This is a genomic window from Pusillimonas sp. SM2304, assembly GCF_031628915.1.
Lineage (GTDB): Bacteria > Pseudomonadota > Gammaproteobacteria > Burkholderiales > Burkholderiaceae_B > Pusillimonas_C.
This window is the reverse complement of the sequence record NZ_JAVLUJ010000001.1, coordinates 115077-230419: the sequence shown is the minus strand read 5'-3', so window position 1 is coordinate 230419 and position 115343 is coordinate 115077. Positions and strand designations below refer to the sequence as shown.

Genomic DNA, 115343 nt, shown 5'->3' with positions numbered 1-115343 from the left:
CTTGAATACCGTCCTGCTGATCTCGCCTACCGTCTCGTATACCTGTTTCTGCTTGGGGGTGAGTTCGAAATTCATAGTGCTCGTGCGCTCTCGTCTGTTGGGTAATATTGATGTGTTTGCATTTATGCTTATCCTAGCAATGCAGCGTCAAGAACCGTTCAACATAGCGAAATCCAATGCGTTGTTTCGCTATGTTGACTGCTGCTTAGAAAGCGTTTTCCGATAAGCTTTCCGTCAGCCGTAGCTCCCACGCCAGGTATCTGGCCATGGCCTTGAGCCCCGATTCGTACGGGGGCGTAACCGTATCGGGCGTGCGTAAGATATGCGACGGCCAGCCGTTCTCGGTCTGGAAGTTGTCTGCCCATGCCTTTAGGCCTCCTTCCAGAACGCTTACGTTGGTGTAGCCCCAGCGCTTCAAATTGGATGCGGCAAAGATTGAATGCGCACCGTTTCGGCAGGTCAGAACGACCGGGGTGGCGTGGGAGGCCATATGGGCGGGCAAGTGGTATTCAAGCCAGCCATAGGGAATCCAAATCGCGCCGGGGACCCGTCCTGATTCGTACGAACGACTGGTATCAACATGCACGATAAGAGGCTGTGGGCGAAGCCCGGAAAGTTGCTGCGCAGTGATAAAGGCAGTGTTGGCGCTAGCGGCATCCAGTCCAAGCGGAGCTTGGCGTTTTCTGCCCGCTTCCACCGCAAAGCCGGCTTCCTTCCACGCTTGCAGGCCACCGCTCAGAACGCATGCATGGACGCAGCCAAACTGCTTCAGCCAGAAGGCGGTCAGATGCGCGCGGCCTGTATCGTCGTCCACCAATATGGAAGTAGCCCGTCTAACAGGCATGAAATCATCTACACGTTGAATGGCCAGGCCGCCGGGAAGGGACAAAGAGCCCTTCAGGTGGGCTGTCCTGTACTCATGGACCTGCCTCACATCGTATATATATACGTTCTGGCTGCGCTCACTCCGCTTTTCAAGCAGACCACTCAGCTCATACGGCGAAACCTCTGCCACGCCCACTGAATGCGCTAGTTCCTTAGCCCGGATCTTCCCCTTTTGTACGCTTTCGGGGGTCGGTTCGAGCACGCCGCGTGGGGGCTTCTTCTCTAGATCAAAGTGCTCGAGCTGCCACCCCATGGTGCCATTTTCCAGGGCATAGACATTCTGCACTCCCAGCTCGCGTAAAGTCTGGCAAGCGATGATGCCCCGGGTCCGGCCTGAACAATGCACGATGATCGGTACTGATTTCTGTTGTAAATCATGGGCCAGCGAGGCCAGATCGACCCCGAACGCGCCTTGCGAAGTCGGGATGCGCTTGTCGGCGTACTCTGTGGGCGTGCGAATATCGCAGACGAGATAATCCTTCTTTTCATCTTGCCATCTCTTGAGCTCCTTCACGGGGATAAAGGGCACGTCCCTGGTTTCATGTATACGCTCGCCGAAGAATTTGCCCGGCACATTTGTACCCGAGGTGTGGACGCGGCCCGTTGCCATCCATTTAATAAACCCGCCATTCAGAATCCGGACGTTGGTATATCCAAGCCGTACGAGTGATTCGCGCGCCAGTTCCACACGCCGGCTATTGCCATCGTCGTACACCACTATTTCCGTGCCGATATCGGGCGCAAGGTCTGCGATGCGTAGCTCTATCATCCTGCGTGGAAGGAAGGTTGCGCCGGGTATATGTCCCGCATCGGCCTCGGCTGTTTCACGTATGTCGAATAAGGCCCATTCTTGGTCCGACCGACGCAGCGCGTCAAAATCGTCAAAAGAGATCGTGTCCGCCATGATTAGCCCTGAGCTCCGCTAATACCCATGAACTCTTTTCCGAGCAGCTCGCGGATGACCGTAAGTTTCATGACATTGATCGTGCCGCCGGTAAAAGTAAGCGCAATCACATCTCGATAGCGGCGTTCAATATCGAGCTCCTTCAGGTAGCCCGAGGCGCCATGCATTTGAAGGCAGTCATATATCGCTTGTACGGAAGAGGTGATTGAACTCCATTTCGCCATACCTGCTTCGCGCGCCGCGTTTTTGTTCAGAGTATTCAGCCATAATCCTTTGTAGGCCATAAGACGGCAACTTTCGATTCGCGTGTAATGCTCGATCAAGGGGAAGCTGATGGCCTGAAACATACCTATCGGTTGCCCGTATACCTTCTTCTTTTTGACGTAGCTGATCGTGTCGTCAAGCACCTGCTGGGCCGCACCCAGCGCATTCAGCGCACTCAAGCAGCGGCTGACGTTCCAACGTGCATACAAGGTGGCTTTTCCCTCGCCTTCTCCGCCCAAGACACTGTCAAGCGGAATGCGTACGTTATTGAAGTCCACAATGCCCAGTTGATGCGACCTTGTTCCCATCTCGGGCATTTCCTCGCATGTGATGCCAGGCAAGTCGGCCGGAACGCGAAGGAAAGTGATGCGGTTGCTGCCATCTTTTTGTTTTACTTTGGCGGTGACACCCATTACGGTTGCGCCGGGCATGAGGCTGACATGTATTTTTCGGCCATTGATGACATACTCGTTGCCATCTACGTCGGCTCTTGTTTCCATGTTCGACACATCAGAGCCCGCCTCGGTTTCAGAGGTCGCGATGCTTACCAGCTGCTTTCCGCGAATGACATCCCTTCGAATTTCGTCTGTCCAGCCAGGCACGAGGTTAGGTAGGGTATTCTGAATAGAGCAGATCATTGCGCAGCTTGTATCGATGCGCCCAATTTCCTCGATGGCAATACCCAATTGGACGTAATCTGCTTCGGCGCCTCCGAGCGACTTTGGCGCGATGAGTCCCAGCAGGCCCACCTCTCCCATTTTCTTGATAGCGTGCCGCGGCATAATGCCCTTCTCGTCCCATTCCCGAACGTGGGGCTGTATCTCGCGCCTCGCGAAATCCGCTACGAATGCACGGAACTCATCTTGTTGCGATGTAAAGCTGAAATCCAAAGCCATGGTGTTCCCTCAGTATGTAATGACATGCCAAATTGGCGAGCTTGCCCCGGGGCGGCCGGTCGCCTCCCACTCGTTATCATTTGAAGGATAGGGCAGTGATTTGATCAGAAGCAGCGATTGTTTCGACATGCAAAACAAGGGATGTTTTCCTCGTTGTTTCGCAGGGCAAAACAACGAGGTCTCGCCTTGTCACGCATACCCCATACTTTCCGAGCAATAAGAACAAACTAGGAGTGACATTCAATAACCGAGCAAGGATGGAGACATAATGAAAATAGCGACTAAAGTTTCAGCTGCAATCCTGGGTTTTTGTATCGGCACCAGTATGTGGAGCGCCCGCGCCGCGGATGCTCCGGCCCCTGCGACTACTCAGTACCCCACCAAGCCAGTAAAAATAGTCGTGCCGTTTCCGCCCGGCGGCACCAATGACATTATTGGCCGCTTGCTGGCCAAGCATCTGGAATCCGCCCTTGGCCAGCCTTTTGTCGTAGAGAATCGCGGCGGTGCGGGCGGCATCATTGGCACTGATTCCGTGGCCAAGGCCGCTGCAGATGGATACACATTGCTTGCCGCGTCGTCGGGCCCCATGGCTACTTCGCTGGCCTTGTACAAAGATAGGATCAACTACGATGTGTTAAGAGACTTCGCTCCTGTCGCCACACTTATAGATGTAACGGTTGTCCTGGCCGTCAGTCTGAAGTTCCCGGCCGATAATGTCTCTGACCTCGTCCGCATTGCCACGCAGCGGCCGGGAGCGGTTCGAGCAGGCTTGCCCGCAGTGGGTTCCATGCACCATCTTCTTACCGCACAGTTCGAGATAGACACGAAAACAGAACTGAATATGATTCCCTACAAAGGAAGTGGCCCGGCCATACTCGATTTGATAGGCAACCACATTGATATCGATTTCGACAACATGCCAGCGGTCATTGAGCAGATCCGCGCCGGGCAACTGAAAGCCCTCGCTGTATCCACCCCCGAAAGAAACACGGCGCTACCCGACGTTCCCTCATTCAAGGAACTAGGGATGAATAATCTGTTGGCCGCGCCCTGGTTCGTCTTGGCCGCCCCGGCAGGGACGCCCGCCGACATTGTTTCGCTGCTGAATCGGGAGGTCAAGAACATGATGGACAGTCCCGAAATGGTACAGCGGCTAGAGTCTATCGGGGCCAATGCCGCGTGGCGAAATGAAGAGGAAACACGCAGCTTTATAACGGATGAGATCCAGCGCTGGTCGAGCGTGGTCGAGAAGACAGGCTTGCAGATTCAATGACCCGCTCGATGCTTCTTGGGGCCGGCTTGGTCAGGGGCGTGGCACGCGGCGTGGCGTGCGTAAGCCGCCAGCCCTTGAGCGTTGCGCGTATTAATGTCAATACCGGCATACTGGAGGAGCCCGGCCATGCATTGAGCGGTATCAGGCTGGCCGGCACGATTTTGTGCTTTCCGGAAGGTAAGGGCAGTAGCAGCGGATCGTACGTATTGATGAACCTGTCAGAGCGTGGAACCGCACCCAAAGCGATTGTCATGTGCAAGCCGGATGCCATAGTCACCGCGGGAGCCCATATTGCAGGCATTCCCATGGTCGGAGGCATTACCCCTGAAGCGCTGCTGGAAATTCCAGTGGGATGCCTGCTGCGGGTCGACGGCTCTTCAGGCGTGATCTCATTCCCATGAAGCTAAGCGCCGAGCATCAAGCCATGCTGAATGGCGGCATGGGCGCAGCGGCCCAAGAAATGATGTCCATCCTTCTTGCGGCAGGCCGGGCAGTTGGCGCGGCTGATTTCGTTCCCATTCGTTCCGCTCATGTCGGCCTTTCGTTCACATCGTTAGGGCCCGCAGGGGTGCGTTGGCTGGAAAAGCTGGCTGCAAGCGGAGCGCGGGTACGCGTCCTAACGACTACAAACGTGCTCTCGGCAGAGCGCCATTCGGGCAAGACGTCCGGCAGCGCAGACGACGAGATGCAGGGCAGGGCGCTCAAGGCGTTGCTGCGCATGGGCGCGCTTGACAGTTGCTCTTGCAATCCCTTCACACAAGGCCATCTTCCTGAGCCGGGCAGTTGTGTTGCATGGAGCGAGTCGGCGACCGCTCCGTATGTGAATAGCGTGTTGGGCGCACGCACCAATAGGGAAGGCGTTACCGCTCTGGCTTCGGCATTGACCGGTGTGACGCCCAACTATGGCATGCACATACTTTCGAACAGGCGGGCGCGGCTGGCCATGCATGTTCGCGCGGAACTGTCCGAACTCCATCGTTTTCATCTTCTGGGCGCGGTGCTTGCCCGTCGCTGTGGCGGAAGAATTCCGGTGATCACAGGCATCCCCCCAGACACCGACGCTGTCAGCCTGTATGGATTATGCGCCGGGTTTGCAAGCTATTGTTCGCTCTCGATGTTTCACCTTGTGGGCATATCGCCTGAAGCGCCAACGTTCGAAGCTGCCATCAGCCTGGGCCTGGCAGACGATACGGAGCTGACGGAAATCGAGGCTATGGAAATCCGGGATGACGATATAGAACAGCAGCGTCTGGAAATCAACCAGCATTCGGAGAAGCGGTCGGCGGATATTGCCGTTATCGGTTGTCCGCACGCATCCTTGAGTCAGCTTCGTGAAATCACTGCGCTGGTGGATGGCGAATCAGTGCGTGCGGACAAGGTATTCCTGGTGCATACAAATGCGGAAGTAAGCGCGGAAGCAGAGCGGCAGGGTTTATTGCCGTTACTGCGGGCGGCAGGCGTAATCGTCACCAGGGATACTTGCCTCTACGTTTCGCTGGACCGCTACCCGCAGGGCAGCCGCGTACTGTCCAATTCCGTCAAAATGGTTCAATTGATGGCGGCTCGCGGGTATGACGCGGCTATTGCAAGCACGCGGGATTGCGTTCGGGCAATGATTCAGCGGTAAAGGCGCTGTCAAAGACATGCGATATCCACATCACAGCTTTATATCAGCGTCTTCGATAACCTTTTTCCACTTCTCAATTTCCTGGCTCATGAAGGTCTTCAATTCCTCTGGCGTGCTGCCCACCGGGTCTATTCCCATGCCTAAAAGCCGATCTGAAAAGTCTGGCTCATGCACGATATCTACAATGGTTTTGCTCAAGATCGCCACGCGATCTTCCGGAATGCCCGCGGGTCCAATAATGATATGCCACGAGCCGGCAGCATACCCAGGCACGGTTTCCGAGATTGTCGGTACGTCAGGCAGCAAAGGCGATCGTTCTGCCCCCGTTATTGCCAGGGCGGTCAATTTACCCTCTTTGACCAATGGAAGCGCGCTCGGAACATTGAGAAAAATAAATGAAATGTGGCCCCCGAGTAAATCTGCGATGCCTGGTGTATCGCCCCGGTAGGGAATATGGTTCAAGGTGCTTATGCCTGCCATGGCTCCGAATAGTTCAGTGGCCAGTTGATTGGAGCTGCCGACACCTCCCGACCCATAGCTGATCTTCTTTTCCGACGCTTTGGCCGTTTCGATCAGGCCAGCGATATTCTTGGCTCCTAAGTTGGACCCGGCTGTAACGACCATGGGTACCGTGCCGATCAAGCTGATCATGGTGAAATCCTTGATGGGGTCGTAAGTGGCGGCCGGATTCAAGGTGCTGTTTATAGCGTGACCGGATGGGACAAGAATAATCGTATAGCCATCGGGATTGGCTGTGCGCGCATCTTGCGTGCCAACAATTCCGTTGGCGCCGGTGCGATTTTCCACTGTCACTGGCTGGCCCAGTTTCTGGGACATGCGATCGGCAAGGAGTCGCGCAATGGTGTCGGATGTGCCGCCAGCGGGAAATGCGACGATTAACCGAAGCGGCCTTTCAGGATAGTTTGCTGAATAGGTGTTGGTGCAGAACATTGCCGCCAAAATAAGCAATACATTCTGCATGGTCTTTAGTGAGCTCATGTCGTCTCCTGTTTGTAGGCCCAAGTCGAGCTGTCTGCACTCAAGATGCAGCTATTCTTTTATGGGTACAGCCACTCAATTCTAGGTAGCTAAAGGGACGAGGCTCTGAAACTGAATCGCTATGCGAAACCTGATTCAGTGCGCATGCGGGTTGAAAAATGGAGTTTCGCTGTTCAGAAGCGGCGAGCTGCGATGCCGTCGCACGTATAATGCTGACGTATGAATCCCTCCACCCTTATCGGTATCGTTGCAAGCGTGCTCCTGCTGGGTGCGGTGCTGTTCTTTTCCGCAGAGAACGCTGCCTCGTTCGTCGACATACCCAGTCTGGGCATCGTGGTGATCGGCACTCTGGCAGCGACCTTCATCAGCTATCCGCTCAGCGAAGTGCTGCGCGTCTTCCGCCTGCTAGGCGCCGTGCTGCGCAACGAACGCCTGCATACCGAGCAGGATATCGACGACCTCATCTCCATTTCGCGGCTATGGATGAAAAACGACATCCGCAAGGTCGAGGGCGCGCTGGAAAATGTTTCCAACCCTTTCCTCAAAACGGGCGTGCAACTGGTTATCGACCATGCGCCCGAGAAAGACATCGTCGATCTGATGCAATGGCGCGTATCCCGGCTCCGTGCCCGGGAGCGCGCGGAAGCGCAGCTGTTCCGGACAATGGCCGGTTTTGCGCCGGCGTTCGGCATGCTGGGCACCCTGGTGGGGCTGGTGAATCTGCTCTTCCTGCTGGGGGACGGCGACATGGCGGCCATCGGCCAGCAAATGGCGCTGGCCTTGATGACGACTTTCTACGGTATCTTGTTCGCCAACTTGCTTCTGAAGCCTGTGGCAGTCAAGCTGGAGCGGCGCACCGAGCAGCGCGTGATCGTCATGAGCATGATCATGCAAGGCGTTTCCATGATGTGCCAGAGGCGCAGCCCCTCGCTGATGCGCGAGACCCTCAATTCCTTCATGGAAGAGCATGACGACGAAATCAACGATCGCCAGGGCAGGCGGGACAAAGAGCAATTGGCCCAGCCGGTGAAGGCGACGCGGATCGGGCTCCGGTTCCGGCCGAAGCCCAAGGCCAAGCCGCAGACCAGACAGTCATGAGCGTGGTGCATCAGAACAAATGGTACGTCGAGCCGGTGCCCGAGGAAGAAACCGAAGGCTGGCTATTGACCTATCTGGATCTGATCACCTTGTTGCTGGTGCTGCTGGTGGTGATGCTGGCCTTGTCGGGAACGGTGGCCAAACTGTCGCCTGCCGCCACGACAGCCGGGCTGCTGCCGGCGCATAGCGGTTTATTGCCAGGCGGGTCCGCGCCCGACGTACTTCAGGCCGTTCCACAGGCCGAGGTCCCGGTGCCTGCCCCGCCTGCCACTGTGCCGCTGATCCCGGCGCCCCCCGAGACTGACCCATTGCCGGCCATCACCGCGCATACTGAGTGGGACCCGCCCACCTATGCGCCCGGCCTGGCCGAGCCAGACCTTGAGCAAGCAACATTTGCCGTCGAGCTGCCCTCCTACTTCCAGGGCGAGACAGATCCCGACGCCGTCTTGCAGCATGTCATGGGGGATGAGGAGCGTGCGCCAGTATCCGCCGCCCCCGAGCCTGCGGCCGGTGGCGTGGGCTTGTTGGCATTGCCAGAGCTGGGCGACGACATCGAGATCATTCGCAAGCAGGAATCCGTCAGCTTCCGGATCAACAGCGAAATCCTGTATACCTCCGCCAAAGCCGACCTTAGCCGGGAAGGCCTTGCGGTCCTGCGCAAGCTCCTTCCCGTGCTCAAGGACAGCCAGTACACCATCACCGTCGAAGGCCATACCGATGCCTTGCCCATACGGGGCGGGCAGTATCCGTCGAATTGGGAACTGTCGGGCGCCCGGGCGGGCAGGGTGGTCCGATACTTGGCGGCCAACGGTGTAGGGCGCACGCGCCTGCGCGCCATTGGCTATGCGGATACCCAGCCTTTGGCCAGTAATGACACCGAGCAAGGCCGCGCGAGCAATCGGCGGGTGGAAATTATTCTGGAACAGCCGGCGCCGCCCGGTCCGCCCGCAACAGACTGACTTCCATGCGCCATGCACGGGCGGGGCGCTACATTAGACTGCGCGCTATCAAAAGGCCTGCCACCACGAGGCACACTGATGCGAACCCGCGCTGCAACACGCTTGCCGTCAGGCGGCGGGCGAGGTATTGGCCCACAGCCATGCCCGCCACGACCGCCCCAATGAAGGCCCATTCCGGCGGCGCAATCACCAAGCCCTGGGCCAGGAACGAGGCGACGGTGAACGCGGAAACCAGAACGATGACCGTGAGCGAAGTGGGCACGATGCTGTGCATGCGCAGTTCTGTGTAGTGTGCCAGGGCGGGTACGATGATGAAGCCTCCCCCCACGCCCAGCATGCCTGTGCAGAGGCCGGAGATGACGCCAATGGCGCCGAGCGTGGCCGCCGTCTTGCCGGTCCATACGAACCGGCCGGTGTTGGGTGAAATCCGGCAGGTTTTTGCCGCGTCGGCTTGATGGGCCGGGCTGCCCAAGCCACGGGCTTGCCGGAGTGTTCTCAAACTCACCAACACCATGATGGCCGCAAAGAGCAGGCTCAGCCCCTGGGCCGGCAGCCGGTGAGCCATCGCCACGCCAAGGGGTGATCCCAGCACGCCCGCAGCGCCCATGAGCAGCGCGGCCTTGTAGCGTACCGTGCCGCGGCGCAAACCATAGAAGGCGCCCAGCGCGGCCCCCATCCCCACGGCAATGAGCGCAATGGGCACGGCTTGGGGCATGCTGATACCGAGACCAAAAATGAGCGCCGGCACGGCGAGAATGCCCCCGCCCGCCCCGGTCAACCCCAGAACGGCGCCCACAAGGAGGCCCAGAATCACACCGATAGCCATCATTTCAGAGAGAACAGTTTGTTGAATCCAGTGTACTAGAGTTGGGTGAAAATCGAGTAGCCGACCGCGCGCCCGATGCCCCGGCGCATGCCCTCTAAACGCAATGCCTGGCCTAAAGTGATGTTCGCCAGATTCACGTCACTGCCGAACTCCGACAGCATCGTGGCGTGCTGTTTGGGAAATCGATAAGGGTCGGCTTCGATCAGCGCCCGGCTGAACCATTCCCGTGCCTTGAGTTGTTCCATCTCCTTTGGTTTCTGGGATGCCAGCAAATCGAGCTCGGACTGCTCAAGCGTCAGGTATTCGATTCCAACGTCATGCAGGTCGGCGACGATCCCATCAAGATCCTCCAGCTGCATGGGCATGTCCGGATCCTTGGCGCCGTATTCGTACACTACCTGAAAGCCCTGCCTTTGAAGCTGGCTGATAATGTTCATTCGCTCATCGCGGCTCAAGGACACGCAGTTTTCGGAAACCTCGAGTGCATCCAGACCTACCCGGCGCAGTAGCTGAAGAAAGGCGTCAACCTCGTTGCGGCGGTAAGCATATTCGAAAATGATTCCACCCGCATAGACGGATACGCCGTAGTCCTTGTAGCAGGCAACGGCCTTCTTGATGGTTTGTTCGGGTATCAGAAGCAGGTTGGGTGCGAAGATCTTGACGAAATCGATATAGTCCGCCGTACATTCGAGCGCTGATCGGATCCCGATGTCGCTGCCGCCCCAGCCAAACGTGTCTGGGCCCCAATCGATGACCGACGTAATGCCTTTCTTCCTGGGCTTGAGGTCGCGGCCTGGCAAGGCAAGCGCGCTCTGGATGTGGTCGGAGCCCGCCTTATTGATGAAGCTGTCTTCCATTGTCTTCAATCCTTATGAATGGGGTGCCATGGGGTTCCGCGACAGCGTCGCGTCTGCCGTTCGCCGGGCCGTGACATACGCTATGGCACGATCAACGGCCTCAGGCGCCAGGCCAAGATAGGTCCGGTGATCAAGCAGCTCATCCAGCTCGGCTTCGCTCAGATTCGAGGCGAGCGCTTCCTGGGCGAGTAGGGCTGCGCGGAATGCGATGCCCTCTGCGGCCGCTTGTCGGGCGGCGTCCCTGACCACGACATGGGCCTTATGCTTGCCGATGTGCCGACCCAGGGAAAACATGATCCGTTCGGCCATGATCAAGCCATCGGTGCGCCCCAGGTTCCGGTCCATGTTGGCGGGATGCACGGTCAGCCCAGCCAGCAGCCCCTCGGCCGCGGCAAGCAGCTGGTCCATGTTGGTCGCAATGGATGCGAGCGAGCTGTCATTGCTGATCTGATCGCGCTCATAAATGGAAACCATCCAGTCGAGCAACACGCCGGATTCATGGGCGATCTGGCGGGACAGCCCGATAATCGCGGTGGCCTTGCGCGGGTTCGATTTGTGCGGCATCGTGCTTGAGCCCACTTCGGTGTTTCCCTCGTCCAGCTCGGCAAAATCGTCGCCTTGCAGCAGAAAGATATCTTGCGCCATGCGGGCCAGGCTCTTGGCCATGATCGCAATCGTGCATCCCCATTCCGCATGCTTGTCGCGGGTGCCCTTCCAGTCGGCAGGTTCGGGTGGCGCAAGGCCCAGCTCCTCCATGGTCAGCGTCTCGACCTCGAAACCCTGGTCACCAAGCGCGGCATAGGTTCCCACTGCTCCGCCCAGCACGCCTGTGTTGGTCCGGGAAAGCCACCCCTGCATCCGGATGATGTTGCGCCGATTCTCGAGCATCCAGGTGCTGGCCTTGAGACCGAAGGTGATCGGCAGGGCGTGGCGTCCCACCGTACGGCCCATCATGGGTGTGGATCGGTGGGTTTGCGCAAGCGCCATCAAGCGCGCTTCGATGCACAGGGCGCGCCCGCAGAAACGCTCCATGGCGCGGCGCATCTGAATGACTTGCGTCGTGAGCCGGATATCCGGCGTGGTGGCTCCGTAATGCAGGAAGGCGGCCGCTTCGTCGCCCAGCGCGACTGACCAGGTCTTTAGCAGCGCCACCAAAGGGTGGCCGACACTTTCTATGGCTTCCTGGATCGCTCCCGCCGGCGCGAAATCGGGCTGCGCCTTTTCGTTGATCGTATCGGAGGCCGTCTGGGGGATAATGCCCAGGCGAGCCTGGGCCCGCGCAAGCGCCGCCTCGATTTGCATGATGGTGGCAGTCGCGGCCCTTTCTCCGAATATGTCTTGCATGGACATGGACTACTCCTGCCTCATCCCGATTTGCTCGATCACATTGTCCCAGCCCTGCTGTTGCTCGGACAGCCACGCGGCAAAGTCGAGGCTGTCCTGCATAACCGGTTCGAACCCTATCTCGCGCAGATTCTTCTGTACCGATTCCGAGGAAACGATCTGATCGATCGCGCTTCTCATGCTCGAGACGACCTCGTCAGGCATATCCTTCAGTCCCACAAGGCCGATCCACAGCTCTACATCAAAGTCACCGTAGCCGGCTTCCTGGAAGGTCGGCACGTTCGGAGCGAGCGCGTTTCGTTCCGCGCCGGTGAGCGCCAGCGCCTTGAGCTGCCCGCTCTGCAGCTGAGAAAGTATGGGCGCCAGCCCAATGAATCCCGCTTCAACCCTGCCAGAGGCCATATCCACGATTGACTGGCCGCCGCCTTTATAGGGAATATGGACGATATCGATATTGGTTTGCTGCTTGAACACTTCGCCGGCCAGGTGATGCACAGAGCCCGCGCTCGAGGCTGCATACGATAGCTTGCCGGGTTGTGACTGGGCATATTCCACGAAGCCCTTCACTGAATCCACCGGCACGTTGGGATTGACCACGAGGACTTCAGGGGAGGTGGCGATCTTGGCAACGGCCTCGAACTTGCTCATGTCCCAAGCCAGCGAGTTGTTGAGCAATGGCTGGATGGGAATCGAATCCGTGATCAAGGCAAAGGTATATCCGTCCGGTTTTGAACGGGCAAGATCCCCCATGCCGATCGCGCCGGCTGCGCCGCCCTTGTTCTCGACGACGACCGTCTGGCCAAGCACCTTTCCAAGCTGATCCGCCATGATTCGCCCGACGATGTCGGTGGCTCCGCCCGGCGCGAATGGAACGATCAATGTAATGGGCCGATTGGGCCAAGCCTGTGCGAGTACTGGGGTTGCCGATCCCAGGAGGGTGGCCGCGGTCAAGATGGCTGAGGCAGCGACGAACTGTCGGCGTTTCATGAATATCTCCTCTTTTGATTTCCAGTGGACACAGTACGCCAACTCAGCTATAACCATGAAATCAAAAAATCCGGTCATGTGATAACAGGAGGCTTTCACTGCCACACCCCATCACCCCGCGGCTGTCTTCATTAAGGTTCAGAAGCCTGCGCTTGCTGCAACTCATCGCCGAACATGGCTCGGTCCGCAAGGCCGCCGATGTTCTTTGCGTCACGCAACCCGCAGCCAGCGCGATGCTGCTGGAGGTGGAACAGGTGTTGGGCCTTGAGCTATTCGTGCGATCCCGCCGAGGCATGACACCCACGCCAGCCCTCATGTCCTTGCTTCAACGCCTGACGGTGATCGAGAATGAAGTCAAAGCGCTGAGCGAGGATGCAAGCGCTTTCTTTAGCCGGGCCCGGCGGATCTACCGACTGGGTGTACTGCCAAGAAGTATGCTGAACGTCATGCCTCAAGTGTTGGCAAAAGTCGTTGAGCAACATCGCGAGTTGGAGTTCTCACTGACGGAGGCTACCTCCGACGTGCTGTTGCGCGGATTGGCGGACAACCATTTCGATTGTGTCATCGGGCGGCCCACCCGCGACGCGGCGCACGCGATGGATGGTCGCCACTCCTTTCAATTCCAGACACTTTATGAGGAAGGGATGTGTGTTGTTGCGGGAAAACGTCATCCCCTTGCCAGCAGGAAGCGGCTCACCTTGCGGGATACCCTTGATTGGGGCTGGACCTTGCCGCCATTGGGGTCAGTGACTCGAAACTTGCTGGTCGACGAGTTCCTGCATGCGGGGATTTCGCCCCCTGTGCCCATCATTGAATCCGCGAATTTCTTTTCCAACCTGAGCCTGGTGGAGCAGGGAACCCTGCTTACCGTCTCGCCCATGTCCGCTGCCCGCAAATACGCATCGCTCCAGGGAGTCAGCATTCTGGACTTGAAATTGGGGACGCCCTTGCCGCCCATTTCATTGATTTGGCGGAGGGAAAGCGCGCTTGAGGGACCGCTGGCCGTGCTCCGCGAGGAATTGCTTCGAAGTTGTGCTACTTGAACACATGGCCGGCGGCGGTAGCCGAGCCTGAAGCAGCGGCCACAGCCCGCTGTTGACCAGCCGAGGGCGTTGGCTTGATCAGCGGCTTCGCAGGGTGAGTTTCAATTGGACACGGTGGCTTACAGGCGCTACACAACCGCGGTGGTATAAAAAATTAAGAGCAGGCGTGATGCCTGGAACCTTAAAGGACCATCCATGAACCGTAATCTCACAGCACTAGCCGGTGTGTTCTTGTGCGCAGGGCTGGCTGCATGTTCAACGCCACAAAAAAACGCTCAGGAATTGTCGCAACAAACGGTTGAATACAACTGCGGCCAAGGCAGCACCCAGCCGCTAAGCGTCCAGTACACCTTTCAGGGCGATGATCCGATGGCTGCCAAGGTCATTTACAACAACCAGGCTGTTGACCTGACGCGCGCCACCACCAGCAACGTCGACATGGTGGGTAATACATTCCGCGGGAATGGATACACCTGGACCACTGACAAATTCACGCGTGGCGATGCCGGTACCGTAAACGGCAAAATGCTCACCCAGGAAACGCAGCAAGTCGTCAGCGGCCAGACTTCCACCGTCAGCAACGTCCTGGTCAAAGATTGCCGAGTTGTAGCCGCCTCGTAAGCACTGTCATGCATGCTTCCCGCTCGCCGTGAGGCGGGCGGGATTTTTTGCGCCTGTTATTGGCCCGCCTTGCGGGGGAGATTATCGGATGCGCGCAATGCTTTCCGGTGACCCTTCGGGCGCATCTTCTCCATTCTTCACGGTAACGAACAGCTCTCCGGTCTTGCTATTCAGGGCAGGCGTGTTCGGGTGCGCGGGCAGGCTGATGGTATGCAGCTTGCGGTAGCCCTTGCTGTCGAAAATCGTTAGCTCGCCGGAAGCGCGATTCGCTACAAACAGGCGCTCACGCGCGGGGTCAATCTTGAGGTTGACCGGCCCCCCCGCTTCGAGTTCGGCGACGGTCTTCCCGGTGGCCAGGTCGATGGCCACCACCCGGCTGCCGGGGTGATGCGATTCATAGCCCGGCATGTCCTTCTTCTGAAAGGCGGTCATTTTGGGGTGCCCCTGGTCCACGGCCAGCAGGCGATGGTTTACCCCGTCGTAGGCCAGGTTCAATGGCTGTTCCACGCCCAAGTCAAAGCGTTTGACGATTTCGTTCGACGCCGTGTCAACGACGACGGCCTCGCCTTCCATGTTGGACACATACAGTCGCTTATGCTTGGCATCAAGCGCTATCCCCGTGGCCGTGTATCCGAATCCGGGAATGATTTTCTCTATGCGTCCCGTCTGAGTGTCGATGACGAAAAGCTTGCTCTCTTTATTGTCAAAACCAGCCATATACAGCCGGTGATTGTCGGTGTCCAGCAGCAGTTGGCGGAAATGGTATTCCGGCCGGTCACGGCCGTCCTTGCCCTTGCTCACGTTGACCAACTGCCAAGTCTGTTGGATCTGGCGGGTTCGGGTATCGATGACGGTGACGGCGCCGCTGCCTGTGTTCCCGACATACAGGCGGTCGCCGGCATCGTCCAGCGCCAGGCTGAATGCCCGAAGAGGCAGTTCGATCTTATCGATAACGGCAAGATCGGCCGGATTCACCACCAGGATCTGATAAGGCACCGACTCATCCTTGAAGCTGCCGGCCGACGCCACGAACAGCACACCTTGCTTGTCGCTGTAGACCAGTTCGTAAATACCTTGCGCGATCGCAGCGCGGGTAACGACCGGCTCCGCCCTGTTTTGGATGGCGTTGGCCGCGTTTGCGGTCGTCTGAAAGTTCTTTGTGGGTGCGGTGCAGCCAAGAATGCCTGCTGTGGCCGCAACGCACAGTAGCGCCGATGTGATGATACGGTTCATGGAATGATCTTTCCCATTAGATGAGTAAGGTATGACAATCAGAATTCGATTGATGCGGACAAATTGAAGGTACGGGGTTGGCTGACGCCTCGCCAGAGCGAGCCATACCAGTAGTGGGCGTTAGCGACGTTGTAGACGGTGCCGCGCAATATGACACGGTTGTCAGCAAGCTTGGTGGCGTAGGCGAAGCCCAGGTCATAGCGCCGCCAGCTTGGAACGGACTGGGTATTGGCTTGATCCAGGTATTGCTTGCCGGTATGGATGGCGTTTGCCGTCAAGGTCAGGCCGGGGACCGTCGCGACGTCGTAGGCGACGCCAAGCTTGGCCTCGAACCGTGGGACTTCGGGCGCGTCATTGCCTTGGTAAAGTCCGCCCTGCGTTTTCGTCAGTTTCGCCTGCTTCCAACTAAGCCCCCCGATAAGACGCAGTCCTTTGACAGGTTCCCCGAAAACTTCCCATTCAATGCCGCGGTTGCGCTGTTCACCACCGAAACTATAGATATTGGTTTCGGGATCCGTCATGGAGCTGGGCCGGTTGATCTCGAACACGGAAAGCGTCGTCGCAAGGCTACCGAGATCGTACTTGATGCCGATCTCTTTCTGCCTGGATTTGTAGGGAGCGAAAATTTCTCCGGCGTTGGCGGCGGTCGCAGGCGCCTGTGCGCCCGCACTCAGGCCTTCGATGTAGTTTCCGTACAGAGAAACACTATCGGTCAGCTTGAAGAGCACGGCGGCGGCGGGTGTCGTGGCCGATTCATCATAGGGGTTGTCTCGCAATTGGCCGGTCGCCGCATCGAAGCTTTTCTGCCTTACGTTCTGGCGGCGCACGCCCACCGTCAACTGAAAACGGCTGTCGAACATAGAAAGCGTATCGGCAATCCCTACGCTGCGCAGTGTGTCTTCGTTGCTCTTGGGCATGTCGGGGGAATAATCCACGTCCGGCCTGGAAACATAGGTCGGATCGTAGATGTTGCCCGAGTCCAGGCCACTTAGAGGATAGTTGACTCTGGCCTGATATACGGTTCTTTGCGACGCATTGGCGTTGATCGACAACTGGTGGTTGATCGGCCCGGTATCAAATCGGGTTTGCGCTCCCACATCTCCGGCACTGTTCTCGAACTTCGAGTTCCAGACCAGCGCTGAGTCGCGGGCGAAGTCGCCATCCATGTTCAGCAGGCGCCAATTCATCACGTTGGCAGTCATTTTGCGCTCGTTCCTGCCGATGCTTGCCCACACAGTCGTATCGTCGCTGATGTCATACTCGCCCTTCAGCATAAAGAGATCGCCGCGGGTTTCGTAAACGGTCCAGGGTTCACCAGCGATCAGCTTGTCGTGGGTCGGAGGTTTGGGCACCGAGGCCAACCGTGAGGTAATCTGGGCGGACACGCCGTCCGTATGCTCCTCGTTGTGGATCCAGTCGAAGCCCACTCTCAGGTCGGTGCCACGGTAGTCGATTCCAAGTCCAGCCGCCTGGTTGTCGAGTTTCTTGTGCTTGATGGGGGACTCGCCCTCGCGTTTTGTTGCATTCAGGCGCACACCCCAACGATTGTCCGTGCCGAAGCGGCGGCCCATATCAATCTTGCCCGAATAGATGGAGTCGCTCTCGTAGCCCATGCTCAACCGGTTTATGGGCGTATCGGTGGCCCGCTTGGTCGCCGTGTTCACGGTTCCGCCGATACTGCCGCCGGGCATCATGCCGTTCAAGAGTGCCGACGGGCCCTTAAAGACTTCCACATGTTCTGCGAAGTCGCCCAGACTGCGGTTGCCATAGGATGCCAATCCATATAATCCGTTGATGCCCAGATCTTCCAGGCCAGAATTACTGAAGCCGCGGATTTGCACGGCAGCGTAATTGCTCAGGTCATAAGCGTTGCCTGTGGTGGATACGGATGGGTCTGTGTCTGAAATTACCCGTAGCAGATTGTCCGATTGGGTGTTCTCTATCGCTTCCCGGGTATAGGCCTTGGTGCTGAATGGCGTATCCATGAAATCCTTGTTGCCCAGCAGCCCGACCCTGCTGCCGACGGCTATTTGCCCGCCGGCGTAGGCGGGTGGCAGCCCGTTGGCCGATCCCACAACTGTCACCGGCGTCAATCGGGTGGCTTGTCCCGACGAGTCCGGCGCGGATGACGACAGCGACACGCTCTTTCCGTTGCGCCGGTATCGGATATTGGTCCCGGCCAGCAATTGTTCCAATGCCTGGTCGGCAGTCAGGTTGCCGGATACGGCCGGGGCATTCAGCCCTGCCGCGATGTCGGGAGCGTATGCCAGTTCCAGCGAAAACCGGTTTGCCAGTTCGACCAGCGCCTGGCCTAGTGGTTGCGCCGGGATGTTGATGGATATGGGGGCTTCCTGTGCCTGGGCGGGTATCGGTGCGACGCAGAAGGCCAGAAGCAGGGCCGTTGTGATGCAGGTCAGGCGTGTAGAAAAAGTAAAGTGCTGCCGCAGTGCGTGAAGGCGGATGGTTTCGTTGTTACGGTTCACAGAAAAGATTCCAGGTGGTTCAACAAAGTGTCTGCGCTTCAGAGGCTCAGGGCTAAGCCTGCTGTACAGGCTTTCCTGAGCGCAAAAGACACCCCCTACTGATATAGACAATTCAGCCGGGTGAATACCTGATAAAAAAAACCATCAAAATTGAAACAAAAAAATCATGATGACTTCGTTCAACGCCGCGTCACCACCGATGTGCCGTCGGCAAGATGCAAGATCCTCACCGGTGCGATGTCCGGCAACAGCGCAAGGAACGCATTCGTATCGTCCGTACTGAAGGCGCCGGCGATGCGCAGCCGTGCCAGTTCCGGGCCGTCCAGACGTATCGGCCTGATTGCGTAGCGATTGATTTCTGCAATTGCCTCGGGCAGGGGCGTGTCGTGAAACACTACCCGGCCTTGCCGCCAAGCGGTCAGCGTGGCTACGTCCCTGTCATCGATCATGGCCAGACTGGCCGGCGGTTGCGCGCTTACACCTTGGCCGGTCTGCAAGGCGGCGGTGCTGCGGTTCCACCACGGGCCATGCCTGACCTGCACCGAACCCGAGTCCACCGCCACCCGTACATGCAGGCCGTCGCGCCGGACATCGAAGCGGGTGCCCGTCACCTGAACGGAGGTGTCGCCGGCCTTTACCAAAAAGGGCCGTTGCGGATCGCTGGAAACTGTGAAGGATGCTTCGCCCGAGCTCAGCACAACGACGCGGCTGTCGGCATACAACCGCACGGACAACGTCGTCGCGGTATTGAGTTCGATGATGGAGTCGTCGGGCAGCGGCACTTGGCGCCGTTCTCCGCGTTGGGTGGAAAACTCAGCGGTATAAAGCGGCTTGCCTGGCCACAATGTAGGCAGGGCAAAGCCGAGCACCAGCGCTGCGGTACAGGCGGCGCCCAGGCCGCAGACCAGGCGCCGCCGTGTGAGGGAATGACGATGGCTGGATCCAACGGGGTCTTTCGCCAACGCGCGCAGGCGCTCGTTCGGGATCAGCCCGACAGCATTCCAGACGCCCCGCGCCCGCCGGTATTCCAGCGCATGTTCCGGGCTGGCAGCAAGCCACATCTCGAACTGGCGTCGCTCGGCCTCGTCCATGCGTCCCGATTTTTCACGAGCGAACCAGAAAGCGGCCGCGTCGCGAGGGTCGCGCAGGGTATCTGGATCGATGGAGTCGTTCATTGGATAAGGGTCGGCGCTCACGTGAAGAGGCGCGCCAAGCAGACGTCAGGCATCTTCATAATACTATAGGCTTCTCGACAGTATCCATGTATTCGGGGCAGAAACTTTGCAACTGTGTTCGAGCGTGGCGCGTGGCATCCATGACATAGCGCTCGACCGTGTTCAGCGCCAGGCCCATTTTTTCCGCGATCTCGGGCTGCGTGTATCCTTCCAGCCGATGGTAGATGAAGGCTTGCCGTTTTTTCAGGGGCAGTTGCGCCAACGCAGCTTCCAGCGCTTGCGCCAGCTCGCCGGCGCGCAGGCTTGTTTCGGGATCGGACAGCAAAGGGTGGTCATCATGGGCCAGCTCTTCCAGCGAAATCAACTCTGTGCGGGAACGCCGTTTTATCTCGTTGATCAGGCGGTTTCGGGACGAGCGGAGCAAATACGCCTTTGGGTTCAGCACAGCCGCCGGATCTTTGCCGAGGAACTGAATCACTGACTCCTGTACAGCGTCTTCCGCCTCACAAGAAAGGGAGTTCCCCTTCGCCCATGTCCCGATCAACCCGCTGTAGTAAGCGAGCCAACCTTTTTTGGGCGCAAGAGGGCGAGACATGACGATACAGGAGGTGTAAATCGTATAAACCCTGCATAATAACAACAATTCTCATTTAGATATAGGGGAGGGCCTGGATGCGCCGTCGTTGATCCCCCCTATGTTGGAATGGTTCATCGCGACCGATCAGGGCGCCAGCAATTGCCAGGCGAGCCGGGCGGCGACGCGCGCGGTGTGGTTGTCGATATCGAAGTCGGGGTTGATTTCAACAATATCGCAGACGCGCAGCTTGCCGCTTTGCTTGACCCGGCAGGCCAATGCCTCGACCACGCTGTAGGGCACGCCCAGTGGCGCGGGGGCGGAAACGCCCGGAGCCACCGAGGCGGGCAGCACGTCCAGATCGATGGTCAGGTAGACGTCGCCCGCTTCCGCAAGCAGCTTGTCCAGGTCTGCCAGGCGGCTTTCCAGATGTTGTTGCTGCATCGCCGTGTCTTCGTAGAAGACGGTGCCCAATTCACGCGCGTGGGCATACAGCCCCGCCGTGTTTCCCAGCCTAGATACGCCAAAGCAGGCATAAGTGACCGGCGTCGCGCTCTGCCTGCAGGCCTCGAGAATCTGGTCGAAGGGAGTGCCCGAGCTGCCCGGCCTGCTGCTGCGCAGGTCAAAATGCGCATCCAGGTTCAAGATAAGCAAGGGCTGGCCCGAAGCCTTGGCGGGCCGCGCGGCAAGATGCTGCGCCAAGCCCTGGAAAGTGCCCCAGGCCGTTTCATGCCCGCCGCCCAGTATCAGCGGGCGGGCGCCGGCAGCCAGCACCTTGGCCACTTGCCGCCCCAGTGCCGCCTGCGCATGCTCCAGCGCATCGTCCTCGCAGACGATGTCGCCGGCGTCCCAAAGCACATTGAAGTCATGCGCCGGCAAGCCCGCCATCATCGAACGGATGGCGCGCGGACCCTTGCGCGCTCCCGGGCGGCCCTTGTTGCGGCGCACCCCGGCATCGCAGGCAAACCCCAGCACGACGGGGTCGCCAACGCCAAAACCGCTGTCTTCCTGCCGTACCAGCTGGAACAGCCGGCGTGTGTCGCCCTGTTCGGCGGCGTCATTCCGGCCTTGCCAAATATTCTGTGTCGAACTCATACACCTGCCTTATACATCTTGCTTGAGCACTGCCTGCAGAAAACCGCGGGTGCGAGCCTGGCTGGGGTTCGAGAAAATGACCTCGGGCCTGTCGGCCTCGATGATCCGTCCGCCATCCATGACGACAACCGTGTCGGCCATGTCACGGGCAAAACCCATTTCGTGCGTGACCACCATCATGGTCATTCCTTCTTTGGCCAGCAGCTTCATGACGCTCAGCACTTCTCCGACCAGCTCGGGATCAAGCGCCGAAGTCGGCTCGTCGAACAGCATGACTTTGGGCGCCATGGCCAGTGCGCGGGCAATGGCCACACGTTGCTTTTGTCCTCCGGACAGGCTGGCCGGCATGGCTGCGGCCTTTTCCGCCAGGCCGACTTTTTCCAGCAGCGCCATGCCCAGCTCTTGCGCGGCGGCAGCGCTGGTCTTCTTGAGCGTGCGCGGGCCAACCGTAATGTTGTCCAGCACGGGCAGGTGCGGGAAAAGATTGAACGACTGGAACACCATGCCAACTTGCATCCGCAGGGCATTCAGTTCGCGCTCGTCCAGCATCCTGCCGTCATTCAGCAAACGCTGGCCGCAGATATCGATCGTGCCGCGCTGCGCGACCTCCAGTCCGTTGCAGCAACGCAGCAAGGTGCTCTTGCCGGATCCGCTGGGGCCGATCACGACCACGACCCGCGATTCATCGACCTCCAAATCCACGCCCTTCAGCACCTCGTGGTCGCCATAAGCCTTGTGCAGGCCCTGTATCTGAATCATCGCTTGCGCCGATCCCGGCGTCCGCGCCGTTGAGTGATCGCTCATTGCACCATGCCTCCCGCCTTAAGGCGCAGTTCCACACTACGCAATACCATTGTTACAAAGGTGGTCATCAGCCAGTAGATCACCGCAATCACCAGGTAGATTTCCAGGGAACGGTAGGACACGCTGATGATTTTCTGGCCTTCATGCATCAGATCGTGGATGGTCAGCAGCGACACAAGCGCAGAGTTCTTGATCAGCGAGATGAACTCGTTGCCCAGCGGCGGAATCATGCGCACGAATGCCTGGGGCAGAATGATCTTGAACATGGCTTGCCGGGCCGACATTCCCAGCGATCGCGCCGCTTCCATCTGTCCCTGGTCGACAGACTGAATCGCGCCGCGCACGATCTCTGAAACATACGAGGCGGAATACATGCCCAGGCCCAATACGCCGCAGGCAAATGCGGGCAGCAAAATGCCGAAGCGCGGCAGGCCGAAGAACCAGATGAACAACTGCACCAACAGTGGCGTACCGCGGAAACACGAAAGATAGACACTGCAAATTCCGTAGGCCACGCGCCGTTGGGGATTGAGCCGGCCGATGCCGATCAACAGTCCGAGCAGGCAGGACAGCAGCAGTGCGCAGACCGTTAATTCTATCGTCACCGTGGCGCCGCTAAGCAGCGCCTGCCAATCAGTGAATGCGGGCGTGAAGTCCAGATTCATTGCGTGCCGCCCTCGAACCATTTGTCGACGATCTGCTGGTACGTGCCTTTTTCTTTCAGGCGCTTGAGCGCATCGTTAAGGGCCGCCACCAGCTCGGGCTGGCGCTTGTCCACGGCGATCCCGTATTCCTCGGTCGTGATCTGCTCATCCAGCACAATCAAGTCGGGGTGGGACTGCGCATACAGCTTGGCGGCAGGCTTGCCGGTCACGGCGGCATCCGCGCGGCCTACGCCCACCAGATTGAACATTTCCTCGTTCTTTTCTACCTCGACGCGCTGCACCTTGGGGTAGTGCTCCTGAAGGTAGCCCACCGATTTGGTGCCCACCTGCACGGACACACGCTTCCCATCCAGGTCCTTAAGCGCCTTGATGGGGCCATCGCGGCGGGTCAGCACGACCAGGCCGCCCGCGTAGTAGGAGTCGGTGAAATCCACCACCTGCTTGCGCGCATCCGTGATGTAGATGGCAGACACCGCGACATCGGCGCGGCCCGACAGGACGGCAGGAATCAGTCCCTTGAAATCAATATCGGTCCAGGACGCCTGCTTGCCCATTTCCTTGACCAGCGCTTCGGTCAGCTCAATATCGAAACCGGTGCGCTTGCCATTCTGGCTGAACTCCATGGGCGGGAAGGTGGGGTCCGTGACAATGCGTACGGAATCGGCGGCCAGGCTGGCGGCCGCAAAGCCGCTCATCGATACCGCAAGAATCGCTGCCAGGATGGTTTTGCGTGATGCCATGACAATCTCCTTGTTTGGGAAGGCACTCAATGGCTTTGCAGCCGTGATGAAATACGCGCGGCAATGGAAGACGTCATGTCTATGAACTGCCGCTCGCGGTGATGGATCCGGGTAGTGGGGGCCATCAGGGTGATTGCCGCTATCGCATGGCCGTACTGCTGGAACAGAGGCGCGCTGACGCCCCAGACACCCTCGTCCACTTCGCCCTCTGAAATACAGTAGCCTTGCGCACGGATCTGATTCAGGGTTTCTTTCAGGGCCAGGATGTCCTGTTCTTCGATCAGTGCTTCCCGCTCCAGATGGCGCAGGGCGGCAGCGCGCCGCTCATTGTCCATGAAGGCGAGCAGCGTTTTGGCGGACGCCCCTTTCCAGAGCGGCAGCCCGCGGCCTTTGGTGAACGAACAGCGCAGCGAACTGGGGCTTTCCACCATGTCCAGGCAAACCACCTGATTGTTCGCGGCGGCCAGCAGGCCGACCGATTCACCCGTGTTGCGCGACAGCGCCTCGAGCTCGCTATGCGCCTCTTGCACCAGGTAAGACAATTGGTCGAATCCCCAAGCCAAGGGCAGGCATATCGGCCCCGGCAAATACGCGCCGCCGCTTTCCATGACGAAGCCCCAGCGCTTGAGCAAGGCCAGTTGCCTGTACAAGGTGCTTTTGCTCAGGCCAGTCTCGGCCATCAGCTCGGCCGGGGTCACCGAGCGCTCGAGCCTGGCCAGCGTTGCCAGCACAAACAGAACACGATCGGCGCCGCCTTTGGCCACGAACTCATCGGTCATGGATGGAGGATCCAGAAAACAGAAATATGGCCTCACTGTATGCTGATTTCCCATATACAAGGAATATGATTCCCATAAAACGGGAAAAATAGGCTAAACCCTGATAAGAAAGCCGCCCCTGCATTAACCTGGCCGGCGCCTAGCCGTTCGTTCCCGGCCCGTATCGACAATCTTGGTGATGTCTGGTGAAATAAATGGGAACGTGTCGCATTCTTATTATCTGGATCTGGAGTGAATCATGATGATGAAGTACATAGCGTCTGCCATATCCCTGGCCTTGCTGTCGGCATGCGCCAGCGGTCCGGCAGTCAGCACGGATGCGGACCCGGCCGCGCAGTTCAGCCAATACCGCAGCTACGCCTGGAAGCAAGAGCCCACCGACGCGCCGCCGCTGGTGAAGCAGCGCATCGTCAGCGCCGTCGATGCGCAATTGCAGGCGAAAGGCTGGCAGCGCCAGGACGCCGAACGCAATGCAGACATCGGCATTGCCGCGCACGTGGCGACGGAACAGAAACAGACGCTGGATACGTTCTATGGCGGCCCCAGCTGGAACACCTGGGGATGGCGCGGCGGATGGGGCGCCGGCATGGGCATGGCGACGACAACGGTACGGACTTACGATGTCGGCACGCTGGTGATCGATATGTTTGACCAGAAGAGCAAGCGCGCCGTATGGCGAGGCACCGTCAGCGGCACCATCCCCGACTCCCCGGAAAAACTCCACCAGGGCGTGCAGCAGGGCATCGACAAGCTGTTCGAGTCATTTCCACCTGGGAGCGGGGGGCAATAGGGCAAAAACGCTCACGCGGCATGCCCGGCACAAGAGGCTTCCATGGCTTTTTGAAGATGCGCTGTCAGCCGGTCCGCAAGGAGCGGCCTGGCGACGGTGCTAAGGGATGCCGCGCTGATATTGAAGCGTATGGCAGGTTGCAGGCTTAACACACGCACTCGGCGCTTATCGACTGACAGCACGGTCAAAGAATCGACGATGGCCACGCCCAAGCCCTCGGCAACCAAATTCAGGGCAACATGAAGTTGCTGAATTTGAATATGCTCAGCGACAACCAAGCCTTGCTCGCGGTATAGATTAAGCAGCAGCTTGCCTAGCGGGTGCTGATACTCCGGCACAAATACCGTCATTCCTTGCAGGTCGGCGACAGAGACCGAGGTTCGTCTTGCCAGCACCCCTGGCGGCGCAACACAAACCAGCTCGCCCCATCCTATCGCCTGCTGATCGATCAGCGGGTGGCTTGCCGATTGATAGACCACGCCCACGTCGGCTTCCTGGCGCACCAGGCTTTCGATGGCTTGTTTAGAGTAGGCGCTCTTGATGGAAATTCTGGCATCGGGATACTCAGCAAGAAAGCTGCGCAATGCCCGAGGCACTATTTCCAGGGCCAAGGCCGGCGCCGCCATGATTCTTAATGGCTTGCCCTCGGGTTTTTTCAGATTGATGGCCATCTGCCGAACGACGTCGAGCTGGCTATGCAGGTTGTTGACTTCTGTATGCAGGGCCTGTGCTTCCTGCGTCGGTATCAGCCGTCCGCGAATGCGCTCGAACAGAGGATAGCCCAGCTGAAGCTCCAGGCTCTTTAAATACTGAGAAACGGCCGGCTGGGTCAGGTTCAGCAGCTTGGCCGCGGCGCTTACTGTTCCCCCTACCATCAGCGCATGAAATATCTCGATATGCCGCAAGCGCATAGTGTGATTTCCCTTTCATCTATAAGCAGGACAACATGAAGAGCCCCGATTCCTTATACCTTTCACGGCTTTGCCCGACATAGAATCAAGTGGCCGTCCAATTATGCAGTCTTATTTCCGGTTCTGAAAAAAATAATAGATACAGGAGACGCCATGATCAAGATTATCCGTAGCGCGACAATAAGCTTAGCCACCCTTTTGGCGGCATTGCTGCCCGTTCATGCCGTCAGCGCCGCCGACTGGCCTGCGAGACCCGTGGAGTTGATCGTTCCCTATCCGCCCGGCGGCAGCTCCGACATCATTGGCCGCTTACTGGCCAAGCATCTGGCTTCCCTATTCAAGCAGCCATTCGTGGTCCTGAATAAAGGAGGGGCGGCAACGGCCATAGGTACGGCGCATGTAGCAAAATCCGCAGCAGATGGCTATACCTTGCTATTGGCCGACAGCCCACTGGTTGTCAATGCCGCGGTCAACCCCAACGTTCCATACCAGCTATTTGATGATTTTTCCCCCGTTGCTGTATTTGGAACCTCGCCGTCGTTTCTGTATGCACCGATAGGCGGCAGTCAATCTCTTTCGGAGCTCATCGACAAAGCAAAACAGCAACCGGGTAAAGTTCCCTTTGCCAGCGCGGGCGGCGGGACGTCCACCCACCTGCTGCTGGAGATCCTGCAACGGGAAGCGGGGGTGCAGTTCAATCATATTCCCTACAAAGGGTCAGCCCCTGCCTTGATGGACACGGCGGCGGGAACCATTGACGCCTCATTCTCGACCTATGCATCGGCGGAGTCCCTGGTCTCAGCCGGCAAACTACGCGTCATAGCGATGACTTCCGATAAGCGCCTGGAAGATTTTCCAGGCGTGCCCACATTAAAAGAATCAGGTTACGACGGGGCGACGATGCAGACTTGGTGGGGAATACTGGGGCCCGCGGGGCTGCCGAAAGACATCAACGAGGCGCTTCAGGCTGCGCTGGCTCAAATTGTTCAGACCGATGACGTCCGGGCGCAATTCAAGCGGCTTAGTGTTCTGCCGAATATCGGTGATTCCCAAGGCTTCACGGCTACGATCAAGAGCGATTATGAGCGCTGGAAGGGTGTTGTCGAGGCCGCAGATATAAAACTTTACTGAAACGACTCAAGAGGCGTATATGACCAAGCTGAATGCTCTGGATGAATTGTGCGACACCCCGCATACTTTCCTGAATGTGCCCCACACTCACGATGCCACCGGCGCCAGGGCGGCTATTCTCGGCATTCCTTTCGATTGCGGCCTGCATCCTTTTCGGATCGGGTCGCGGCAAGGGCCGCAGTCTATCCGCGATCAATCGCGCTTAATGAGAACGTACAACTCCGAGCTGGCCGATTTCAATCCGATGGCCAGGTTGAAACTCGTCGATTGCGGCAATGTGCGCGTGACACCCAGCAAAGTGCAGGAAAGCTTTGCAGCCATAGAAAAGGCGGTTTCCATCATCCTGAAACAAGGGGCCGTTCCCGTGACGATGGGCGGCGATGGCAGCGTGTCATTGCCCCAGTTGCGAGCCGTTGGCAAGCACCACCCTGATCTGGCGGTCATCCACATCGATTCCCACACGGATACAAACACCTTTCAGCCAGGCAACGAGTACAACGCGGGCACGCAGTTCACCCATGCCGCGCTGGAAGGGTGCCTGGACCCCCATTCTTCTTTTCACATAGGCATACGGGGCACCACCTACTCTCAACACATCCTTGCGCATGCGCGCAGCTTTGGTTATCGGATCGTGACCTTGAATGCCTTGCTGGATCAAGGGATCAGCAACGTCGTGGCCGAGCTTCGCGAGCAACTGAAGGGCAGGCCGGTGTACCTTTGCTTTGATATGGACGTCATCGATCCGTCGTGCGCGCCGGGCGTTGCCGCGCCGAGCTGGGGCGGCCTGACCGCGCGTGAAGCCATTGCGCTACTTAGAATGCTGGAAGGATTCAACCTTGTGGCGGTCGACTTCAATACAGTCAGCCCGCCTCATGACATCAACGGGATGACAGCTTCGCTGGCCGCGGCATTGATGTTCGAATGCCTGGTGCTGCTTTGCCGTCAATTTGATCTAGCCTATCCCGACCCCGTTCCCGAATTTCACTATTAGGCAGTGTAGTGGTCCAAAAGAAGCCATGGCCATCGTTTCGCAAGGGGTGCGCCGTTTACCAAGGCTATCGCAGCCCTGCGGCAGGGGTATCTACTTTGTAGGCGGCCCAGCCCCTGAAAGTGAATGCGCAATAGAAAAGATCGATGTCCGTGAACCCGGCCTGGCGCAACAGATCGGCATCTTGCTGCGGTGAAAGCACCGGCAGCCGCTGCTTGATCGCCGCGATGCTGTCGTTGGCCTGTGCCTTAGGCACGCCGGCAGCGGCCGCATACGCCGCATTGCGCGCAAGCCATGTGTCCCGGACCGGGCCTTCGCTGGAAAAGCTGTGATGCGCAACCACCAGGGCAGCGCCGGGCCTGAGCCGCCGGTGCATTGCCTGCAAGGTTTTAAGGCGCTCCGCTGGCGCAAGGAAGTGCAGCGTCAGCAGGCAGGCCGCGCCGTCGAAAGGCCCCATGGGCGCACTGTCGATATACCCTTCATGCAAACGCACGCGAGGCGCGATGGGCTCAATGGCTGCGCGGGCCAGATCAAGCATCTCGGCCGATGGGTCCACGCCGTCGAAGCGCCAGCTTGGCTGCATTTCGGCGAAGGCCTTCAGTTCCAGCCCGCCGCCCGCACCCAGCACCAAAATGCGCGCGTCGGCAGGAGCCCGCTCGGCCAGCAGCACGCCCGCCATCCTGTGCAAGTCCCGAAGGCCGGGCACGATTCTGGCGGTTCTTCCCGCATAGCCTGATACGGCTGCCGGGTCGGAAAACGGATTCAAGGGATGCCGCCTTCCGTTTGTATGGGGTTAACCGTCTCGGGCCAAAGCAGCGAGCGGTGCACCTGGGCGCCCGCCATGGCGCCGCTGCCCACGGCCAGCGACACAGAATGAGGTGCGCGCGCCACATCGCCGCAGGCAAACACGCCCGCCACCGAGGTCTTGTTTTCAGTATCCGTGCGCACTTGCATGCCCATCGGCGTCTCCTCCATCGCGCAGCCCAGCACTGTGGCCAACGAACCGGAAGGAACAGTGCGCGTCGCCGTGAACAGACCCTTGAAGCGTAGCAGGCGCCCATCGGCCATTACCACATCGGCATCCCCATCGATCCTGTCGATGCGCGCCTCCTCGATCGTCACGGCACGCCGCTTCAAGGCGGATCTGACATCCTGGTTCAACTCCACTATCCCATTGGCGAGCAGAGTCACATCGCCCCAATCGGTGAGCAGTTCGGCCTGATGAACGGACAGCGGGCCGGTGCCGACGATGCCGATACGGCCTTGGCCGAGCTCGTAGCCGTGGCAGTATGGGCAATGGAAAACCGTCTTGCCCCAGCGCTCGGCCAGTCCGGCGATGGGAGGAAGCTGGTCAGCCACACCGGTGGCCAGCAAAATGCGGCGGCCTTGATGCGCTTCGCCCTGAGCCGTCGTGATCGTGAAGTGGTTCACCTGTCCGGAAACGGATTCGGCCAGCCCCTCCAACCAAGTCAACGTCGGATAGCTTGCGAGCTGGCGCCGTGCGTTCGCAGCGATTTCGCCGGGAGGCATGCCGTCCTGCCCCAGAAATCCGTGCGAATGGCTGGCAAAGCGGTTACGCCGCTCGCCGGCATCAATCACCAGCACGGACCTGCGTGCCCGCAGCAACTGCAAGGCCGCCGCCATGCCCGCATAACTCCCGCCGATGATGATGACATCGTAATGCATGGTCAGTTCCTTTTGTGTCGTGCTGCCGCATGCCGGCGTGCAAAGTCCGCGGCCAGGTCAGCGAGTGTGATTTCCGAGAACCGTTTCAGCAATAGCGCCTCGGCGTCGGCAAATGTTCCCTCGAGCGCGGCATTCACCGATTGCTCGACCAGGCACTCAGGCGTTTCGTTGCGGTTGCCGATGGCAAATATGGCCGGCTCGCCCAGCGCTTCGTGCAATTGGCGCAGTGTGACGGCGCTCAGGTCGGCATGGATGCGCCATCCCCCTGCGTGGCCCCGATCAGATGTGACGATGCCCGCCTCTCGCAGATACCCCATGGTGCGCCGTACCACGACGGGGTTGGTGCCCAAGCACTTGGCCAGGGCTTCGGAGGTAACGGGTCCATCCTGCTCGGCCATGTGCAGCAGCGCATGCAGGACGGAAGATAGGCGGCTATCTCGTTTCATGTAACTAATGATGTTATATAAAGGGCTGCGTGTCAAGGGTTGGATGGAGGACGGGTTTTGTGCTTCCGGAAATTGCGACCCAACCTGAAGCAGATTCTGGCGATCCGTTTAAGCTGAAACGTGATATCAATCGAGTTGTTAACCGGTATCTGCTGAGGGGAAACTAGGTATGGCTTATGAAGAGGAGGAACATCTCGAGTTTGAGGGCTGGGTTTATCTGTTCCGTCAGCGCACGTTTCACGATGCTGGACAGATAGACGACATGCGGACCTAAATCCAGATAGTGATACAACGGCCTAACCTGTTCGTTTCCGTTGAACTAGAAATTGGAAACGACACCATCTGGATAGGTGCTATGCCTGGATGCGAACGCCATATGCTCGCGCGCCGCTTGCGATTTACTCCCTGGTAGCAGCCACTAGCCTGTGGACTTTGGCCATTCATGCGGGTCCGTATTTCGGCTCCAAGCATATAGGCCCACAAGCGCTGCTGCAGCATCAGGGTCCAGGATGATAGGCGGATGCCCAGGTGTGAATGCATTGGAGCGGGAGGTTCAAATAACCAGCGCCGCGCACTCTCGCTGCAAGGCATGTATGACGCTATGGGCCGTAATCAAGGATGTGCTTGGGTTATCCGGCGAAGCCATGGCCTTGATACGCACGGAGATGGAACCGGCCATGCTCACCGCTTCAATCTCGTGATAGTTGCCGTCAGCTTGCGGGTCGGCCATCATTTCGACTTGCGTTTCATCCAGGCCAAGAGTGGCCAGCGCAAGCGTCGCCGCCACGTTGGCATTCTTGGGAAATCCTATTGCCGCCATGCGCGCGCTGCCTTGATAGAACACGGATGCCTCGGACAAGGTGGCGAGGTCAAGGGCTTTCTCGGCGGGCGAGCCGCGCCAGGACATGGGAGGCTTGCACGACCGATAGCGCACGCTCGTCAGGCCTGCCGAGCGGGCCGCCTGCAGGAAATCCAGGCCGCCGATGGCGCCGGCTGGGATGATGATGCGGCGCTTGTTCGACAGCGCCGCGGCCTTCAGCCGGTCGTGCCGTTCAGCCGAGGCCAGGGCGCCGACTGACAGGATCATCACATCGCAACCCGCATTCAGCAGGTGTTCGGCATAGGCGTCCACTGCCTCGTGCCCTGAGCATTCGACGACAAGTTCGGGCCGCGACGCGAGCAAGGCGTCCAGGCTAGTATGCAGGGGCGCCGCCACCGCCTGCGGGTTGGCGATCGTCTTTCCATTGGCACGCACCAGTATGCCGACGACATCGGCCCAATCGGCGACCGCCAGCATTCGTTGGACTTCCATGCCGATCGTGCCGCAACCGATCATCCCTATTCTTAGCTGCGTCATAATACTTCCGTCAATCCTGTATTCTTTCAATCAATATCCCACGCGATTCCTACAGCTGGACCGTGCCTTGCACAAGAAACGGCTCGTCGGTATTGAATTGCGCCGACAGTAATGTCGGTGCGTCTTGTCTGACTACGATCATGTCCTGCACATGCCAGTGGTCTTTATGCGGCTCCAGAGCCAGCACCATGCCTTCTTCCAGGACGATCTCGGAGCCCCGGCGCAGAATGGGCTCTTGCTGATGCCACCAGGCCCCGACCCCATGCCCGACTAGCAAGGAGTTGTAGGACCAGTTGTTTTTCTCGAATTCAGTCATGACAAACTGGTATAGGTCGCCGACTACGGTTCCCGCCCTGCAGCGGTCTATCGTAGATCGGTATATGTCCAGATTGATCTTGTAGTCTGTCTGTTGTGCCGCCGACGGCTGGCCAAGGATAACATTGCGCGACTGATGGCCTGGATAGCCATTCAAATATGCGACATAGTCTGTGCGGATGACATCGCCGACGCGAAGGGTGTAATCGCTTTCGCCGGCATAAGGAATGGGATTCTTGTCGGAATTCAGAATGCCATGGGCCCATTCGAAGCCCTTCGAGAGACAAGTGGCCATCATGTCAGCGTGGATCTTGCGCTCTGTATCCCCAGGCCGGATGCGCTCGAAAACCTCTAGATAGACTTCATCCAGAAGATCGGCGGCGCGCTGGATCCGCTGGACTTCATCCGCCGTCTTGATCCAGCGCACGCGGTCCATCAGGGCGGTGCAATTGACCATCCGCATCCCAGGTAGCAGCTTCTGCAGGCAGGCCCAATCACGGGCGCTGACATAGTCTTGTTCCAGGCCCACACTGGCACCGGCCAGCCCCGCATCGGTCAATACCTCAGCCAATTTTTCGTATGGCGACTGCACATAGCCTTCGTACATCTCAATTTGCTCGACCCAGGAGTCGCGGCGGGCCAAGCCGACTGCCGTCTTGTTGGTGATGATGACCGGCGAACCATGCCGCGGCCATAACAGAAGTACCGCGCGTGTCGAGTCGGCCAGATCTTGGTGGCGCGCCAATGTTCCCGGATAGACTACACCTGACAGGTAAGTAAAGTTCTGTCCTGAACGCAGCACGACGGCGTCGAGCCCGGCCTCGTCCATAAGGGCATTCAACCGGTCCACGTTGGCCGTAATCTTGCGCTGCCTATTCATTTATTCGTTCTCCAGTATTGATGCTTCATGAAAATATTCAGAATTGGCGGGTGCTGGCGGGAGCCAGTGATTGGGCCACAATCGTGTGCATGGCCTGGACGATGGCGGCATTGGCCTCCGGCGGCACGCCGTCGCACCATGGCCGTAATTTGCCGCTGCCGCCATCGATCAGTCCGAGGCCAACGCCGATATGCGCCAGCGCCAACTCGGCGTCGGGCGTGTGGCATAAGGACAGATCCTGGCGCAGCAGCGCCAGCCCGGCCGTCAGCCCGTTGGCGCCCATATTCGAGCTATTCGCAATCAACAGCACATCGGTTTCCACTACGGAATAGACGCCGCCGCCACAGGGTGTCGTATCTTTGTATGCATACTCGGGCATCTCGCGCGATAAGCTCTCGTAGATGTTGCCGCAGCCGATTTCGTTTCCGCCGTCGCCGATCCCGATGGTTCTTTTCCCCAGCATCCGGGCCGTTCGGAAAAGGTGGTCCAGATTGGCCCGGTGGCTCGCGCGCGACACGCCCGTCGCGCCATAGATGATGCCGTTGGTATTGCCGCCCAAGCGTTCGATGGCGCAAAAGATATCGTTTTCGGCCGCTAGGCGCTCTTGCAGGGGCACGTCGTCCAGTCCGAGTTCAATAACTTCGACTTTCAGCCCGATGGCACGCAAAAGCCCCCGGAATGGTTCTGCGGCCGCTGGATCGGTCAGTATGCTGACCTGATTACCCATTGCTGCGAGCGCTTTGGCCAGGACGACCGATCCGAGAGGACCATCGTTTTCGCCCACCGGCATGTGGCCGGGCACCGCCGCGCCGCTGACCAGCAGAACCTTGGAGGGTGGCCTTGCGAACTCCCGGGCTGCCGCTTCAACCAGCGACATGCCAGCTGCGTCGCGCGCCATCAGGTACATCGGCCATTTCAAGCCGCGCGGCAAGGAGCCATGACTGCGCATCTCTACATTGATCAAGCGATCGATATTTTCGCAGGCGATGACGTCCATCGGGAAATGGCCATGTTCGGCTTGAGTATCAGTCAATAGTTGCTCCCGATTGCTTGATGACTTCGCGCCATTTGGGGATTTCACGCTTGAGCAAAGCGGCGAAATCGGCAGACGAACTCCAGTAAGGTTCGATGCCCGCAGTCTTGAATTTTTCTTTCACGCCTTTGGAATCCAGAACGCGTTTTACGGCATCGTTCAGAGTCTTGATGATCGCGGGCGGTGTCCCGGCAGGTGCGAACAGGCCATACCATGTGACCATCTCGTAGCCTGGAACTGTTTCCGCAATGACAGGCACATTAGGCAGAGTCGCATTGCGAGCGGGACTGCTGACGCCCAATACTTTCAGTTTGTCCGACTTGATCTGCTGCAGCGCCGACGGCATGGTGTCGAAGGCCATGTCGACATGGCCGGCCAGGAGGTCGACCATGGCCGGGCCGGCGCCCTTATAGGGAACATGTAGTATCGTGGCGCCCGCCATTGACTTGAACAGTTCAGCGCCGAGATGTTGGGCCGATCCTACTCCCGCCGAAGCGTAGGTCAGGCTGTTCGACTCATTGCTTTTCTTCGACAAGGCAATCAGCTCAGCGATATTGTTGGCCGGGGTGGACGCATTCACCATCAACAAAAGAGGGGTTGTTGCCACTGTCGAAATTGGTGCGAAATCCTCAATCGGATCATAGCTGAGCTTTGAGTACAGGCTGGGATTGACCGCATGCGTCGCGCTGCTGCCCAGGACGAGCGTATAGCCATCCGGCTCGGCCCTTGCGGCAATCTCGGTGCCCAAACTGCCGCCCGCTCCGCCTTTGTTTTCGACAACGACAGGTTGTTTGAGCAGTTCAGCCAACTTGTCGCCCACGATCCGGGCGACGGCATCAGTGCCGCCGCCCGGCGGGAACGGCGTAATCAGTCGTATGGGGCGTGTTGGATATTCTGTGGGTTGGGCCGAAACGCTGGGAGAGCCGGCCAGCAGGCTCAGGCACCCGGCCGCCAATATTGCGGCAAAACTTGTTTTCATTATCCACTCCTTTAAGTAGGGCTCCTGAAAAATTTTCTACTTCTTATGGCTATTCAGTATGATTGATCCGCATCTAAGAAAAAAGCGGATAATTCGAATGAAGATATCGAAAAAATCGATGGCTGATTCCACGGGAGACAATGAACTCACGTACCGGCATTTGAAGCTCCGGCACCTTCGCCTTTTGCAACTGCTGGAAACAGAGGGGTCGATAACAGGCGCTGCCAAGGCGATGCATCTGACGCAGTCGGCGACAAGCGCCATGCTGAAGGAATTGGAAAGCATATTCGGCATTCAAATGGTCGAACGTGGCGCCCGGGGAGTGGTGCTGACAAAAGCCGCGAGGGTGGCCTTAAGGCGGTTTTCGATCGCACTGACCGAAATCAAATCGGCGCACGATGAGGCGGTGCTTGCACAAACGCACAAGCGCTTGCGATTGCGTGTGGGAGCTCTGACACTGACCATGCTCGATCTTGTTCCGCAGGCTTTGTCCATATTGCTTTCTCGAACGTCGGACATACAGGTCGACATAACAGAGGGTACCGTCAACGGGTTGGCCGATGCGCTGCTACGCGGCGAACTTGATTGCGTTTTGGGTCGGATAAGCCCGACGTGGTCGAAGTGGGAAGAGGAACAGACAGAGAAAATGAATCTTTTCGATGAGCCCAGATGCCTGGTTTGTCGGGCAGGGCACGCGCTTGCGTCCCGACGCTCGGCAGGATTGGCTACGCTGGCGGCCCATCAATGGGTTCTTCCTCCTATACAGTCTTCGACCCGCCTGGCCTTCAACGAATTGTTTCTGGCGAAAGGCCTTATGCCGCCCATCCCTGTTGTCGAATCACAAGCGGCGCACTCGAATATGGACATCGTCGCTGCGACCCATCTATTGGGCATTGCCCCGCTGGCGCTTGCCCGCCGGCATATCGCAATGGGAAGGCTACATAGGCTGGCGCCATCGGTCGATCTGACGGGATTTCCCGTTTCAATGATCTGGCGCCGCGTTAACGGTTCCGATCCTGCGCTGGTCAAGTTTCGTGAAGCGCTGGTTCTTGCTAGCCGTAGCAGGGGGAAAATGCCTTCCGTCGGCTGACTGGTTCTCAGGCGGCATGCTTGATATCTTCTTTTACGGGTCCAGCGGATGTACGATCACGGAAATTTCGTTAGCATCAAGGTAACGTCGCACGCCTTGCGGCAGGGGATTTTGAGTTGCCCGCCAGTTCAGATCATCCCAGATGACTGCTAATCGGAACAATGCTACAGTCGTAACAAGATGCATCTAGTGTCTTGGTTTTTTTCACGTCCGTGATTGCTACTTGTCATATTAATCATTTGAACGCTGGCCTTTAGTGTGACGTAGTAGAAGACAATAAAAGGGGCTTTTGTGGCAGGAAAAGGAGAGAAAGGATCGAAGAAACAGCTATTCTTTGATGTCAGCACGGGGCTCAAGCGTGTGATAGGGCGTGACCTGATTACGAATGATGAGGTCGCCGTCTTTGAGTTGGTGAAAAATTCCTTTGATGCTGACGCTACCCATGTGCAACTTTATTTTTCCAATGATGCCCTTACCGTCATTGATAATGGCAACGGGATGAGCTACGAGGATCTGACGGAAAAGTGGCTTTTTGTCGCTTATTCGTCAAAAGCGTCACCAGTCGATGCTGTAGAGCGCCAAGAGTTTCGCCAGCAAATTTCCGAACGAAAATATTATGCTGGCAGCAAGGGGATTGGACGGTTTTCTTCTGATCGTCTCGGCAGCCGCCTAATACTGCAGTCGAAGCCTGCCAGCGGGAGAAATGGAGTAGTGCATCAGCTTGATGTCGATTGGTCTCTTTTCGAGGAAGACCAACGGTTGCAATTCGAGACTGTGCCAGTCGAGTATAGCCAGAGGGAAGATTTTGACCTGCCAGACGAGATCGTGGATGTGCCGAGCCACGGCACTGTAATAAAAATCGAAAATACCAGGCTGCGCTGGGATCGTGATCGAATACTTCACCTTAAGGCAGCCCTGGCCAAGTTAATAAATCCGTTTGGTGCTGAGACTGACGGTTTTCATATTCAGGTTATAGCTCCCGATCAACGTGCCGCGGATGAGGAGTCGATTGCCACGGCGTCGAAGCGTGGTGAAGACATGCCGGACAACGCCTTGGCTAATGGCGCCGTCGGTAACTTCATATTTTCTGCGCTTAAGGAGAAAACAACCTTCATAGAAGTACAACTGTCTAACAACGGCAAGGAAATCATTAGCGCCCTGACTGATCGCGGAGAGTTAGTCTATAAGGTCAAGGAGCCAAATCCGTACGATTTACTTGTGGGGTCAGATTTCCGGTGCCAGCTTTATTACTTAAACCAATCAGCAAAAGCTACCTTTGCGAGGCGCATGGGGATTTCTTCCGTGCAATTTGGTTCAGTGTTTCTATTTCGAAATGGGTTTCGTGTCTATCCGATTGGCGAGGAGGATGACGATTCGTTTGGCATTGCACGTCGCAAGCAGCAAGGCTATGCCAGGTTTCTAGGGACACGAGACATAATCGGCCGTCTCGATGTGGCAGGAACCGAGGAACAGTTCAAAGAAAGTTCTAGCCGTAACCAAGGCTTGGTGGAAACCCCGGCCGCGGTACAGATGCGAGAATGTTTTTGGGAGCATTGCCTTAAACGGCTAGAGCGCTATGTCGTGCCGGTCACGTGGCCTGATAGTGCTGAGAAAACGTCCAGCGACCTATCCCGACTATTGACGGATTCGGGCCGCGCGAGGGTGACCGATGCCGTTGCTCGGTTAATTGATAACCCAAACGTGGAGGTCCTTGATTACAGTCGCAAGCTCGTGAGCATGTTGAATGAACGATCCAGCCAATTCGAGGAGTCTGTTGCCAGCCTCCGGGCGATCGCCCTGAAGACACAGGATCAACATATGCTGGCCAGTTTGGACAAGGCCGAGCGCCGATTTGAGGAACTAAAAAAAGCCGAGGCAGACGCTGTACGCATTGCCGCTGAAGAGCGTTTTGCTAAGGAAGCAGCGCAGAGAAGCGCTGAGCAGGCGCGACTGGAAGCCGAAATGCTTTCCGTCAATCTTGATGAGGAGAAAAAGCGTAGTTTGTTTCTCGCATCCATTACCTCGCTTGACGTCGACACTATCTTGAACATGCACCACCAGATAACAATCTATGCGGCCGACCTGAAGCAGCAGGTAGAGAACTGCATCTCCGCGGCAAGACATAGTAGTTTGAACCCGGATGACGTTATTTCTAGGATGGAGAGCATTGCGTTCCTAAATCAAAAAGTGCTCTCCATTTCTCGTCTTGCAATCAAGGCTAATTTTAGACTTGAGTCCGACATGATAGAGGCCGACTTAGCTGATTACATCGAAGACTATATACGCCAAGGTGCAAAACCCTTTCTTGGCTCAGGGGTGGACTTGGATGTCGTGAATCACGATGCTTCATTGAGGAAGCGTTTTCGTCCCATGGAAATATCGATAGTAATTGAAAACCTGATCAACAATTCTCGAAAGGCTGGTGCTACCGAGGTATCTTTCGAGCTGATGAATCCGGATAAAAAAACCCTGGCAATTTCTGTCAAAGACAACGGTGCTGGCTTGCTGAAGAGCATCGATGACCCTCAACGAATATTCGAGCTGGGTTTTTCGAGAACTGCTGGCTCTGGGCTTGGACTCTATCATGTTCGTCAAGTGCTTGATGAGATCAGCGGGAGCATAGAGGTCGATGCGCAGCAAGAAAAAGGAACAAGATTCAATATCAAGGTGGTGGAATGAGGTTAGACTTTACGATACTTTGGATAGATGACCAGCCCAAACATGTTAAAAGCTTTTCCGAGGGATTAGGTAACCATCTACGGCAGCTTGGCTTCCAGCTGAATGTAATACCTGCCGAGTCCGTTGAAATGGTAGACGCGCAGATCGGTAATCATGTTTACGACGACACGATAGACCTGGTCCTTGTAGATTACGACTTGGGCACTGGCGCTGGTGGCGAAGAGGCTCTTGTCACTATACGGAAACGGTTTCCATTCAAGGAGGTCGTGTTTTACTCAGCTACTGATGCTGAGAAACTCAGATCAATAGCCTTCAAGTCGAAAGTTGATGGCGTCTACTTCTCTACACGCCTATCACTGGTGAGCGATACTATCCAGATAGTCAGAAAGCTGTTGAACAAGGTTCTCGACCTGGATCACATGCGAGGCATTGTAATGTCTGCTTCCAGTGATATCGACTATCTAGTGGAAAGTAGCCTTGAGGCTGTTTATGAAAGGCTTGGTGACGCTGATAAGCCAAGTTTCCAATCGTCCATTATTGAGCAGTTGCGGATAAAACTATCGAAATGGGAAGGAGAGTTGGAGGCCGCGGCAGGCAAGGGCAGTTTGGCAAAGATTATGAAACTACGTCATTTGTTCACTGCGCACGATAGGCTGGAGTGCCTAGCAAGCCAACTCGTGGGATGGGCGGCAGAGCACAGTAGCTATCTTGAAAAGGTGGATGTATACAAGAAGGACCTGATCCCGCGACGAAACAAGCTGGCCCACGCAATGTTGCGTCGCAAAGACGGAGAGCCTCCAGAACTCATAGGGCTACCAGAGAAATGGACCACCGAGGACATGACGGCTTTGCGTTGCGGGCTAATTGAACATAGGGAAAATTTCCAGGCAATTGCGGTATTGGTTGACGCTAGGCTTGATTGACGGGCTACCTGCGGCCCGGGCTAAGCGCTAAGCTTGTTCCAACTTTTATTCTAGCAAAGGCAATCGCGATGTATCCATTCATAATGGGCCAGGAATATGCAAGGAAGTGGCTGCTGGAGTTTCTTGGCAGCAGGCAGGCGCAATCAGGTGTAGTTTGGGGCATGAAGGAACCCGGGTGTCTGATATGCACTTCTGGTGGCCGAGGAGGGAAACGGGCTGGCTATTTTGATGAGTCGTTAGACGACGGGAGCTGGTGGTATTTTGGCCAAGGCCAGTCAGGAGACCAGAGGCTTGAAAATCCCGCTAACTCAAAGCTCGCTTCTGGCAGGTTGTCCGTATTGTTTTTTACCACCCGGGAACCTACCGCTCGCGAAGTTTCAGAAAGAGGGGGGTATGGAAAGCTGTTCGCTTTCCGCGGGGAGTTCAACGTTGCTGGGTATCAGGCATTCGTGCCCCGCGAGGGGCGAAGAAAAGGCGATCGGTTGTGGCGATTTCGGTTGGTTCCTACCAAACAAGATGAAGGCGTTAGCGTGGGGCCAGAAGAGCAATCATTCGTCGAACCAGATATCCAAGCTTGGCAAGAACGCCTGAACATGTATGCACATGTCGCCAGCGAATCCGTGTTGTCAATGCGCGAGTATCGCAGGCGTAGCGCAGAAGTGCACCAGTACGCACGGAGTAGAGCGAACGGAATGTGCGAGGCATGCGCGCAGCAGGCGCCATTCACCGCCCTTGATCACAAGGCATTCCTTGAGGTGCACCACTTGACGCGATTGGCTGACGACGGTCCCGATACACCGAGCAATGTGGCAGCATTGTGCCCTAATTGCCATCGTCGTGCGCATTATTCACTGGATCGCGAGCAATTTGCTTCTATCCTGCGAGGTCGAATTCTAGCGATCGAATCGGCCATTGCCAGACGGCTCTCCAAAGCCAGCCTGGTTAATGGGATATTGCATTGCAGCGACTCTGCTTAGTTGGGATACTGGATTCTGTGGATCCTATTTGCTTGAAAAACGAGGCATGGCTTGCTGGTGGCTAATTATCTTGCTGTAATACTACGGCCGTTATGTCAGAAACGTGGCTATAATTTCTCTTTTACTGCAAGACAGTTTTTATATGAAGACGCTTCCCGAGGTAATCCTTGCCGATGCACATTCCCGTCCTGAAGGAGCGGTCTTGTCAGCCAAGGAGTTTCTACACCAAGGGAGCCGGTCTGCCATCGATCAGGCATTCTCCCGTCTTGCAAGGGAAGGAAGCCTGTTGCGGGTGGGTCGCGGAATCTATGTTGCCCCGATCTCCGGGTGGTTTGGGGCTCGCCCGCCCGCGCCTGGCAAAGTAGTGGAATCGCTGGCGTTGCATAGTGGCGAGGTCATCGCGCCACACGGCGCTGCGGCAGCGAATGCCCTTGGCTTGACCCAGCAGGTTCCACTTCGTGAGGCATATGTAACTTCGGGTCGGACGCGCAAGATCACGCTAGGGCGATCGGAAGTCTTGGTCAAGCACGTACCCAACTGGATGTTGGCTCTCGGTACTGGCCCTGCCGGAAATGCGGTCAGGGCCTTGGCGTGGATGGGGCCTAGGCGAGTGCGCCAGTCTATCTCGATCCTACGCCGTACCCTACCTAGCCATGAGTGGATCTCGCTAACCTCATGTCGCGCTGGCTTGCCGTCATGGATGGCCCAGGCAATCGGCGAGGAGGCTAGCCGTGGCAGAGCCATTCTTTAGCTTGAGCCGTCAAGACCAAGGCGAGGTACTGGAAACTATACGAGCCCTTACAGGTCGGCCTGAACACCTGCTTGAAAAAGATGCATGGATAGTATGGTTAATTTCCAACTTGTTTGAATCCGGTCTGGGCATGGCATTGACTTTCTCGGGCGACGCCACGTTGTCGAAAGTCTTCAGGATATTAGATAGGTTCTCCGACAACATAATCCTTGCCTACGATATACGTAGCCTCGCTGGCGACCTTGATGCCTGCCAGGATATGCACTTCGTACGAGGGACTGGTCGCTGGATAGGCATGGTCCTTCAACGGCAATCCGCCTGGATCGAAGCGGCCATCATTCCGATCCTAGAAGCGGCAATGAAGAGAGACGGGCTATTGGGAGAGCTCGAGTTGGCTGGTGATAGTCGCGACGCGTTGCTGGTTCGTTATCAACCCACGGGATCCGGGACCAGATATATAGCGCCTGCTGTAAAGCTAGGGTTCGGTCCGACCGTGGTTGAATGGCCATCCGTGGTTGCACAGATCACCTGCGACATGGATGGCTGCTTTCCTGGGGTTTCGTTTCCCAAGGCAAGTCCGCGAGTGGCATCCGTAACTTGGTCCTTCTGGGAGAAGGCGTTAATTGCCCATGTCTGCTGCCTGCACGGGGATATGTGTCAGGCGGGCTACTCCAGTCATTGGAGCGATCTTGCTACATTGTCTCGTACCGAGTACTTCGAGCAAGCTATCCGCAATCGCGATGTCGCGCATGCCGTTGCACGGAATAAATCGCATTTCCTTGTCGAGAAAGGTCGGGGCGCAGAAGTTGTCGACTTTGCAAGCGCCGCCAATGGCTATCTTCGGATAGTTCCCGATGGCGAGACACTGGCTGCCCTGGCGACGGACTATGCGGCGTTGGCCGAGGGCCAGATGATGTTGGGCGATGCACCAACCTTCGAGTCCGTGGTGCTGGCTTGCAGGAAAGTCGAAGCCCTGGCAAATCGTGCGGCATGCAGCAGTGGAGGAATGTCTTGACTTGCCGCACCCAACTTCGCAAGGCGTCCACGAAGCGCCTTCCCCATGATGGGGCCGGGCTGGCCCGATTGCCAGTAGCGTCACTTGCAAGACTCGCGAAAGCTACGCGCGGCCCACATGATCCCACGCACACGAATCGATGCATGACCAAATACCAGTTCGTAGATCTTTTTTCCGGCTGCGGAGGCCTATCACTAGGCCTCACGATGGCTGGACTTCGTGGCTTATTCGCCGTAGAGCGAGATCCTATGGCATTTAGCACATTCTCCGATAACTTCCTCGGTCCTCGGAAGGTGCCCGTCCCTAAGTTCTCGTGGCCGTCGTGGTTGAAGCAGCAAGCATGGGGTATCGATGAATTGCTGGAGCAACATATCGAGGACTTGGTGAAATTGCGAGGCAATGTCCAGGTGTTGGCGGGCGGCCCGCCATGCCAGGGCTTTAGCTTTGCAGGGAGGCGACAGGAGGCCGACCCCCGCAACCAGCTCTTCGAGAAATATGTTCAGGTCGTAGGGGCAATCAAACCATTGGCTCTGGTGCTTGAGAACGTACCAGGGATGAAAGTTGCGCATTCGAGCAAAGCAAGCGAGGGTGGTGGCCGAGACAAGGCCGCCGAGTCCTACTATGACAAGTTGAAGAGGAGCCTCGAGGCGATCGGCTATGACGTCCATGCCGAAATCGTGGATGCCTCTCGCTTCGGCGTCCCGCAGCGCCGCTCCAGGCTTATCGTCATTGGACTTCGGAAGCGTCTTGCATCCAGACTCGAAGGGGGGGCCAAGCGAGCCTTCCGCGCCCTTGATGAGAAGCGTGTGGAATTGCTCGCCAAGCATGGGCTGCCCAGGATCAAGTTGGTTTCCGCCCAAGATGCGCTGTCGGACCTTCTGGTGACGCAGACCATTACCCAGCCATGCGTGGATCCGTTTTCGCCGAAGGGCTTTGAGGAGGCCCTATATCTTGGCCCGCAGACGACGTACCAGCGGCTGATGCACAAGCATTGCCGCTACGATGCCATGGACAGCATGCGCCTTGCACGGCATAGGCCCGAAGTCCGTGCACGCTTCAAGAGGATAATCAAGGAGTGCACGCAAGGCGTGCGCATGGATGATAAAAGCCGTGCCAAGTTCGGCCTAAAGAAACATAGGATCTATCCCATGTCGGCTGGGGATCCAGCCCCCACGATCACGACCTTGCCGGATGACGTTCTCCATTATGCCGAGCCGAGGATACTTACTGTACGCGAAAGTGCCCGGCTGCAGAGCTTTCCCGACTGGTTCCGCTTCAGGGGAAAGTTCACGACAGGGGGAGCGCTTCGAACCAAGGAGTGCCCGCGCTATACCCAGGTAGGTAACGCGGTTCCACCGCTGTTGGCCGAAGCCATTGGCCTCGCAGTGACCTCCATTCTCATTGAGGCAATGGACGCTACCAGTCAGCCCAGGCGAGCACCGCTGCACATTGGGAGCGAGCCAACCATCGCAGCAGTAGCGTAAGCAACATAGGCATAGGAGAGGAAGAGGCAATGAACGACGCGACAATGGCCGCGACCAGATTCCCGGCGGACCTGCTTGGCTGGGCAGGCCACCATTCGGGAGGCGTCAAGCGGCTCTTCGATCCGGATAGTGGCAGGCCAGGCAAGGAGCTCTTGCGGACCAACCTGATCTCCCGGCTTGAGGCATGGGCCGCTGACGTTGCATCGGAGCGTGCCGGTACGCCAAGGATCCTGTTGTTGGTCGGAGGACCTGGTAATGGCAAGACGGAAGCGATCGAGCACACGATAAAGAGCCTGGACGAAGGGTTGGTGGCCGAAGGAAGGCTTATGGACGGACTCGCAGCCTTGTTCCGTCCTCCTGCGGGGCAAGCCGTTCCACGGGTAGTGCGTGTCGATGCGGGCGAACTCGGGCCTATTGCTCGCCAGCTGGATCTCTCCATCGTGCAGGATGCGTCTGCTACGGCTGGGCACGAAGGTAGCTCGGCCCCCGAGCTCCTGATCCAGGAGTTGCTCGCCCAGCTCCATGGGCCCGCGGGGGGGTATTACTTGTGCTGCGTCAACCGTGGCGTCCTTGATGACGCATTGATACAGGCTCTCGACCACGGCCTTGCCGAAGCTCGTGCCTTGCTTGAGGCTATCACCCGCGCCGTTAGCCTTTCCGCCAATGCGCCTTCTTGTTGGCCACTAGCTGGCTTTCCCGAAATAGCGATCTGGCCGATGGATGCCGAGTCTTTGCTAGTCAGCCCTGGAGAAGGCCTGCCCAGCCCGGCCTCTGTGTTGCTGGGGTACGCTACGAGTCCTATCCATTGGCCAGGCCTGGGCAAATGCGTGGCTGGCGATGGCTGCCCTTTTTGCGGCAGCCAAGCTCTTTTGTCCAGAGGCGAGAGCCGTAGGGCGCTCCTCCAGACGCTACGCTGGTATGAGCTATCCACTGGAAAGAGATGGAGCTTCCGAGACCTGTTTTCAGTAGTCTCGTACCTTCTGGCTGGTGGCCGCTCGAACGGAGAGGGCGCGCAAGGCGACCCTTGCCTGTGGGCTAGGGAGCAGATTGATCTGGATGGCGTTGGGCAAATGGCAAGGAAGGCCCGGCGCCAGCAGCTGACGGCGATATTCCATATCGCAACTTCCAGCTACCAACATGCCCTATTCCATCACTGGGACCCAAGCGCCGCGAACGCCCTGCGAGATGGTATTAAAGACCTTGGGTTGGATGAGACAGCAAGCGAGACTCGAGTCCTAAAGGGACTGCAGTATTTCCTCGTCGAACGCAAGGATGGCTACTTGCCTGCGACGATCGCGCCGCTGCTGGAGCGCTTGTCAAAGCTGCTGGATCCTGCGCTGGCAAGCCCCGATGCCAGCGTAGACGTCAGCAGCCGGAGCAAAGTGAATCTTGGTGAGTTGGATACGAGGTTTAGTCGATCCATTGCCAGTGGAATCGACTTCTTGCGCCGGTTCCAAGTTCTGTCGACTAACGAGCTAGAGCTTATGAAGCGATTGGCCAAGGCCGATAACTTGCTATCATCGCCGTCCATTCGACGAAAAAGCCCATCGACGGCGAGCCGCCTCCAGCGCATCCTCCGTGACTTCGCCTGCAGACTTGCTAGGCGTAGCATTTGTACCCGCTCGGCGGTGGTTGCCGATGCAGAGATCCTGGGGGCGTTCCAAAGGATCGTGGAGGACGACGACAAGGGGCAGCAGCTCTTCGAGGTCGCCAAGAAGGTAAAGAATCTCCTGAACAATGGACAGGTGTTCGAAGTCTCCCTTACCACTACATTTGGCCAGCCATTGCCACCCAGCCAGCGACGGGCGACGCTTGTGGTACCCGCGCGCCGCGTGAAGGAGAAGCAATTGTCCCATGAAGGGCGACCCCGTTCGCCTATTTGCTACCTCGAGGTTGGTAATGGGCAGTCCGCCCAGCCCATTGCCCTGACCTACGACCTATTCAAGGCGGTTCGCGAACTGGAGCGAGGATTGTCCCCGGCATCGCTTCCCCATACTGTAGTCACGTTGCTCGATACCACGAGGGCGAGGTTGTCTGGCCCGATTGTCCGTGACCCGGAAATACTCATGGACGGGGCACGGATACGAATCGGTGCAGACGGTACCGAGATCGGACGTGCGTGGAGCGGGTTCGTCCTGGACGAAGGGGAGCGGCCATGACACTCGAAGCCTTCAAGCAAGCACCATGGAGAAACTCGCATGCCTTGTACAGGGGGGCATCCTTGGCGATAAGCCCTGCTCCTGAGTATGCGAGCTCGGAAATCCTAGTGGCTTCGCTCTACCGAACCATCGGCTTTGAGTCCAAGGCGGAAGGTAGCATCCCGCAGGCGGGGCGTGAGCTCGAAAGGAAGATCCAAAGACTTCGCGACAGGCACTTACCGCCGCCTGAAGGAGCCACCCTTCCCGTGGATATCTGGAGCACGGTGCTGCACGGCGTGCTGGAGAGCCCCAAGCTTCCCAATCAGTCGGCAAAACGGTTCCTGCAGGTCACCCCCGTCGTTCCCTCACTTGCGCTTTTTTCTGGGTCGGCTCGCTTGGCCAACAACTCGTGGCCAGCAGGTAGTCTGGTGCGACGAATGGTTTGGCTGGGGTGTAAGGACCATGCCGCCGCCCATGCTCTTTGGGAAGAGCTCTTCGTGGCCTTGGGGGTCGGGGGGCAGGACGATATCTTCGCCTCTTGGCTGGAGCAGGAAGCTTCCGCGTGGGATGGGCAATCGTCATGGCAGCTTGCCCCAGTTCCCCTGGCGGAGGTTGCAAATCTTGCGGGCGAGGACTTCGAGGATGTGGAGTTCATGCCCGCCAGGCAATTTGCCAAGGACCTGAGGTCAGTCATCCAGGCCAAGGACACTATGACGCGCCGGCAATGGACGAGCTTGCTAGAGGCTGTGCTACGCCTGGCAGCAGTGGCCCATGTGACTTGGCTCTGCGATGTGCAGGCCAGGATATGGGGCTGCCTGAGCAGTGCCCTTTCTGGGAGCGGTCCGGCTGGAGCCGACGAGGCAAGGAATACTATCTTTCCGAGCAGCCCCCAATACATGGCATATGGTGGCAAGGCATTGAATGGGCTCAAGGACAAGGCCTCTAGCTACCTGGCCGCCCGCCTGGGCACAAATGCCATCTTGTGGTCGCTCGAGCGTGCCGGGGTTTCCTTGGAGGGTGATATTTCCTCGGGACGGGGAGTCAGTAGGCTTTGCCATCTTGTCCGCGAGCATCGTGCAACACTTGAGGACAACGGGATACAGGATGCACTTGTAGACATTCGCGAGCGGGAGGCCCGTGCTCTTAATTGCAAGAAGGGAATAGGTGCTAACCTCATAGAGTTCGCGCGACACGCACTCGGCCAGCGCCAGACGGCTATCCAGTTGCTCAGGGGATATGATCAGGGCTACGTGCTAAAGAAAAAAGGAAGTAGTTCGTCTAGCCCTTGGGTCGTGTCGCTAGGCCCCGTGGCCGTGCTTGCCATGGTCCACTGTGCGCTAGCCGGGATGGGTGGCCCGCGCTCGATCCATCGCCTCGGCCAGCACCTAGCAGCCTATGGCATCATCGTCGACCGGCATGACATTGCTCGGAACGACCTGGGGGACCAGCTGAGGATGCTAGGCCTCGTGCTCGATAGCCCAGATGCCGAAAGCGGCATGCTCCTGCTTCCCCCTTTTCCTGGCACACAGGCCATGGGCATAGAACAATGAATAGACTCGTACACGCGCTGGCCGATATTGTCGAAACCAAGATCCAGGAGGTTATGAAGGGGTACGTGGGTGGCAGGCTCGAGTCGCGTTTTATTTTCCACGGCCCTCCGCTTGAACTTCTGGAGGATGTGTTTGATGAACTGCTTAGCCGGGAGGAAAGCCTCGGGGATGTAACGGGCGCGCGCAGCTCGGGTGCAACGCTGCCGATCTTGCTTCTGGTCCCGCCTAGCCAGATGGAGGCACCCAACCCTGGGATTGGCCGCTCCGGAAAATGCGACGAGAACCACCTGCTGCATGTTCGCGATGACCCGAACAATGCCAGCTTCGTGGCGCTCGTGCCAACTGGGCTGTACTACAACGCATCGATATCGACGACTACGGAGAAGTTCGGGATGAGCGCCTCGAGCAATACCGGCCATGCGACATTCGATGAGTGGTGGAGCGACAGGTTCATGCAACAACTGGTGTCCCGCGGTTTGAACGACGCCGGCATCGAGCAGGAGTCGCTTGACGACGCTAGGCTGCTCGTCACACGCTCGGCAACGGCGGTTGACGAGTCGGACCCTGCAGAGGGGTATCATCTGGCCGTCTGGCGCATGCTCTCGCGCATCTATTCGATCAGCGACGGCGGGCATAGGCTATCCGCTGGCTCCGCACTTTCCCTCGCTTGCGGTATCCCACACATCCAGAATGGTAGCGTAGCGGCCAAGTTGCAGCTCGGGGTCCTGGAGAAAGTCGCCGAGGAAATGGCCGAGGGCTTCAAGACTAGCATCGAACGCCTGGAAGCTGCCGCGCCAGACGAACAGGTCAAGCTAGCGCTTGCCGAATTCCTTGGCCATGTTCAGGCTCGGTGCCAAATACCTACCGCCTTCGAGCGTGCGACGCAGGCATTCTACCTACCACAAGACACCTTAGGGCTCCAGGCTCCCCCGTCGTGGTGGCTAGTGCTGACCACTGACTGCTGGAGCGACCTGCTTTCCGACGACCCGGAGGAGCCTGCGAAGGACCTTTCGATCGCCTGCACGAACGCCATCCTACCGGTTGTACGCGGGATGCCGGCCATTGTCATGGACGAGGTCGAGTTGTCCATATCGGTTGGGCTTGAGGCTGGTGAAGAAGTGACTGAGGTGCTTCTCACGGGTGGGTCGCACGGCAGGTCGGGTACTGCTATACAAGTCGACGGCACTGCGGTCTGCTATGACACGCCGCCATCCGGTGGGCAAAGGTCACCGATAGGCTACAAGGTGATGGCTGCTGAAAGCAAGGCGGCCACTGCCAGGGTCATTTCGCTTGCGAGCTGGGTACCTGGCATCATGATCACATGTCGGATGGCTACAAAGCTCTCGCCACCCAGGAAGCCGCGCGGACGCGGGCGCGCCGCCGGGGCTGGCTGGGAAACAGCTCTCTCGGTACCAGGCTCCGGGCGCTACGAGCTATTGCTGCTCCTGGCACCGGGTGTCATCGTTACCAAGGCGGAGGGTATTTCCGACGATGCAACGGAGCAACCTGGCGAGGCTCCACAGCACCTACAGCTGCATGAGCTGAAGGGCGGCGGATATCGGGTAGAAGTCGACGCCGAAGGAAAGTATCTGCTCGAGATATCCTTCACGCGCCAAGATGGTGGCGCAATCGAGGCATGCCGGGCGTTTATCACCTGCGAGGAAGCCAAGGAGGAGGGCTGCAGGAGCGAATTCGAACGGTTGATCAAGCTCAATAGGCGGCACCTGGAGAAATTCGATACCAAGGCCGTCATTCAGATAGACCGTCATGCCCGCTTGTCGAGCCTGCAAGCCTGGATGCTAGACGAGCTAAGCGTATCCAAGTCCTTCATCCCGATAGTACTTTCGGATGACTATGCTGCCAAGTGGACCGCGCCTGACTGGAGCTCCCAGAGTGGCCCCGTCCTATCGCAGGCACGGTTCCTGCATGATCCAAGGCCAGAGCCGACGTTGTTCCAGCCACCCCAGGGCTTCGTGGAAGCTCGCGAGGAGATTGCCCGGCGAATAAGGGAAACAAGCGATCATGCAGGATTGATGGAGTCCGCCTCCTTGGGGAAATGGTTGGCTCAGGATGACGACTTTCGCGCGCTGGTCGAGACGTATCTAGACGCCTACGGCGAATGGATAGCTGCCGACCGCGATATCGCCTGCTGGATAGATGTCATCGCGGTATGCCCCAGGGAAGCCGATGGTTATACCCTTGGCCGGATACCTGATGCCATTGTCCTTTCTCCCTTGCATCCGTTACGACTGGCCTGGCATTGCCTGGCCCAGCAAGTGTTGTTCGATGAGGTCGAGGGTGACAATCCATTGCCGTGTCCGGCCGCCAGCATCTTGGATCCCAGTTGTGTCCCGGACATGATGACTATGTCGCTTCAGGCTCCGAGGGGGCCCGCAGGTATCGACCAGATTGATTACCTATCGGTCGAATGTGGCTCGGACTATTGGTCAGTGCTGTGGAACGGCTCGCGTCTGGACCAGCTTGCCGACAAGTCGAAGCGGGCTCCCTTCGACAATGCGCTTGGCCTTTCGATCGGGGGTATCTCGAGTGGCTTTAGCCCGGCCCAGGTGTCCCGGGCACTCGAGGACGTTTCTGACCTCTTGGCGGCAAAGCCCATGGTCAGTGTCGTAGTGTCGAGCGGCGGAGGGTCCACTGATGCATGCAATGAGGGGCTAGTCACTTGGTGCGTCAGGCGGTTTGGAAATGGAGATAAGCTTGGGCCAGGCCAGGGCGTTGGCCCAAGGCTGCTGGAGGTATTCGACACTAGGCCCGCTGGTTCCTTGCCTGACCAGGCTACTATTGCCAACCTATCGGAGGACACTGGAAACAAGGTCCGCTGGTTCGAGAAGCAACCAATAGCGACCAAGCCTGACTTGGGGATCATTGCCCAGCTGGATGCGGCTCAGCCAGAGTCTACAAGCGTTGGCATGCGCTCGCCGTTGGGGGTAGGCGGCTTGATTCGGCATAGGACGAGGCGCCAATTGCATGGGGCCTTCTTGAGTGAGTCTCGACGCGGACGAGCCATGCCTCCCTCGGGCGATGTCTTTGCCGACAAGGTCAGTAATTGCATCACTGTCCTAGAAGGGGGGCATGATGACAGCACCGGGCTCCAGTTTGCTCCTAATGTGCATGCGGTATCGAGCATGCTCGACGACAAGAAGGCGGGGTTCGTCGCAGTCTCTTCCTCGGCAATCGACCCGGCTTGCTTTCTTGGAGACTGGATCAAGGGAACATATCTATGGGACTACGACTTGCCGTCGTATTCCCATCGCGCCGGCGATACAAGCGGCTACTACCTATTGTCCCAAGTCAGGGAGGCCGACTGCGATGCCCTAGGCAGGGTCCTGCAATCCGTGCCAGGTTGCCAAGACCTCGCGGATGGACAGGTCGCGCAAATCTTGCTGGAAGTGGCTAGGAGAGGCATTCCGACGGTCCGCGGGCTTTCCGGCGATGACACGGGAGCTACAGGTGACTTGGGGCTATTCCTCGCCGTGCGGCTGTTGCAAGACCAATTCCGTGCATCAGGAAGCGCCAATAGCCTCCTCCCAGTGCTATCAGGCTCTCCAGAGGAGGCGACCATTGCGATTATCATCCCGGTCGATCCATTTCGGGGATACCTGGCTGACCTCTCCCGTTCGCTTGGCAAGGAGCGCAAGGACCTCTCGCTATCTCGCCCGGACTTGCTTGTCGTTGGTATCCATGCTAGCGACAGTCAGGTCCGCTTCCGCCTCACACCTATCGAAGTGAAATGCAGGCAGGAATCCACCACACTCAGCATCAATGACGCCAAGGACGCCCTCGCGCAGGCGTGCTCGTTGTCCACGCTACTCAATGCTTTACAGGAACGGGCAGCCAAATCCCTGGCCTGGAGGCTTGCCTACCAGCACTTGTTGCTTTCAATGATTGGGTTTGGGCTGAGGGTCTACAGCCAGCACGAGGTGGTCACTCAGGATGCCGAGCGATGGGCTAGCTACCACGAGCTCATCGCAGCAGCGATACTGGGACCTGACCCCTCGATTCTCATCGATGAGAGCGGGAGGCTCGTAGTCGTGGATGGGTCGCCTATCAGCGATGCTCATGACCATGATGGGGATGGTTTTCAAGAGAGCATCTTCATTTCCCCCATGGATGCCGGGCGAATCGTGGGTGGTGATGCGCAAGGTTTCTATGATGCCGTACGGGCAAAGGTCGGAAGCTGGCGGCTTCTTCCGTTGCCTCCGGATCCTGTTGGCGCCGGCACTCGTGCCGAAGATGAGCCAGGGCCGGAGCCCGTGGGCGGTGATAAGGCCGAGCTAGAAGGTACTGGGAAGCCGACCGGCGATGCCGAGTCATTGTATACCTCGCAGGACGGGCACGGAGAAGGCAATGCGATGCCATGCGCTCCCGGCGAGCCCATCGCTTTTCCCGAACCGGAGGAAGGCACCACGGGCATTCTCCTTTCCGTCGGCAGGACCGTGGATGGCTTCGAGCCACGCCAGCTTTCACTGAATATCTCGGATACACGGCTCAACCAATTGAATATCGGTGTCGTGGGTGATCTAGGTACGGGCAAGACCCAGCTGTTGAAATCACTGATTTTCCAGATAATCAAGGCACGCGAGGAAAACCGTGGCATCAAGCCGCGGTTCCTGATCTTCGACTACAAGCGAGACTACAGTAGCCCCGAGTTTGTGGAGGCTACAGGTGCCCGGGTAGTCAGACCTGCTCGCCTGCCACTCAACCTCTTCGATACTACCTCGATGGGTGAGTCCATAGCTCCGTGGCTCGATAGATTTCGCTTCTTCGCGGACATCCTCGACAAGGTGTATTCGGGGATCGGGCCGGTACAACGAGACAAGCTCAAGGGCGCGGTTCGCCGTGCGTACGATGCGTGCGCAGAACAAGGTTGCCAGCCAACGATCTACGATATACATGCCGAGTATCGTGAGCTATTGGGAGGCAAGTCCGATACGCCAATGGCGATCATCGACGACTTGGTCGACATGGAGGTCTTCGAAAAGGAGCCCACCAAGACCGTGCCGTTCGACGAGTTCCTCGATGGCGTAGTGGTGGTATCGCTAGACGCTATGGGCCAGGATGACCGAAGCAAGAATATGCTCGTTGCCATCATGTTGAACATGTTCTACGAGAACATGCTCAATACCCCGAAACGTCCGTTCAAGGGGCAGAAGCCCCAATTGAGGGTAATCGACTCCTACCTATTGGTCGACGAAGCTGACAATATCATGCGCTATGAGTTCGATGTCCTCCGGAAGTTGTTGCTACAAGGGAGGGAGTTCGGCGCGGGGGTGATCCTGGCCTCTCAGTACCTCCGGCATTTCAAAGCTGGAGCAACTGACTACAGGGAACCGTTGCTGACATGGTTCATCCACAAGGTGCCCAATGCTACTCCGGCTGAACTCGGGGCGCTTGGGTTTACGTCGGACCTTGGGGACCTATCGGACCGTGTCAAGACATTGCCAAATCACCATTGCCTCTACAAGTCGTTCGATGTCGCAGGAGAGGTGATTCGGGGGCTCCCCTTCTTTGAGCTTGCAAAGGACCAGCTGGAGGAGCAACAGCTGGACGGCCCGTGACTGACTTCCTCTCGCCATCAGAGCGCTCGGAAAGAATGTCCCGGATCCGAGGCAAGGATACCCATCCCGAGCTAGCACTGCGCAAGGTGCTGCATGCCCTCGGGTTGAGATACCGCCTGCATGGCAGGGGCTTGCCTGGTAAGCCAGACCTGGTGTTACCCCGCTACAAGACGGTGGTTTTCGTACATGGCTGCTTCTGGCATCGGCATGCTGGTTGCGGTATCGCTACGACACCAAAGAGCAATATATCCTTCTGGCTGGATAAGTTCGACAGGAATGTGGCACGCGATGCAAAGGTGGTTGCCAACTTGCAGGCAATGGGCTGGACGGTGTACGTGGTTTGGGAGTGCCAGCTTTCATCTCGCTCGAAGGCCTGGCAGGCCGGCAAGGAACTCGCTGAAATAATCAAGCAGGCTGGCCGAGGAGATCTTGATGGCTGATGTTGCGCTTTATTACCCTTATATCAGCCCACCTCCTAATGCCTGGACGATTAGGGCCTTGCTTTATTGGGATCGGATCGATGCCATTGTGCCGGATGGCGTGGCACTGAAGCCCTCGACCCAGGAGCTTTTGGACACTGGCTTGTTATGTCGCGTGCCCTGGTTGGACGTCGTGGCGCCTGCTCACAAGCTTGAGTCGGCCTTGGTCAAGTATGTATACGAAACAGCCCAAAGACCGATAGGCGAACCTGCTCATGCATCGCAATCAAGAGACTGGTCACGTATCCATGTCATGAAATGCCGTACCAATTCTTGAAGGCATTGCGCGATACCTCGCTGGGGAACCCATCGATGACTATTGGTGGCGAGTCAGGCCGGATGTTGGAAGGGACTACATGTCAGCACTTGCGTACGGAGTGGCAAGGAACCATGCTCTTCCGATGGATTTGTTAACTGATACGCTTCCTCCCCACGATGGCATGCGAGATCCACAGAGACCAAGCCATCCGGTTCTGGACTATGCCTCTCGCAGTGCTAGCTGGGGATTGAACGACGTATTAAAGTCTTTGTTTCCTGTTCCGCGTACCTCCATGCCACTCCCGGTGCTTGCAGAATTCAAGCGAACATACGGGGCGCAGCTACCGCAATTTCGCGCCAAGGTGCACTACGAGCCTGAGGGAGTACGTGCGCTACAGGACCCCCGGATACATCGGGAGCGCCTTGGCGATTTAATTCGTTTGTGGAAGGAGGAATTCAATGCCATCCAGTGACATCTAGCCCCCTCGAGAATCGCCTTCGCACGGCGCGCTATTCTACCTAGCATGGTAGGGCTGGCCACATATGCCGTGGGACCTGACCGGGCCGACCTTGCCGCGATACTCCCATTGGTATGTATCGCCGGACAAGTGGCAGTTGAAACCGTTTTTGCCCCCAAGGACCAAGCAGCCGCGATCAGTACGCAGCCCATGGCCTATGCAGCCATGTTCAGCCATCAGTTGTCCCGTATGCAGCGAAGGTAGGATTGGTCGTTTCAGCCAGCAAAAGAAAATCCGTGATACCGAGCGAAATTAGACTGCTAGATCTGCTCCGGCAGCCTGCTTGCAGGCCTTCCTTGCACTTCCGAAGGTCATCCACTTCCATGCAATGGGTGCTTCCAACCACTTGGTATCTCCCGATATAGCTGGGCCGCGCTGCTTCAGGTTCGCTAGCCGCTCATCCCTGACGGGACGGGTACAACCCGCCTTGTATATCGCTGACGTCTGGAGCGCGTCTTGGGCACTTGCCCACCAAAAAACATGTGCCGTTGAGAAAGCGTGGGCGGCCTTTGCTTTCCTGTCACAGTCCCACACCGTTCTCGCCGTCAAGGGCGGCGCGCACCCTGTGCTCTGGCGTCCTGCGGCCGTCTCCGACCCTGTGACGGCTTGCGCTGCGGCGTGAGTCCTTCGGTTTCAGGCAATTCCGCCTGATTCCGAACCGGAGGCAGTGATGCAGCAATATTCCTTTTCCTTTGATGATGCGAACAGCGCCGGCGCGCTGCTGGTGCTCGCCTCCCTGGCCATGCTGGGCCTAGGCATGGCCAGGGATTGCGGCGGCGGGCATGGTCGGGCGGGCTTGTGCGCGCCGCTCTTCTATAAATCGGGCCAGTTCGCCGATGCATAAGCCAGTGCATCGGCATCGGCCTTCGGGACGTCAGGCATGACGATAGCCGGTATGCCGGGCGAATCCGCACCCGTCGATCCGGTGCAGACACAGAACATGCAGGACAACAAGGCAGCATTTGCGAACCGGGGCATGGCCGCGACGCAAAGCCTGTATGGCCTGCCGTCGCCCCGTGCCCCTGGCACGCTGATGGCCGGCACCATTATTCCGGCCGCATTTGTGACCGGCATCAAGTCCGATTTGCCTGGCAACATCATCGCCATGGTGACCGAACCCATTTATGACAGAGCGACCGGCCAGCATGTCCTGATTCCGCAGGGCTCGCGCTTGATAGGGCGCTACAACAGTCAGGTGGCCTATGGGTAAAGCCGGGTACAGGCAGTGTGGGATCGCATCATCCTGCCCGGCACCTCTTCGGTGGTGTTGGGCAACCTGGCCGCCGCCGACTCGGCCGGGTACGCTGGGCTAGAAGACCGGACGGTTTGGCATTGGGATCGAATTTTGGCGGGCGCGGCGCTGACCACCTTATTGGGCGTAGGATCGGAACTGGCTGGGCCCAAAAACCGCAGCGATGGCGATCGCATCATTATTGCTGGCCGCGGCAGTTTGCAGGATAGAGTGAACCGGACTGGCCAGGAAATGATCCGACGCAGCATGAATATTCAGCCAACGCTGACGGCCGGCCGGGCCTGCCGGTGCGGGTGATCGTCAGTCGAGATATCACACTGCGGCTGTACCGTCCGCATTTTATCAACAGGTGATGCCATATCTTGTTCTTTTGACATAGTTACAGCGGCATTTGCTACAGTACCGTTGGGTAAATGGTTCGTTGAGAGACTATTGGTCTATGCCTTTACCCCGGGATTGCAGCCACCTTCTTCCATATTGCAGCATTGGCACTCGAACCGCGATTTGCCAAAATTCCGAATGGATCCTTTATTTTTACGAACGGAGCATTTGCTCCGGAGACTGGTCTATTACGTCTACGTTCCAAGAGGTTAGCGGAGGTCAAGATACTCTCAATTTCAGGCCAGTATTGTGACCGAAATAATTTTCCAAACTGATCGTCTTCATGATCTTTTATCATATGCTGTCGCAACATAATTCGGCAGACTCTATCGAGCAGCTTAAGCGCCTCTTTGTTTTCAGAGTTCTTTTTTGTATCATCCACCGAATGCTTTTGGATCCAATCAGAGATCTCAAGTGGATCGAAGAGCGTTCGCACTGCGCCCTTAACACTTTTGACATGCAAGCGATCAACAGTCGGTGCGTGAGCGCTAAATCGAGTTGTTTCGTCCACATGCAAATGTACGATCCGGCAATCTTTGAATATCACATTCACTAGACTGGCTTCCGCTGCATCCAATCGTTGGATCTGCACACGTTCGAGACTGCAAGCGGATACATCACCAAACAAGGATACATTTGAAACATGCAAGTCCGAGAATCTCTCATGGCGCTCTTCCACATTTCGCACCAACGAGGTTAATAGTAGGCTGACGGCGTTGTCGAAGAGGCGGTCGAATGACGCTTCTCGATCCAGCGCGCGTTGGAGAGCTGTCACGAAGGTGCTAGCTTGTATATCGTCACACACTGCAAAGTGTTCGCCAAAAATCATCAGTAGATCAGACGTCACCATACCTCGACGCAGAAATCGTATCGGTTCGGAGGCTACAACTAAACGCAGCAATGCGCTGGATAGGAAATGGTGCTTAATCTCCGTGTGGGGAAACCTTCTAAACCCCTCTCGAGGATCATTTTCTAGGAGCGCGAAACTGCCGGATTTGTGACGAAGTTTCCCGATGTCAGTTGCAGACAATTTATCTCCGAACGCAATTTCGGTGGTCATTTGCAGGAAGCTCAAATCCACTGCATCTGATTCTGTGTCGGCCATTTCCACCGCTACTTCTTCGAAGACAGTAGTGAGATGGCTTTTCAGATCGATTTCCTCAAGTGAGAGCTTCTCCGACAGGATTTTGCACTCTCGGTCAAGAAATCGTTCCATAAGGTAGGCGCGAGGTGTCAAGTTCCGCGCTTCGATGTCGGCCCACCCCTTAGCACTTGCCAACTCTTGCAGAAAGTATGGCCTCAACGTATAAGAGCCTCCTCGAAGAAATAGCGAGGTATGCGAATCTTCTAGATCGGCCGCTTGCCATCCATTTTCCGTAAGCCACTGAATAGCAGTTGCCTGTGCTACCTCGGTTAGGCGCACATGATGGATATCTACTGGGAGGCTGAGTTCATGCATATTCTCTGAAAATTCCTGTTGATCGAAAAATGTATCTCGGCCAGCGAGGATAATGGGGCCGCCAAACCCCGTCTGTTCAAAGAAATCTTTTAATGCGAACCAAGCATCGCGGTATCCCTCCGGATCCACCAGTTCGTCGAATCCATCGATGGCCAGTTGAACGAGCCCATTGCGGATTAAGGATGGCAACTGGTCATATGTGAACTTAGCGCGAATTAATTGCAGCGATTGAGCAAGCACCTCGTCTAAAGAGGAAAGCCGACGGCCACGACTATCGATATGAAGTAGAGGAATTATATTGTTAACAGATCCATTGTTGGACAGCAATCGCTGTACTAGCAAGCGTTTAATTAGTGAGGTTTTTCCTACGCCAGCCGACCCGTCTAACAGCATGATTTTCAAATCTGCAGATGGTGTGCCTCGCTGTGATGGTGTAGTTGCACGCGTGAGCGTTTGTAGCGCTAGTTTCTTGCTATTGAATTCACCTTCGGGGGGTATAAGTCTATCGATATCGAAATCGCGATAGATGCGTAATTGTGTCGTCACTAGATTTCTGATGTCGGCAAAATCAGGAGAAGCAAGCAGTGATCCGATGCTTACATATTTTTTGTCGCCTGCATGACGGGCCAACAAAGAACCATCTTCGTGCATCAGCAGATATTTCTGTAGCTGCCCATTTCTTGTGATTTCTACGAGAGATGTTTTTTCAGCCGTTTTGAGATTCGTTTCAGTTGCAGGATCGGAGAAAGGCGCAAGGTCCCGCAATAATGCGTCACCCGGAGAAACCGAAGAGGTAGTCATGCAATCTCCATCTTTTGTGCAATTCCATCTAGATTTAAAAACTGATTCAACTGTTCTCTGGAATGAAGCAGCAGAACCTTCGCACGCCAGGCCTCAGCCGTCATTATGGCTGGCAATGTATCATCATCGTTAGCGACAATAACGTGATAAGCGTAATCTTTGGTTCGTGCTAAGTGGAGCAGATCACAAGCTAGCATTGTGTCGACCATTTTCTGTGAGCTGACACTTGGATCGCGGCTATGGCGCAGCGTGTCATAGATGGGAATTCGATGCGTACCGCACAGATCATCCCCTGAGTATTTAAAATCTGTACTGAAAGATACTCGATCAATCGTAGCCGAGCGTGCAGTATTAGCATATTGCTCAAATAAACGGCGATCCAAAGTCTTGGTCTTTCCTGTATACCAGCCGTGATAGATTCTCCAGTAAATTCGAAATTGGGCTTTCGGATCTTTGCGTGTCAAACTTTTCGAGATGGCACGATGCAACTTTTCGAAAGCCCGTTCGATTCCTTTGGTTGTATTCTCTCTCCGAAAGTCCAGCCGTCTAGCTGTATCCCAGTCCACATAAACGACCGTTCGGTGCATGGTCATTGCCTACCCGCCATAATTAATACGTAAAAAAGTCCTTCATCATCACACGGCTTCACGCAGGTATCGAGCGCGTAATGGACGTCGGAACAGTCATCTTATGTCCAGAAAAAAAACAATGTAACCCCATACTACGCAATTTGTGGTTTCCGTGACAGAGGGGTAGCCCTTAAGGAGACATTAACAGTTTACGTATGGTGTCCGCTGCTTCGCTCTTGTTTACTAATCGATTGCCCGGCGATCAACCCCGTCCAAAGTAGACAATTGGCTATCTGGCAGTAGTTACGATTACTTTAGAGATCTTTTGAGAATTACCGCATGAGAGTCTTGGCTCAATGCGGTTGGAATGGTGTAATTAACCGAGTTTGATGAGTGCCCATCCCCCGTTTATGGGGAAGAGCCGGCGTCCATTCCATTGATAATGGGGAAGAGCCATTAGGATTTTCAGACTGGTGCCCGGGGCCGGAATCGAACCGGCACGCCTTGCGGCGGGGGATTTTGAGTCCCCTGCGTCTACCAATTTCACCACCCGGGCATTCAAGCAGTACGCCCTGAAGAACACGGGGCGCGGCAGAAAGGCGTAATTATACACGCTTGTCGGGGGCTGAAAAGGCAGGCCCGGGCATGCCGCTTGCTGGGCATTCTCCGTGCATTTCACGTTGGGTGGAATGCGCTGACGCACCCATGGTCACTCTAGGAGAATACACATATGAAAGCACGAGTCTGGATGCCTATTCTATTGGCGCTGGCTGCATTGGCAGGCGGCTGCTCAAACACTTTTCATGGCGCGGGTGAAGATATCGAGCGTGGCGGCGAGAAAATACAGGAGAAAACCCGCTAACCTCCCACCAGCCTGCGCAGCCAGGCGATCAGGGCCCGGGGCAGTTCGGCGGGCTCCTGCAGCAGGGCGTACTGCCCGGCGCCGAACATGCCGGGCAGGTAGCTGGCGGCCTGGCGGTCTATGGTCAGGCAGAAGGGGAACACGCCTTGCATGCGCGCCTCGATGACGGCACGCTTGGTGTCTTCGACGCCATATCGGCCTTCGTATTCGTCCATGTCGTTGGGTTTGCCGTCTGACAAGAGCAGCAGCAGGCGGTGTTGCGCGGGCTGCCGCATCAGTTCGGCGGTGGCGTGGCGCAGGGCGGCGCCGCTGCGGGTGTAGTACTGGGGCTCCAGAGCGGCGATGCGCCGGGCAATATCCGGCCCGTGGCTTTCGTTGAAGTTCTTGATGTAGCGTATGGTGACGCCTTGGGGGCCTTCGCCAGAGAAGGCCTGGATGGCGCAGGGTTCGCCCAGGTGTTCCAGGGCGATGGTGACCAGCAGCAGGGCTTCGCGCTCGGCGTCGATGATCCGGCGCGAGCCGGATAGCCAGGAGTCGGTGGAACCGCTGATGTCGGCCAGCAGCATGATGGCCAGGTTGCGGACCTGGGGGCGTTGCTGGCGGTACAGGGTTTGGGGCATGGGCAGGCCGGCGCGGGCGTCGGCGCCGCCTTCTATCCATGCGTCCAGGTCGATGTCGTCGCCGTCGGTCTGGCGGCGCAGCCATTGGCGTTCGGGGCGCAGGGCGTCGAAGTGCCGGCGTATGGTGTCTATCATGCGGCGGTGCCGCGCCAGGGTTTTGTCGACCCAGGCCTGGGGGCCGGCTTCGGGGGCTAGTCTATGGACGGCGGCGCCAGGGTGGCGGTAGCGGCCCTGGCGATAGTCCCATTCGGGGTAGTGCAATATGCGTTCTGACAAGGGGGTGGCAGCGGCGAGGGGGCGGCCCTGTTTGTCGGGCGGGTCGTCGGACAGCAGGATTTCTTTGGCGGGCGTGGGGCTGCGCACCAGGCGGGCTTCGGCCAGTTCCGACAGGGCGTCGGCGTATTCTTCGCTGGCGGTGTCTTCGTCGCGGTCGGCGGGGCGCTGCATGCCCATGGGGTCTTCGGCTTTTTCCAGCGGGTCGGCGGTTTGCACCATCCATACGCCTTGTTTGTCCTGATCTTCGTCTTCATCCGCCTTGCGGGCTTTGGGGCGGCGGGGCAGGCGGGCGCTGCGGGGGGCTGGGCGGTGCAGGTCGGATGGGGCCATGTCTTCGCTGGCGGTGCTGTCGTCGTGGCCGCTAGGCACGATCAGGTCGCCGGTCCACATGTCTTTGAACAGGGCGTGCGACTGCGGCGCATGGTTGCCGGCCTGGGCCATCTGCGCGGCCAGCCGCCGCGCCAGATGCAATGACTCGGCGGGTGAAGGGCACAGCGGCAGGCTGGACGGGGTATCCGGGGGCGTCTTCAGTATGTCCTGAACCAGGGTTTCGATGGGGCGGCAGGCGGCAGGGATGCGCGCGGGGGCGGGGCGCTGTGCCAGGGCGTGCCGGCGCAGGGCGGCGACCGCAGGCGCCATGCCGGGCAGCCGCTGTATCAGGGCGTGGTCGCAGGCCTGCGCTTCCAGTATCAGGTACAGGGCCTGGGTGCGCGGGCCAAGGGGGGCATCGGTCTGGGCCAGGGCGTTGGCGCTGCCGCGAAAAGCGCGCATGGCCTGCAGCAGGGCCAGGCTGCGGAAGCGGGCGGCCGCTTGGGGCCATTCGGCGCAGTCCAGGCTGTTGGGCAGCCAGATGGCTTGCCCGTTGGTGGCGGGCAGGGCCTGTTCCGACGGCATGACATCGTGCCGGCGGAACAGGCGTGTCAGCAGGGTGGGGGCGGCCGGGGTTTGCGCCACGCGCAGGGGGTAGCTGCAGCCGAATATGGCGCTGATGAGCAGATCCAGGCGCGGCGCGACCTGGGCCAAAATAATGGGCAGTGGCACATCGGGTTTGCCGCGCCGCCGCAGCCATAGTTCGCGGGCGTAAATGGTGGCGTGCCGGGCGGCATCGGTAATAACGTCTTCTGCCTCGGCCATGTTGCGCTCCGGGCCGGCCAGTCAGGGAAAGGTCAGGCTGACCAGGTCGTTCATGGCGCCCACCAGCGAAGCGTCGTCAGACAGGGGGGCAATCAGCGCCACCTGGCATGCCCGCCGCAGGGGGATTCCGCGCGCGATCAGTTGGCCGGTAGCGACCAGCAGGCGGGTACTGGGCACCTCGGCCAGCCCGCGATCCTGCAGGCTGCGCAGTTTGTGGGCAAGGTCCACCAGCGCCAGGGCGTCGGTCGGCGCAAGTCCGCTTTCCCGGGCAACGATGTCGGCCTCTTGCGCCGCCGGCAGGAAGTCGAAGTCCAGCGTCACGAAGCGCTGCCGGGTGCTGGGTTTCAGGTCTTTCAGCATGCGCTGATAGCCCGGGTTGTACGACACCACCAATTGGAAACCGGGGGCGGCATGCATCACTTCGCCGGTCTTGTCGATGCTGAGCGTGCGCCGGTAGTCGGTCAGCGAATGCAGCACGACCACGGTGTCTTGCCGCGCTTCGACGATTTCGTCCAGATAGCACAGGGCGCCGGCGCGCACAGCGGCGGTCAGGGGGCCGTCTTGCCACACGGTCCGGTCGTGCCGGATCAGGTAGCGCCCGATCAGGTCGCTGGCGGTCAGGTCGTCGTGGCACGATATGGTGGCCAGCGGGCGCTGCAGCTTCCAGGCCATATGCTCTACAAAGCGGGTCTTGCCGCAGCCGGTGGGGCCTTTCAGCATAACGGCCAGCTGGTTGTGATGGCACTGCTCGAACAGGCTGACTTCGTCGTGGGCGGGCAGGTAAAAAGGCTCGGCGGCAGGCGGCGCCAGCAGTCCGCCGCCCGGCTCCGCTTGCAGCGATTCGATGTCAGCCAATCTGTTCATTGGCCAGCACCCCTTTGGCGGCGCCCGGCGCTGGGACCAGGCTGGGTTGATGCGGCGCGGCCTCCGGCGCATCGTCCTCCACCGGCGCCTGCCGCGGCGGGTAGCGGAAAAAATCGTAGATGAACAGCAGGGCGCCGATGACGAAGATCGATGCGGTGGCGACCAGCATCAGGAAGTGCACCTGTATTTTCAGTTGCACGTCCAGGTAGCCGATGCCCAGCACGCGTTCCAGGTAGACCTGTCCGATGCCGGCGGTGGCAAACGACAGGGTCATGCCGAACATGCCCCCGATCTGCAGCCAGAAGGCCCACATGCCTGTCGAAGTGCCTTCTTCGGGGCGGCCCACGGTCATGGTGGGGGCGGCATAGCTGATGACGGCCAGCACGATCATGACGTAGGCGCCGTAGAAGGCGGCATGGCCGTGCATGGCGGTGATCAGGGTGCCGTGCGTCCACTTGTTGATCTCGGGAAAGGTGTGGGCCAGCCCCAGCAGCCCGGCGCCGAACAGGGTGAAGACGGCGCTGCCTATGGCCCAGTGCAGGGCCAGGATGTTGGGATGGCGGATACCGCTGCGGCGGATGGCGAAGTAGGCGTACATGGCCATGCCGACCAGGGCGACGGGTTCCAGCGCGCTGAAGAAGCCGCCCAGGGGCAGCCAGTAGGCGGGCACGCCGACCCAGTAGTAGTGGTGGGCGGTTCCCAGGATGCCGGCAATGAAGACCAGGCCGACGATGACGTACAGCCATTTCTCCAGCACCTCGCGGTCGGCGCCGGAAAGGCGAATAAGCAGGTAGGCCAGGAAGGAGCCCTGGATCATTTCCCACACGCCTTCCACCCACAGGTGGATGGTCCACCAGCGATAGAAAATCGATACGACGTAGTTGGAATAGTGCAGCAGGGCGGGAATATACAGCACGGCCGAGCTGGCCAGGCCCAGCAGCAGCACGCCTTCGGTGGTGGTGAAGCGGCCGGACCGCTTGATGGTCATGCCGATGTTGTACAGAAAAATCAGCATGCAGACGACGATCAGCAGTTTATTGGGCAGGGGCTGTTCCAGCAGTTTGTTGCCGGTGCCCAGGCCGAAGAAATAGCTGATGATGGCGGTGACGCCCATGATGGCCCACAGCCCCAGCTGGATATAGGCCAGCTTGACGCTGTACAGCTCGGTGCGCGATTCGTCGGCAACGATCCAGTAGGTGGCGCCCATGAAGCCGGTCAGCACCCAGACGATCAGCAGGTTGGTGTGCACGGTTTTGGTGACGTCGAACGGCATGATGTTCAACAGCGGGTCGGGCCCCAGGTATTTGGCGGCTGACAGCAGGCCGAACACCAGTTGCAGCCCGAACAGGATCAGCGCCAGGGCAAAGTACCAGTAGGCGACGGATTGGGATCTGTAACGCATGGCAGCTCCTGGGCGATTTACTTAAACGAATTAAGGTAGGCCACCAGATGGTCGACCTGCTCTTCGGTTAGATCTTTACCGTAGGACGGCGGCATGAACGAGGTGCCGCCGGCGGAATACATGGCGCCCGGATGCAGATAGGCGCTGGGTTCCACAATGGATTCGCGGATGAATTCTTCCGCGGTTTTTGCTTTGCCCTGATAGTCGCCCGACTGAATGGTTTTCTCGGCCAGGGTGGCCATGCCGGCCAGCGATGGCCCGGCCAGGTTTACGCCCGGCGCGATGCTATGGCAGGCCGAACAGGTGGGCACGACGGATTTGAACAGCGCTTCGCCCAGCGCCACGGGGTCGTTGTCGTCGCTGACGGGGCGCGCGCCCGGCGGCAGTCCGCTGGCTTCGGCCTGGCCTTCCTGTTTTTGCTGGGCCAGGCTCAGGTCGGTGCCGGGTATAGAGCCGCCCGTGACCAGAATGGGGCGTGGCGGCCAGCCCTGGTTGTCGACTTTGCTGACCCAGTCCATAAAGGCGATGACATCGGCGATTTCGTCGTCGGCCATATTCAGGTTGGGCATGATGCGGCGGTGGGTCTGTTCGTTATAGAACTGCGCCGGATCTTTCAGGAAGGCCGTCAAATAAGGCGTGCCGCGGTGCTGGGTGATTTTGGTCAGGTCAGGCGCGTAATAGGCGCCCTCGCCAAAAATGGTGTGGCAGTTGATGCAGTTGTAGTTATGCCAGACGTCTTGGCCGCGCACAACGCTTTCATCGATCTGGTCGGTATTGGTCAGGGTGGGAAACTGGCGGTGGCTGTCCAGGGTCAGCCCCAGGAAAATGACAGAGGCGATGGCCGTGGAGGCGATCGCGAACACACGGGTCTGGCGCTTGTTCATGGCTGCATCCCCCTACACGCCGATACCGGACCAGTAGCGGATGCCGGTGATACAGGCATAAAAGATGGCGGCGACCATCAATGCCAATACCACCCACCCCACAGCTCTTACTATCCTGTAAAGCATTGCTGCCTGCATCATGGCATTCCCCTTTGTTCTGGCCTGACACGCGGATACAAGACGGCACACAAGGGCTGTTGCGGCTCTATGTGCTTTCGCCTTGATACCCTAGCCGAATCCAATTCTCTTTACTGTAACTAATTGATTCGAAAAGGCCGTTCCGCCCTTGAAACCCGGGGTTTCGGCTCCATATGCCTGCGTATCGGCCCGCCCGGGCGCAAGCATGCGCAGGGCAATGGCCGTGCCCTATTTTTCTTAAAAGAAAACCATCCGATGCGATGGCGCTTTAATCACGGATCGACAATGACTCAAACAGATACAAACAGGACATCAGAAACATTGGGCTTCCAGACAGAAGTCAAGCAACTGCTGCATTTGATGATCCACTCCTTGTATAGCAATAAGGAAATCTTCCTGCGCGAACTGGTTTCCAATGCGTCGGATGCCTGCGACAAGCTGCGTTTCGAAGCGATCGACAATCCCGACCTGTTTCAGGGGGATGCCGATCTGCGCATTCGCGTCGAGTACGACAAGGCTGCGCGCACCATCACGATCTCGGACAACGGCATCGGGATGTCGCGCGACGAGGCGGTGGCCAACCTGGGCACGATCGCCCGCTCGGGCACCAAGGAATTTTTCTCGCAGTTGACGGGCGACAAGCAGAAAGACGCGCAACTGATCGGGCAGTTCGGCGTGGGTTTTTATTCGTCCTTCATCGTGGCCAGCAAGGTGTCGGTGCTAAGCCGGCGCGCGGGCGCTGACGAAACGGATGCCATTTTGTGGGAGTCCGAGGGCCAGGGCGAGTTCACGATTGCGCCGGTGGAAAAAGCCGATCGGGGGACGTCGGTCACCCTGTACCTGCGCGAGGACGAAGACGAGTTCGTGAACGGCTGGAAGCTGCGCGAGGTGCTGCGCCGTTATTCCGACCACATTTCCCTGCCCATCGAGATGCAGAAGGAAGAGTGGGACGCGGAGAAGTCCGAGCAGGTCAAGAAAAACGAGTGGGAAACGGTCAATCAGGCCAGTGCATTGTGGACACGGCCCAAGTCCGAGATTACCGATGAGCAGTATCAGGAGTTCTACAAGCATATCGGCCACGACTACGATGACCCGCTGGCCTGGACGCATAATCGGGTGGAAGGGCGCAGCGAATATACGCAGTTGCTGTTCATCCCCAAGCATGCACCCATGGATTTGTGGGATCGCGAAGGGCGGCGCGGCGTCAAGCTGTATGTGAAGCGCGTGTTCATCATGGACGATGCCGAGCAGTTGCTGCCCACATACTTGCGCTTCGTGCGCGGCGTGATCGATTCGGCCGACTTGCCGCTGAACGTGTCGCGCGAAATCCTGCAGGAAAGCCGGGATGTGCGCGTGATACGCGAGGGCTCGGCCAAGCGGGTGCTGTCCATGCTGGAAGACTTGGCCGAGAACAAGCCCGAGCAGTACGCCGAGTTCTGGGAGCAGTTCGGCCAAGTGCTAAAGGAAGGCACGGGCGAGGACGCCGCCAATAAAGAGCGCATTGCCAAGCTGCTGCGCTTTGCCTCCACGCACAACGACAACGCCACGCAGACGGTGTCGTTGGCCGATTATGTATCGCGCATGAAAGAAGGGCAGGACAAGGTGTACTACGTCAGCGCCGATTCGTATGCGGCCGCCAGCAACAGTCCGCACCTGGAAATCTTCCGCAAGAAAGGGCTGGAAGTCTTGCTGCTGTCCGACCGCGTCGACGAATGGATGCTGTCCTACCTGCGCGATTTCGACGGCAAGGCGCTGGTGTCGATCGCCAAGGGCGGACTCGACCTGGATCAACTGGCCGACGAGGAAGAAAAGAAGCATCAGGCTGAAGTGGCCGAAACCTTCAAGCCCCTGGTCGAACGCCTGGGCAAGGCGCTGGACGGCAAGGTGAAAGAGGTGCGCGTGACCGGCCGCCTGGTTGATTCACCCGCTTGCGTGGTGGTCGACGAAAACGAACTCAGCCCGCATTTGCTGCGCATGCTGCAGGCGGCGGGGCAAACGGCTCCCGACCTGAAGCCTATTCTTGAAATCAACCCCGAGCACGCGCTGATGGGCCGTTTGCAGGCCGCGCCGGACGCTGATTTTGACGAGTGGGCCTTGCTGTTGCTGGATCAGGCCATGCTGGCCGAAGGCGCCAGCCTTGCCGAGCCAGCGGCTTTCGTCAAGCGCATGAATCGTCTGCTGCTGAACACAGCGGCCTAGGCTGTTTCGGCCGCCGGGTCCATGGCAAAGGACTCGGCGCCCGCGTGCTCGACGAATATCGGAACCGAGGCATTGGCATGGTTGCGGGATGCCGCCATGAGGATCTGCGATTCGGTCTGTGCGCCGGCGATGCGCTTGAACACCACGCCCGGGGGCCGGGTTCCAGAGTAGATGCTGGGCACGATGGATATCCCCAGGTTGGCCGCGACCAGCGCCAGCGTGGTGCTGTTTTCACGCACTTCCTGCACGATGCGCGGCGCGAATCCGGCTTGGGCCGTCAAGGTGGTGATGTGTTCGAACAGCCCGCAGCCCAGCGCCTGCGGGAACAGGATGAAGTCTTCGTTGGCCAGATCGCGCAGCTCCGGGCTGGCGTCTGCCTGTGCCAGGGGGTGGCCGGTGGCCACTGCCAGGATGAGTTCATCGCGCCAAAGCTTGACCACATCGATGGTCATGGGCGGATGAAAGACGGACGAAGGCCGCAGGAAGCCGATGTCGATCTCGCCCGCATTCAGTGCTTGCAGTTGTTCGCCTGTGGACATGTGATGGAGGTCGATGTCGATGCGCGGGTAAGCCTGGCGGAAGGTCTGCAGTAGGCGGGGGAAGGCTTCGAACATGGGGACGGACGCCGTGAAGGCCACGCGCAGCTTGCCGGCCCGGCCGTCGCGCGCCCACAGGCATAGCTCGCGGGCTTCGGCGTACTGGCGCAAGATGTCTTGCGCCTGCTGGTAGAAAAGCTCGCCGGCGTGGGTCAGCTTCACCGTGCGCCGCGTGCGTTCCAGCAGAACGACGCCCAGGTCCTCTTCCAGCAGCTTGATCTGCTGGCTCAGGGGCGGCTGGCTGATGTGCAGGCGTTCGGCGGCGCGACTGAAATTCAATGTCTCGGCGACGGCGGTGAAGTAGCGTAGTTGGCGGAAATCCATACTTATTCGAAAATCAGATAAAAGTTAGATTTTAATAGTATTGGACGCTATAACTGAGGCAGCGCAGAATCGGTCCCCATGAATCAAGGAGACTTAAACATGAAACTGCGTATTCCCCGACTGATCCGTGCGATCACGGCCGCCGCGTGCGTGGCGACCGCCCCGGCGGTGCTGGCTGCCGGCTATCCCGCTGCAGCCGTCAATGTTGTCGTTCCGTATTCGCCGGGCGGCGGCGTCGATACGGTGGCTCGCCTGGTCACCAATCGCATGGCCGAAGAGCTGGGCCAGCCCATGGTGGTGGAAAACAAGCCGGGCGCGGGAACCAATATCGGCATGGCCTATGTCGCGCGTGCCAAGCCGGACGGCTATACGCTGTATGTGGCCTCTAACACGGTTACCACCAACAAGGCGCTTTACTCGAATCTGTCCTTTGATCCCATGACGGCGTTCAAGCCTATCGGCAGGATAGGCGAAGCGCCGCTGGTCGTCGTCGTGAACAGCAATTCTTCCTTCAACACCTTGAAGGACCTGATCGACTTCGGCCGCAGCAATCCCGAGGGCCTTACCTTTGGAACCGCGGGCATGGGCAGCTCCGGCCACATGGCCAGCGAGCTGCTGCTGCGCGTCGCCGATTTCAAGGCGATGCATGTCCCCTACAAGGGCGGGTCGCCCGCCGTGACGGATCTGCTGGCAGGGCGCCTGTCTTTCATGGCCATCAACCCGATTGAAGTAGTCTCGCACGTAGAGGCCGGCAAGCTGCGTCCGCTGGCGGTCTTGAACACCGATGGCACGCACCTGCTGCCCGAGGTGAAAACGGCCAAATCCATGGGCGTGGATATTGAATCCACCGTCTGGTGGGGCCTGCTGGCGCCGGCCGATACGCCCGACGACATCGTCCAGAAGCTGAATGCCGCGTTGCGCGTGACCTTGAATGATCCCGAGGTTGTCGAAGCCATGAAGAAGCGCGGCGCGTCCGTGCATCCCGATGCGCCGCAGGAATTCCAGGCCTTTATGGAGAAGGAATCCACGACGTTGAGCCGCATCATCAAGGATGCCGGCATCAAGGTGGAATAAGAACCGGAGAATATCCAGGTTCATCGCAACAAGATTGGAATGACGATCATGACTCAGAAAAATGCGCTGGTCATCAGCGCCCATTCGGCCGATTTCGTGTGGCGCGCCGGTGGAGCCATTGCCCTGTATGCCCAGAAGGGCTGGAAGGTTCATGTGCTGTGCCTATCCTTTGGCGAGCGGGGCGAGTCGGCCAAGATGTGGCGGCAGCCCGGCATGACGCTTGAACAGGTGAAGAGCGGGCGGCGTGAAGAAGCGCAGCGGGCCGCCGATGTACTCGGCGCGTCGGTTTCCTTCATGGACTGCGGCGACTACCCCCTGCGCGTCAATGACCAGGCGCTTTTCGAGATCGTCGATGTCTATCGCACGCTGCGTCCCGAGTTCGTGCTGACCCATTCCGCTCAAGACCCTTACAACTTCGATCATCCGCTGGCCAGTCATCTGGCCCTGGAAGCACGCATCATTGCCCAGGCGCATGGCCATCATCCGGAACAGGACGTGCTGGGCGCCCCGCCCGTCTATCTGTTCGAGCCGCATCAGCCCGAACAGTGCGAATGGAAGCCGGACTTCTTCCTGGACATCACCCCGGTGTGGGAAAAGAAGCTGTCGGCCTTCCAGGTCATGGCGGCGCAAGAGCACCTATGGGACTACTACACCCGTGTGGCCCTGCAGCGCGGGGTACAGGCCGCGCGTAATTCCGGAAGAAAGGTGAAGCATGGGGAAGCCTATCAAAGCGTCTATCCGCGCGTGTCGGACGACTTTCTGGGGTGATGATGCTGGCCAGATGCTTGATGGAAGGCGTACTTGGGAGGCCGAAGCATGATCAACAGTGATTTTGAGCGTCTTGATGCCGCCACGTTGGCTGCCTATTCAGCCATTCCCGCAACGATTGTTGCAGACGTGGCGGGCCGCCGCGGCGCGCTGGACGCCCGTGTCCGGTCCATGGCGCCGGGCCTGAGCGCCGTCGGCACCGCTTTCACGGTAGAAGTTCGTCCGGGCGACAACCTGATGATTCATGCGGCGCTCATGCTTGCGCGTCCAGGCGATATCCTGGTCGTCGACGGCAAGGCGGACACCACATCAGCCCTAATGGGCGAACTGATGTGCGCGCATGCCGCGGCGGCCGGTATCGCGGCGGTCGTGATCGATGGGATGGTGCGCGATTCGGCGACCTTGCGGGAAGGCCGCTTTCCGGTCTTCGCGGCGGGTGTGAATGCCAATGGGCCTACGCGCACGCAGGGCGGCCGTATCGGCTACCCCGTGTCGGTGGGCGGCGTCAGCGCGGCAGCGGGGGATCTGGTTGTGTGCGATGACGACGGCGTCGTCATCGTGCCGCGCCAGGATGCCGCCGGTCTGCTGAAGGCGGCACAGGCCAAGATCGCCGCCGAGGCGCGGCGCCTGAACGATATCCAGGAAGGCCGGCTGCTTTATGGCTGGCTGGAGGGGGCGTTGAAGACGGCGGGCGAGCTGCCGCCGGAAGACACTATTCCGGGCCTGATCAAGCGGTTCCAGTCCTGACCTGAGCGTGTCCGGTCCGGTTTGGCAGGCAGGCTGAATCGAATCGTGCCGGCTCGTGATGGCCGCAGCCTGGCTGCCAGGATGGCCAGTCCTTAGGTCCTTCGGCCTTGAGCGCTGTCTTGCGCCGGCGGCAATTGCCGCCGGAACCAGCCATTTTCGCGGCCGAACCGTTTCCAGTCGAAAGCGGGGCCGGGGTCGGTCTTGCGGCCCGGGGCAATGTGCTCGTGGCCGCGTACCGCTTTGATCGGATGGCGCGCCCGCAGGGCGGGCACCAGGCTTTGCAGGGCGCGGTACTGCTCGTCGGTATAAGGCAGGGTGTCCGTGCCTTCCAACTCGATGCCGATGGAAAAATCATTGCAGCGCTCGCAGCCGTCGAACGACGATACCCCCGCATGCCAGGCGCGCTGGGTGGTGGGCACAAGCTGCACAATCAAGCCGTTGCGCCGTATGAAGAAGTGGGCCGACACCCGCAAACCGCGCAGGCGTTCCAGCCAGGGGTGCGTGCTGTAGGCCAGGCGGTTCAGGAACAGGTCGACCACTTCGGTGCCGCCGAACTGACCGGGCGGCAGGCTGATGTTGTGCATGACCAGCAGGGTGGCGTCAAGCCCCTTGGGGCGGTCGTCATGATTGGGCGACGGCGCGCGTGCGACGTCTGGTGCAGGCTTGAGCCATCCATGGCGGTCCAGCACCCGTGTCTTCACTGGCGCTCCCCCAGTTTGGCGTGTTCCTGGCTGCACCAGATGCGGCCGTTGCTCAGCACGGCTTCGGAGCGCGGCAGATGGATGCCGCAATGCGTGCAGCGCACCATGGACTCGGCGGTCTTGCCAGCGTCCTGGGGGCGTTTGACTTGCCGGGGTTCCTGGCCGGCAAGGCGGTTGCGTTCGCTGTAGCGGGCCAGGATGCGCGCCGCCAGCAAGCCGCCGATGATGACTATGGCCCAGAATAATATTTTTCCCACACCTACCCCATTACAGAATAACGTCGAGCACGAAGCGGCTGCCGGTATAGGCCAGCAAGATGAATGCAAAGCCTACCAGCGTCCAGCGCAAAGCAATGCGGCCGCGCCAGCCCCGGGTGTAACGCCCCACCAGCAGCCCGCCGAAGGTCAGCCAGGACAGCAGTGTGAAGACCGTTTTATGGTCCATGGGAAGCACCTGCCCGGTCAGCCTGAGCGATACGACGACGCCAGTGACGACGGTCAGTGTCAGGATGGAAAAACCGATCCAGATCAGGCGGAACAGCAGGACTTCCTGCACCAGCAGCGGCGGCATGGAGTGCAAGGCGCGGTCCAGCATACTGCGGTTCTGTATGGCCTGGACGGGGCGATGCAACTGGCGGTCGAGCGCCGTCATCAGCATGGCCTGCAGGGCGGCCACCGTGATCAGGCCATAGGCGATCAGGGCGATCAGCAGGTGTACGCGCAGCCATTCGTTGCCGGCGTGATCCACCAGGTGGCCGGTGGGAAACAGGGCGGCCAGCAAGGCGGAAAGCGCCGAGGCAGGCAGTAGAATAAGCAATAGGCCGTCGATGCGCATGACCAGGCTTTCAAGCCAGAATACAATCATGCCCAGGCACACGGCGGCCGACAGGGCCAGCGCCCATCCCAGGCGCAGGGTATGTTCGGGCAGGACGGCTTGCGTCAGGGCGATGCCGTGCAGGGCGATGGCGCTGGCCAGGCAGACCTGCCTGACATGACCGGTGCTGATGGTGTCGCGACCCTTGCTGAGCGGCCGCCAAAGCGATACGGCCAATACCGTGTACGCCAGCGCGGCCAGCAAGTGAAATACAATGCCTGCAGACATAGTCCCTTAAGTTCTGGTTATCCAATACTCACTAGTTTAAGCGAAATCACCATATGCTCGACAATCTGACTCAACGGCTTTCACGCGTTGTCAAAACCATGCGCGGCGAAGCCCGGCTGACCGAGGCCAACACGCAAGACATGCTGCGCGAAGTGCGCATGGCCCTGCTCGAGGCCGACGTGGCGCTGCCGGTGGTGCGCGACTTCGTTGCGCGGGTAAAAGAGCGGGCCCTGGGGCAGGACGTGGTCGGCAGCCTGAATCCCGGCCAGGCGCTGGTGGGGGTGGTGCATAAGGAATTGACCGCGCTCATGGGCGGCGACCTGGGCGCCGAAGCCAGCGAACTGTCGCTGGCGGCCCAGCCGCCCGCGGTGATCCTGATGGCGGGCTTGCAGGGGGCGGGTAAAACCACCACCACCGGCAAGCTGGCCAAATGGCTGTCTGAAGGCGGCCACATCCAGAATGGCCGCAAGTCGGGCAAGAAAAAAGTGCTGGTGGCCAGCGCCGACGTGTATCGTCCGGCCGCCATCGAGCAGCTCAAGACCGTGGCGGCCCAGGTCAAGGTCGATTTCCTGCCGTCCAACACGTCCCAGAAGCCGGAAGACATTGCACGCCTGGCGCTGGACCACGCCAAGCGCCATCACTACGATGTGCTGATCCTCGACACGGCGGGCCGCTTGGGTATCGACGAGGCCATGATGCGCGAGATCCGTGCTTTGCACGATCTGCTGAACCCCGTCGAAACCCTGTTCGTGGTCGATGCCATGCAGGGCCAGGACGCGGTCAATGTGGCGCAGGCATTCGCCCAGGCGCTGCCGCTGACGGGGGTGGTGCTGACCAAGCTGGATGGCGACGCGCGCGGCGGCGCGGCGCTGTCGGTGCGCCATGTGACCGGCAAGCCGCTGAAGTTCGTTGGCCTGTCTGAAAAAATGGACGGCCTGGAGCCCTTCCACCCCGAACGCATGGCCCAGCGCGTGCTGGGCATGGGCGATATCGTGTCTTTGGTGGAGCAAGCCCAGAAGAACATCGATGTGGCCGAAGCGGAAAAACTGGCGGCCAAGATCAAATCGGGCAACCGCTTCGACCTGAACGATTTCCGCGATCAGTTGCAGCAGGTCAAGAAAATGGGCGATATGGGGTCGCTGCTTGAAAAGCTGCCCGCGCAGTTTGCGCAGGCGGCCGGCCAGATGCAAAGCGCGCAGGCCGAAAAGCAATTGCGGCGCAGCGAAGGCATACTGAACTCCATGACGCCCGCCGAACGGGCCAAGCCCGAGCTGCTCAAGGCATCGCGCAAGCGCCGCATCGCCGCCGGCGCGGGGGTGCCCGTGCAAGAGGTCAACCGCCTGCTGTCGCAGTACGATCAGATGCAGGGCATGATGAAGCAGATGAAAAAGGGCGGCATGGCCAAAATGATGCGCGCCATGGGCGGGCTGAAAGGCCTGGGCAAGGGCGGCGGAGGCGGCTTCGGCGGATTTCGCTAGGGTTCGCCGCCAGGCGCAAGGCAGTCCGCATGGGCTGCCTTGTGTTCCGGCTTATCCCCCGCCCACGGCCACGACGATTTCCAATTGGTCGCCATCGGCCAGCGCGGCGCTGCCGTGCGTGCTCTTGGGGACGATGTCGCCGTTCTGTTCGACGGCGATGCGCTTGTCCTGGTAGCCCAGATGGGCAATCAGTTCAGCGATGGTCGATACCTTGTCCAGCTGCAAGGGTTTGCCGTTAAGAATGATGTTCATGGTGTAAAGCTTACCAGATCAACTGAATTGGTCGGTGGCGGCCAATAGTTTGGCCAGGATGCCCGGTTCATCAAAAGCATGGCCGGCATCGTTGACCAAATGGAATTCCGCCTGCGGCCAGGCTTGGTGCAGTTCCCAGGCCGTGCGGGCCGGGGTGCAGGCATCGTACCGCCCTTGAATGATGACGCCCGGAATGCCGTGCAGCAGATGGGCATCACGCAGCAACTGGCCTTCGTCCATGAAGCCCCGATTCACAAAGTAATGGTTCTCGATGCGGGCAAAGGCCAGTGCGGCATCGTCGGCCGCATGATCCTGCTGGTGCGCGATGCTGGGCAGCAGCGAAATGGTCCGGCTTTCCCATTGCGTCCAGGCATGGGCGGCTTGCAGCTGCGCGGCACGGTCGGCGCCGGTGAGCCGGCGATGATAGGCGGCCATCAGGTCGTGGCGCTCGTCCTGGGGGATGGGGGCCAGATAGTCTTCCCAGTAATCGGGAAACAGCTGCGAGGCGCCTTCCTGGTAGAACCACAGCAGCTCGCTTTGCCGTATGGTGAAAATACCGCGCACAATCAATTCGCTGACCTGCGCAGTATGTTTTTGCGCATAGGCCAGCGCAAGGGTCGACCCCCACGAACCACCGAAAACCAGCATCTGGTCCGCTTGCAGCACTTCGGTGCGCAGGCGCTCGATATCGGCCACCAGATGCCAGGTGGTGTTGTTGTCCAAACTGGCGTGCGGCGTGGATCGCCCGCAACCGCGCTGGTCGAACAGCAGTACCTTGTAGCGCTCGGGGTTGAACAGCCTGCGGTGCGCGGTGGAGCAGCCGCCGCCGGGCCCGCCGTGCAGAAAAATGGCGGGCTTGCCTTGCGGATTGCCGCAAAGCTCCCAATACACCTGATGGCCGTCGTCGGTGTTCAAGAATCCATGGGCGTAAGGCTGTATGTCCGGATACACGTGCGTTTCCTTGTCCTGTGCGGGTGTAGCCCGGCCCGCCGGCGGGCGAGCGCGGGCGGGATGGGGCGTTACTTGCGGGTAAAGATCAGGTCCCAGACACCGTGGCCCAGGCGCAAACCGCGTGTTTCAAACTTGGTTTGCGGGCGGAAGCCGGGGCGCGGCGCATAGCCGTCGGCGGTGTTGGCCAGCAGCGGTTCCTTGCCCAGTACGTCCAGCATCTGCTCGGCATAGTTTTCCCAATCGGTGGCGCAGTGAATATAACCGCCCGGCTTGATGCGGCTGGCCAGCAAGGCGATGAAGGCCGGCTGGACCAGCCGGCGCTTGTGGTGACGCTTCTTGGGCCAGGGGTCCGGGAAGTAGATATGGACGCCGGCCAGCGAATCCGGTGCGATCATGTCGCGGGCGACTTCGACCGCATCGTGCTGGATGATGCGGATATTGGTTTGCCCCGCTTCTTCGATGCGCTTGAGCAGCGCGCCGACACCGGCGTTGAATACCTCGACGCCCAGGAAGTTGTCGTCAGGCCGCGCCTGCGCAATCTTCAGCGTGGTCTCGCCCATGCCAAAGCCGATTTCCAGCACCGTGGGCGCCGGCCGGCCAAAGGCCTGGTCCAGCGGCAGAGGGGCGCAGCGGTAGGGAATGGACCACTGCGGCAGCAGGCGGTCCAGCGCCTCTTTCTGGCCCGGTGTAATGTGGGCGCGCCGATGCACGAAGCTGCGGATGTGGCTGGTGCCCGAGGGCGCGCTGGACGTGGTGACCAGGGCCTGCTCGGCGCCTGGAGGTGCGCTGGCGGCAGCGCCCTGTGGGGGCTGCCCGCCTGATTTTGGTTCTGTATTCGTGTTCATGGGTGAATTGTAGCGGTTGCCCGGCCGGTTTTCCGCCGCGCGCGTGCCAGAGCGGGCGCCTCAAGACAAGAATCCGGCGGCAGCGCTATAATGCGATGCTTCGCGCAACGCGGGTGTAGTTCAATGGTAGAACGGCAGCTTCCCAAGCTGCATACGAGGGTTCGATTCCCTTCACCCGCTCCATCCATGGACGGCCAAGGACAGCCATGGACGTCCACTGAGTAACTAAGTTTGGCTCTTCCCCATTAACGGGGGATATGGGCATTCATCAAACTCGGTTAATTACACCATTCCAACCGCACTGAGCCAAGGCTCAAGCCACGATAGTAACGCCACCGCTAGCGCCTTGGCCGGCCCAGACGTAGAAGTCTCTCGCCCCGCTGAACTACTAAAGCGTCCAACGTTGAACTGCATATGAGCGGTGACGAGAACTCTATGAAAGAGCGGTCGAAGCACCCATGGATCGTCACCGCCTGGCTGCGGCTGAATTGATTCGCTGAGAGCGTCCAGGTCCTGGAGAACACCTTGAGCGTGCACGATATTCATATAAAGTTAAATATGAATAAAAATAAAGCTTTATGATTCATATATGGATGTTTATTTGGAGATGATTGATTGATCATGTCACCTCTATGTGTTTAAATATGAACGTCTAAAGGGGATTTTTAGTCATATCTGAGCAGGTGCGAACATGCCGACGTCCACGCAGAAAAATTCCAGCCTACGAGTTGCCATGCCACGGCCTGTGGAACGTGCGTTGCACCGTCTTGGGCAGGACATTTCGACTGCACGCCGTGTGCGCCGGTTGAGCCAGGAAGACCTGGCACAGCGCATTGGTACCTCACTGAGTACAGTCAGGCGCATGGAAGACGGCTATCCCGGCACTGCCTTGCACACCTTCCTGCGTGCCTTGCACGTGCTTGGCCGTCTTGAGGACATGGTAAAGGTTTTGGCCACGGAGAATGACACGCTGGGGATGGAACTGGTGCGGGAGCAGTTGCCGCAGCGGGTGCGGACTTCTCGCGGCAGCAAAGCGCGGGTTGATCGTCCCACTGCGGCCAAAGAGAGCTCTGCTGATGACGCCGATGAGTTGGAGGGCTTTTGATGGCTATCAAGTCATCCAAGCGTCAAGATCTAGAAGTGCACCTGGGTTCCAGCGGTCAAGTCGTAGGGCGGCTTTATCTGGGTAGCGGTAAGCGCAGCGCGTTCAGTTACGACGAGCGTTGGTTGCGGGATTCACGATTCTTTGCGCTATCGCCCGACCTGCTGCCGGTCTTGAGTGTTCAACATCCTCAGCAGGTATTTTTTTGCGCACTGGAGGACACTGCACCAGATTCGTGGGGTGAACGTGTGATTCGGCGCGTGCATGCGAGGTTGCGGCAGCAAGACCGCGAGACGCCTGCGCTGGAGCCGGTCGACTTCTTGATGTGGGTAGATGACGAGGCGCGTGTTGGCGCGCTGCGTCTTTTTGATCCTCAAGCCAAAGTCTATTTGCGCTCTGGTGGAACGCATCGGCATGTGCCGCCGTTGGTGGAGCTTGATAAAGTCATGCAAGCGGCCCGCGCATTGGAGGCCGGCAAGGAGAGCGCGCAGGATCTGCAGTATCTGCTGGGGCAAGGCACCTCACTGGGTGGCGCTCGGCCGAAGTCAACCGTCCGAGATACGGACGGTCGTTTGGCCTTGGGCAAGTTTCCTAGCCAGGCGGACAAGCGCGACGTGATTAGAGGCGAAGTCTTGGCCATGCATCTTGCCGCGAAGGCAAGCATCAATGTGGCAGCGGCGCGTGTTGAGTTGATCAATGAGACGGCGGTTGCCATCATTCGGCGGTTCGACCGCACTGATGATGGCGGCCGTATTCCCTACGTGTCGGCCGCAACGATGCTGCAGTCTGATGGCCGTGACTCGACGCATGCTTATACGGAGCTGGTGGACGTCCTGTTGCAGGAAGGCGCGGACCCGATTGCTGACATCCATCAGTTGTGGCGCCGCCTGGTCTTTAATTTTTTGATCTGCAATACCGACGATCACTTGCGTAATACCGGGTTTATGTATGACGCGCGCAACCATGGATGGCGTCTGTCGCCAGCATTCGACCTCAATCCGATGCCTGGCGATCGCCGCGAGAGCAAGACATGGTTGACCGAGGATTCCGGACCGATTGATAGCCGAGACATGTTGATGGCGGGGGCGCCTTACTTCAGATTGGGTGCGGAGGAAGCAACGTCGATCTGGGCTGAGGTGGCTCAGGCAGTGGACAGCTGGCGCCTTGTGGCCAAAGGATTAGGCATGCGGGGTACTGATCTAGTGGATTTTGAGCCAGCATTTGCATAGGGACGGTGAGCCGATGTGCCGCCATGCTGCTGTCCGCCAGAAGCGGCCATCAAGTTAAACTGCCAAATTGTGTCCTACGCCTATGATGAATAGCCCTATATTCTTGATATCGATACGTCTATGAAGCCCTCATGTCCTGTTGCTCTCGTCACCGGTTCTACTTCAGGTATCGGTGCCGCCATCGCTCGACGGCTATCAAACGAAGGATTCGCTATCATCTTGCATTCGCGCAGCTCAGTCGATGCTGGACATGCGTTGGTCAGAGAGTTAACCACGGCCGCTTATGTGCAAGCAGACCTGGCCAATGAGGCGGACCGGGAGAGGCTCGTCCGCGAAGCAATTGCCATGTGGGGGCGACTCGACGTGTTGGTCAATAACGCTGGCATCAGTCGCGTAATCCCGCATGCTGATATGTTGGCTGCCACGCCAGATGCGTGGCAGGAACTGCATGAAGTAAATGTCGTTGCCCCATTTCGTTTGGTGGCGCATGCGGAATCTGCGCTCCGTGATGCTGCTGCGCGGGGAAAGCCTGGTTGCGTCATTAATGTTAGTTCGCATGCTGGCATCCGACCAAAGGGCGCGTCCATTCCTTACGCGGCGACCAAGGCTGCGTTAAACCATGTGACCCGTTTACTTGCTCTTTCGCTTGCCCCGCATATCCGAGTGAACGCTGTCGCACCAGGCCTGGTCGATACGCCTATGACAGCGGACTGGACGCAGGCACAGCAAATTTGGAAAGAACAGGCGCCCATGCGTCGGGCGGCTAGCCCAGAAGACATTGCGCAGGCTGTTGCAATGCTGGTCGCCTCAGACTACCTGGCGGGCGAGATTCTACTGTCGGATGGTGGCTTAAACCTCACATAGCCAACATCGACTGCTAATGGCTTTCGCTCATAATCAGCATCACGGCTCCTGCCGCTATCGCGACGCCTAACCACTGCAGTCGGTTGAGGCGTTCGTGCAGCACGGTGACGCCCAGTATGACGGGCACCACGGGATAGAGTGAGGCAAGCGTTACCGCGACGGACATGAAGGAAAGGCGGGTTGCGAACAGATAGAGCGCCAGAGAAAGTGACGCCAAAGCCCCGAGCCACGCGGCAGGCCATATATAGTGCGGTCCTGGCCACGCAGGCACACCGGCAGCGCGTATGCCCGCGTAGACGACAACGATAGAGGCCAGCCGGTTGGCGGCCATAGGCCACAGGCCCGCAGAGGGATCCGCCTGCGCAATAGCTGCGTACTGCAAGGCGACGCCGCAGCCTGCGATCACGGCTGCATGACCGCCCTTCATCGGTGTGGGAAGCGTCGGTCTCTGCTGCGCGATGAGCCATACGGCCGGCAAGACGGCGGTAAGGCCAACAAGCGCAAGGGCTCCCGGCCGCTCGCCCAGGAGCAGCCCTAACATTGCGGGCAAGGCTGCTCCGATCACAGCGGTAAGAGGCACCACGAGGCTGATCTGGCCCGCACCCATCGCGCGGTAAAGAAACATAATGGCAATCCCGCTGCCCACGCCCGAAAGCGCGCCCCATGCTAACGAGTGGCCATTCGGGCCGCCTTGCAGGAGGAACGCGAGCGTCAGCATGACCACAAGCCCGGCTGCCTGTACCGGCAGGGCGAGCGTAAATCCGTCTATGCGCCGTGAGAGCTTACCGCCCGCAAAATCAACAATGCCGTAGAGTATGGCCGAGGCCAAAGCGAGTACTGCGCCCATGCGATTGCCTCCTTGGGCGGAGCGCAGCAAACCGCGTACCGTAACCGCTTCGGGTCGGACTTTCCCGTGAACAGCTTTATCGCTCATTCAGTGAGCGCGGCAATCCGACTTTGAAGACTACTCTAATTCGCGCCGGAGTCGCTCACGCTTGCGGTCACTGGCCCTTGATTCCGGCCTTCTTGATCACGTCGCCCCATTTGCTCATTTCCGCGGAGATGAACTGGCTGAATTCGGCGGCGCTGCCGGGTTGCGGTTCCATTCCTTGCGCCAGCAGTGTCTTCCTCATGTCCGGTTCTTTCAGCCCGCGGTTGATTTCGGAGTCCAGGCGGGCAACGATGGGGGCGGGAACGCCGCCCGGCGCCATGAATCCGTACCAGCCGGCTGCCACCACATTGGGAAGGTCTTGGCTTTGCAATGTAGGAGCCTGCGGATAGATCTCGCTTTGCGATTTGGACGCGACCCCGATGACCCGCAGCCTTCCGCTTTGAATATGCGGAAGCGCCGCCGTGATTGCCGTCAAGGTGGCGTCAATACGGCCCGCCACCAGATCCGTATAGGCGGCGACGTCGCCGCGATAATGGACCGTCACGCCTTTCACTCCCGCGTCTCGCAGCAACAGTTCGACCGCCAGATGGGGAAGCGAACCATAGCCGGGAGAGCCGAAGGTCAGGCCATTTTCCTGCGATTTGCCGTAGGCGACCAATTCCTGTGCGCTCTTGACCGGAGTTTCCGCATTCACGACAAGAAAGAGCGGAACGGTGGCGGCCATGGCGACCGGCTGCAGATCCTTCCGGGGGTCATATCCCAGGTCGCCATAGAGGGCTTCCAGGGTCGAGTAGGGCGCCGCCGCATACAGAAGGGTGTAGCCGTCGGCCGGGGCTTTGGCTACGAAGTTGTTGCCTACCCGTGTGCCCGCGCCCGTTTTGTTCTCGACAATGAATGGCTGTCCCAGCTGGCGTGCCAGATAGTCTCCAAGCAGCCGCGCCGATATATCGTTGGGGCCTCCCGCTCCGTATGGCGAGACGATCTTCACGGGACGCGAGGGCCAATCGTCCTGTGCGAAGGCGCGTGGCACGGCGCCCGCGCAGAGGCTGGCCGCAGCAGCGCCTAACAGCGTCCGTCGATTTATTTTCATGGTTGTCTCCTGATTTTTCGAATAAGAATGGGAAGTCCGGCACGGCATACGCTGGAAGCGCCGGCATAACTCCGAAATGCGATAATAGATTTCGGTCTCTATTCGGACAAGCTGCAAATTCTTGAGAATCTAAAGGCTAAGCTTATAAATAGCTTTTGCCCAACCCTACGCAAGGAACGCTCCATGGCATTTGAGGTAACGCTTAGGCAATTGCGCGCATTCGTTGCCGTACTGGAATGCGGAAGCTTCTCCGAGGCCGCGGACACCATGCATCTGTCTCAGGCGGCGCTTAGCGGACTGGTCAAAGAGCTGGAAGGCCGTCTGGGCGTGCGCCTGCTGGACCGAAACACGCGCAGCGTGAGCGCGTCCGTGGTCGGCGCCGAATTCGAACCCATGGTTCGCCGGGTGCTGGCCGGCCTGGATGAAGCGTTGGAAAGCGTCACGAACCTGAAGGAGCTGCGCCGTGGCCTGGTACGTGTCGCCGCGCCGGAAACCTTGTCCTGCACGCTGCTGCCTGAACTGATCGCCCGTTACGGCGAGCGCCATCCCGGCGTCGATGTCCGTTTCGAAGATGTGCCGATCGAAGAGGTGCTGGCGGGCCTGCATAGCGGCAGGGTGGATATCGGCTTCGGTCCGGCGGGCGTCCTGGCGGACGATGCGGTGCAGGCTCACATGATACGGATCGATCCGCTTTGGGTCGCGCTTCGCCAGGACGATCCGCTGGCGGCCGGCGCAACGGTCAGTTGGAAGGATCTGCGCGATCGGCCGCTGATCAACTACATGCCCAACTTGGTGCTCAATGTGCTTAGCAATGTGCCGCCCCGGCATCATCCCAGGGATATCGTTCCAGTGCATCGCGTCAATACCGCCCTGTCTTTGCTAAGGGTGAGGCCTGGCTATGTCATCTGCCCCTCGATGGCCCGATCGCTGGTGGAGGGTTTCGGGCTGGTCTTTCTGCCTGTGCGCCAGCCTACGGTCACTTGGCGTATCGCCATCTTCGTCCGGGACCGCGCATCCCTTTCGCCGGCGGTGGAAAGCTTTCTGGATTTCACCCTAGAGGCGGCAAAAAACTGGGACGACGGACTGGCCGCCCCAACCGCTCGAGCAAAGCGCATGGCGGCAATCCTCAATAAATAAGACAGGGTTATAAAAAGATAGGAATTCTCGTCTTGTCTTATAAAAGGCGGCCGGGTATCTTTGGTGGTCAGGCCTAGGCGGATCCGCGCTTGCGGACGCCGGCAGCATTCTGCCATGGCATCTTTCTGAACCTTTACCAAGTAGCCCATGATCTTGCCAGACCTTGATTCTTTTCTGTCGCCTCGTTCCATCGCCATCGTCGGCGCTTCCTCTGTTTCCAGCAAAATTGGCGCGGTGCCTGTGCGATACCTCGTTGAGCACGGCTATTCCGGAGAAATCTACCCGATCAATTCGCGGGCGCAAGAGATCGAAGGCCGCCGCGCCTATGCCTCGTTGCAAGCGGTGGGCCGGCCGATCGATCTGGCCATCTTCGCCGTTCCCGCCTCCAGCGCCCAAGCCGCCCTGGACGATGCGATCGCAGCAGGGGTCAGGAACATCGTCATGTTCTCTGCGGGATTCGCGGAAATGGGGAAGGAGGGAGCCCAAGCGCAGCGCAAGTTCACGGACAAGGCGCTCGCCAACGGTATCCGCGTGATGGGACCGAACTGCCTGGGCTTCATGAATATCGCCCGGTCGGTCTATGCGACCTTCTCTCCAGTGGTCTCGGTCGGCCTGGCCAAGCCGGGCAAGGTTGGTATTGTCAGCCAGAGCGGCGCATTCGGCGCCTATGCCTATGCCATGGCGCAGCAGCGCGGCATGGGACTGTCCATGTGGGTGACGACCGGCAACGAATCGGACATCGATGTGGCCGACTGCATTGCGTGGATGGCGCGCGATGCGGCAACCCAGGTCATCATGGCCTATCTCGAGGGGTGCCGGGATGGCGGCAAGCTCCGGCGAGCGCTGGATCTTGCGCATGCCGCGGGCAAGCCCGTGGTGATCGTCAAGGTGGGCCGGACCGAACTGGGCGCCAAGGCAGCCGCATCGCATACCGCCGCCCTGGCGGGCGACGATGCGATTTATGAAACGCTTTTTCGCCAGCATGGCGCCTGGCGGGCGCGGACAATAGAAGAATTTTTCGACATCGCCCATTGTCTGGCGGTTTCCGGCTTGCCGGACAATACGCGGGTGGGCTTGCTGACCGTTTCGGGCGGAGTCGGTGTCATGATGGCGGACGATGCGGCCGAGGCGGGACTGGATGTGGCGGAGCTGCCGGAGGCCGCGCAAGACATCATCAAGGCCCGCGTACCCTTTGCCGCCACCCAGAATCCTGTTGATCTAACCGGCCAAGTGACGGCCGAGCCCGCCCTGCTGGAGACCGCCGCGCGTGCGATGCTGGGCGAGGCCGGCCATGGCAGCCTGCTTATCTTTCTAGCGGCGTTCGGCGGCACACCAGCCATGCAGGAAGTCCAAAGAAGCCTGGCGCGGGATCTGCGGCGCGATTTTCCCGGGCGGTTGCTGATGTTCAGCGCACTGGCCGACACGGCTCAGCAAAAGGCGCTGGAGGCATCGGGTTGCCTGTGCTTTTCCGATCCGGCCCGGGCCATCCGCGTTCTGGCGGCCATGGGATTCTTCCGGGCGCAAGTTCAGCGGCCGGCGACGGCCTTGGAGGCTGCCCCGGCGGCCAGCTTCTTGCGGCCGGGTCCGTATAACGAAGCCGATGCGCTTGATACTTTGCGCGGCTTCGGCATCCCCGCCATGTCTGTCCACCGTGCCTCGTGCCGGGACGAGGCTATTTCTGGCGCGCGCAAACTGGGGTTTCCGGCGGCGATGAAGGTGCTTTCGGCCGAGATTACGCACAAGAGCGATATCGGCGGTGTTGTCCTTGATATCCGCGATGTGGACGCGGCGGGCGCCGCTTATGACCGCATCATGGCCGCGGCCGGCGCCGCGGCGCCCGACGCGCATATCGACGGCGTGCTGGTGGCGCCCATGGTCCGAGGCGGCGTGGAGTGCATACTGGGCGCGCGCCGCGATCCCGTGCTGGGTCCCGTCGTGATGCTGGGCTCGGGCGGAGTGAATGTCGAACTGATGGGCGATGTCTCTTTTCGCCTTGCGCCGGTGGACCGCAAGCAGGCGCTGGAGATGATAGGAGAACTGAAGATCGCTCCGCTGTTCAGCTGTTTTCGCGGGACGCCCTTGGCCGACGTCGATGCCTTGGCCAATGCCATCGTCGGGATGTCCCGCTTTGCGCTCTCGGCCGGCAGCCTGCTGGATTCAGTGGAGCTGAATCCTTTTGTCGTGCTTCCCAAGGGCCAGGGCGCGCTTGCCCTGGATGCGGTGCTCTTGACCAATGCCGCGCATGGCGCGCCGTCATCCACCCGGCAGGCGGTGATCGCCACCTTGCCGCTCTTCGAGATGGCGCGCATGCGGGCCTCGAATACCGCCCGCAAGCATCCGGTACAAGGCTTTGCCGGCGATAGCCCCGCATCGCGAATGCGCTGGGTAAACCAGTTTACGCACACCCGGCGGCTGCGCGGCCCGGACGACAAGGAAGTCGTCACGCCGAACAACGACACGCTCTTCACCAATGCATGGCTGGACCTTGCGGCGGGGCCGCTGGTCATCGAGGTGCCCGAGATGGGCGAGCGGTATTGGGTGCTGGGCTTTCTTGATGCATGGACCAATCCCTGGGCTTATGCCGGACGCCGGACGACGGGCGGCAAGGAGCAGCGTCTGTTTGTGCACGGGCCGGATTGGACCGGCGACGTGCCGGAGGGAATGCATTGCATCAGTGCTCCCAGCAACGATGTCTGGGTCATCGGCAGGATACTGGCGGATGCGGATCCAGCCGACCTGGAACGCGTCCATGCGCTGCAGGATCGTTATGCCATCCGACGGCCCGATGGAACGCCCGCGCTGTCTCGCATCGACTGCCTGCTGAGCGATCGCGATACCGGGGTGCCCGACGCGGGGGAATACCTGCGGGTGCTGGCGACCATGCTGACGCGCAATCCACCGTCCGCGCCGCTGCCTGAATGGCCCCGCGAGATCGGTGAACTACAGAAGGCATTGACCGATGTTTACACGGAACTGCGCGAGGTCGCGCAGCCGTCCGAGCTGGGCGGCGGCTGGACGACGGCCGTCAGCGTTCGCAATAGTTTCGGCGACGATATCCTGACGCGGGCAAGGGTGGCGCGCAACTGGATAGGCACGCTGGGCATTGATGAGGCGATGTACATCATGGCCGAAGTGGACGCCGAAGGCGAGGCGCTTAGCGGCGCGCGGCGCTACGTCTTGCGCTTCCCGCCGGATGCCGGGCCGCAGGTCGGGGCATTCTGGTCCATCACACTTTACCGCCGCAGCGATTGCCTGCTTGTTGCCAATCCTATCGACCGGCATTCCATCGGCGACAGGACGCGGGGCCTGCGGCACGATGCGGATGGCGGCCTGCGTATTTCCATCCAGGCAGAGGATCCAGGTCCGGACGAAAATTGGTTGCCCGCGCCGGCGGGCGAGGGATTCTATCTGACCATGCGGCTTTACCAGCCATCTCAAGTTCATCTTGAAGGCACGTTCTCCTATCCTCCGCTGCAGCGGCTGGATTGAACCGGGAGAGCATGTGCGTGCGCCGAAAAAAAGGAGAATTCATGTCTGAGCGGTTGAAGGGTAGGGTGGCCATCATTACCGGTGCCGGGGGCGGCCTGGGACGCGCTCATGCGCTGGAGCTCGCGCGCCATGGCGCGCAAGTGGTAGTCAATGACATGGGCGCGTCGGCGCAAGCCGTGGCCGATGAAATATGCGCTGCGGGCGGGAAGGCCATTGCTTGCGCGGGCGACGTCACGCGCTATGAGGACATGGAGGTCATGGCGGCAGGGGCGCTGTCGGCGTTCGGCCGCATAGATATATTGGTAAACAATGCTGGCATCTTGCGCGACCGTACCTTCGCGAAGATGCCGCTGGAGGAGTTCCAGCTGGTGCTGGAGGTGCATGTCATGGGCTCTGTGAACGCAAGCAAGTCGGTCTGGCCGTACATGCAGGCGCAGGAATATGGACGCATTGTCATGACGACCTCGTCATCCGGCTTGTACGGAAGCTTTGGGCAGTCGAACTACGGCGCGGCCAAGATGGCGTTGGTGGGCCTGATGCAGACGCTGGCGCTGGAGGGCGCCAAGCGGAACGTACGCGTGAATTGCCTGGCGCCCAGCGCTATGACGGCGATGACCGAAGGCTTGCTGGCAGAGGAAGCGGCGGGGGTGTTGACCCCCGAACGCGTCAGTCCTGGCCTGTTGGCCTTGGTGAGCGAGGACGCCCCTACGCGCATGATCCTTCTGGCTGGCGGCGGCAGCTTCGAGTGCGCCCACATCACGATGACGCGCGGCATTCATATCGGCGACGCCGACAATCCCGCGGAAGCGCTATGCGGCCGGCTGGAACAAGTACAGGCGCAAGACGGCCAGCTTATACCTGCTTCAGGCTGGGAGCAGCCGCAACACGAGGTGGCTAAAGCCTTGGGCTGCACGCCGCCGATCTCAAACGCTGCGACATAGGCGGCTAAGGCAAGCCACTGATTTGCGTGTCAGGACCGATGCAGCGCAAGCGTGGGAAATCGTTGCGATAGGGACGCACGTCACGGCTGAGCACGCTCAAGTTGGCCGCCGCTGCGTGGGCGCCGATGTAGAAATCGGGCAATGGAACAAGGCGCGTACCGCCGCTACGACGATAGCTTAGGAAAGCCTGGGCTGCCAGCCCCGCGCATTCCCACGGCAGGGCACTGCGCTGCGTATCGTAGACGTCGAGCATTGCATCCAGGGCATTGATGTTAGGCCCAGGGATCAGAAGTTCGGTGTAGATCACAAGATTGATGTGCAGGAGCGCCTGCTCGCTGCAGAGCTGGAGCTGGTCCACCGACCATTCGTGCCAGCGGCTATCGGGGGCCATGCAGTCGATCCAGATATTGGTATCGACCAGGAAGCCCGACGAGCCATCGTACTTTGATAGATCAAGCATGGTCTTCATCGCTTGGGCGCAGGAATGCCATGATTGCCTCGCTGTCCATCTGTCTGAATGGCTTATCCAGGCTCGTGCGCACGCGCTTGGCGGCCGCACGCAGCGCTTTACGCCGATCGTCTGTCCCCATACTGACTTTCTGGATGATGATCTTTCCACCCTCTAGCGCGAAGGATACCTGGCTGCCGGGCAGAATGCCCGCAGCGTCACGCAGACGTTTTGGGATAGTGACTTGCCCTTTTTCAGTTACTTGCATAGCTGAACTCCCGTTCAGTAAGAATTCCTAGTTGGAATTCTATCCTTCTCAGGCGTCGGATGTAAGTACCCTACCGAATCGCATTATTCGCTCCACCATGGACTGCTGCTGTCGGCCAGGAGCGGTCAGCCTGCCGCTTGAGGGGGGAGGTCTTGCGCTCAGCAAGGATTGGTCCTCAATCTGGCGACGGGCCTCTTTCCAGAAATGTGGAAAGCGCGATGTAGCTGCGCACGGACCGGACGCCTTCAAGGCTCTGGATCTCCATCAGAAAGCTTTCCAGGGATTCGGTGTCGTTTGCCCTGACCTTGACAAGCACACAGCCGTCCCCGGCGACGGTATGAAGTTCCTCGACTTCGGGTCGGTTGGCGAACGTCAATAACTGGCGCGTGGCGTTGTAGCTGCTGGTATCGACCACAAGAAACGTCAGCAAGGTGCGGCCAAGCTTGCAGCCGTCGAGTATCGCCACAGTGCTCTTGATGACGCCGTCGCGTTTAAGCCGCTTGACGCGGTCATGCACGGCGGGGGCAGATAAGTTCACGATCTGGCTAAGTTCGGCGTAGCTGTGCGAAGCGTCCTTGGCGAGCGCGCCTAATATCTTTCGGTCAATCGGGTCGAGTTCGGCCGGATTATGCCTAGTTTGCCGAACGGCATCTGTTTCTTTTTCTGATTGTGTCATTTTGGTTTACCTCCGAAAACTATGTCTCATACAATAAATATAACCGAATATGATTCGGGCATTAATCAATCTCAAGGAAACGTTCTTCATGCCAGTCGCACTTTTCGCGCTGGCGATCGGCGCATTCGGTATTGGACTGACCGAATTCGTTATCGCTGGCATCCTTCCACAAATTTCTCAGGATTTTGGCGTCGATATCCCGACGGCCGGCCTGATGGCGACCACCTACGCACTGGGCGTGTTCATTGGCGCGCCGATTATTACCGCCTTGGGTGCAAGAGTGCCGCGCAAGACAATGCTGATCAGCCTTGCCATCATCTTCACGCTGGGCAATGTCATGACGGCGCTCGCGCCTACTTTGACGATCGCTTTGGCAGGCCGGATTCTGACGGCATTCAATCACGGCACTTTCTTCGGCATCGGTTCGATCATCGCGGCCTCGCTGGTCGCAAAGGATCGCCAGGCCAGTGCCATCGCCTTCATGTTCTCGGGGCTGACGCTGGCAAATCTGTTCGGCGTGCCCATGGGAACCTGGCTCGCGCAAGTCTACGATTGGCGGCTGGTGTTCTGGCTGATCGCCGGAATCGGTCTTGTCACCGCTATCAGCGTGGCGCTGCTCGTCCCCCCGATCAAGGCCGGAAAGGCCATCGCCCTGAAGGCCGAACTTCGCGCTTTCATGGACCCACAGGTCCTGCTCGCCATGGGCATCACCGTCTTCGGTCCGGCAGCATTCTTTACCTCCATCACCTACATCGCCCCAATGATGCTTGAGGTGTCAGGGTTCTCGGCGGCAGGCGTTGCATGGCTTATGGTGCTCTTCGGCCTGGGATTGGCTGTCGGCAATTGGATGGGTGGCCGCTTTGCAGACCGGTCCCTTTTCGGAACGCTGTTCGTGACGCTTGCGGCGCAGGCCGGGGTGCTGTTCATCTTCTGGGTCGGTGCAGGCAACGGCGCTGTCGCCACGGCCTCCGTGTTTCTCATGGCCGCCTTCGGTTTCGCCACGGTATCGCCGATCCAGAAGCTGGTGATGGAGCGTGCCAATCGCGCGGGGGCGCCCACGATGGCCGCATCGGTGAACATCGGCATGTTCAACCTAGGAAATGCAATCGGTGCATGGGCCGGCGGAGCGACGATCGCTGCCGGGTTCGGCTTGGCCTCTCCGAACTGGGCGGGCGCCATCCTTTCGCTCGTGGCCCTGGGATTGGCTGTGATCGCTTGGGTGAGTGCCGATAGAGCGTATTCAGCGGTGCCTGCTGAATGCTAGATTCTGTTCACCCGCCACCATTTCGGCAATAGCTTGCGCACCTGCGGCCGGTCGTAACGGTCGTCCATAAGATACACCACGCCCCGGTCGTCCTGCGTGCGGATGACGCGGCCGGCGGCTTGCACCACTTTGCGGATGCCGGGATACAGATAGGCGTATTCATAGCCGCCGCCGAAAGCGGCGCCCATGCGTTGCCTGATTTGCTCGTTGGCCGGATTGATTTGCGGCAGGCCGAGGGTGGCGATGAAAGCGCCTATCAGACGCTGGCCTGGCAGGTCGATGCCTTCGGCGAAGGCGCCGCCCAGCACCGCAAAGCCAAAGCCGCGGCCTGTTTCCGTGAAGCGTTGCAGAAACGCTTCGCGCTCGGCTTCGCCCATCTGCCGCGACTGTTCCCACATTGGGATTCCTGGGTGGCGGCTTTTGAACAGGGATGCCACTTGCTGCATGTAATCGAAACTGCTAAGAAAGGCGAGATAGTTGCCGGGCTGGCTGCCGTATTGACTGGCCATCAGGTCGACCATGGGCTGTAACGATGCCCCGCGGTGCTGATATCGGGTGGAAATGCGGCGCGCTACCTGGACGGTAAGCTGCTCGGGCTTGAAGGGCGATTCCACATCTATCCAGGCACTGCCGTCCGGCAGGCCCAGCGTGTCGTGATAGAAATGCGATGGGGTCAGCGTGGCCGAGAACAAGGTCGTGGAATGGGCGGCGCTGAACCGTGGTGCAAGAAAGGGGGCGGGGATGATGTTGCGCAGGCACAATGACGATTGCTTGCCCTGCCCGTCGGCGGCAGTGGCCGGTACGGTGATATCGAACAGGGAATGGTTGTCGAACAGCTCGGCGATATGCAGGAAATGCAGCGCATCGAAGTAAAAGCGCTGCAAGGCGCTATCGACGTGAGTCGGGTGTTCAGTCTGGAAATCGATCATGGCCGTGACGGCGCGTTGCAGCGCGGCAATGAATTTTGCCGGAACGCTGTCATAGGCCTGGTAAGGCGCGCCCTGGTTCTTGAGCAGCTCGCTCCAGCAGCGGTTGACGCCGTCCAGGGTTTTTTTCAGCATGGCCGGCGCCGATCGGCGCAATGCACTGAAGGCTGCCCGATCCAGTTCGGCCGTATACATCTTTCGGGCGCGCTCGAGTAGATTGTGCGCTTCGTCGACCAGTACGCCCGCCCGCCACTGGTTGGCGACGGTCAGGCCATGCAGCATGGCGCTCGAGTCGAAATAATAATTAAAGTCGCCGACCGCCACATCGCACCAACGCACCAGTTCATGGCCCAGATAGTAAGGGCATACCTGGTGTTCTGAGGCGACCCGCTGCAGCGCTTGTTTGTCCAGAAATTCGCGGCCGAGCGCTGCCTGCCGGGCTTGAGGCAGCCGGTCGTAGAAGCCTTTGGCCAGGGGGCAGGATTCGCCGTGGCATGCCTTGTCCGGATGTTCGCAGGCCTTGTCCCGGGCCACCAGCTCGATGATGCGCAAAGGCATGCTGGCGTCCATACTGCGGATTTGCGTCAAGGCTTGCAGCGCGACGCCGCGGCCGGATGTCTTGGCGGTCAGGAAGAAGAGCTTGTCCAGTTTCGCGCCGGGGGCAGCTTTCAGCAGCGGGAATAGCGTGCCTATGGTCTTGCCTATGCCGGTCGGGGCCTGGGCCGCGAGGCAGCGGCCGCCGCGCGCCGCTTTATAGACCGCCTCCGCCAAGGGCCGCTGGCCGGTCCGGAATTCCGCGTGCGGAAAACGCAGGCTGTCCAGCGCGCGATCGCGGCTTTGGCGATGCGACAGCTCTTGGTCGGCCCAGTCCAGAAACTGCCGGCACTGGTCCTCGAAGCCTTGCCTGAGCGCCGCCGCGTCATGCAGCTCGCTTATGACGGTTTCCCGCTTGCCGACGATGTCGAAATAGATCAATGCCAGCCTGATTTCGGGCAAGTCCAGCTTCTGGCAGAGCAGGTGGCCATAGACTTTGACCTGGGCCAAGTGCAAATGGCGATGATTGGCAGGCATCCGAGCCAGGTCGCCGCGGAATGTCTTGATTTCCTCGAGCTGGTTCTGCTCAGGGTCCCAGCCGTCGGCGCGGCCACGAACAATAAGGTGCTGGAATTCCCCCGTCAGGCTGATCTCGGATTGGTAGCCGGCGCCGCGGCGGGAGGCGACCAGGGCATGGCCGGCCATGCCTTCCTGGGCGGTGGGCGCAGGGGTGAAGCGCAGATCCAGGTCCCCCTGTTTGGCCGTGAACTCGCACAGGGTGCGCACCGCGACGGTATAGGTCATGCCGGGCATTCCGCCCACCGCACATAGCATACGGCCACGGGCATATCGTGCGTGGCGCAGTAGCCGAACCATCGCAATTGATTGTCTTGCAGGCGGTCGCCGGGGCCTTTGACTTCTATCATCTGGTAGCGTTTTTCCAGAGGCCAGAACTGGATCAGATCGGGGAAGCCGGAGCGATGAGCGGGGATGTCGAGCAATATCCGCTCGAACCATTTCTTAAGATGCAGGGCGGGAATGCAGGCCAGTGCATGGTCCAGTATTTCGTCGTTCAATATTCCCCAAGCCACGAACTCGGACTGAATGCCGGCTTTGCTTTGGTAGTTCTGTACGATGGTTTGCCTGTATGCGCCCGAATCGAGTAGGGCCAGGCAAGTCTTGAACAGATTCTGGCGCCGCAGGTAGAAGTCGGCGCTATACAGGTCGGCCGGGGCGCGCTGAAATGGGTGGAAGAACGCGCCTGGGAGCGCGGCGAAAATGGCATCCCAGCACAGCAGCCCAAACAGTGAATTGACCAGCGTGTTCTCTACATAATAGACCGGGCCCTGTGGCTGTTGAAAGTAGCCCTGGGCCAGTTCCTCTACGGCTACGGGCATTTGCGGCCGGGGCAGGGTCAGGGTCAGTTTGGTCAAGGACGCAGCGGCGGGGCGTGGCGGGCACGGCCGGCCCAGCTTGCGCAGCAGGCGCGGTATCATGCGGCCGACCTGCTGCTTTTCCGCTTCGCTTTCCGGCTGTTGCTGCGCTGTCTGCGCCCGTTGCAGGGCCGATTCGAATTGCTCGTTGAGTTCCAGGACGCGTACGCTGCGGCTGCGTGCGCCGGCATACGTGGATTGCGTATACAGGGCGTAAGCGCGATCCCAGTCATGGTTTTTTTCATAGTGGCGGCCAAGCTGGAACAGCAGCTTGGCGCGGCGCTGTTCCAGCCATTCGTTCGGGTAGGGCTCGGAAGGGATGTCCTGCTGTATAAGTTCCGCATCGGCGCCCGCATGGAGCCGCTCGCGGCAATCGTGCAGGTGCAAGTAGTCGTCGATATCGCGGCGGTTGTGAAAAATCCGGGAAGACGCGGGAAATTTCACTTTTTCATAAACGTACAGACCCAGGTCGGCAAGGACGAATTCGGACCAGTCCTGGCGCAGGTTGCCGAAGAACATCAGGCGCAGGCATTCGCATACCGGCATGACGAGTAGTTCATAAACGCATCCTGCGCCCATGGGATACCAGGCCTTGAAAGGCAGGGCTGTGGTGTGGCGATCCTGCAGCGCCTGGAACTGGGCGGCTTTGCGGGCGTGCCTGTCGGGTAGTTGTGCGCCGAAAGCGTCGGCGACTTCTGCCTTGGTCAACAGGCCGAACAATTGCTCTAGCGTGAGCGCAGGGCTGTCGTCCAGCCAGCCCTGCTCGATCAAGGCCTGCGCCGCCGAAGGCACGCTGCCGATTTCGTCGTAACGCAGCTTGCTGCTTCTGAACAGCGTGCCTTTGCGCATGATCATCCTGGCCAGCAGCGCGCGCGATGCACGCGGCAGGCCCTGGAAACAATGGATGAAATCACGTTCGGCGTCCAACAGCAGGTCGTCGTAGCGCTGCTGGACCCAGCGCAAGACCATCTCGAAATTGTCGAGATAGTAATAGCGATTTTCGAGCACTGGGTTCATCTGCACTGATCAATTACTGTATTTAAAAACAGTATATCAGGGCTTCGCCGAAGACGCCAAGATGGGCATTTTAAGAATTTTCTTAGCCCGTAAAGAATCATTTTAAGAATTTCCTTAACCCTGGAACAGGGCTGAATTGAAATAATTAACAAGCTGATGTGCAACTTATTCGCACAGGGCCGCTTTCATTTTTTTGAAGGCATTCAATCAACAAAATTTTCCAGGTTGCCAATATGAAATTCAACAAGATTCTGATCGCTTTGGGGGTGGCCGGCGCACTGATCGGCGCGGCCCAAGCCGCACCCACACCCGCTAATACCGTCGTCAAGAAAATCACCCTCACGGCGCAAATCCACGATGCCATCTTTGTTTCCAAGCCCGACGGCTCGACTTGGTACGGCACCGAAGAACTGGAAGCCGATGACTACAAGCAGCGCAAGTTCAGCAAAACCCTGCCGATCCGTGTCTGGACGAAGGGCACGGAATTCAACATTTCGCTGGCTCAGCCGCTGATGATGTCCAACGGCCACAAGCAAATGAAGAATGCTTCGGTCAAGCTCACTCACGCGGGCGGCGAAGGCGACGTGGTCGTCGGCACGGCCTTGAAAGTCGCCCAAACGCAACTGGGCGGCGACGGCGGCACCGACGAAATCCACCACCTGAAGATCAGCGTCGACGCGCCTGACGCCGCCGCGGGTACCGACAACGGCAGCTACAGCGGCGATCTGGTCATGTTGTTCGAGCCGGTTGCGGCTGTTCCCACTCCGTAATACGCACACATTCGCTGGTTTTCCTAGAACCCCGACCCAGCGGTATCGGGTCGGGGTTCTTTTCGACCTTGCTGGTCAGAGCAACGGTATGCGCGTTTATCCAATCCCCTTTCAACTCCGCAAGCTGTGGGTGTGCATATTCGCTTTTGCGAGTGCGCAGGCTTTCGCGCAAGTGAAGATCTCTTACGGGGTTCCGGAAGGGTTCAGCGCGGTCGAAATGGATAACAGCGCACGCTATGTCGCCACGTTCAACGGCAAGACCTTGCCGGGCTTGATCAGTTATTCGCTGGAACAGGGAACGCTGGTATTCGATTCGATCAAGTACGCAGAAAACGGCGTTTCAATTGAAGAGCAGCAAACAATTCGAAAAGTCCTTTCCAAAGTCGATTACAAGCTTTGCAACCAAGGCTGCGACATCAAGGCCGAAGGCCATTATGTCAGCATCGACAAGCAGCGCCGCACATTGAATATACGCGACTCACAGGAAGATTATCTCCGGCCGACCACGACCTGGGGGCTGGTCAATAACCAATCTCTGGATTTACGGGCCTCGTCCGACCGTTATCGCGCCATGAACGTCAGCGGGAATACCTGGATGGGCTTGCCGTTCCGCGGTTTCGGCTATATGAATTGGTACGCCAACCGCAGCCGCACCCGTGGCAACAGCAATGGCGATCAAGGCATTTCGTCCTATTTCCTGCAAAAGAACTTTGCGGGAAGCTATGTGCGCGCGGGCAAGCAGAACAGCCTTGACTATGCGTCCGGCGCGGTCAGCACCTTGCTGTCGCCCAGCTTTGACCACTTCGTCACGTTCGGCAGCCAGGAGCATCTCCGCTCCGACCGCGATGTCGGATCGCTGGTGTTGTTTTCCACCAGCGAAGGCAACTACGAGTTCTACCGCAACGGCCGCCTGATCCTGAAGCGGCCCGCGATCCTGGGACGCAACGAATTCAGCTACATCGACCTGCCTGGCGGCTACTACCCCGTCGAGATCCGGCTGGTGGACCGCAACGGCAATGTCGTGAACCGTGAAACACGGGACATCAACAACCTCAATTTTTCCAGCGGCGGCGGCAACTCGTGGCACATTACCGCCGGCAAGGACATGGAGGACGGCGGGCAGTTGTTCCAGGTGTCCGCCAGCCGGAACCTGAGCCAGTTCTATATGAACGCCTCGGTCGTGGCCGGCAATCGTTCACGCTGGGCGGGCGAGGTCAATGCCACCCGGCCCATGCGTATCGGCTCGACAGACCTGGTCCCTACCGTCGGCATACTGAGCGGCGAGCGCGGCACCGGCGGGTACTTCAACCTGACCCTGAACGACGACGTTTTGGGCAACCTCAGCGCAAGCCGCTACCAAAGCACCCAGGTATCGCGTTTTTATTTGGGCGCGCCCAGCACCACCCTTTCGTACAGCCGGAACGTCAAAGGAACCGTGCTTGCCTACAACTACCAGAAGCACAGCCGCGGCGAAACCCAGCAGGCCGAAGTGCGGTGGAACTACCACCCCAATGGATTGTGGTCGACGTTCTCGCTGGGCGTGCAAAAAGGCGGCTACATGCAGCGCGGCGGCTACGCCGTGTACTTCAATATGACCTGGATGCTGGACAAGACCCAGGCGAGCTTCCGCGCAGCGCAGTATGGCGGCCAGACGCAACTGAGCGGCGACTACCGCAAGGATTTCCAGGACAGCTACGGAACCTCTACCGCCGGGGTGACCGTCAGCCGCCTGGACCAGAGCAACAGCATCAACGCCTATGGCAGCCGTTCCGGCACGCGCGGCGATGCAACGTTGAACGTGGGCAACAGCGCCGGCAGCAGCAACGTGGACTTCAACTATCGCGGCATGGTCGCCGCCAATGCGCAAGGCGGCGCGCTGGGACGCTACAGCCCCAGCGGCAGCGCCATGCTGTTGAGCACGCCCGACATTTCCGGAACGCCATACGGCTTCAATGTGGAAGGCCATCCCGTTGCCGGCGGCAGCACCTACGCTGTCCCCCTAAGCAGCTACAACGATGTGGCGTTCGCCCGCGTGCTGAGCAGCAGCGAAGATATGGACATGAACATCGAAGTACCGGCGAATATCGTCCGCGCCCACCCCGGGCAGGTGTATTCCGCGCAAGCCAAGGTGGACATCAACATGGTCTACAGCGGCATCCTCGTAGACGGCGGCGGCAAACCGGTAGGCGGGCGGATCATGGAAACCGGAGACACTGCTTATCCCAACGGACTGTTCTCGATCGCCAGCAAAGCGGTACTGGCCAGCATCACGGTCGAGCAGCCTGGCAGACGTTACATCTGCGATTTAACGAACACGATCTCGGACAGCTTGTATCGCTGCAAGTGACCCGGCCCCCGAATAGGATTGAACCCATAATGCTTCGTACGATTTTTCTTGCCTTGTTCTATGCGATTGCCGTGATGCTGCCGCCCGCGCATGCCGAGGGCGAGCTGATGGTGATGCCGTCCAGCCTCAAGGTCTACAACAATCACGACCACTCGGTGAAGGTAAGAAACATGGGCGATGCGCCGCTCTATCTCTCCATCTCGGTGCAGAAGGTGATGAATCCCGGCGTGGAGCCCGAGGTCAAGGTGCCCATGGGCCAGGTCGATCGGCCCGGCATGCTGGCCAGCCCGGACAAGATCACGCTGGGCCCCGGCCAGAGCCGGGCCGTCAGTCTCAAATCGCTCTATGCACCCGACGCCGAAGAGCTGTATCGCGTCTATATCGTGCCGGTGCGATCGTTGCAGGTGCGGGAAGCGCCCGAAGACAGGATCACGGCCCCAATGTCCGTGTCGGTCGGCTACGGCGTCCTGGTTCGGCATATGCCTCCGCCCGCCAAGCAGCGCTCGGCATGGACCCATCGTTGTACGCCGGGGGGAGTACTGCTCGAGAACACGGGCAACGTCAGGTTGTTGTTCTCCGATGTCACGGCCGCCGGCGGCGCAAAGAAGAACTGGATGGCATTGTTCCCGGGGACACCCCAGCTGTTTCCGGGCAAAAGCCTGAGCCTTTCGGCCGACGACAAACGGCTGACGCTGGATTGCCGCTGATGGCGCGCCCGATAAAGCTGCGGCGCGAACCGGGGAAAGGGACCGCCCCGGGGCCGGGCGCTGAACTCCCCACAGGAACAGGAACACAAACCATGGCCAGCATGAATCGAACACAACGCGCCGCAAAATGGCTAGGCCTGACGCTGCTGGCGTTCCTGGCGCTGGGCGCGGGCAACGCCTTCGCCTTTATCCTGCTCTATAGCAATCTCAGTGACGGCTACAGCGGGTGTTACTACACGGACAATGGCAATGGAACCAGCACTGTCGAGGTGACCATCGCGTGGAAGCGCAAGGGCGGCCATACCGGCCCTCCCTCCGCCAGCTTTGTTTCACGCGGCGTACTGCTTTACACCTATGACGCCAATGGCAAGCTCAATACCAGCACGGCCGTGGCCAGCACGGTCAAGCTCCAGGGGCAGCTCCATTCTGACGCCTACAGCGGAATCGGTTACGTGATGTACCGCGGGACGTCCGGCCCCTGGCTCCAGGAAGATCCGCTGACCGCAAAGGTCACCGCGGTCATCAACAACGCCAGCGTCCAGCAATGGCCCGCCATCGGCATCCGTGCGGGCAACTATACGAGCCGCGACGATGTGGGGGAAATCAAGGGGTTGGCCTATATCGCGCCCAGCAACAAAAATGGCCAATGCCACATATTGGTAGATCCGGAGCTCCCACCGCCCCCCGTAGACGTGCTGATCGACATGCAGGCGCCTGACTGGGACCTGGGGGAATTGACTCGCGGCGTAGAGACCCAAAAGACCCTGAACGAGCCCAACAATCGGCTTTGCTTCACTTACAACGGCGGTAACTACGTCATCTACCAAAAGTACGTCATCACAGCCGCGAACGCGAACGGGCTGTCGCCTAACGGCGCCTACCAACTCCAGCATGCTGAATCGGCCGCCGCCACGGTGCCGTACCGGCTAACCCTGGACGACGGCAGAAACACCGTCCCCCTGCCCAATCCCAACAACATGGCGTTCAACCTGAACAGCAGCGGCAAAACATGCTTTGTCCCCACCTTCAGCGCGTCTGCGCCGAAGGATGCGAAAGGCGGCGCCTACAGCGATGTACTGACATTCACCATCGTGGCAAAGCCCTAGGACGCGCCATGAACCATCACTACTCCAACCGTCTCGCGTGGCCGGCTTCTCTTGGCGCCGCCCTGCTCATATTCCTGGGCCTGCTGCTGACGCCGCTGCAGGGCATGGCGGCCGGCATATTGCAACTCTCGCACACCGAAGTGCGATTGGAGCCTGGCGTCGCCGCCGCCGAACTCTATGCCGAAAACAAGGGCGATACGCCGTTGTTCCTGGACGTGGAGCAGAAGCTGCTGCTCAATCCGGGACGGTCGCCGGAACGCCTGGTGCCGATCCAACAGGTAGACCAGCCCACACTGCTGGTCACGCCCGACCGTCTGGTCCTGGCGCCCGGACAGAAGTACCGCATGACTTTGAAAACGCTGGCTATCCCGACCAGCCACCGCGTATGGCGGGTGACGTTCCGGCCCAGGCAACGTGTACTCGTCGAGTCCGGCGGGGAACATGCGGATTCCGCGCCTTTGATCATGAGTGTCGGTTATGGCGTGCTGATCTATCAGCTTGCCCCGGCAATCTAGTCCCCACACCTGGAATGATGCGACATGCATAGAAAACTCGCCACTGGCCTGCTACTGCTTTCGGGATTGCTACCCCTGCAAGCGTCTGCGTCGGAAGTCATCGTGAACGGCAAGATCACAAGCCGCGTCACGGCTTTCGTGAAGGCGTGGAACAATCTGTTCGTCACCGACGCGCAGGGGGGGTGGTTCGACCAGGGGCTGGTGATGCAGCAGCTCGGCGCCTGGGACACGCCCTATGAAGTGCAGGCACGGCTGCGCATCGTGTCCTCCTCCGGCATATTTCAAGTACGTCTGGATACGCCGGTACAAATCCGCAATTCCCAGAATGCTGCGCTGGTCTTTCGCCAACCGAAGGTTACCCTCGGCGCCGAAGGGCTTGAGCCCAAGACGCTTGCTGTCGGCCTGAATACGGAATTCAAGAATCCTCCCGCCCCTAACGAAGATGAGGACTCCGTCGGCTACTACGCCCTGACGGTCTCGGCCTATCCCCCGGAGGGAAATTTCAGGGATACCGCGGGCGCCTACAGCGGCGAATTGTCGATGACCTTTGAACCGGTGGCAGTGGATCCATGATGGCGCCGGCAACCGCTCACAGGCTTTCCATCGGTAGGGCGCAGACAGCCGGGAACGCCGTAGCGGGAAAACCAATGCAAAAACGAATAGGCTTCGCCCTGATGCTGGCGTCATGCCTTGCGCTGGCATCGCCGGCGTTCGCCGTGATCGATGTTCAACCGAAGGTAGTGGCCCTGCACGGGGAACCCACCACGGTGCAGATCATCAACGAAGGCGACCGCCCCGAGTACATTTCCATCACCCTGTCGCGCCTGCTCAATCCAGGGGTTGAACTGGCGGACGAACAGCTGGAACCCATCACTCAGACAGACAATCCGCCGCTCTATGCCTATCCCTTCCGGCTTGCGCTGGCGCCGGGCCAAAGCAAGACCGTCTTCCTGAAACCCCTGAAGCAGGTCGACCAGGAACAGGTGTATCGCCTGGATATCAGACCCATCATCAATCTGCTGGATCCCCGGCGGCAAGGTGTATCCGGCAACGTGGCGATCAGTCTTGCATTCAGCGCCTTGGTTCGCCAACTTCCGGAAAAGGAGATTTCCCTGCTCTCGATTTCCTGCGAGCCCGAGGGAGCACGGCTCAGCGCGACGGGAAACACGCGGTATCTGGTGCGAGGCGCGTCGGCAGATGGGCGCGAACTGGAACCCTTCAATGTCTATCCCGCCGTGCCCATCCTTCTACACGGAAGCCAGATCCGCGTTCCTGGCCAGCAGTCCTGCTCGCCCGGCGGCTCCAGATAAGGTGGGCAGATACCGCCACGACAATTCTTGTTCAACAGCGGTATTGAGGCTGTTCTTCACTGTGCAACCGTTCTGCCGAACTTGGACGCAAGAAACGGATAGCAGCTTTGGCTGCTGCACGACTAGACTTTCCATGACGTAATACACAAGGGAGTGTCGCCATGGAATTGGACAATAAGATTATCATCATTACCGGTGCAAGCAGTGGGATAGGCGCAGCGGCAGCGCGGCTGTTCGCATCCGAAGGGGCCCATGTCGTGCTCGGGGCACGCCGATCTGAAGAGCTTGAAGCTCTTGCGGAAACGATTAATCAAGCCGATGGCAAAGCCGTGTTTTTGGCCGGTGATGTAAAGGACAGGGGCTACGCCGATGCGCTGGTCGACCTTGCTACCAGCGAGTTTGGCGGCTTGGACGGCGCATTCAACAATGCCGGTATTGTGGGCCAGATGCAGCCAGTCCCGGATATGGGCATCGACAACTGGCTCGATGTCATTTCAGTCAATCTGACAAGCGCCTTCCTGGCAGCCAAGGCGCAGATACCGGCAATGAAGAAACGCGGAAAAGGCGCTATTGTCTTCACCTCGTCATTTGTGGGCTTTAGCAACGGCGGCATGCCGGGTATGGGCGCTTACGCGGCATCGAAGGCCGGATTGATCGGTTTGACGCAGTCGCTGGCATTGGACCATGCCGTCGAGGGCATACGCGTCAATGCCTTGCTGCCGGGCGGCACGATTACGCCAAGCGGTGGAGAAGGAAATCCGGCCGCTTTGGAATTCATCGCCAGCTTGCATCCCATGAAACGGATGGCAACCCCAAAAGAGATTGCGCAGGCAGCCTTGTTCCTGCTTTCTGATCGGTCCAGCTTTATGACCGGAAGTCCGATGACCGTAGACGGCGGAATGTCCGTTCGCTTGACATGATGGTGACCAAAACACTTCGTAAGTACTGAAGCGTATAGTAAAAAAGGCCGCAATCGGCCTCTGGCCTTGGCTACAATCGGCCGAGCCGTCGCTAGACAAGGTGGGGTCTATGCGGGGAACCTTAGCGAAATGATGATCAGTTTTCAAACACACTATGAGCAACAACTGTGCGGCCTCGTCGAGTCATCGGCGCAGCTTATGGCGGCGCTGCGGGCGGTTCACTCGCTTGGCTTGTCCTCATGGTGCATTGGTGCAGGCGCCATCAGATCGCTGGTATGGGATACTTTGCACGGCTTTCAAGAGCCCTCATATGTGGAAGATGTGGATGTTGCATACTTTGATGCAGATGCACCCATAGACCAGGATTCCAAGCTGCAAGAGCGGCTTCATAAAGCCCTTCCCACGCTCTCCTGGGAGGTGACAAACCAGGCCCATGTGCACAGGTGGTTTGCAGACACTCTGGGTCAAGTAGTTTCACCTTTGGTCTCTTTGGAGGACGGGCTGGCGACTTGGCCAGAGTATGCCACCTGCGTTGGTATTTACTTGGATGATGACGAGGCGCTGCAGGTCATTGCGCCCTACGGATTGGATGATCTGTTTGGGTTAAGAGTGCGGCACAACCCTCGCCGTGCGAGCGTTTCAACGTTTATGCACCGTGTGAAATCCAAGAAGTTTGCCGAACGATGGCCTCGGCTTTTAATCTGTCATTGAAGCGGATGTGCGTCCTCTTTGTGTCGGACTGCGTCAACAACACAGTAATCATGATGCTTGGCGGAGGTCATAGCGATGCCGCCTTGGGCGAACTTCGACACGGTGAATGGGTCGTTGCATCGCTGCACCAATCTCTGCAATGTTCCCGTGAGCCAGCCGAACCTGGGAAAGATCCGAGAATCGAGATCAGCGGTACGGGGGCGCCCTGCCCATTCAGCGGATTAAACCGGCCTATAAACCGGCATGAAATCCGGTTAAAAAATTGATAAATCTCACTTATCTATTTGATTTTAAAAAAAATAAAAAAATACAAACCGGTATTTTATCCGGTACAATACCGAGATGGATACCACGAGCATGGGCCCTATGGTCCCCGACGAGTCATCGCGACTCCTTGATGATGACATCTTGCCGCTTATCGCTGAAGCGAACTTACTCGCGGGCCAGATTCGTCCACTTCTCCGGGACTCGATCGGTGATCTCGTTCGCTCGATGAATTGCTATTACTCCAATTTGATTGAGGGTCACGACACTCATCCGCGCGACATTGACCGGGCCCTGGTCAACGACTTTTCTACCGAACCCAAGAAGCGTGATCTTCAGAAGGAGGCCGTTGCGCATATCCATGTCCAGCGGCTCATTGATACCGGGCGCGATCCCGATGCCTGGCCAGCATCCGCGGCATATGCATCTTGGCTCCATGAAGCGTTTTGCTCGCGGCTGCCTCCCGAAATGCTGTTCGTTACTGATGAAAAAACTGGGGCGCGCCTGGAAATCGTTCCCGGCGAATGGCGCAAGCGAGATGTGCAGGTCGGACGGCACGTCCCGCCGCCACATGAAGATCTACCCCGATTTATGGCGCGTTTCGACGCGGCGTACGGATCGCCGCCGCTGAGCAAATCCCGACAGCTTCAGACCGTTGGAGCCGCCCATCATCGCCTGCTTTGGATCCATCCCTTTCTTGACGGCAACGGCCGTGTCGCACGGCTGATGTCTCATGCCTTATTCAGACGCCTCGGGGTCGGCACCAGCCTTTGGTCAGTTGCCCGAGGCTTGGCGCGAGATGAAGGGCGGTACAAGTCGTTGCTCGCGCAGGCCGATAGACCACGCGAAGGCGATCTCGACGGTCGCGGCAATCTGACGCAACGTGGGCTGATCGAGTTCTGCAAATTCTTCCTAGATTGCTCAGTAGATCAGATCCGCTTCATGAGTGGTCTGCTCGAACCGGCGACGCTGCTCACGCGCATGGAGATCCACATCGAAGAGGAGGTGCGGGCGAAGCGCCTGCTCCCTGGCAGCTTTGCGGTTTTGCGCGAAGCTGTGATGAGTGGCGAGGTTGAGCGCTCAAAAATTCCTTCGCTCACAGGCTACGAAGAGAGAGGTGCGCGTAATGTCACGGCCAAGCTGGTCAAGAGGGGGATGCTCACGGCAGCGACTCACCGCGCGCCCCTGCGTCTGGCCTTTCCCTCCGACGTCGCTGACCGGTGGTTCCCCAATCTCTACCCTGCAAACGCTGGATCGCGGACATGACGGATAAGAGCGTTGAACTCACGCGTGTGGGCACATATCGCAACGCTCGCGATCTGAAACGGCTCTACGTTCTGATGCATCGCTACATTCGCACCGAGGAGGACATCAACCGCGTCGGAAGTGGTGTCTATTCGCCGACGCTGCCTCTGGTCGCCGCCAAGCGACGGACTGCTTTTGGCCGAAAATGGCCTTCTTTCCATCCACAGAAAAGCAGGGCGGCCCATTTATATATCCCCTCTTTTATGCGAACAGTTGCATAATCAGTTCGCACCATGCGGCTTGGCCGTCATATCGACGCCAAGCGCTCGCATCACGGCTAGAGTAGTCTTCAAAGTCGGATTGCCGCGCTCACTGAATGATCGATAAAGCTGTTCACGGGAAAGCCCGGTTTTTTGAGCTATTTCTGTCATCCCCTTAGCCCGTGCGACCACGCCAAGAGCCTTGGCAATATAGGCGGCATCGCCTGTTTCAAAGGCATCCGCCATGAAGAATGCGATTTCCTCATCATCTACTAAGGCTGTGGCAGGGTCGTAGGTTGTCAGTTTCTCAGTCATCTCGTTCACTCCATTCGTTGGCCAGCTTCTTTGCGGCAGCAATGTCGCGGGCCTGGGTACTTTTATCTCCGCCACACAGCAGGACAACCAAAAGGTTTCCTCGTCGCTGGAAGTAGATGCGATAGCCGGGGCCGTAGTGAACCCGCAGTTCGCTAACCCCGTCGCCTACCGATTCAACATCGCCTGGTAAACCTTCCGCCAAGCGCATTAAGCGCGCTGCGATGATGGTCCTTGCTCGTTTGTCACGTAGCCGGGCTTCCCACTTCTCGTAGGTTTTTGTCTGCTTTAGCTCGATCATGAGCCAAATGTAGTCTATAAACTACGTCTATGCAATCCAGCCAACAACCGTGGCGATGCAACTGGCGCTTTAGAGATGTCAGCAGGCGGGGAACCCGGAAACGCCGAAAGTACTGGTTGATGAAACAGTTTGTTGATAGCCGCTATCGCTATTTGTTAGCGCCAATTCGAGCCCACGATGGATGGCAAAGCCCGACCCTGAGCCGCCATTCAGCTAGAAGCTCGAAAGCCGTCACTCATTGGCCAACATGGCCTGAAAAACCTCGACTTCCTGCAACCCTATGTCATGCTAGGTCCCAAACCGTGCCATTGCGCAAACAGTAGCTCCCATTGCACATAGGCATGCTCCGTGCGTAGGATATAGTGTTTATACAAATTTGCTCGCGGATCTGGTCCAGCAACCGTGTGGTGCGCAACACAGGAGGGGAGGCGGGTTTCTTGGCTAGATTTAGCAATTGTTTTTACTCAGCAAACTTGCTGCAGGGCCAGGCTACAAGCCACTTGCGGCAATTTTTGCGTGCCAATTTAGACCGCAAGCGCCAGATTTGGCTTGCGCTTTTTTGGGGGCTACATTACGTTAGGCCTCAACAATCATCTTTGACTGCAGACTGAATTTATGGACTTCATCGCAGGCGTTGCAACTAGTATTGTTGCGGCACTTTTTATCTACATCTTTACAAGCTATTTGTGGCCTACTTTCAAGAACTCCGTGCTTTACAAGGGCGTCCGCGTTGACGGCACTTGGGAGATTCTTGAGAGCAGAGGTGGCACACAGAAGTTTGTTGGAAAAATTCGACTGAACCAGACGGGTAGTGTAGTTTGCGGAGAAAGCGCGAGATCGAAGGCTCGCGACGGTAAAAAATCCAATCGTCAGTTCTTGTACACCGGTTCAATTCACGCCAACCAGGTAACTCTGCTCTTTGAGGACAAGAAGGGAGTTGGATTCGACGTTGGTAGCTATCTCTTCATTGTCCAGAACGACGGGAACACCATGATTGGCATGGCCACATTTCACGGAAAGTCAGAGAATCGGATTGTTTCAGAACCACGTATCCTCAGAAAGGTGCTGAATTGAGCAAAGCGCGTCAGCCTAACAATTCATTCAAGCCGACGCCGCTTCGCGGAGCGGCTTAATTCAGGTGTTAGACCACTACAAACCTGCACGCAGGCACTCGCCTTAACAACTCAAATAAACCGTATTTCTCACATGGAAAAAATTGAATTAATCAATGGATTGGAGAGCTACAAGCAACGCCTTCTTGGCGAGGTTGTAGAAGCTTATCAATCAAGAGGATCCACTTATGGGAATGAGCGCTTCGCAGCATGGCGAAGTAAGTTTTCCAAATTCTTAGATACACACTTTCCGAGTGAAACATCTCGACTTAATGCCAAACTGACCCATATGGTTTTCATTGTTGGCCGGAGCGAATCTGATGTCCAGCGTTTCTGGCGAGAAGATGGTGAAATCTGTCTATCCTTCATAGACTCACTTGTCACCGATGTGACGAATGACGAGTACGATTTCGAGCACAAAGCAGTTCCGAAAGAAGAAAAGAAAAAAAAGCAAACCGCCAAAAACGATAAAAACAAAGTTTTTATCGTTCATGGTCATGATGAGCTAACAAAAACAAAAGTTGCTCGTTTCATTGAGAAACTTGGCTATGAAGCAATAATATTGCACGAGCAAGCCAGTGGCGGAAAAACCATCATAGAGAAAATTGAGATCTATACTGATGTTGGCTTTGCGATCATCTTGTACACACCGGACGATGTGGGTGGGCTCAATAAAGCGGAGTCGCCCAGCGTGCAAAAAAATCGAGCCCGGCAGAATGTCATATTTGAGCACGGCTATCTAATTGCAAAACTTGGCCGGGACAAAGTTGTTCCGCTGGTGGTAGGTGACTTAGAAATGCCAAGCGACGTAAGCGGGATAGTCTATGTCGCAGACACAAACTGGCAGATTGACGTTGCAAAAGAAATGAAGCAAGCCGGCTACTCCATCGACTTCAACAAATTGATGTAGTAGCTCAATCTGCGGCCTAACTGGGCGGTCAAACGTACGCCAACACTGGCCATGGGTTCGCCATTTTCATGGCTAGTGTCGGCACTCTTCGCCCTATCGGATTCCGGCGCCTCTTACCTCAAGCATTGAATGCCCGATTTTTGATACCGCCAGCGGCGGCTCATCACCGATTTTAGCCAATGACAAAGGGCAGAGTCCGACTTAAAGCGGACGCTAATTGCGGCGCTGATGCCCTTTGCTGGTCAGTAACAAAAAGTTGTCCAATTAGGCATGCGCTGATAAATTACCAACATCTACGTGAAGCAACGGTACACAGCCAACGGGCGCGGCTCTGCCTCCGACACTGTTGAATAATGTCATGCGCCTCACCGTCCTGATTCAGACATCTCCGCACATTATCTGGCATAACTGTCAGGGGCCCACAGGTCTTCTACCTATCACCACGTGAAAAAGAAAGAGATAAGTTCGATGGCATTTTTTTCGCAAGATCAGTTGGAAGCAATAGCGGGAGCGCTCGGCGATACGAGCGCCGGTCTTACTGGCACTGAGATTCAACATCTTCTCGCTTCGAGCAAGATGACCGATCCCGGCCCGATTACGAAAAGAGTTCGTATTTACAACGCATTCGCCGAAAGCCAAAACACGAAGCAGAACCGGACCCATGTACTGGCGTTCATCCGGCAAGCGATGAAGCCGGCGCGCTACAGCCGCGAGCCGAGCCGTTATGAACCGTTGCGCGCACTCCTCAATCAAGCGCTCGCGTTCGCAGGACTGGTCATCGACGAGGCCGGCGAGCTCAGTTCCGTGAAGGTAGCACGAACCCTGCCTGAAGCGCAGCGACGCGCACGCGAATTGCGGGCCGATCTTGAGGGTCGAGGCGTACATCCAGATGTTCTGAGATTCTGTCGTGCCGAACTTCTAGCCGACAACTATTTTCACGCTGTGCAGGAAGCTGTGAAAAGTGTCGCTGAAAAAATGCGGTCTCGGACCGGTCTCACTGATGACGGTGCCGCCTTGGTAGATCGGGTCCTGAGCGGTGAATCTCCATTGCTGGCAATCAATCCCCGCATCACGGTCAGCGAGAAGAGCGAGCAAAGTGGTTTCGCCAACCTCGTACGCGGAACATTTGGTATGTTCCGCAACCCAACGGCTCACGAAGCAAGAGTCCACTGGGCGATGTCGAAGGAGGACGCTGAGGACCTACTGACGGTCGTCTCCCTGATCCATCGCCGCCTTGACCGGGCCAACGTGCCGCCAAGAGTCTGAGAGTCTTGACTGCGTGCGCCGCAATGCCTCCCTCCGACGCAGCTTAGCGTGGCCATTGAATGTCCGCTCTTCAGTGATACATACCATACGACTGTTATTGTCCGACAACAAACCTGGACTGACACCCGCTCCCGACCCTTTGCAGACCTTCGTGCGATCACCGGCTGAAAAGTCCTGCAACAGAGAAACAGAATTTCCGGTAAGGACGACCAAGGCGCCGTGCCCTTGTGGTTATGCCGGTTGCATCCGCCGTGCATACGCCCGGCACAAGCAATGGGCCATTTATGGTCGGGGGATTACCGTGGGCAAATGAGACGCTAATGCCGCGTGCAATTCTGAACGCTCATCTGACCTTAGTATTCGACCGATGAACTGCTCCAACGCTTTTTGTTGATAATTAAATTGTTTCGCCACCTCAGACAATAGGCCTTTGTTGTCGTAGTGGAGTAGAACCTGTTCGTAATCTTGATCTGCAATCGCAGCTGTTATTTTAGATTTTATATCGGCAAAAATCCCACGGGCATCAACCCTGGATACAGCGGCTTTGAGTTCGGAATCCAGGGCGGAAATATCAGTGCTCATTAGACCAATTTTCTTCATCTCCGCATCGACCCTACGTCTGGTATAGCGCAGACAGACCTGATCAATCTGCCGATTAGCCTGGCTGAAAACGAAAGTGCGCAGGGAATTGAGCTTCGCTTGGGCATCCCGTTCTTCAAATTTGAGTTCTTTCGCTATTGCGAGAAACACGCTTGGCAACAGAAGGAGGTTCTCGACCTCTGAGACCGGAAGTCGATAAACCCCATTCTGTGCAAGTTGAGTAGCCTCTTCATCAGTCCGCCCATCAGCATCAACAAGACCTGCGCACCCAACGTGGTGCAGCTCACGTCTGGCGACAAAGCTGGCAACGGTGTGAATCACATGTTCGCATGAGCCAACTGCTATCACGGTGAAACCATTATAGACTCGCCGATAGAGTGACGAGTCAAGACTGCCGCCATCTCCTTCAACGAAAAGGACAGGCCGGCGACTGCCTATAATCGTAGCAACTACATCATCTGGAATATCGGTATTTTCTGGAACGACCTCAATATCCCACGCCTCGTTCGGAGCTTTCTGATATGACCGAACCGCATATTTTGTTGCGGCATGGCGTGAACTCGCGAACTCCACATCGTGGGTTATATAAATGAATGCGCAATCAGGTCGAGCGGATTCGATTGCGTCCCATAACCGGCTTAAGACCGACTTATTGATGTGCAACTCTGGCTCATCAAATATAAGTAGGGTGTTTGGCTGTGCCTGCAATGATTGACCAATCAAATAGAAAATAACTCGCTCACCATCACTCATTTCTGAAGCGGCGTACTCCTGATGCTGGCTTTCAAGAGTTCTTGTCTTAATGTTTCCAGCAAGAAGCACAAGCTCCCGATGGGGCAAGATCGTTTCCCATATCTCCTTAAGCTTATCGAGCTTTGCTTTGGGTGGCGGTGCGGCGCTCGGCGCTTGTATCTGGCTCTGCCTATATGAGACCGACACATCGTTGTTTTCTGCATACAGAGCAGAAAGAAGATGACCGAAGTCGTTTAGTAAGGTAGTTTCTGGCTTGCCTTGCCAACGGCGACCGTCCTTGTGTTGGAAAGTGCCTTCGTCGTATCCAAATCGCAGGCGTTTAGATGCCACTTCAAGACTTGGTGGCACTACATTCGGATTGAGCGATAGAGAACGGTGCGCTGCTATGCGGTGAACTTCGACATGTGAGGCTGAAAGAGTCCTGTCAATGAAGACTCCGAGGCGCGTCTTCCCTGCACCATTGGCGCCGATGAACACAACACTGCTACCTCCTTTAACTTCAATGTTCAACGGCCCGGTAGGTGTTGGGGCTGAAAAATTAGTTGACAGTACCATGCGATCTTTCTCAATCCTTCTTATTAACGGTCTCTAAGTTGTTGCAGTCGTTTAGGCAACTGCTTTAGCGAGGAGTCGAATTTCCGCTCCTGGCCGGACAGCAACAATCCAGATGGGTGCGCTGTCCGATTGTAAGTAAATCTTACGTTTCTGTCTGCTCTGCGATTTCCAGCGCGTCGTCGACTTCTATGCCGAGGTATCGCACCGTGCTTTCTAACTTAGAATGTCCGAGAAGGAGCTGGACTGCCCGAAGGTTCTTCGTTCGCCGGTAGATCAGCGTCGCCTTGGTTCGACGCATGGTGTGCGTGCCGTACGTCGCGGGGTCTAAACCGATCGACACGACCCAACCCGCAACGATGCGTGCGTACTGTCGCGTAGAAAGGTGCGGCGACTTTGTTACCCTACTTGGAAATAGGTAGGCGTCTGAAGCGAGGCGTGCCAGATCAATCCAAGCAGCCACCGACTGCCGCGTCAGCTCGGTAATCTCGAATTGCACGGGTCGATGCGTCTTGCGCTGCATGACGATAGCGCGTGGGTAGATGCTCTTCCCTTGTGAAATGTCGCAAACGCGCAAACTGACTAAATCGCAGCCACGTAATTTGCTGTCGATGGCTAGGTTGAATAGCGCCAGATCCCGCACTTTTTCAGCTAGCTGGAGCCGTATGCGGATCGCCCAGATTTCTTTCAGCTTCAACGGAGCCTTTTGGCCAACGAGCCTCCCCTTGTTCCAAGGAAAGAACGGTTTTGCTTCATTGAGATCTGGTTTCATGGGGTTCTCCTTCGATAAAAGGAATCCCATTTTCACTAACAAAAAGGATAATTACGACCCACAGCAGCCCTATGTGCGGTCAGGGAGTACAGATCGAAAGCCGAGGCCATCGGTGGCTGAATCGCTTGGAATTCACACGGTGCATAAACGTTGATACGCTCGCCCGACGAGGGTTGTGCCGAACTCGCAGTTCAAACAGGTCATTCAATCCGTAACGGCGCTATGACCTTCAATGATTCATCACCGTCCAGGTAAATGCCAACGCAGGTGGCGAACTCTGGCCAAGTGGCCAGCCCATCTTCCAAAGACGTTATGGGTGAAACCACTTGGCCGAGGGCTTCTGCGAACCACTCGTGCACTCTGGCCTGGTTTGTCACTTCCCAAGTGAGCGAGGGAAGGAGAAGATGCAGCCGCTCTTGAAGTTCGGCATCCAGAGCTAGAGGCGCTTCGGCATCAAAGTACGCAACGTCCACGTCATCCACGTTCGAGGTCACTTGAAAGCCATGCAAGTTATCCCAAACCAAGGATCTGATGGCCCCTGCACCGATGCACCACGAGGGTAAACCAAGGCAGCGAACCGCCCGCAGCGCGGCCATCAGTTGCTCAGAGGATTCGACGAGGTCGCATAGTCGTTGCTCATAGCCTGCTCGAACTTTCGCCATCATTTTTCGCCGGAAACTGGAATCTCGGGTTGGTTGATATGAGGAAATAGCATATCCGGAATCATCGGCCGTCCGCTCCTGGCCAACAGCAGACGGCGGGTGCCTGCCTTCTTTCCTATATTTAGTTTCCCCAACAGACCCTCGCGGTCAAACCCATATCCGCACTGCCGCTTTGGCACGGTTAGCAGTGCGTCGCTTGGGCGCCAGCTCAAATTCCTAGTCCCGCAGTTCCCGACCGACCCTATCGTCGGCCCCAAGCTGATTAAAGTCGCCCGCAAGACCAGGTGCCACCAAACCCGGACATAAGCTCCTGGCGTAGCGCAGGCGCCCACTAGCAGCGCCCGCCATCTCACTCAGAATCAGATCAATCCCAGGCTGGCAAAGACACATCCTCTTGGCCCCGGTTGGCAGGCCGCGTTAGGATCGGTTGTCAACATCACCGCTGCGTAGCGGCCATTCCCGAATAGCCCGTCCATGCCGCTTTTTGACGCGCAAGCACTGCGCGACAGGCGTTGACATCGTTCACGTACGCAGGGCGCTTACGCGCCCACAGAACCGTTCAATTCATGAAACAATTCATCAAACTTCTATTTCTTGGCTTGGCGCTCATTATTTCCAAAGAGAGCTTTGCCTTGGCCTGCGGGGTTTCTAATAGCTCCGTGATTACAATGACGGCCCAGATTACCCCGACCGTGGCCGTTCCGCCGACGCTGCCCATCGGCAGCGTGATCTGGCGCTCGCCTAAGTACCTGCAGAAACTGAAATGCTGGCAAGATTATAGGCAGGGGCCAGAGTCGGTTTATCTTTATCTGAACATTACCGATCCGAATCAAACCCAGCTCGGGGGGCAAATCGAGATTGGCCTGAACTATGGGGGCAAAGACTATTTTTGTTCATCGCCCAGTATGCAAAGCGGCGGATTCTGCAGGATGGAGCTCCCGATACGATTCAATGGATGCAGCGACGACAATGGCTGTCCATACTGGGCCCAGGCTTTTGACATCAACTTCCAGTTTTTTATCGCGAAAAAGAGCGATGGCATGCCAGGGCAGGAAGGGTCGCTCCCCAATATGCCATCCTCCTATTTGGCGGTACAGTTCAATGGCGTGAACGGGGTCAATGCCAATCCGAACAAAAACTTCTCGGTCTATCTGGAGGGGTTCAACAATCTGCGTTATGTCGGATGCTCTTCAACGGTAGATGTGATCCCCCGCACCATCAATTTTGACCGGGTCGGTACTTTTTCTGCGCAGAGCGGAGCCACCATACAAGAGCTCCCGCTCTTGATCACGGCGGTCAAGGACTGCGCTGTTCCCTATGGCCTGGGCGGAAGTTTTTTGCCCGTATCAGGCACGCTGGCGGACGTCAACACGACCTTGGTTCCCGTCAACAACAATTCGGTGGGAATTCAAATTTTGAAAACAGAGGATGGCAAGCCGATTGTGTTCAACACTGAATTCCCGATCGCTCCGCTCAATAATCGAGACCTCTACGTAGAGAAAAACCTCACGGCCAAATTATTTTGGAGGTCGAATACCCCGGTGATTGGCGATTTCAATGCCAGTGTGAAGCTTGAGATCTATTACAAGTAAAGCTCGGGCTCATTCCACCGGGACGCCCGCCGCGGTCGTCCCGGAAGAAAGGCGGACTTGGTATCGGCGCATGTTTCCGGCATCCGTCACGTAGTGGTAGCGCGCCGCGCCAAGGGGCGACTTGCACCCGGTATCCGGTAGCGGGGCTTCGGAAAACGGAGCCACCATCAGGTGGTCCACGACCTGCCCGCAGGGTGTGTTGCCTTGATCCATCAGTTCAATATCGCTTAGCGTAATGAAATAGGGCGAGGCGTTTTCAATGATGGGATGCGCGTGGCTCGTTGGCAGGTTCCATTTCAGGCCGGCTATCGCCTGTTGAACGGTCTGCTCGAGTTTGGGGCGGAAAAACAACTTGAAATGGTGCAGCAGTGCAAGTTGCACGGTATCGGGGTCGCGCGGGGCCTGGGAAAGGTCCAGCACGCTAAGCAGCAGATAGCTTTCGCGATCGCCGGGAAAGCCGCTGCCTTCATAGAACACCTCGACAGCGCCCTGTTGGCCCGGCAAGATGACCTGCATCGGCTTGTTCAGGGCAAGAGGCATTTCATCCGTACGGCCATCCCCCCAGGCAAGGGACGACTGCGCAAGGGTCGGATGGCCGCCGCGATTGGAAATGACGATCGAAAGCCGTTTCGCGTCGGCCTCGAAAATGAAGCGATTCCGGCCATCGAACTCCAGTTCCGCGTGCGCGGGCCGCAACAAAATAATCATCGATAGCAATATCAGAAACCGGGCTAGCGTCAATAACCGGCGTGCTGTTTCTGGCACGTGCGCAATATCGGGCTGCGGCCCGTTTACGCCTGAAACGTGGATGTTCGAATTGGACTGCGGGGTACTCATCGTCATGGTGTTGTGGATTCCTGGTAGAAACGGGTAGGCCCGCCCCTACCAGCTATGCAACCGCGCCGCGGCCAACCCATCCGCAAGCACTTTACTCAGTATTCCCGCCGCCATAAATCAGATCGGTCTGATCTACGACCAGAATGCTTCCTTAAATGGCGGAAGCATTCATTCCTTGGTGTCCGGCTCATTCTTTTCACTGCGCATCCGCTAGCAAAAAGGCGGTAAGCGCGCATGGTCACTGCACGTACTGGCCGCTTGCCGGAGCAGCAAGTAAAGCCTTGGCCGGCGTGGCGATGCGTCATTGCGTCGTCCTTTTCCCCGTGGCAGAACTATCTGAGACCCATTATCAGAGTAATCGCCGGGCCGCAGCTCATTTATCCCATTACGCGATGCCACCGCCCAAAACTAAAGTAGAACAACTCGACTTGACGGCCCGGCATTCAGCTCAGGCCGGGTTCGGGTTCAACAGAGCTTTTAACTCAACTAGTGAGATTATTCATGAAGAATCGCATTGCTGCATCTGCAGCGACAGTCCTGGCCCTGGCGGCCGTTAACGTCATGGCTGCCCCTGGCGACATCATCGGAGGCGGCAATATCGAGTTCACGGGGAAGGTAAGCGCTGACACCTGCTACGTTCTGAACAAGGGCGGCGACGCCAAGACCATCCTGGTGAATATGGGTAACGTCAACACCGCGGACCTCGTCAATAGCACGGTGACCTCTCCCGCTCTGCCGCAAGGCGTGGATGCCGGTAGCGCCTCGTTCGACATCACGTGCAGCGCCGCCACTGGGGTGGTGATGAAGTTCGCCGCGCCGGCCTCCCAGCTTGTAACCGGCAACAAGATCTTGAAGATCAACAACGGCAGCACCGGCCCGAGCCTGGCCGGCGGCGTGGGTATCGCGGTCTATAAGGACCGTAGCTCGACCGATGCTTTCGACCTGTCGAACGGCGAGCTGTACTCCGGCACCCTGGCCGCAGGTCAAAAGGAACGCGTAGGGTTCGCTGCAGCCTATGTCAAGACCACCGGCGACCTTAAGGCGGGTGACGCCAACGCGACACTGCCGTTCACCATCATCACGCCGTAAATGATGCGTTAAAGCACGCCCCGGGCGGGCCCCAGTGGCCCGCCCCTTTTGTTTCAAGATTCGAATATATATATGCCACGAATTATTTCCTTCGTTATCGCTCTGGCAATGTCGATTACCGTCCAATCCGCATTCGCCGGTATCGCCTTGAATTCAACCCGGGTGATTATTGAAAACGGTAAGAAAGAAGCCTCATTTGGCGTCAGAAACATGGGTGACGACATCTTGATCCAGTCTTGGCTGGACGAAGAGGTTGATACCGGCACCGTCAAGCACTTCACCCTGACTCCGCAGCTTATTCGGGTCAAAGCCAATGGCGAGCAGATTGTCCGCCTGATGTACGAGGGCGTTGGCGCCCCGACGGACAAAGAAAGCATGTTCTGGCTAAACGTGCAAGAGATCCCTCAGCGGCACATGGGCGATTCAAGCATTCAGATCGCAGTCCTGCAGCGTATCAAGGTCTTCTACCGGCCCCCAGGGCTGCCGGGCAATTTGCCCAGTGCCATCCGCAATATCGAATGGACTTACGCCAACGGCAAAGTTCGAATCTACAACCCCAGCACCTATCACGTGACGCTGGTAGCCCTTGCCTCGAACGGAAAACTGCTTGAGAACGCCCTGGTCATCGCGCCGGGCCAGACCTATACGATCGCGGGAGCGTCCGCCAGAAACGCCGGTTCGACAAGTTCAATCACCTATTCGGCGGTCACCGATTTTGGTGGGCACGATCCTTACCGCGTGACGCTGAAAGGCGATCAGCCCGCCAAGGGGCGGTCCACCGAGTACGAGCACTAAGACGCCACGCTTGCCGCATTCCTTGCCCTCATTTTTTGCACGCTAACCCGGATGGTTGCCATGGTCGTAGTACCTTTTCGTCTGCGAACGCTTTTTCTATCCATCAGCTGCGCGGCCGCAGCGATGTCGGCTGACGCCAAGCCGGGCGAAGCGCCATCGGACAGCGCCCCGCGAATGCTCGCGCAGATGTTCGACCCCGCGCTGATACGCGGAGACGGCAATGTCGATTTCGGTCATCTTCTGGCTGGTGAAGGCGGGGCGATGTTGCCCGGCGTCTATCCCTTTGACGTCATACTTAATGGCGACGCAATGGGCAAGCGCGATATACAGATGATCAAGCAGGGTGGTGCACAGAAGGTGGCCGCCTGCATCACTGACGGCATGCTGGAGGATTTTGGCGTGCGCCGAAAGCAGCTCGATGAGCTGGCCTTGCGGCAGTCCGGCGATTGCCTGGATATCAGTTTGCTCGACAAGCGTGCCCGTGTTGAATACGACCCCGGCCAGATGCGCCTGATGATCACCATTCCGCAGGCTTACATGGTGGCGGGCAAGCGCGGCTATG

The 115343-nt window shown here is 58.3% G+C and carries 107 protein-coding genes, 2 tRNA genes and 1 pseudogene (2 of these 110 cut by a window edge); 56 read left to right on the top strand and 54 right to left on the bottom strand.

The genetic code is table 11. The features are described 5' to 3' along the window. The 3 genes from RE432_RS01040 to RE432_RS01030 all read right to left on the bottom strand — a co-directional run. Positions 1–75: the 5' portion of an acyl-CoA dehydrogenase family protein gene (locus tag RE432_RS01040; protein ID WP_310931361.1), read on the bottom strand. The gene continues 1092 nt to the left of window position 1, outside the view; the window shows 75 of its 1167 coding nt (coding positions 1–75); it begins with the start codon at positions 73–75; its stop codon lies beyond the left edge, outside the window. 130 nt (positions 76–205) lie between these two features. Then, complete coding sequence (locus RE432_RS01035) at positions 206–1789, bottom strand: rhodanese-like domain-containing protein (RefSeq protein ID WP_310931360.1); 1584 nt, start codon at positions 1787–1789, stop codon at positions 206–208. Positions 1790–1791: 2 nt separating this feature from the next. Beyond that, complete coding sequence (locus RE432_RS01030) at positions 1792–2949, bottom strand: acyl-CoA dehydrogenase family protein (protein ID WP_310931359.1); 1158 nt, start codon at positions 2947–2949, stop codon at positions 1792–1794. Between the two features lie 268 nt (positions 2950–3217). Here RE432_RS01030 and RE432_RS01025 point away from each other — a divergent pair, with 268 nt between their 5' ends. The 3 genes from RE432_RS01025 to RE432_RS01015 are packed head-to-tail and all read left to right on the top strand — an operon-like array spanning position 3218 to position 5849. After that, on the top strand, positions 3218–4222 hold the full coding sequence (locus RE432_RS01025) for a tripartite tricarboxylate transporter substrate binding protein (RefSeq protein WP_310931358.1): 1005 nt from the start codon (positions 3218–3220) through the stop codon (positions 4220–4222). Further along, positions 4219–4623 carry an aconitase X swivel domain-containing protein gene (locus RE432_RS01020; protein ID WP_310931357.1) on the top strand — a complete coding sequence of 135 codons (405 nt, stop codon included), beginning with the start codon at positions 4219–4221 and terminating at the stop codon, positions 4621–4623. Before RE432_RS01025 ends, RE432_RS01020 begins: the two co-directional genes overlap by 4 nt. Before the next feature lie 23 nt (positions 4624–4646). Then, a complete protein-coding gene (locus tag RE432_RS01015) occupies positions 4647–5849 on the top strand; it encodes an aconitase X (RefSeq protein ID WP_310931356.1) in 1203 nt (400 codons plus the stop codon). Between the two features lie 30 nt (positions 5850–5879). Here RE432_RS01015 and RE432_RS01010 read toward each other — a convergent pair whose 3' ends face one another. Next, positions 5880–6848 carry a tripartite tricarboxylate transporter substrate binding protein gene (locus RE432_RS01010; RefSeq protein ID WP_310931355.1) on the bottom strand — a complete coding sequence of 323 codons (969 nt, stop codon included), beginning with the start codon at positions 6846–6848 and terminating at the stop codon, positions 5880–5882. 219 nt (positions 6849–7067) lie between these two features. Between RE432_RS01010 and RE432_RS01005 the strand changes: the two genes are divergently transcribed. Continuing rightward, entirely contained in the window at positions 7068–7946 is an 879-nt protein-coding gene (locus tag RE432_RS01005; protein ID WP_310931354.1) for a MotA/TolQ/ExbB proton channel family protein, read from the top strand. Next, positions 7943–8905, top strand: a complete 963-nt coding sequence (locus tag RE432_RS01000; RefSeq protein ID WP_310931353.1) for an OmpA family protein — start codon at positions 7943–7945, stop codon at positions 8903–8905. The genes RE432_RS01005 and RE432_RS01000 overlap by 4 nt, the downstream gene beginning before the upstream one ends. A gap of 28 nt (positions 8906–8933) precedes the next feature. Here RE432_RS01000 and RE432_RS00995 read toward each other — a convergent pair whose 3' ends face one another. From RE432_RS00995 to RE432_RS00980, 4 genes are read right to left on the bottom strand one after another with little or no spacing between them, the layout of a single operon-like run. Then, positions 8934–9731: a sulfite exporter TauE/SafE family protein gene (locus RE432_RS00995; RefSeq protein WP_310932989.1), complete on the bottom strand. Its 798-nt coding sequence runs from the start codon at positions 9729–9731 to the stop codon at positions 8934–8936. A 35-nt stretch (positions 9732–9766) separates the two neighbouring features. Beyond that, positions 9767–10588, bottom strand: a complete 822-nt coding sequence (locus RE432_RS00990) for a phosphosulfolactate synthase (protein WP_310931352.1) — start codon at positions 10586–10588, stop codon at positions 9767–9769. A 12-nt stretch (positions 10589–10600) separates the two neighbouring features. Then, on the bottom strand, positions 10601–11938 hold the full coding sequence (locus tag RE432_RS00985; RefSeq protein WP_310931351.1) for a lyase family protein: 1338 nt from the start codon (positions 11936–11938) through the stop codon (positions 10601–10603). A gap of 3 nt (positions 11939–11941) precedes the next feature. Then, positions 11942–12919, bottom strand: coding sequence for a tripartite tricarboxylate transporter substrate-binding protein (locus RE432_RS00980; RefSeq protein WP_310931350.1), 978 nt, complete (start codon positions 12917–12919; stop codon positions 11942–11944). 68 nt (positions 12920–12987) lie between these two features. Here RE432_RS00980 and RE432_RS00975 point away from each other — a divergent pair, with 68 nt between their 5' ends. Beyond that, entirely contained in the window at positions 12988–13962 is a 975-nt protein-coding gene (locus RE432_RS00975; RefSeq protein ID WP_310932988.1) for a LysR family transcriptional regulator, read from the top strand. Positions 13963–14157: 195 nt separating this feature from the next. Then, positions 14158–14583 (top strand): hypothetical protein, encoded by a 426-nt coding sequence (locus tag RE432_RS00970; RefSeq protein ID WP_310931349.1) that lies wholly within the window; start codon positions 14158–14160, stop codon positions 14581–14583. 81 nt (positions 14584–14664) lie between these two features. Here RE432_RS00970 and RE432_RS00965 read toward each other — a convergent pair whose 3' ends face one another. The 9 genes from RE432_RS00965 to RE432_RS00925 form a co-directional block, all read right to left on the bottom strand. Beyond that, entirely contained in the window at positions 14665–15816 is a 1152-nt protein-coding gene (locus RE432_RS00965; protein WP_310931348.1) for a YncE family protein, read from the bottom strand. A gap of 38 nt (positions 15817–15854) precedes the next feature. After that, positions 15855–18299, bottom strand: coding sequence for a TonB-dependent receptor (locus RE432_RS00960; RefSeq protein ID WP_310931347.1), 2445 nt, complete (start codon positions 18297–18299; stop codon positions 15855–15857). A 179-nt stretch (positions 18300–18478) separates the two neighbouring features. Then, positions 18479–19495 carry a FecR family protein gene (locus tag RE432_RS00955; protein ID WP_310931346.1) on the bottom strand — a complete coding sequence of 339 codons (1017 nt, stop codon included), beginning with the start codon at positions 19493–19495 and terminating at the stop codon, positions 18479–18481. 34 nt (positions 19496–19529) lie between these two features. Next, the gene (locus tag RE432_RS00950) at positions 19530–20069 is read right to left on the bottom strand and encodes an RNA polymerase sigma factor (protein WP_310931345.1); all 540 of its coding nucleotides are present in this window, start codon (positions 20067–20069) and stop codon (positions 19530–19532) included. A 126-nt stretch (positions 20070–20195) separates the two neighbouring features. Then, positions 20196–21143, bottom strand: a complete 948-nt coding sequence (hutG, locus tag RE432_RS00945) for a formimidoylglutamase (RefSeq protein WP_310931344.1) — start codon at positions 21141–21143, stop codon at positions 20196–20198. A 9-nt stretch (positions 21144–21152) separates the two neighbouring features. Beyond that, a complete protein-coding gene (locus RE432_RS00940) occupies positions 21153–21902 on the bottom strand; it encodes an amino acid ABC transporter ATP-binding protein (RefSeq protein ID WP_310932987.1) in 750 nt (249 codons plus the stop codon). Positions 21903–21943: 41 nt separating this feature from the next. Further along, positions 21944–22612, bottom strand: a complete 669-nt coding sequence (locus RE432_RS00935) for an amino acid ABC transporter permease (RefSeq protein ID WP_310931343.1) — start codon at positions 22610–22612, stop codon at positions 21944–21946. Further along, positions 22609–23352 (bottom strand): transporter substrate-binding domain-containing protein, encoded by a 744-nt coding sequence (locus RE432_RS00930; RefSeq protein WP_310931342.1) that lies wholly within the window; start codon positions 23350–23352, stop codon positions 22609–22611. Before RE432_RS00930 ends, RE432_RS00935 begins: the two co-directional genes overlap by 4 nt. A gap of 26 nt (positions 23353–23378) precedes the next feature. Continuing rightward, on the bottom strand, positions 23379–24131 hold the full coding sequence (locus RE432_RS00925; protein ID WP_310931341.1) for an IclR family transcriptional regulator: 753 nt from the start codon (positions 24129–24131) through the stop codon (positions 23379–23381). Positions 24132–24369: 238 nt separating this feature from the next. Between RE432_RS00925 and RE432_RS00920 the strand changes: the two genes are divergently transcribed. Continuing rightward, positions 24370–24921 (top strand): DUF4136 domain-containing protein, encoded by a 552-nt coding sequence (locus tag RE432_RS00920; protein ID WP_310931340.1) that lies wholly within the window; start codon positions 24370–24372, stop codon positions 24919–24921. Between the two features lie 11 nt (positions 24922–24932). Here RE432_RS00920 and RE432_RS00915 read toward each other — a convergent pair whose 3' ends face one another. Further along, positions 24933–25832 (bottom strand): LysR substrate-binding domain-containing protein, encoded by a 900-nt coding sequence (locus tag RE432_RS00915; RefSeq protein ID WP_310931339.1) that lies wholly within the window; start codon positions 25830–25832, stop codon positions 24933–24935. Positions 25833–25985: 153 nt separating this feature from the next. On the opposite strand from RE432_RS00915, the gene RE432_RS00910 reads away from it, so the two are divergent. Together RE432_RS00910 and RE432_RS00905 are read left to right on the top strand one after the other, a co-directional pair. Further along, positions 25986–26963, top strand: coding sequence for a tripartite tricarboxylate transporter substrate binding protein (locus tag RE432_RS00910; RefSeq protein ID WP_310931338.1), 978 nt, complete (start codon positions 25986–25988; stop codon positions 26961–26963). A gap of 19 nt (positions 26964–26982) precedes the next feature. Further along, positions 26983–27954, top strand: coding sequence for an agmatinase (locus RE432_RS00905; protein WP_310931337.1), 972 nt, complete (start codon positions 26983–26985; stop codon positions 27952–27954). A 64-nt stretch (positions 27955–28018) separates the two neighbouring features. Here RE432_RS00905 and RE432_RS00900 read toward each other — a convergent pair whose 3' ends face one another. The 7 genes from RE432_RS00900 to RE432_RS00870 form a co-directional block, all read right to left on the bottom strand. Further along, positions 28019–28717, bottom strand: coding sequence for a class I SAM-dependent methyltransferase (locus RE432_RS00900; protein WP_310931336.1), 699 nt, complete (start codon positions 28715–28717; stop codon positions 28019–28021). Continuing rightward, positions 28714–29637: an NAD(P)/FAD-dependent oxidoreductase gene (locus RE432_RS00895; protein ID WP_310931335.1), complete on the bottom strand. Its 924-nt coding sequence runs from the start codon at positions 29635–29637 to the stop codon at positions 28714–28716. Before RE432_RS00895 ends, RE432_RS00900 begins: the two co-directional genes overlap by 4 nt. Before the next feature lie 2 nt (positions 29638–29639). Then, entirely contained in the window at positions 29640–30083 is a 444-nt protein-coding gene (locus RE432_RS00890) for an Rrf2 family transcriptional regulator (RefSeq protein ID WP_310931334.1), read from the bottom strand. Between the two features lie 553 nt (positions 30084–30636). After that, positions 30637–31440: an aspartate dehydrogenase gene (locus tag RE432_RS00885; RefSeq protein ID WP_310931333.1), complete on the bottom strand. Its 804-nt coding sequence runs from the start codon at positions 31438–31440 to the stop codon at positions 30637–30639. 49 nt (positions 31441–31489) lie between these two features. Next, positions 31490–32635 (bottom strand): Xaa-Pro peptidase family protein, encoded by a 1146-nt coding sequence (locus RE432_RS00880; RefSeq protein ID WP_310931332.1) that lies wholly within the window; start codon positions 32633–32635, stop codon positions 31490–31492. A gap of 37 nt (positions 32636–32672) precedes the next feature. Next, positions 32673–33668, bottom strand: coding sequence for a glutamate cyclase domain-containing protein (locus tag RE432_RS00875; protein WP_310931331.1), 996 nt, complete (start codon positions 33666–33668; stop codon positions 32673–32675). Next, a complete protein-coding gene (locus RE432_RS00870) occupies positions 33661–34647 on the bottom strand; it encodes a tripartite tricarboxylate transporter substrate binding protein (RefSeq protein ID WP_310931330.1) in 987 nt (328 codons plus the stop codon). Before RE432_RS00870 ends, RE432_RS00875 begins: the two co-directional genes overlap by 8 nt. A 97-nt stretch (positions 34648–34744) precedes the next feature. Here RE432_RS00870 and RE432_RS00865 point away from each other — a divergent pair, with 97 nt between their 5' ends. From RE432_RS00865 to RE432_RS00800, 14 genes and pseudogenes are all read left to right on the top strand, one after another. After that, positions 34745–35737 (top strand): LysR substrate-binding domain-containing protein, encoded by a 993-nt coding sequence (locus RE432_RS00865; protein WP_310931329.1) that lies wholly within the window; start codon positions 34745–34747, stop codon positions 35735–35737. Positions 35738–36028: 291 nt separating this feature from the next. Continuing rightward, positions 36029–38416: a sensor histidine kinase gene (locus RE432_RS00860; RefSeq protein WP_310931328.1), complete on the top strand. Its 2388-nt coding sequence runs from the start codon at positions 36029–36031 to the stop codon at positions 38414–38416. After that, entirely contained in the window at positions 38413–39339 is a 927-nt protein-coding gene (locus RE432_RS00855; RefSeq protein WP_310931327.1) for a hypothetical protein, read from the top strand. The genes RE432_RS00860 and RE432_RS00855 overlap by 4 nt, the downstream gene beginning before the upstream one ends. Positions 39340–39407: 68 nt before the next feature. Then, the gene (locus RE432_RS00850) at positions 39408–40316 is read left to right on the top strand and encodes an HNH endonuclease (protein ID WP_310931326.1); all 909 of its coding nucleotides are present in this window, start codon (positions 39408–39410) and stop codon (positions 40314–40316) included. Positions 40317–40458: 142 nt separating this feature from the next. Beyond that, positions 40459–41067 (top strand): DUF6088 family protein, encoded by a 609-nt coding sequence (locus RE432_RS00845; protein ID WP_310931325.1) that lies wholly within the window; start codon positions 40459–40461, stop codon positions 41065–41067. Next, positions 41048–42082: a nucleotidyl transferase AbiEii/AbiGii toxin family protein gene (locus RE432_RS00840; RefSeq protein WP_310931324.1), complete on the top strand. Its 1035-nt coding sequence runs from the start codon at positions 41048–41050 to the stop codon at positions 42080–42082. The genes RE432_RS00845 and RE432_RS00840 overlap by 20 nt, the downstream gene beginning before the upstream one ends. 143 nt (positions 42083–42225) lie before the next feature. After that, positions 42226–43566, top strand: coding sequence for a DNA cytosine methyltransferase (locus RE432_RS00835; RefSeq protein ID WP_310931323.1), 1341 nt, complete (start codon positions 42226–42228; stop codon positions 43564–43566). A 29-nt stretch (positions 43567–43595) separates the two neighbouring features. Continuing rightward, on the top strand, positions 43596–45725 hold the full coding sequence (locus RE432_RS00830; RefSeq protein WP_310931322.1) for a hypothetical protein: 2130 nt from the start codon (positions 43596–43598) through the stop codon (positions 45723–45725). Further along, positions 45722–47254: a hypothetical protein gene (locus tag RE432_RS00825; RefSeq protein ID WP_310931321.1), complete on the top strand. Its 1533-nt coding sequence runs from the start codon at positions 45722–45724 to the stop codon at positions 47252–47254. Before RE432_RS00830 ends, RE432_RS00825 begins: the two co-directional genes overlap by 4 nt. After that, positions 47251–52830: an ATP-binding protein gene (locus RE432_RS00820; protein ID WP_310931320.1), complete on the top strand. Its 5580-nt coding sequence runs from the start codon at positions 47251–47253 to the stop codon at positions 52828–52830. The genes RE432_RS00825 and RE432_RS00820 overlap by 4 nt, the downstream gene beginning before the upstream one ends. Then, a complete protein-coding gene (locus tag RE432_RS00815; RefSeq protein WP_310931319.1) occupies positions 52827–53270 on the top strand; it encodes a DNA mismatch endonuclease Vsr in 444 nt (147 codons plus the stop codon). The genes RE432_RS00820 and RE432_RS00815 overlap by 4 nt, the downstream gene beginning before the upstream one ends. Then, the gene (locus RE432_RS00810; RefSeq protein WP_310931318.1) at positions 53263–53586 is read left to right on the top strand and encodes a hypothetical protein; all 324 of its coding nucleotides are present in this window, start codon (positions 53263–53265) and stop codon (positions 53584–53586) included. Before RE432_RS00815 ends, RE432_RS00810 begins: the two co-directional genes overlap by 8 nt. Before the next feature lie 1169 nt (positions 53587–54755). Further along, entirely contained in the window at positions 54756–54929 is a 174-nt protein-coding gene (locus RE432_RS00805) for a hypothetical protein (protein ID WP_310931317.1), read from the top strand. After that, positions 54930–55690 (top strand): annotated as a pseudogene (locus tag RE432_RS00800) (TrbI/VirB10 family protein); the annotation flags it as partial. A gap of 92 nt (positions 55691–55782) precedes the next feature. Here RE432_RS00800 and RE432_RS00795 read toward each other — a convergent pair. From RE432_RS00795 to RE432_RS00785, 3 genes are all read right to left on the bottom strand, one after another. Beyond that, positions 55783–57978 (bottom strand): hypothetical protein, encoded by a 2196-nt coding sequence (locus tag RE432_RS00795; protein ID WP_310931316.1) that lies wholly within the window; start codon positions 57976–57978, stop codon positions 55783–55785. Next, positions 57975–58565, bottom strand: a complete 591-nt coding sequence (locus tag RE432_RS00790) for a hypothetical protein (protein WP_310931315.1) — start codon at positions 58563–58565, stop codon at positions 57975–57977. The genes RE432_RS00795 and RE432_RS00790 overlap by 4 nt, the downstream gene beginning before the upstream one ends. 453 nt (positions 58566–59018) lie before the next feature. Further along, positions 59019–59103: transfer RNA gene (locus RE432_RS00785), tRNA-Leu, on the bottom strand. A 174-nt stretch (positions 59104–59277) separates the two neighbouring features. Here RE432_RS00785 and RE432_RS00780 point away from each other — a divergent pair. Further along, positions 59278–59409, top strand: a complete 132-nt coding sequence (locus RE432_RS00780; RefSeq protein WP_310931314.1) for an entericidin A/B family lipoprotein — start codon at positions 59278–59280, stop codon at positions 59407–59409. Here RE432_RS00780 and RE432_RS00775 read toward each other — a convergent pair. Genes RE432_RS00775 through RE432_RS00755 form a run of 5 tightly spaced genes read right to left on the bottom strand, consistent with a single transcriptional unit; the run spans position 59406 to position 64730 of the window. After that, positions 59406–61439, bottom strand: a complete 2034-nt coding sequence (locus RE432_RS00775; RefSeq protein WP_310931313.1) for a hypothetical protein — start codon at positions 61437–61439, stop codon at positions 59406–59408. The two genes, RE432_RS00780 and RE432_RS00775, sit on opposite strands and share 4 nt — an antisense overlap. Positions 61440–61460: 21 nt before the next feature. Beyond that, positions 61461–62303, bottom strand: coding sequence for a CbbQ/NirQ/NorQ/GpvN family protein (locus RE432_RS00770; protein WP_310931312.1), 843 nt, complete (start codon positions 62301–62303; stop codon positions 61461–61463). After that, on the bottom strand, positions 62287–63705 hold the full coding sequence (locus RE432_RS00765) for a cbb3-type cytochrome c oxidase subunit I (protein WP_310931311.1): 1419 nt from the start codon (positions 63703–63705) through the stop codon (positions 62287–62289). Before RE432_RS00765 ends, RE432_RS00770 begins: the two co-directional genes overlap by 17 nt. A 17-nt stretch (positions 63706–63722) precedes the next feature. Further along, positions 63723–64589 (bottom strand): c-type cytochrome, encoded by an 867-nt coding sequence (locus tag RE432_RS00760; RefSeq protein WP_310931310.1) that lies wholly within the window; start codon positions 64587–64589, stop codon positions 63723–63725. Between the two features lie 12 nt (positions 64590–64601). Continuing rightward, positions 64602–64730 (bottom strand): hypothetical protein, encoded by a 129-nt coding sequence (locus RE432_RS00755; RefSeq protein ID WP_310931309.1) that lies wholly within the window; start codon positions 64728–64730, stop codon positions 64602–64604. Between the two features lie 282 nt (positions 64731–65012). Here RE432_RS00755 and htpG point away from each other — a divergent pair, with 282 nt between their 5' ends. Continuing rightward, positions 65013–66926, top strand: a complete 1914-nt coding sequence (htpG, locus tag RE432_RS00750; protein WP_310931308.1) for a molecular chaperone HtpG — start codon at positions 65013–65015, stop codon at positions 66924–66926. Here htpG and RE432_RS00745 read toward each other — a convergent pair. Then, positions 66923–67846 (bottom strand): LysR family transcriptional regulator, encoded by a 924-nt coding sequence (locus tag RE432_RS00745; protein ID WP_310931307.1) that lies wholly within the window; start codon positions 67844–67846, stop codon positions 66923–66925. The genes htpG and RE432_RS00745 overlap by 4 nt on opposite strands. A gap of 99 nt (positions 67847–67945) precedes the next feature. On the opposite strand from RE432_RS00745, the gene RE432_RS00740 reads away from it, so the two are divergent. The 3 genes from RE432_RS00740 to RE432_RS00730 are packed head-to-tail and all read left to right on the top strand — an operon-like array spanning position 67946 to position 70435. Further along, positions 67946–68920, top strand: coding sequence for a tripartite tricarboxylate transporter substrate binding protein (locus RE432_RS00740; RefSeq protein ID WP_310931306.1), 975 nt, complete (start codon positions 67946–67948; stop codon positions 68918–68920). Between the two features lie 39 nt (positions 68921–68959). Next, positions 68960–69688 (top strand): PIG-L deacetylase family protein, encoded by a 729-nt coding sequence (locus RE432_RS00735; protein WP_310931305.1) that lies wholly within the window; start codon positions 68960–68962, stop codon positions 69686–69688. A gap of 48 nt (positions 69689–69736) precedes the next feature. Continuing rightward, on the top strand, positions 69737–70435 hold the full coding sequence (locus RE432_RS00730) for an RraA family protein (RefSeq protein ID WP_310931304.1): 699 nt from the start codon (positions 69737–69739) through the stop codon (positions 70433–70435). 92 nt (positions 70436–70527) lie between these two features. Here the strand turns inward: RE432_RS00730 and ampD are convergent, their stop codons facing one another. From ampD to RE432_RS00715, 3 genes are read right to left on the bottom strand one after another with little or no spacing between them, the layout of a single operon-like run. Next, positions 70528–71136, bottom strand: coding sequence for a 1,6-anhydro-N-acetylmuramyl-L-alanine amidase AmpD (ampD, locus tag RE432_RS00725; RefSeq protein WP_310931303.1), 609 nt, complete (start codon positions 71134–71136; stop codon positions 70528–70530). After that, positions 71133–71393, bottom strand: coding sequence for a PP0621 family protein (locus RE432_RS00720; RefSeq protein ID WP_310931302.1), 261 nt, complete (start codon positions 71391–71393; stop codon positions 71133–71135). The genes ampD and RE432_RS00720 overlap by 4 nt, the downstream gene beginning before the upstream one ends. A gap of 10 nt (positions 71394–71403) precedes the next feature. Beyond that, complete coding sequence (locus RE432_RS00715) at positions 71404–72237, bottom strand: cytochrome c biogenesis protein CcsA (RefSeq protein WP_310931301.1); 834 nt, start codon at positions 72235–72237, stop codon at positions 71404–71406. A 53-nt stretch (positions 72238–72290) separates the two neighbouring features. Here RE432_RS00715 and ffh point away from each other — a divergent pair, with 53 nt between their 5' ends. Then, positions 72291–73715, top strand: coding sequence for a signal recognition particle protein (gene ffh / locus RE432_RS00710; RefSeq protein ID WP_310931300.1), 1425 nt, complete (start codon positions 72291–72293; stop codon positions 73713–73715). A 51-nt stretch (positions 73716–73766) separates the two neighbouring features. Here the strand turns inward: ffh and thiS are convergent, their stop codons facing one another. The 3 genes from thiS to trmB all read right to left on the bottom strand — a co-directional run bounded on the left by thiS (position 73767) and on the right by trmB (position 75763). After that, positions 73767–73967, bottom strand: coding sequence for a sulfur carrier protein ThiS (gene thiS, locus RE432_RS00705; RefSeq protein ID WP_310931299.1), 201 nt, complete (start codon positions 73965–73967; stop codon positions 73767–73769). An 18-nt stretch (positions 73968–73985) separates the two neighbouring features. Further along, positions 73986–74918: a prolyl aminopeptidase gene (gene pip, locus RE432_RS00700; protein WP_310931298.1), complete on the bottom strand. Its 933-nt coding sequence runs from the start codon at positions 74916–74918 to the stop codon at positions 73986–73988. Between the two features lie 68 nt (positions 74919–74986). Beyond that, on the bottom strand, positions 74987–75763 hold the full coding sequence (gene trmB, locus RE432_RS00695; protein ID WP_310931297.1) for a tRNA (guanosine(46)-N7)-methyltransferase TrmB: 777 nt from the start codon (positions 75761–75763) through the stop codon (positions 74987–74989). Positions 75764–75872: 109 nt separating this feature from the next. Here trmB and RE432_RS00690 point away from each other — a divergent pair. The 4 genes from RE432_RS00690 (at position 75873) to RE432_RS00675 (ending at position 78958) form a co-directional block, all read left to right on the top strand. Beyond that, a tRNA-Gly gene (locus RE432_RS00690) sits at positions 75873–75946 on the top strand. 508 nt (positions 75947–76454) lie between these two features. Beyond that, positions 76455–76868 (top strand): helix-turn-helix domain-containing protein, encoded by a 414-nt coding sequence (locus RE432_RS00685; RefSeq protein ID WP_310931296.1) that lies wholly within the window; start codon positions 76455–76457, stop codon positions 76866–76868. After that, the gene (locus tag RE432_RS00680) at positions 76868–78094 is read left to right on the top strand and encodes a HipA domain-containing protein (protein WP_310931295.1); all 1227 of its coding nucleotides are present in this window, start codon (positions 76868–76870) and stop codon (positions 78092–78094) included. Before RE432_RS00685 ends, RE432_RS00680 begins: the two co-directional genes overlap by 1 nt. Before the next feature lie 120 nt (positions 78095–78214). Beyond that, a complete protein-coding gene (locus tag RE432_RS00675; RefSeq protein WP_310931294.1) occupies positions 78215–78958 on the top strand; it encodes an SDR family oxidoreductase in 744 nt (247 codons plus the stop codon). A gap of 13 nt (positions 78959–78971) precedes the next feature. On the opposite strand, the gene RE432_RS00670 is transcribed toward RE432_RS00675, so the two are convergent. Both RE432_RS00670 and RE432_RS00665 read right to left on the bottom strand, forming a co-directional pair. Continuing rightward, positions 78972–79805 carry a DMT family transporter gene (locus RE432_RS00670; protein ID WP_310931293.1) on the bottom strand — a complete coding sequence of 278 codons (834 nt, stop codon included), beginning with the start codon at positions 79803–79805 and terminating at the stop codon, positions 78972–78974. A gap of 154 nt (positions 79806–79959) precedes the next feature. Beyond that, the gene (locus RE432_RS00665) at positions 79960–80940 is read right to left on the bottom strand and encodes a tripartite tricarboxylate transporter substrate binding protein (RefSeq protein WP_310931292.1); all 981 of its coding nucleotides are present in this window, start codon (positions 80938–80940) and stop codon (positions 79960–79962) included. 183 nt (positions 80941–81123) lie between these two features. On the opposite strand from RE432_RS00665, the gene RE432_RS00660 reads away from it, so the two are divergent. The 3 genes from RE432_RS00660 (at position 81124) to RE432_RS00650 (ending at position 86507) form a co-directional block, all read left to right on the top strand. Beyond that, entirely contained in the window at positions 81124–82077 is a 954-nt protein-coding gene (locus RE432_RS00660; RefSeq protein WP_310931291.1) for a LysR family transcriptional regulator, read from the top strand. Between the two features lie 147 nt (positions 82078–82224). Continuing rightward, positions 82225–85566, top strand: coding sequence for an acetate--CoA ligase family protein (locus tag RE432_RS00655; RefSeq protein ID WP_310931290.1), 3342 nt, complete (start codon positions 82225–82227; stop codon positions 85564–85566). 41 nt (positions 85567–85607) lie between these two features. Beyond that, positions 85608–86507, top strand: coding sequence for an SDR family NAD(P)-dependent oxidoreductase (locus RE432_RS00650; protein WP_310931289.1), 900 nt, complete (start codon positions 85608–85610; stop codon positions 86505–86507). 4 nt (positions 86508–86511) lie between these two features. Here the strand turns inward: RE432_RS00650 and RE432_RS00645 are convergent, their stop codons facing one another. The 3 genes from RE432_RS00645 to RE432_RS00635 all read right to left on the bottom strand — a co-directional run bounded on the left by RE432_RS00645 (position 86512) and on the right by RE432_RS00635 (position 87899). Continuing rightward, the gene (locus tag RE432_RS00645) at positions 86512–86967 is read right to left on the bottom strand and encodes a type II toxin-antitoxin system VapC family toxin (protein WP_310931288.1); all 456 of its coding nucleotides are present in this window, start codon (positions 86965–86967) and stop codon (positions 86512–86514) included. Next, on the bottom strand, positions 86960–87223 hold the full coding sequence (locus RE432_RS00640) for an AbrB/MazE/SpoVT family DNA-binding domain-containing protein (protein WP_310931287.1): 264 nt from the start codon (positions 87221–87223) through the stop codon (positions 86960–86962). The genes RE432_RS00645 and RE432_RS00640 overlap by 8 nt, the downstream gene beginning before the upstream one ends. Before the next feature lie 175 nt (positions 87224–87398). Continuing rightward, positions 87399–87899, bottom strand: a complete 501-nt coding sequence (locus RE432_RS00635) for an Lrp/AsnC family transcriptional regulator (RefSeq protein WP_310931286.1) — start codon at positions 87897–87899, stop codon at positions 87399–87401. A gap of 88 nt (positions 87900–87987) precedes the next feature. On the opposite strand from RE432_RS00635, the gene RE432_RS00630 reads away from it, so the two are divergent. Next, positions 87988–89163: an MFS transporter gene (locus RE432_RS00630; protein ID WP_310931285.1), complete on the top strand. Its 1176-nt coding sequence runs from the start codon at positions 87988–87990 to the stop codon at positions 89161–89163. On the opposite strand, the gene RE432_RS00625 is transcribed toward RE432_RS00630, so the two are convergent. Together RE432_RS00625 and RE432_RS00620 are read right to left on the bottom strand one after the other, a co-directional pair. Beyond that, positions 89160–91427, bottom strand: a complete 2268-nt coding sequence (locus tag RE432_RS00625) for an ATP-dependent DNA helicase (protein WP_310931284.1) — start codon at positions 91425–91427, stop codon at positions 89160–89162. The genes RE432_RS00630 and RE432_RS00625 overlap by 4 nt on opposite strands. Beyond that, complete coding sequence (locus tag RE432_RS00620; RefSeq protein ID WP_310931283.1) at positions 91424–93073, bottom strand: VRR-NUC domain-containing protein; 1650 nt, start codon at positions 93071–93073, stop codon at positions 91424–91426. The genes RE432_RS00625 and RE432_RS00620 overlap by 4 nt, the downstream gene beginning before the upstream one ends. Positions 93074–93306: 233 nt before the next feature. Between RE432_RS00620 and RE432_RS00615 the strand changes: the two genes are divergently transcribed. From RE432_RS00615 to RE432_RS00565, 11 genes are all read left to right on the top strand, one after another. Next, entirely contained in the window at positions 93307–93843 is a 537-nt protein-coding gene (locus tag RE432_RS00615; RefSeq protein ID WP_310931282.1) for a CS1 type fimbrial major subunit, read from the top strand. 217 nt (positions 93844–94060) lie between these two features. Then, a complete protein-coding gene (locus RE432_RS00610) occupies positions 94061–96190 on the top strand; it encodes a TcfC E-set like domain-containing protein (RefSeq protein ID WP_310932986.1) in 2130 nt (709 codons plus the stop codon). A 29-nt stretch (positions 96191–96219) separates the two neighbouring features. Next, positions 96220–96897 (top strand): pilus assembly protein, encoded by a 678-nt coding sequence (locus RE432_RS00605; RefSeq protein ID WP_310931281.1) that lies wholly within the window; start codon positions 96220–96222, stop codon positions 96895–96897. Between the two features lie 101 nt (positions 96898–96998). Next, on the top strand, positions 96999–98003 hold the full coding sequence (locus tag RE432_RS00600; protein WP_310931280.1) for a hypothetical protein: 1005 nt from the start codon (positions 96999–97001) through the stop codon (positions 98001–98003). Between the two features lie 8 nt (positions 98004–98011). Beyond that, complete coding sequence (locus RE432_RS00595; RefSeq protein ID WP_310931279.1) at positions 98012–98518, top strand: hypothetical protein; 507 nt, start codon at positions 98012–98014, stop codon at positions 98516–98518. 24 nt (positions 98519–98542) lie between these two features. Then, entirely contained in the window at positions 98543–99091 is a 549-nt protein-coding gene (locus RE432_RS00590; protein ID WP_310931278.1) for a hypothetical protein, read from the top strand. A gap of 74 nt (positions 99092–99165) precedes the next feature. Further along, positions 99166–99828: a hypothetical protein gene (locus RE432_RS00585; protein ID WP_310931277.1), complete on the top strand. Its 663-nt coding sequence runs from the start codon at positions 99166–99168 to the stop codon at positions 99826–99828. Positions 99829–99989: 161 nt separating this feature from the next. Continuing rightward, positions 99990–100748 carry an SDR family oxidoreductase gene (locus RE432_RS00580; RefSeq protein ID WP_310931276.1) on the top strand — a complete coding sequence of 253 codons (759 nt, stop codon included), beginning with the start codon at positions 99990–99992 and terminating at the stop codon, positions 100746–100748. A 129-nt stretch (positions 100749–100877) separates the two neighbouring features. Next, positions 100878–101459 carry a nucleotidyltransferase family protein gene (locus RE432_RS00575; protein ID WP_310931275.1) on the top strand — a complete coding sequence of 194 codons (582 nt, stop codon included), beginning with the start codon at positions 100878–100880 and terminating at the stop codon, positions 101457–101459. A 366-nt stretch (positions 101460–101825) separates the two neighbouring features. Then, positions 101826–102989, top strand: coding sequence for a Fic family protein (locus RE432_RS00570; protein WP_310931274.1), 1164 nt, complete (start codon positions 101826–101828; stop codon positions 102987–102989). Beyond that, positions 102986–103249, top strand: a complete 264-nt coding sequence (locus RE432_RS00565) for a hypothetical protein (RefSeq protein WP_310931273.1) — start codon at positions 102986–102988, stop codon at positions 103247–103249. Before RE432_RS00570 ends, RE432_RS00565 begins: the two co-directional genes overlap by 4 nt. Here RE432_RS00565 and RE432_RS00560 read toward each other — a convergent pair whose 3' ends face one another. Both RE432_RS00560 and RE432_RS00555 read right to left on the bottom strand, forming a co-directional pair. After that, positions 103250–103543, bottom strand: coding sequence for an addiction module antidote protein (locus RE432_RS00560; RefSeq protein WP_310931272.1), 294 nt, complete (start codon positions 103541–103543; stop codon positions 103250–103252). After that, the gene (locus RE432_RS00555) at positions 103536–103841 is read right to left on the bottom strand and encodes a type II toxin-antitoxin system RelE/ParE family toxin (protein ID WP_310931271.1); all 306 of its coding nucleotides are present in this window, start codon (positions 103839–103841) and stop codon (positions 103536–103538) included. The genes RE432_RS00560 and RE432_RS00555 overlap by 8 nt, the downstream gene beginning before the upstream one ends. A 615-nt stretch (positions 103842–104456) precedes the next feature. Between RE432_RS00555 and RE432_RS00550 the strand changes: the two genes are divergently transcribed. The 3 genes from RE432_RS00550 to RE432_RS00540 all read left to right on the top strand — a co-directional run bounded on the left by RE432_RS00550 (position 104457) and on the right by RE432_RS00540 (position 107129). Further along, complete coding sequence (locus RE432_RS00550; RefSeq protein WP_310931270.1) at positions 104457–104915, top strand: hypothetical protein; 459 nt, start codon at positions 104457–104459, stop codon at positions 104913–104915. 132 nt (positions 104916–105047) lie between these two features. After that, positions 105048–105863 (top strand): nucleotide-binding protein, encoded by an 816-nt coding sequence (locus RE432_RS00545; protein WP_310931269.1) that lies wholly within the window; start codon positions 105048–105050, stop codon positions 105861–105863. Positions 105864–106331: 468 nt separating this feature from the next. Continuing rightward, a complete protein-coding gene (locus RE432_RS00540) occupies positions 106332–107129 on the top strand; it encodes a TIGR02391 family protein (protein ID WP_310931268.1) in 798 nt (265 codons plus the stop codon). A gap of 282 nt (positions 107130–107411) precedes the next feature. On the opposite strand, the gene RE432_RS00535 is transcribed toward RE432_RS00540, so the two are convergent. The 4 genes from RE432_RS00535 to RE432_RS00520 all read right to left on the bottom strand — a co-directional run bounded on the left by RE432_RS00535 (position 107412) and on the right by RE432_RS00520 (position 110471). Next, positions 107412–109037 (bottom strand): DUF4435 domain-containing protein, encoded by a 1626-nt coding sequence (locus RE432_RS00535; RefSeq protein WP_310931267.1) that lies wholly within the window; start codon positions 109035–109037, stop codon positions 107412–107414. Between the two features lie 142 nt (positions 109038–109179). Continuing rightward, a complete protein-coding gene (locus tag RE432_RS00530) occupies positions 109180–109806 on the bottom strand; it encodes a tyrosine-type recombinase/integrase (protein WP_310931266.1) in 627 nt (208 codons plus the stop codon). 79 nt (positions 109807–109885) lie between these two features. Then, complete coding sequence (locus RE432_RS00525) at positions 109886–110014, bottom strand: nucleotidyltransferase family protein (RefSeq protein WP_310931265.1); 129 nt, start codon at positions 110012–110014, stop codon at positions 109886–109888. Continuing rightward, positions 110007–110471 carry a nucleotidyltransferase family protein gene (locus RE432_RS00520; protein ID WP_310931264.1) on the bottom strand — a complete coding sequence of 155 codons (465 nt, stop codon included), beginning with the start codon at positions 110469–110471 and terminating at the stop codon, positions 110007–110009. The genes RE432_RS00525 and RE432_RS00520 overlap by 8 nt, the downstream gene beginning before the upstream one ends. A gap of 563 nt (positions 110472–111034) precedes the next feature. Here RE432_RS00520 and RE432_RS00515 point away from each other — a divergent pair. Beyond that, on the top strand, positions 111035–112060 hold the full coding sequence (locus RE432_RS00515) for a fimbrial protein (protein ID WP_310931263.1): 1026 nt from the start codon (positions 111035–111037) through the stop codon (positions 112058–112060). A gap of 9 nt (positions 112061–112069) precedes the next feature. Here RE432_RS00515 and RE432_RS00510 read toward each other — a convergent pair whose 3' ends face one another. Then, on the bottom strand, positions 112070–112903 hold the full coding sequence (locus tag RE432_RS00510; protein ID WP_310931262.1) for a molecular chaperone: 834 nt from the start codon (positions 112901–112903) through the stop codon (positions 112070–112072). A gap of 495 nt (positions 112904–113398) precedes the next feature. Here RE432_RS00510 and RE432_RS00505 point away from each other — a divergent pair, with 495 nt between their 5' ends. The 3 genes from RE432_RS00505 to RE432_RS00495 all read left to right on the top strand — a co-directional run. Further along, positions 113399–113986 (top strand): fimbrial protein, encoded by a 588-nt coding sequence (locus RE432_RS00505; RefSeq protein WP_310931261.1) that lies wholly within the window; start codon positions 113399–113401, stop codon positions 113984–113986. Between the two features lie 72 nt (positions 113987–114058). Continuing rightward, complete coding sequence (locus tag RE432_RS00500; RefSeq protein WP_310931260.1) at positions 114059–114781, top strand: molecular chaperone; 723 nt, start codon at positions 114059–114061, stop codon at positions 114779–114781. Positions 114782–114841: 60 nt separating this feature from the next. Continuing rightward, positions 114842–115343, top strand: the 5' end (the start) of a protein-coding gene (locus RE432_RS00495) for a fimbria/pilus outer membrane usher protein (protein ID WP_310931259.1). Its footprint extends 2021 nt past the window's final position; the window shows 502 of its 2523 coding nt (coding positions 1–502); the start codon lies at positions 114842–114844; its stop codon lies beyond the right edge, outside the window.

Bases quoted from the DNA above. Each gene is read 5' to 3' on its own strand.
- RE432_RS01035 (WP_310931360.1), bottom strand. From the start codon at position 1,789: ATGGCGGACACGATCTCTTTTGACGATTTTGACGCGCTGCGTCGGTCG.
- RE432_RS01030 (WP_310931359.1), bottom strand. From the start codon at position 2,949: ATGGCTTTGGATTTCAGCTTTACATCGCAACAAGATGAGTTCCGTGCA.
- RE432_RS01025 (WP_310931358.1), top strand. From the start codon at position 3,218: ATGAAAATAGCGACTAAAGTTTCAGCTGCAATCCTGGGTTTTTGTATC.
- RE432_RS01020 (WP_310931357.1), top strand. From the start codon at position 4,219: ATGACCCGCTCGATGCTTCTTGGGGCCGGCTTGGTCAGGGGCGTGGCA.
- RE432_RS01015 (WP_310931356.1), top strand. From the start codon at position 4,647: ATGCTGAATGGCGGCATGGGCGCAGCGGCCCAAGAAATGATGTCCATC.
- RE432_RS01010 (WP_310931355.1), bottom strand. From the start codon at position 6,848: ATGAGCTCACTAAAGACCATGCAGAATGTATTGCTTATTTTGGCGGCA.
- RE432_RS01005 (WP_310931354.1), top strand. From the start codon at position 7,068: ATGAATCCCTCCACCCTTATCGGTATCGTTGCAAGCGTGCTCCTGCTG.
- RE432_RS01000 (WP_310931353.1), top strand. From the start codon at position 7,943: ATGAGCGTGGTGCATCAGAACAAATGGTACGTCGAGCCGGTGCCCGAG.
- RE432_RS00995 (WP_310932989.1), bottom strand. From the start codon at position 9,731: ATGGCTATCGGTGTGATTCTGGGCCTCCTTGTGGGCGCCGTTCTGGGG.
- RE432_RS00990 (WP_310931352.1), bottom strand. From the start codon at position 10,588: ATGGAAGACAGCTTCATCAATAAGGCGGGCTCCGACCACATCCAGAGC.
- RE432_RS00985 (WP_310931351.1), bottom strand. From the start codon at position 11,938: ATGTCCATGCAAGACATATTCGGAGAAAGGGCCGCGACTGCCACCATC.
- RE432_RS00980 (WP_310931350.1), bottom strand. From the start codon at position 12,919: ATGAAACGCCGACAGTTCGTCGCTGCCTCAGCCATCTTGACCGCGGCC.
- RE432_RS00970 (WP_310931349.1), top strand. From the start codon at position 14,158: ATGAACCGTAATCTCACAGCACTAGCCGGTGTGTTCTTGTGCGCAGGG.
- RE432_RS00965 (WP_310931348.1), bottom strand. From the start codon at position 15,816: ATGAACCGTATCATCACATCGGCGCTACTGTGCGTTGCGGCCACAGCA.
- RE432_RS00950 (WP_310931345.1), bottom strand. From the start codon at position 20,069: ATGTCTCGCCCTCTTGCGCCCAAAAAAGGTTGGCTCGCTTACTACAGC.
- hutG (WP_310931344.1), bottom strand. From the start codon at position 21,143: ATGAGTTCGACACAGAATATTTGGCAAGGCCGGAATGACGCCGCCGAA.
- RE432_RS00940 (WP_310932987.1), bottom strand. From the start codon at position 21,902: ATGATTCAGATACAGGGCCTGCACAAGGCTTATGGCGACCACGAGGTG.
- RE432_RS00935 (WP_310931343.1), bottom strand. From the start codon at position 22,612: ATGAATCTGGACTTCACGCCCGCATTCACTGATTGGCAGGCGCTGCTT.
- RE432_RS00930 (WP_310931342.1), bottom strand. From the start codon at position 23,352: ATGGCATCACGCAAAACCATCCTGGCAGCGATTCTTGCGGTATCGATG.
- RE432_RS00925 (WP_310931341.1), bottom strand. From the start codon at position 24,131: ATGACCGATGAGTTCGTGGCCAAAGGCGGCGCCGATCGTGTTCTGTTT.
- RE432_RS00920 (WP_310931340.1), top strand. From the start codon at position 24,370: ATGATGATGAAGTACATAGCGTCTGCCATATCCCTGGCCTTGCTGTCG.
- RE432_RS00915 (WP_310931339.1), bottom strand. From the start codon at position 25,832: ATGCGCTTGCGGCATATCGAGATATTTCATGCGCTGATGGTAGGGGGA.
- RE432_RS00910 (WP_310931338.1), top strand. From the start codon at position 25,986: ATGATCAAGATTATCCGTAGCGCGACAATAAGCTTAGCCACCCTTTTG.
- RE432_RS00905 (WP_310931337.1), top strand. From the start codon at position 26,983: ATGACCAAGCTGAATGCTCTGGATGAATTGTGCGACACCCCGCATACT.
- RE432_RS00895 (WP_310931335.1), bottom strand. From the start codon at position 29,637: ATGCATTACGATGTCATCATCATCGGCGGGAGTTATGCGGGCATGGCG.
- RE432_RS00890 (WP_310931334.1), bottom strand. From the start codon at position 30,083: ATGAAACGAGATAGCCGCCTATCTTCCGTCCTGCATGCGCTGCTGCAC.
- RE432_RS00885 (WP_310931333.1), bottom strand. From the start codon at position 31,440: ATGACGCAGCTAAGAATAGGGATGATCGGTTGCGGCACGATCGGCATG.
- RE432_RS00880 (WP_310931332.1), bottom strand. From the start codon at position 32,635: ATGAATAGGCAGCGCAAGATTACGGCCAACGTGGACCGGTTGAATGCC.
- RE432_RS00870 (WP_310931330.1), bottom strand. From the start codon at position 34,647: ATGAAAACAAGTTTTGCCGCAATATTGGCGGCCGGGTGCCTGAGCCTG.
- RE432_RS00865 (WP_310931329.1), top strand. From the start codon at position 34,745: ATGAAGATATCGAAAAAATCGATGGCTGATTCCACGGGAGACAATGAA.
- RE432_RS00855 (WP_310931327.1), top strand. From the start codon at position 38,413: ATGAGGTTAGACTTTACGATACTTTGGATAGATGACCAGCCCAAACAT.
- RE432_RS00850 (WP_310931326.1), top strand. From the start codon at position 39,408: ATGTATCCATTCATAATGGGCCAGGAATATGCAAGGAAGTGGCTGCTG.
- RE432_RS00845 (WP_310931325.1), top strand. From the start codon at position 40,459: ATGAAGACGCTTCCCGAGGTAATCCTTGCCGATGCACATTCCCGTCCT.
- RE432_RS00835 (WP_310931323.1), top strand. From the start codon at position 42,226: ATGACCAAATACCAGTTCGTAGATCTTTTTTCCGGCTGCGGAGGCCTA.
- RE432_RS00830 (WP_310931322.1), top strand. From the start codon at position 43,596: ATGAACGACGCGACAATGGCCGCGACCAGATTCCCGGCGGACCTGCTT.
- RE432_RS00825 (WP_310931321.1), top strand. From the start codon at position 45,722: ATGACACTCGAAGCCTTCAAGCAAGCACCATGGAGAAACTCGCATGCC.
- RE432_RS00820 (WP_310931320.1), top strand. From the start codon at position 47,251: ATGAATAGACTCGTACACGCGCTGGCCGATATTGTCGAAACCAAGATC.
- RE432_RS00810 (WP_310931318.1), top strand. From the start codon at position 53,263: ATGGCTGATGTTGCGCTTTATTACCCTTATATCAGCCCACCTCCTAAT.
- RE432_RS00805 (WP_310931317.1), top strand. From the start codon at position 54,756: ATGCAGCAATATTCCTTTTCCTTTGATGATGCGAACAGCGCCGGCGCG.
- RE432_RS00795 (WP_310931316.1), bottom strand. From the start codon at position 57,978: ATGACTACCTCTTCGGTTTCTCCGGGTGACGCATTATTGCGGGACCTT.
- RE432_RS00790 (WP_310931315.1), bottom strand. From the start codon at position 58,565: ATGCACCGAACGGTCGTTTATGTGGACTGGGATACAGCTAGACGGCTG.
- RE432_RS00780 (WP_310931314.1), top strand. From the start codon at position 59,278: ATGAAAGCACGAGTCTGGATGCCTATTCTATTGGCGCTGGCTGCATTG.
- RE432_RS00775 (WP_310931313.1), bottom strand. From the start codon at position 61,439: ATGGCCGAGGCAGAAGACGTTATTACCGATGCCGCCCGGCACGCCACC.
- RE432_RS00770 (WP_310931312.1), bottom strand. From the start codon at position 62,303: ATGAACAGATTGGCTGACATCGAATCGCTGCAAGCGGAGCCGGGCGGC.
- RE432_RS00765 (WP_310931311.1), bottom strand. From the start codon at position 63,705: ATGCGTTACAGATCCCAATCCGTCGCCTACTGGTACTTTGCCCTGGCG.
- RE432_RS00760 (WP_310931310.1), bottom strand. From the start codon at position 64,589: ATGAACAAGCGCCAGACCCGTGTGTTCGCGATCGCCTCCACGGCCATC.
- RE432_RS00755 (WP_310931309.1), bottom strand. From the start codon at position 64,730: ATGATGCAGGCAGCAATGCTTTACAGGATAGTAAGAGCTGTGGGGTGG.
- htpG (WP_310931308.1), top strand. From the start codon at position 65,013: ATGACTCAAACAGATACAAACAGGACATCAGAAACATTGGGCTTCCAG.
- RE432_RS00745 (WP_310931307.1), bottom strand. From the start codon at position 67,846: ATGGATTTCCGCCAACTACGCTACTTCACCGCCGTCGCCGAGACATTG.
- RE432_RS00740 (WP_310931306.1), top strand. From the start codon at position 67,946: ATGAAACTGCGTATTCCCCGACTGATCCGTGCGATCACGGCCGCCGCG.
- RE432_RS00735 (WP_310931305.1), top strand. From the start codon at position 68,960: ATGACGATCATGACTCAGAAAAATGCGCTGGTCATCAGCGCCCATTCG.
- RE432_RS00730 (WP_310931304.1), top strand. From the start codon at position 69,737: ATGATCAACAGTGATTTTGAGCGTCTTGATGCCGCCACGTTGGCTGCC.
- RE432_RS00715 (WP_310931301.1), bottom strand. From the start codon at position 72,237: ATGTCTGCAGGCATTGTATTTCACTTGCTGGCCGCGCTGGCGTACACG.
- ffh (WP_310931300.1), top strand. From the start codon at position 72,291: ATGCTCGACAATCTGACTCAACGGCTTTCACGCGTTGTCAAAACCATG.
- thiS (WP_310931299.1), bottom strand. From the start codon at position 73,967: ATGAACATCATTCTTAACGGCAAACCCTTGCAGCTGGACAAGGTATCG.
- trmB (WP_310931297.1), bottom strand. From the start codon at position 75,763: ATGAACACGAATACAGAACCAAAATCAGGCGGGCAGCCCCCACAGGGC.
- RE432_RS00685 (WP_310931296.1), top strand. From the start codon at position 76,455: ATGCCGACGTCCACGCAGAAAAATTCCAGCCTACGAGTTGCCATGCCA.
- RE432_RS00680 (WP_310931295.1), top strand. From the start codon at position 76,868: ATGGCTATCAAGTCATCCAAGCGTCAAGATCTAGAAGTGCACCTGGGT.
- RE432_RS00675 (WP_310931294.1), top strand. From the start codon at position 78,215: ATGAAGCCCTCATGTCCTGTTGCTCTCGTCACCGGTTCTACTTCAGGT.
- RE432_RS00670 (WP_310931293.1), bottom strand. From the start codon at position 79,805: ATGGGCGCAGTACTCGCTTTGGCCTCGGCCATACTCTACGGCATTGTT.
- RE432_RS00665 (WP_310931292.1), bottom strand. From the start codon at position 80,940: ATGAAAATAAATCGACGGACGCTGTTAGGCGCTGCTGCGGCCAGCCTC.
- RE432_RS00660 (WP_310931291.1), top strand. From the start codon at position 81,124: ATGGCATTTGAGGTAACGCTTAGGCAATTGCGCGCATTCGTTGCCGTA.
- RE432_RS00655 (WP_310931290.1), top strand. From the start codon at position 82,225: ATGATCTTGCCAGACCTTGATTCTTTTCTGTCGCCTCGTTCCATCGCC.
- RE432_RS00650 (WP_310931289.1), top strand. From the start codon at position 85,608: ATGTCTGAGCGGTTGAAGGGTAGGGTGGCCATCATTACCGGTGCCGGG.
- RE432_RS00645 (WP_310931288.1), bottom strand. From the start codon at position 86,967: ATGCTTGATCTATCAAAGTACGATGGCTCGTCGGGCTTCCTGGTCGAT.
- RE432_RS00640 (WP_310931287.1), bottom strand. From the start codon at position 87,223: ATGCAAGTAACTGAAAAAGGGCAAGTCACTATCCCAAAACGTCTGCGT.
- RE432_RS00635 (WP_310931286.1), bottom strand. From the start codon at position 87,899: ATGACACAATCAGAAAAAGAAACAGATGCCGTTCGGCAAACTAGGCAT.
- RE432_RS00630 (WP_310931285.1), top strand. From the start codon at position 87,988: ATGCCAGTCGCACTTTTCGCGCTGGCGATCGGCGCATTCGGTATTGGA.
- RE432_RS00625 (WP_310931284.1), bottom strand. From the start codon at position 91,427: ATGACCTATACCGTCGCGGTGCGCACCCTGTGCGAGTTCACGGCCAAA.
- RE432_RS00620 (WP_310931283.1), bottom strand. From the start codon at position 93,073: ATGAACCCAGTGCTCGAAAATCGCTATTACTATCTCGACAATTTCGAG.
- RE432_RS00615 (WP_310931282.1), top strand. From the start codon at position 93,307: ATGAAATTCAACAAGATTCTGATCGCTTTGGGGGTGGCCGGCGCACTG.
- RE432_RS00610 (WP_310932986.1), top strand. From the start codon at position 94,061: ATGGATAACAGCGCACGCTATGTCGCCACGTTCAACGGCAAGACCTTG.
- RE432_RS00605 (WP_310931281.1), top strand. From the start codon at position 96,220: ATGCTTCGTACGATTTTTCTTGCCTTGTTCTATGCGATTGCCGTGATG.
- RE432_RS00600 (WP_310931280.1), top strand. From the start codon at position 96,999: ATGAATCGAACACAACGCGCCGCAAAATGGCTAGGCCTGACGCTGCTG.
- RE432_RS00595 (WP_310931279.1), top strand. From the start codon at position 98,012: ATGAACCATCACTACTCCAACCGTCTCGCGTGGCCGGCTTCTCTTGGC.
- RE432_RS00590 (WP_310931278.1), top strand. From the start codon at position 98,543: ATGCATAGAAAACTCGCCACTGGCCTGCTACTGCTTTCGGGATTGCTA.
- RE432_RS00585 (WP_310931277.1), top strand. From the start codon at position 99,166: ATGCAAAAACGAATAGGCTTCGCCCTGATGCTGGCGTCATGCCTTGCG.
- RE432_RS00580 (WP_310931276.1), top strand. From the start codon at position 99,990: ATGGAATTGGACAATAAGATTATCATCATTACCGGTGCAAGCAGTGGG.
- RE432_RS00575 (WP_310931275.1), top strand. From the start codon at position 100,878: ATGATGATCAGTTTTCAAACACACTATGAGCAACAACTGTGCGGCCTC.
- RE432_RS00570 (WP_310931274.1), top strand. From the start codon at position 101,826: ATGGTCCCCGACGAGTCATCGCGACTCCTTGATGATGACATCTTGCCG.
- RE432_RS00565 (WP_310931273.1), top strand. From the start codon at position 102,986: ATGACGGATAAGAGCGTTGAACTCACGCGTGTGGGCACATATCGCAAC.
- RE432_RS00560 (WP_310931272.1), bottom strand. From the start codon at position 103,543: ATGACTGAGAAACTGACAACCTACGACCCTGCCACAGCCTTAGTAGAT.
- RE432_RS00555 (WP_310931271.1), bottom strand. From the start codon at position 103,841: ATGATCGAGCTAAAGCAGACAAAAACCTACGAGAAGTGGGAAGCCCGG.
- RE432_RS00550 (WP_310931270.1), top strand. From the start codon at position 104,457: ATGGACTTCATCGCAGGCGTTGCAACTAGTATTGTTGCGGCACTTTTT.
- RE432_RS00545 (WP_310931269.1), top strand. From the start codon at position 105,048: ATGGAAAAAATTGAATTAATCAATGGATTGGAGAGCTACAAGCAACGC.
- RE432_RS00540 (WP_310931268.1), top strand. From the start codon at position 106,332: ATGGCATTTTTTTCGCAAGATCAGTTGGAAGCAATAGCGGGAGCGCTC.
- RE432_RS00535 (WP_310931267.1), bottom strand. From the start codon at position 109,037: ATGGTACTGTCAACTAATTTTTCAGCCCCAACACCTACCGGGCCGTTG.
- RE432_RS00530 (WP_310931266.1), bottom strand. From the start codon at position 109,806: ATGAAACCAGATCTCAATGAAGCAAAACCGTTCTTTCCTTGGAACAAG.
- RE432_RS00520 (WP_310931264.1), bottom strand. From the start codon at position 110,471: ATGATGGCGAAAGTTCGAGCAGGCTATGAGCAACGACTATGCGACCTC.
- RE432_RS00515 (WP_310931263.1), top strand. From the start codon at position 111,035: ATGAAACAATTCATCAAACTTCTATTTCTTGGCTTGGCGCTCATTATT.
- RE432_RS00510 (WP_310931262.1), bottom strand. From the start codon at position 112,903: ATGACGATGAGTACCCCGCAGTCCAATTCGAACATCCACGTTTCAGGC.
- RE432_RS00505 (WP_310931261.1), top strand. From the start codon at position 113,399: ATGAAGAATCGCATTGCTGCATCTGCAGCGACAGTCCTGGCCCTGGCG.
- RE432_RS00500 (WP_310931260.1), top strand. From the start codon at position 114,059: ATGCCACGAATTATTTCCTTCGTTATCGCTCTGGCAATGTCGATTACC.